This window comes from Bradyrhizobium sp. BR13661 (assembly GCF_029892425.1).
Taxonomy (GTDB): Bacteria; Pseudomonadota; Alphaproteobacteria; order Rhizobiales; family Xanthobacteraceae; genus Bradyrhizobium.
Genome location: NZ_JARXWB010000023.1, coordinates 1 through 113070, shown reverse-complemented (window position 1 = coordinate 113070; position 113070 = coordinate 1). Strand labels below are relative to the sequence as shown.

General features: G+C 64.0%; 107 protein-coding genes and 2 pseudogenes (1 of these 109 only partly in view). 60 read left to right on the top strand and 49 right to left on the bottom strand.

The features are described 5' to 3' along the window. Positions 1-319 carry the 3' portion of an NAD(P)/FAD-dependent oxidoreductase gene (locus M2427_RS30100; protein WP_280710503.1) on the top strand. It extends 908 nt beyond the left edge of the window, so 319 of the gene's 1227 nt are visible here — the last part of the coding sequence; its start codon lies beyond the left edge, outside the window; the stop codon is at positions 317-319. A 24-nt stretch (positions 320-343) separates the two neighbouring features. On the opposite strand, the gene M2427_RS30095 is transcribed toward M2427_RS30100, so the two are convergent. Further along, positions 344-1288 carry a helix-turn-helix domain-containing protein gene (locus M2427_RS30095; RefSeq protein ID WP_280710502.1) on the bottom strand — a complete coding sequence of 315 codons (945 nt, stop codon included), beginning with the start codon at positions 1286-1288 and terminating at the stop codon, positions 344-346. Positions 1289-1409: 121 nt separating this feature from the next. Between M2427_RS30095 and M2427_RS30090 the strand changes: the two genes are divergently transcribed. Further along, entirely contained in the window at positions 1410-1733 is a 324-nt protein-coding gene (locus M2427_RS30090; RefSeq protein WP_280710501.1) for a hypothetical protein, read from the top strand. Between the two features lie 435 nt (positions 1734-2168). Beyond that, on the top strand, positions 2169-2519 hold the full coding sequence (locus tag M2427_RS30085; RefSeq protein ID WP_280710500.1) for a hypothetical protein: 351 nt from the start codon (positions 2169-2171) through the stop codon (positions 2517-2519). Between the two features lie 858 nt (positions 2520-3377). Here the strand turns inward: M2427_RS30085 and M2427_RS30080 are convergent. From M2427_RS30080 to M2427_RS30045, 8 genes are all read right to left on the bottom strand, one after another. Next, entirely contained in the window at positions 3378-3578 is a 201-nt protein-coding gene (locus M2427_RS30080; protein ID WP_280710499.1) for a hypothetical protein, read from the bottom strand. A gap of 294 nt (positions 3579-3872) precedes the next feature. Next, complete coding sequence (gene flhA, locus M2427_RS30075; RefSeq protein WP_280710498.1) at positions 3873-6014, bottom strand: flagellar biosynthesis protein FlhA; 2142 nt, start codon at positions 6012-6014, stop codon at positions 3873-3875. Positions 6015-6331: 317 nt separating this feature from the next. Continuing rightward, positions 6332-6631, bottom strand: coding sequence for a copper-binding protein (locus tag M2427_RS30070; RefSeq protein ID WP_280710497.1), 300 nt, complete (start codon positions 6629-6631; stop codon positions 6332-6334). 17 nt (positions 6632-6648) lie between these two features. Continuing rightward, positions 6649-7104, bottom strand: coding sequence for a cupredoxin family protein (locus M2427_RS30065; protein WP_280710496.1), 456 nt, complete (start codon positions 7102-7104; stop codon positions 6649-6651). A 35-nt stretch (positions 7105-7139) separates the two neighbouring features. Continuing rightward, positions 7140-8477, bottom strand: coding sequence for a copper oxidase (locus M2427_RS30060; protein WP_280710495.1), 1338 nt, complete (start codon positions 8475-8477; stop codon positions 7140-7142). Between the two features lie 13 nt (positions 8478-8490). After that, positions 8491-9915: a TolC family protein gene (locus M2427_RS30055; RefSeq protein ID WP_280710494.1), complete on the bottom strand. Its 1425-nt coding sequence runs from the start codon at positions 9913-9915 to the stop codon at positions 8491-8493. A gap of 9 nt (positions 9916-9924) precedes the next feature. Further along, positions 9925-10209 carry a hypothetical protein gene (locus M2427_RS30050; protein WP_280710493.1) on the bottom strand — a complete coding sequence of 95 codons (285 nt, stop codon included), beginning with the start codon at positions 10207-10209 and terminating at the stop codon, positions 9925-9927. Between the two features lie 78 nt (positions 10210-10287). Then, entirely contained in the window at positions 10288-10728 is a 441-nt protein-coding gene (locus tag M2427_RS30045; RefSeq protein ID WP_280710492.1) for a hypothetical protein, read from the bottom strand. Positions 10729-10877: 149 nt separating this feature from the next. On the opposite strand from M2427_RS30045, the gene M2427_RS30040 reads away from it, so the two are divergent. Together M2427_RS30040 and lspA are read left to right on the top strand one after the other, a co-directional pair. After that, a complete protein-coding gene (locus M2427_RS30040) occupies positions 10878-12143 on the top strand; it encodes an MFS transporter (RefSeq protein WP_280710491.1) in 1266 nt (421 codons plus the stop codon). A 42-nt stretch (positions 12144-12185) separates the two neighbouring features. Beyond that, positions 12186-12674: a signal peptidase II gene (gene lspA, locus M2427_RS30035; protein WP_280710490.1), complete on the top strand. Its 489-nt coding sequence runs from the start codon at positions 12186-12188 to the stop codon at positions 12672-12674. On the opposite strand, the gene M2427_RS30030 is transcribed toward lspA, so the two are convergent. Together M2427_RS30030 and M2427_RS30025 are read right to left on the bottom strand one after the other, a co-directional pair. Further along, on the bottom strand, positions 12671-13078 hold the full coding sequence (locus tag M2427_RS30030) for a DUF4864 domain-containing protein (protein WP_280710489.1): 408 nt from the start codon (positions 13076-13078) through the stop codon (positions 12671-12673). The genes lspA and M2427_RS30030 overlap by 4 nt on opposite strands. Before the next feature lie 66 nt (positions 13079-13144). Beyond that, a complete protein-coding gene (locus M2427_RS30025) occupies positions 13145-13783 on the bottom strand; it encodes a TetR/AcrR family transcriptional regulator (RefSeq protein WP_280710528.1) in 639 nt (212 codons plus the stop codon). Between the two features lie 250 nt (positions 13784-14033). On the opposite strand from M2427_RS30025, the gene M2427_RS30020 reads away from it, so the two are divergent. From M2427_RS30020 to M2427_RS30010, 3 genes are read left to right on the top strand one after another with little or no spacing between them, the layout of a single operon-like run. After that, complete coding sequence (locus tag M2427_RS30020; protein ID WP_280710488.1) at positions 14034-14531, top strand: 2Fe-2S iron-sulfur cluster-binding protein; 498 nt, start codon at positions 14034-14036, stop codon at positions 14529-14531. Then, complete coding sequence (locus M2427_RS30015) at positions 14528-15583, top strand: xanthine dehydrogenase family protein subunit M (protein WP_280710487.1); 1056 nt, start codon at positions 14528-14530, stop codon at positions 15581-15583. Before M2427_RS30020 ends, M2427_RS30015 begins: the two co-directional genes overlap by 4 nt. Continuing rightward, complete coding sequence (locus M2427_RS30010; RefSeq protein ID WP_280710486.1) at positions 15576-17837, top strand: xanthine dehydrogenase family protein molybdopterin-binding subunit; 2262 nt, start codon at positions 15576-15578, stop codon at positions 17835-17837. The genes M2427_RS30015 and M2427_RS30010 overlap by 8 nt, the downstream gene beginning before the upstream one ends. Before the next feature lie 34 nt (positions 17838-17871). Here M2427_RS30010 and M2427_RS30005 read toward each other — a convergent pair whose 3' ends face one another. Beyond that, positions 17872-19404 (bottom strand): lysozyme inhibitor LprI family protein, encoded by a 1533-nt coding sequence (locus M2427_RS30005; RefSeq protein WP_280710485.1) that lies wholly within the window; start codon positions 19402-19404, stop codon positions 17872-17874. A gap of 227 nt (positions 19405-19631) precedes the next feature. Between M2427_RS30005 and ctaD the strand changes: the two genes are divergently transcribed. Next, positions 19632-21233 carry a cytochrome c oxidase subunit I gene (gene ctaD / locus M2427_RS30000; RefSeq protein WP_280710484.1) on the top strand — a complete coding sequence of 534 codons (1602 nt, stop codon included), beginning with the start codon at positions 19632-19634 and terminating at the stop codon, positions 21231-21233. A 72-nt stretch (positions 21234-21305) separates the two neighbouring features. On the opposite strand, the gene M2427_RS29995 is transcribed toward ctaD, so the two are convergent. Continuing rightward, complete coding sequence (locus M2427_RS29995) at positions 21306-21458, bottom strand: hypothetical protein (RefSeq protein ID WP_280710483.1); 153 nt, start codon at positions 21456-21458, stop codon at positions 21306-21308. A 186-nt stretch (positions 21459-21644) separates the two neighbouring features. Then, the gene (locus M2427_RS29990) at positions 21645-22193 is read right to left on the bottom strand and encodes a cupin domain-containing protein (protein ID WP_094895195.1); all 549 of its coding nucleotides are present in this window, start codon (positions 22191-22193) and stop codon (positions 21645-21647) included. Between the two features lie 148 nt (positions 22194-22341). On the opposite strand from M2427_RS29990, the gene M2427_RS29985 reads away from it, so the two are divergent. Then, positions 22342-23670 carry an aspartate aminotransferase family protein gene (locus tag M2427_RS29985; protein WP_280710482.1) on the top strand — a complete coding sequence of 443 codons (1329 nt, stop codon included), beginning with the start codon at positions 22342-22344 and terminating at the stop codon, positions 23668-23670. 70 nt (positions 23671-23740) lie between these two features. Further along, a complete protein-coding gene (locus M2427_RS29980; RefSeq protein WP_280710481.1) occupies positions 23741-25006 on the top strand; it encodes a D-amino acid dehydrogenase in 1266 nt (421 codons plus the stop codon). A 156-nt stretch (positions 25007-25162) separates the two neighbouring features. Here M2427_RS29980 and M2427_RS29975 read toward each other — a convergent pair whose 3' ends face one another. Then, positions 25163-25813: an XRE family transcriptional regulator gene (locus M2427_RS29975; protein WP_280710480.1), complete on the bottom strand. Its 651-nt coding sequence runs from the start codon at positions 25811-25813 to the stop codon at positions 25163-25165. Positions 25814-25992: 179 nt separating this feature from the next. On the opposite strand from M2427_RS29975, the gene M2427_RS29970 reads away from it, so the two are divergent. From M2427_RS29970 to M2427_RS29955, 4 genes are read left to right on the top strand one after another with little or no spacing between them, the layout of a single operon-like run. Further along, positions 25993-26751 (top strand): ABC transporter substrate-binding protein, encoded by a 759-nt coding sequence (locus tag M2427_RS29970; protein WP_280710479.1) that lies wholly within the window; start codon positions 25993-25995, stop codon positions 26749-26751. Positions 26752-26782: 31 nt separating this feature from the next. Next, complete coding sequence (locus tag M2427_RS29965) at positions 26783-27436, top strand: amino acid ABC transporter permease (RefSeq protein WP_280710478.1); 654 nt, start codon at positions 26783-26785, stop codon at positions 27434-27436. Further along, the gene (locus tag M2427_RS29960) at positions 27433-28164 is read left to right on the top strand and encodes an amino acid ABC transporter ATP-binding protein (protein WP_280710477.1); all 732 of its coding nucleotides are present in this window, start codon (positions 27433-27435) and stop codon (positions 28162-28164) included. Before M2427_RS29965 ends, M2427_RS29960 begins: the two co-directional genes overlap by 4 nt. A 10-nt stretch (positions 28165-28174) precedes the next feature. Further along, on the top strand, positions 28175-29461 hold the full coding sequence (locus tag M2427_RS29955; RefSeq protein ID WP_280710527.1) for an FAD-binding oxidoreductase: 1287 nt from the start codon (positions 28175-28177) through the stop codon (positions 29459-29461). Here the strand turns inward: M2427_RS29955 and M2427_RS29950 are convergent. Next, a complete protein-coding gene (locus M2427_RS29950; protein WP_280710476.1) occupies positions 29458-31047 on the bottom strand; it encodes a gamma-glutamyltransferase in 1590 nt (529 codons plus the stop codon). The two genes, M2427_RS29955 and M2427_RS29950, sit on opposite strands and share 4 nt — an antisense overlap. A 117-nt stretch (positions 31048-31164) precedes the next feature. On the opposite strand from M2427_RS29950, the gene M2427_RS29945 reads away from it, so the two are divergent. Then, on the top strand, positions 31165-31938 hold the full coding sequence (locus tag M2427_RS29945; protein WP_280710475.1) for an enoyl-CoA hydratase-related protein: 774 nt from the start codon (positions 31165-31167) through the stop codon (positions 31936-31938). An 84-nt stretch (positions 31939-32022) separates the two neighbouring features. On the opposite strand, the gene M2427_RS29940 is transcribed toward M2427_RS29945, so the two are convergent. Then, positions 32023-32199 (bottom strand): hypothetical protein, encoded by a 177-nt coding sequence (locus tag M2427_RS29940; RefSeq protein WP_280710474.1) that lies wholly within the window; start codon positions 32197-32199, stop codon positions 32023-32025. Positions 32200-32208: 9 nt separating this feature from the next. After that, complete coding sequence (locus M2427_RS29935) at positions 32209-32442, bottom strand: hypothetical protein (RefSeq protein ID WP_194464114.1); 234 nt, start codon at positions 32440-32442, stop codon at positions 32209-32211. A 305-nt stretch (positions 32443-32747) separates the two neighbouring features. On the opposite strand from M2427_RS29935, the gene M2427_RS29930 reads away from it, so the two are divergent. From M2427_RS29930 to M2427_RS29920, 3 genes are all read left to right on the top strand, one after another. Further along, positions 32748-34718, top strand: coding sequence for a PQQ-dependent sugar dehydrogenase (locus M2427_RS29930; protein WP_280710526.1), 1971 nt, complete (start codon positions 32748-32750; stop codon positions 34716-34718). After that, positions 34675-35616, top strand: a complete 942-nt coding sequence (locus tag M2427_RS29925; protein ID WP_280710473.1) for an SMP-30/gluconolactonase/LRE family protein — start codon at positions 34675-34677, stop codon at positions 35614-35616. Before M2427_RS29930 ends, M2427_RS29925 begins: the two co-directional genes overlap by 44 nt. Before the next feature lie 124 nt (positions 35617-35740). Continuing rightward, complete coding sequence (locus M2427_RS29920) at positions 35741-36766, top strand: histone deacetylase family protein (protein ID WP_280710472.1); 1026 nt, start codon at positions 35741-35743, stop codon at positions 36764-36766. 41 nt (positions 36767-36807) lie between these two features. Here M2427_RS29920 and M2427_RS29915 read toward each other — a convergent pair whose 3' ends face one another. The 4 genes from M2427_RS29915 to M2427_RS29900 form a co-directional block, all read right to left on the bottom strand. Beyond that, on the bottom strand, positions 36808-37788 hold the full coding sequence (locus tag M2427_RS29915; RefSeq protein ID WP_280710471.1) for an LLM class flavin-dependent oxidoreductase: 981 nt from the start codon (positions 37786-37788) through the stop codon (positions 36808-36810). Further along, a complete protein-coding gene (locus M2427_RS29910) occupies positions 37785-38516 on the bottom strand; it encodes a 4'-phosphopantetheinyl transferase superfamily protein (RefSeq protein WP_280710470.1) in 732 nt (243 codons plus the stop codon). The genes M2427_RS29915 and M2427_RS29910 overlap by 4 nt, the downstream gene beginning before the upstream one ends. 228 nt (positions 38517-38744) lie before the next feature. Next, on the bottom strand, positions 38745-38915 hold the full coding sequence (locus M2427_RS29905; protein WP_280710469.1) for a hypothetical protein: 171 nt from the start codon (positions 38913-38915) through the stop codon (positions 38745-38747). 138 nt (positions 38916-39053) lie between these two features. After that, complete coding sequence (locus M2427_RS29900) at positions 39054-45488, bottom strand: non-ribosomal peptide synthetase (RefSeq protein ID WP_280710468.1); 6435 nt, start codon at positions 45486-45488, stop codon at positions 39054-39056. Positions 45489-45623: 135 nt separating this feature from the next. Here M2427_RS29900 and M2427_RS29895 point away from each other — a divergent pair, with 135 nt between their 5' ends. From M2427_RS29895 to M2427_RS29885, 3 genes are all read left to right on the top strand, one after another. Continuing rightward, positions 45624-49088 (top strand): AAA family ATPase, encoded by a 3465-nt coding sequence (locus M2427_RS29895; protein ID WP_280710467.1) that lies wholly within the window; start codon positions 45624-45626, stop codon positions 49086-49088. Further along, positions 49085-49879 carry an rRNA adenine N-6-methyltransferase family protein gene (locus tag M2427_RS29890; protein WP_280710466.1) on the top strand — a complete coding sequence of 265 codons (795 nt, stop codon included), beginning with the start codon at positions 49085-49087 and terminating at the stop codon, positions 49877-49879. The genes M2427_RS29895 and M2427_RS29890 overlap by 4 nt, the downstream gene beginning before the upstream one ends. A 95-nt stretch (positions 49880-49974) precedes the next feature. Then, positions 49975-50925 (top strand): DUF6492 family protein, encoded by a 951-nt coding sequence (locus M2427_RS29885; RefSeq protein ID WP_280710465.1) that lies wholly within the window; start codon positions 49975-49977, stop codon positions 50923-50925. A 4-nt stretch (positions 50926-50929) separates the two neighbouring features. Here M2427_RS29885 and M2427_RS29880 read toward each other — a convergent pair whose 3' ends face one another. Together M2427_RS29880 and M2427_RS29875 are read right to left on the bottom strand one after the other, a co-directional pair. Continuing rightward, positions 50930-51997, bottom strand: a complete 1068-nt coding sequence (locus M2427_RS29880) for an endo-1,4-beta-xylanase (protein ID WP_280710464.1) — start codon at positions 51995-51997, stop codon at positions 50930-50932. Between the two features lie 100 nt (positions 51998-52097). Further along, complete coding sequence (locus M2427_RS29875) at positions 52098-53180, bottom strand: glycosyltransferase family 1 protein (protein ID WP_280710463.1); 1083 nt, start codon at positions 53178-53180, stop codon at positions 52098-52100. A 254-nt stretch (positions 53181-53434) separates the two neighbouring features. On the opposite strand from M2427_RS29875, the gene M2427_RS29870 reads away from it, so the two are divergent. Both M2427_RS29870 and M2427_RS29865 read left to right on the top strand, forming a co-directional pair. Next, positions 53435-54871 carry an oligosaccharide flippase family protein gene (locus M2427_RS29870; protein ID WP_280710462.1) on the top strand — a complete coding sequence of 479 codons (1437 nt, stop codon included), beginning with the start codon at positions 53435-53437 and terminating at the stop codon, positions 54869-54871. Positions 54872-55033: 162 nt separating this feature from the next. Continuing rightward, positions 55034-56227, top strand: a complete 1194-nt coding sequence (locus tag M2427_RS29865; protein ID WP_280710461.1) for a CoA transferase — start codon at positions 55034-55036, stop codon at positions 56225-56227. A 24-nt stretch (positions 56228-56251) separates the two neighbouring features. Here M2427_RS29865 and pstS read toward each other — a convergent pair whose 3' ends face one another. Both pstS and M2427_RS29855 read right to left on the bottom strand, forming a co-directional pair. After that, a complete protein-coding gene (gene pstS, locus M2427_RS29860) occupies positions 56252-57304 on the bottom strand; it encodes a phosphate ABC transporter substrate-binding protein PstS (protein WP_280710460.1) in 1053 nt (350 codons plus the stop codon). A 120-nt stretch (positions 57305-57424) separates the two neighbouring features. Then, positions 57425-57604, bottom strand: coding sequence for a hypothetical protein (locus M2427_RS29855; protein WP_280710459.1), 180 nt, complete (start codon positions 57602-57604; stop codon positions 57425-57427). Positions 57605-57922: 318 nt separating this feature from the next. On the opposite strand from M2427_RS29855, the gene M2427_RS29850 reads away from it, so the two are divergent. Beyond that, a complete protein-coding gene (locus M2427_RS29850; protein WP_280710458.1) occupies positions 57923-59488 on the top strand; it encodes a L,D-transpeptidase in 1566 nt (521 codons plus the stop codon). Here M2427_RS29850 and M2427_RS29845 read toward each other — a convergent pair whose 3' ends face one another. Continuing rightward, positions 59489-60301, bottom strand: a complete 813-nt coding sequence (locus M2427_RS29845) for a class I SAM-dependent methyltransferase (protein WP_280710457.1) — start codon at positions 60299-60301, stop codon at positions 59489-59491. It lies immediately after the preceding gene. 193 nt (positions 60302-60494) lie between these two features. Here M2427_RS29845 and M2427_RS29840 point away from each other — a divergent pair, with 193 nt between their 5' ends. The 5 genes from M2427_RS29840 to M2427_RS29820 all read left to right on the top strand — a co-directional run bounded on the left by M2427_RS29840 (position 60495) and on the right by M2427_RS29820 (position 65825). Next, positions 60495-60992 carry a 2Fe-2S iron-sulfur cluster-binding protein gene (locus tag M2427_RS29840; protein WP_280710456.1) on the top strand — a complete coding sequence of 166 codons (498 nt, stop codon included), beginning with the start codon at positions 60495-60497 and terminating at the stop codon, positions 60990-60992. Beyond that, complete coding sequence (locus tag M2427_RS29835; RefSeq protein ID WP_280710455.1) at positions 60989-63256, top strand: molybdopterin cofactor-binding domain-containing protein; 2268 nt, start codon at positions 60989-60991, stop codon at positions 63254-63256. Before M2427_RS29840 ends, M2427_RS29835 begins: the two co-directional genes overlap by 4 nt. 13 nt (positions 63257-63269) lie before the next feature. Beyond that, positions 63270-63842 carry a hypothetical protein gene (locus M2427_RS29830; protein WP_280710454.1) on the top strand — a complete coding sequence of 191 codons (573 nt, stop codon included), beginning with the start codon at positions 63270-63272 and terminating at the stop codon, positions 63840-63842. Positions 63843-63940: 98 nt separating this feature from the next. Next, on the top strand, positions 63941-64525 hold the full coding sequence (locus tag M2427_RS29825) for a HutD family protein (protein ID WP_280710525.1): 585 nt from the start codon (positions 63941-63943) through the stop codon (positions 64523-64525). Between the two features lie 109 nt (positions 64526-64634). Continuing rightward, the gene (locus M2427_RS29820; protein ID WP_280710453.1) at positions 64635-65825 is read left to right on the top strand and encodes an adenylate/guanylate cyclase domain-containing protein; all 1191 of its coding nucleotides are present in this window, start codon (positions 64635-64637) and stop codon (positions 65823-65825) included. A 3-nt stretch (positions 65826-65828) separates the two neighbouring features. On the opposite strand, the gene M2427_RS29815 is transcribed toward M2427_RS29820, so the two are convergent. Next, on the bottom strand, positions 65829-66803 hold the full coding sequence (locus tag M2427_RS29815; protein WP_280710452.1) for a LysR substrate-binding domain-containing protein: 975 nt from the start codon (positions 66801-66803) through the stop codon (positions 65829-65831). 164 nt (positions 66804-66967) lie between these two features. Between M2427_RS29815 and M2427_RS29810 the strand changes: the two genes are divergently transcribed. From M2427_RS29810 to M2427_RS29785, 6 genes are all read left to right on the top strand, one after another. Continuing rightward, on the top strand, positions 66968-67858 hold the full coding sequence (locus M2427_RS29810) for an amino acid ABC transporter substrate-binding protein (RefSeq protein WP_280710451.1): 891 nt from the start codon (positions 66968-66970) through the stop codon (positions 67856-67858). Positions 67859-67877: 19 nt separating this feature from the next. Continuing rightward, complete coding sequence (locus tag M2427_RS29805) at positions 67878-68594, top strand: amino acid ABC transporter permease (protein ID WP_280710450.1); 717 nt, start codon at positions 67878-67880, stop codon at positions 68592-68594. Positions 68595-68596: 2 nt separating this feature from the next. Then, the gene (locus M2427_RS29800; protein WP_280710449.1) at positions 68597-69256 is read left to right on the top strand and encodes an amino acid ABC transporter permease; all 660 of its coding nucleotides are present in this window, start codon (positions 68597-68599) and stop codon (positions 69254-69256) included. 83 nt (positions 69257-69339) lie between these two features. After that, positions 69340-69780, top strand: coding sequence for a RidA family protein (locus M2427_RS29795; protein ID WP_280710448.1), 441 nt, complete (start codon positions 69340-69342; stop codon positions 69778-69780). A 44-nt stretch (positions 69781-69824) separates the two neighbouring features. After that, complete coding sequence (locus tag M2427_RS29790; RefSeq protein ID WP_280710447.1) at positions 69825-70958, top strand: aminotransferase class V-fold PLP-dependent enzyme; 1134 nt, start codon at positions 69825-69827, stop codon at positions 70956-70958. Positions 70959-71053: 95 nt separating this feature from the next. Further along, positions 71054-71851 carry an adenylate/guanylate cyclase domain-containing protein gene (locus M2427_RS29785; RefSeq protein WP_280710446.1) on the top strand — a complete coding sequence of 266 codons (798 nt, stop codon included), beginning with the start codon at positions 71054-71056 and terminating at the stop codon, positions 71849-71851. Here the strand turns inward: M2427_RS29785 and M2427_RS29780 are convergent. Further along, complete coding sequence (locus M2427_RS29780) at positions 71831-73204, bottom strand: tetratricopeptide repeat-containing glycosyltransferase family protein (RefSeq protein WP_280710524.1); 1374 nt, start codon at positions 73202-73204, stop codon at positions 71831-71833. The two genes, M2427_RS29785 and M2427_RS29780, sit on opposite strands and share 21 nt — an antisense overlap. A 155-nt stretch (positions 73205-73359) precedes the next feature. Continuing rightward, positions 73360-73656: an antibiotic biosynthesis monooxygenase gene (locus tag M2427_RS29775; RefSeq protein ID WP_280710445.1), complete on the bottom strand. Its 297-nt coding sequence runs from the start codon at positions 73654-73656 to the stop codon at positions 73360-73362. Between the two features lie 357 nt (positions 73657-74013). On the opposite strand from M2427_RS29775, the gene M2427_RS29770 reads away from it, so the two are divergent. From M2427_RS29770 to M2427_RS29745, 6 genes are all read left to right on the top strand, one after another. Continuing rightward, positions 74014-75306 (top strand): ABC transporter substrate-binding protein, encoded by a 1293-nt coding sequence (locus M2427_RS29770; protein WP_280710444.1) that lies wholly within the window; start codon positions 74014-74016, stop codon positions 75304-75306. 47 nt (positions 75307-75353) lie between these two features. Next, a complete protein-coding gene (locus M2427_RS29765) occupies positions 75354-76256 on the top strand; it encodes a sugar ABC transporter permease (protein WP_280710523.1) in 903 nt (300 codons plus the stop codon). Between the two features lie 91 nt (positions 76257-76347). Then, the gene (locus M2427_RS29760; protein ID WP_280710522.1) at positions 76348-77121 is read left to right on the top strand and encodes a carbohydrate ABC transporter permease; all 774 of its coding nucleotides are present in this window, start codon (positions 76348-76350) and stop codon (positions 77119-77121) included. Between the two features lie 49 nt (positions 77122-77170). Next, the gene (locus M2427_RS29755; RefSeq protein ID WP_280710443.1) at positions 77171-78178 is read left to right on the top strand and encodes a Gfo/Idh/MocA family oxidoreductase; all 1008 of its coding nucleotides are present in this window, start codon (positions 77171-77173) and stop codon (positions 78176-78178) included. Between the two features lie 3 nt (positions 78179-78181). Continuing rightward, positions 78182-79273 carry a Gfo/Idh/MocA family oxidoreductase gene (locus tag M2427_RS29750; RefSeq protein WP_280710442.1) on the top strand — a complete coding sequence of 364 codons (1092 nt, stop codon included), beginning with the start codon at positions 78182-78184 and terminating at the stop codon, positions 79271-79273. 83 nt (positions 79274-79356) lie between these two features. Continuing rightward, complete coding sequence (locus M2427_RS29745) at positions 79357-79560, top strand: hypothetical protein (RefSeq protein ID WP_280710441.1); 204 nt, start codon at positions 79357-79359, stop codon at positions 79558-79560. 52 nt (positions 79561-79612) lie between these two features. Here M2427_RS29745 and M2427_RS29740 read toward each other — a convergent pair whose 3' ends face one another. Beyond that, positions 79613-81019 carry a DHA2 family efflux MFS transporter permease subunit gene (locus M2427_RS29740; protein WP_280710440.1) on the bottom strand — a complete coding sequence of 469 codons (1407 nt, stop codon included), beginning with the start codon at positions 81017-81019 and terminating at the stop codon, positions 79613-79615. 192 nt (positions 81020-81211) lie between these two features. Here M2427_RS29740 and M2427_RS29735 point away from each other — a divergent pair, with 192 nt between their 5' ends. Continuing rightward, on the top strand, positions 81212-81520 hold the full coding sequence (locus tag M2427_RS29735; RefSeq protein WP_280710521.1) for a hypothetical protein: 309 nt from the start codon (positions 81212-81214) through the stop codon (positions 81518-81520). 20 nt (positions 81521-81540) lie between these two features. Next, entirely contained in the window at positions 81541-82431 is an 891-nt protein-coding gene (locus M2427_RS29730; protein WP_280710439.1) for an RNA polymerase sigma factor, read from the top strand. On the opposite strand, the gene M2427_RS29725 is transcribed toward M2427_RS29730, so the two are convergent. The 3 genes from M2427_RS29725 to M2427_RS29715 are packed head-to-tail and all read right to left on the bottom strand — an operon-like array spanning position 82422 to position 85607. Further along, positions 82422-82733: a DUF4387 domain-containing protein gene (locus tag M2427_RS29725; protein ID WP_280710438.1), complete on the bottom strand. Its 312-nt coding sequence runs from the start codon at positions 82731-82733 to the stop codon at positions 82422-82424. The two genes, M2427_RS29730 and M2427_RS29725, sit on opposite strands and share 10 nt — an antisense overlap. After that, on the bottom strand, positions 82726-84135 hold the full coding sequence (locus tag M2427_RS29720) for an acyclic terpene utilization AtuA family protein (protein ID WP_280710437.1): 1410 nt from the start codon (positions 84133-84135) through the stop codon (positions 82726-82728). Before M2427_RS29720 ends, M2427_RS29725 begins: the two co-directional genes overlap by 8 nt. 35 nt (positions 84136-84170) lie before the next feature. Next, positions 84171-85607: an MFS transporter gene (locus M2427_RS29715; RefSeq protein ID WP_280710436.1), complete on the bottom strand. Its 1437-nt coding sequence runs from the start codon at positions 85605-85607 to the stop codon at positions 84171-84173. 178 nt (positions 85608-85785) lie between these two features. Here M2427_RS29715 and M2427_RS29710 point away from each other — a divergent pair, with 178 nt between their 5' ends. Beyond that, positions 85786-86463: a GntR family transcriptional regulator gene (locus M2427_RS29710; protein WP_280710435.1), complete on the top strand. Its 678-nt coding sequence runs from the start codon at positions 85786-85788 to the stop codon at positions 86461-86463. A 23-nt stretch (positions 86464-86486) separates the two neighbouring features. Here the strand turns inward: M2427_RS29710 and M2427_RS29705 are convergent, their stop codons facing one another. Both M2427_RS29705 and M2427_RS29700 read right to left on the bottom strand, forming a co-directional pair. Continuing rightward, positions 86487-86906: a globin family protein gene (locus tag M2427_RS29705; protein ID WP_280710434.1), complete on the bottom strand. Its 420-nt coding sequence runs from the start codon at positions 86904-86906 to the stop codon at positions 86487-86489. 124 nt (positions 86907-87030) lie between these two features. Next, on the bottom strand, positions 87031-87819 hold the full coding sequence (locus M2427_RS29700) for a hypothetical protein (RefSeq protein ID WP_280710433.1): 789 nt from the start codon (positions 87817-87819) through the stop codon (positions 87031-87033). Between the two features lie 345 nt (positions 87820-88164). Here M2427_RS29700 and M2427_RS29695 point away from each other — a divergent pair, with 345 nt between their 5' ends. From M2427_RS29695 to M2427_RS29665, 7 genes are all read left to right on the top strand, one after another. Continuing rightward, positions 88165-88911: an IclR family transcriptional regulator gene (locus M2427_RS29695; RefSeq protein WP_280710432.1), complete on the top strand. Its 747-nt coding sequence runs from the start codon at positions 88165-88167 to the stop codon at positions 88909-88911. A gap of 99 nt (positions 88912-89010) precedes the next feature. Next, complete coding sequence (locus M2427_RS29690) at positions 89011-89934, top strand: SMP-30/gluconolactonase/LRE family protein (protein WP_280710431.1); 924 nt, start codon at positions 89011-89013, stop codon at positions 89932-89934. A 208-nt stretch (positions 89935-90142) separates the two neighbouring features. Further along, on the top strand, positions 90143-91507 hold the full coding sequence (locus M2427_RS29685; protein ID WP_280710430.1) for an MFS transporter: 1365 nt from the start codon (positions 90143-90145) through the stop codon (positions 91505-91507). Between the two features lie 2 nt (positions 91508-91509). Then, positions 91510-92424 carry an NAD(P)-dependent oxidoreductase gene (locus tag M2427_RS29680; RefSeq protein ID WP_280710429.1) on the top strand — a complete coding sequence of 305 codons (915 nt, stop codon included), beginning with the start codon at positions 91510-91512 and terminating at the stop codon, positions 92422-92424. A gap of 25 nt (positions 92425-92449) precedes the next feature. Continuing rightward, on the top strand, positions 92450-93772 hold the full coding sequence (locus M2427_RS29675) for an MFS transporter (protein ID WP_280710428.1): 1323 nt from the start codon (positions 92450-92452) through the stop codon (positions 93770-93772). Then, entirely contained in the window at positions 93769-94734 is a 966-nt protein-coding gene (locus tag M2427_RS29670) for an amidohydrolase family protein (protein WP_280710427.1), read from the top strand. The genes M2427_RS29675 and M2427_RS29670 overlap by 4 nt, the downstream gene beginning before the upstream one ends. Before the next feature lie 43 nt (positions 94735-94777). After that, on the top strand, positions 94778-95455 hold the full coding sequence (locus tag M2427_RS29665; protein ID WP_280710426.1) for an RraA family protein: 678 nt from the start codon (positions 94778-94780) through the stop codon (positions 95453-95455). A 50-nt stretch (positions 95456-95505) separates the two neighbouring features. Here M2427_RS29665 and M2427_RS29660 read toward each other — a convergent pair whose 3' ends face one another. Then, the gene (locus tag M2427_RS29660; RefSeq protein WP_280710425.1) at positions 95506-96018 is read right to left on the bottom strand and encodes a hypothetical protein; all 513 of its coding nucleotides are present in this window, start codon (positions 96016-96018) and stop codon (positions 95506-95508) included. A 118-nt stretch (positions 96019-96136) separates the two neighbouring features. Here M2427_RS29660 and M2427_RS29655 point away from each other — a divergent pair, with 118 nt between their 5' ends. From M2427_RS29655 to M2427_RS29640, 4 genes are read left to right on the top strand one after another with little or no spacing between them, the layout of a single operon-like run. Further along, positions 96137-97261 (top strand): ABC transporter ATP-binding protein, encoded by a 1125-nt coding sequence (locus tag M2427_RS29655; protein WP_280710424.1) that lies wholly within the window; start codon positions 96137-96139, stop codon positions 97259-97261. Positions 97262-97294: 33 nt separating this feature from the next. Beyond that, complete coding sequence (locus M2427_RS29650; protein WP_280710423.1) at positions 97295-98425, top strand: extracellular solute-binding protein; 1131 nt, start codon at positions 97295-97297, stop codon at positions 98423-98425. A gap of 51 nt (positions 98426-98476) precedes the next feature. Next, a complete protein-coding gene (locus M2427_RS29645; RefSeq protein ID WP_280710422.1) occupies positions 98477-99313 on the top strand; it encodes an ABC transporter permease subunit in 837 nt (278 codons plus the stop codon). Further along, positions 99313-100125, top strand: coding sequence for an ABC transporter permease subunit (locus M2427_RS29640; RefSeq protein WP_280710520.1), 813 nt, complete (start codon positions 99313-99315; stop codon positions 100123-100125). Before M2427_RS29645 ends, M2427_RS29640 begins: the two co-directional genes overlap by 1 nt. A gap of 159 nt (positions 100126-100284) precedes the next feature. On the opposite strand, the gene M2427_RS29635 is transcribed toward M2427_RS29640, so the two are convergent. After that, entirely contained in the window at positions 100285-101124 is an 840-nt protein-coding gene (locus M2427_RS29635; RefSeq protein ID WP_280710421.1) for a class III extradiol dioxygenase family protein, read from the bottom strand. A 5-nt stretch (positions 101125-101129) separates the two neighbouring features. After that, positions 101130-101483 (bottom strand): protocatechuate 4,5-dioxygenase subunit alpha, encoded by a 354-nt coding sequence (locus tag M2427_RS29630; protein ID WP_280710420.1) that lies wholly within the window; start codon positions 101481-101483, stop codon positions 101130-101132. A 128-nt stretch (positions 101484-101611) separates the two neighbouring features. Between M2427_RS29630 and M2427_RS29625 the strand changes: the two genes are divergently transcribed. From M2427_RS29625 to M2427_RS29615, 3 genes are all read left to right on the top strand, one after another. Continuing rightward, a complete protein-coding gene (locus M2427_RS29625) occupies positions 101612-102568 on the top strand; it encodes a LysR family transcriptional regulator (protein ID WP_280710419.1) in 957 nt (318 codons plus the stop codon). Positions 102569-102732: 164 nt separating this feature from the next. Next, a complete protein-coding gene (locus tag M2427_RS29620; RefSeq protein WP_280710418.1) occupies positions 102733-103896 on the top strand; it encodes a cytochrome P450 in 1164 nt (387 codons plus the stop codon). Positions 103897-103907: 11 nt separating this feature from the next. Continuing rightward, positions 103908-104231, top strand: coding sequence for a 2Fe-2S iron-sulfur cluster-binding protein (locus tag M2427_RS29615; protein ID WP_280710417.1), 324 nt, complete (start codon positions 103908-103910; stop codon positions 104229-104231). 72 nt (positions 104232-104303) lie between these two features. Here M2427_RS29615 and M2427_RS29610 read toward each other — a convergent pair whose 3' ends face one another. From M2427_RS29610 to M2427_RS29585, 6 genes are read right to left on the bottom strand one after another with little or no spacing between them, the layout of a single operon-like run. Beyond that, complete coding sequence (locus tag M2427_RS29610; RefSeq protein WP_280710416.1) at positions 104304-105263, bottom strand: Gfo/Idh/MocA family oxidoreductase; 960 nt, start codon at positions 105261-105263, stop codon at positions 104304-104306. 1 nt (position 105264) lies between these two features. Then, positions 105265-106203, bottom strand: a complete 939-nt coding sequence (locus M2427_RS29605) for an amidohydrolase family protein (protein WP_280710415.1) — start codon at positions 106201-106203, stop codon at positions 105265-105267. A 51-nt stretch (positions 106204-106254) separates the two neighbouring features. Beyond that, the gene (locus tag M2427_RS29600) at positions 106255-106944 is read right to left on the bottom strand and encodes a substrate-binding domain-containing protein (protein ID WP_280710414.1); all 690 of its coding nucleotides are present in this window, start codon (positions 106942-106944) and stop codon (positions 106255-106257) included. 9 nt (positions 106945-106953) lie between these two features. Continuing rightward, on the bottom strand, positions 106954-107649 hold the full coding sequence (gene ligK / locus M2427_RS29595; protein ID WP_280710413.1) for a 4-carboxy-4-hydroxy-2-oxoadipate aldolase/oxaloacetate decarboxylase: 696 nt from the start codon (positions 107647-107649) through the stop codon (positions 106954-106956). A 2-nt stretch (positions 107650-107651) separates the two neighbouring features. Continuing rightward, on the bottom strand, positions 107652-108680 hold the full coding sequence (locus M2427_RS29590) for an amidohydrolase family protein (RefSeq protein WP_280710412.1): 1029 nt from the start codon (positions 108678-108680) through the stop codon (positions 107652-107654). A gap of 50 nt (positions 108681-108730) precedes the next feature. Then, positions 108731-109141, bottom strand: coding sequence for a TetR/AcrR family transcriptional regulator (locus tag M2427_RS29585; protein ID WP_280710411.1), 411 nt, complete (start codon positions 109139-109141; stop codon positions 108731-108733). Between the two features lie 117 nt (positions 109142-109258). Between M2427_RS29585 and M2427_RS29580 the strand changes: the two are divergent. Further along, positions 109259-109399, top strand: a pseudogene (locus M2427_RS29580) (ABC transporter permease); the annotation flags it as partial. Positions 109400-109813: 414 nt separating this feature from the next. Here M2427_RS29580 and M2427_RS29575 read toward each other — a convergent pair. The 4 genes and pseudogenes from M2427_RS29575 to M2427_RS29560 all read right to left on the bottom strand — a co-directional run bounded on the left by M2427_RS29575 (position 109814) and on the right by M2427_RS29560 (position 112578). Further along, positions 109814-110158: a hypothetical protein gene (locus tag M2427_RS29575; RefSeq protein WP_280710410.1), complete on the bottom strand. Its 345-nt coding sequence runs from the start codon at positions 110156-110158 to the stop codon at positions 109814-109816. 322 nt (positions 110159-110480) lie between these two features. Continuing rightward, complete coding sequence (locus M2427_RS29570; protein WP_280710409.1) at positions 110481-111095, bottom strand: DUF5666 domain-containing protein; 615 nt, start codon at positions 111093-111095, stop codon at positions 110481-110483. Positions 111096-111651: 556 nt separating this feature from the next. After that, a pseudogene (locus tag M2427_RS29565) lies at positions 111652-111756 on the bottom strand (site-specific integrase); the annotation flags it as partial. A gap of 27 nt (positions 111757-111783) precedes the next feature. Continuing rightward, on the bottom strand, positions 111784-112578 hold the full coding sequence (locus tag M2427_RS29560) for an SGNH/GDSL hydrolase family protein (protein WP_280710408.1): 795 nt from the start codon (positions 112576-112578) through the stop codon (positions 111784-111786). Between the last annotated feature and the right edge of the window lie 492 nt (positions 112579-113070).

Sequence of the window (113070 nt, the reverse complement as noted above, 5' to 3'; positions counted from 1 at the left end):
GATGTCCTGCCAGTTCGCCCGTCCCATGGGCCGCTTCGCCGGCCACAATGTGGTGGCCGATCTCGTCGATCAGCCGATGCTGCCGCTGCGGATCGACTGGTACGTCACCGTGCTCGATCTCGGGGATTGGGGCGCGCTCTACACCGAAGGCTGGGATCGCGAGGTGCGGACGACAGGCGAGGCCGCGAAGGCGACCAAGCAGACCATCAACCGCAAGCGCATCTATCCGCCGCCATCAGGCAGCAAGGACGACCTGTTCGCTGCCGCCGCGCCGACGGTGCAGGCGCCGCCGCCGACTTATGGGGCGCGGCGCCGTTGAGGCTCGGTGAGCTTTGCAAGCGCTTCAGGCGCTCTTACTTCGCAGAAGCGTCTCGGACGGCAGTTCTCCAAACGTGAGCTTATAGAGGTGCGATAGCTCTCCCAAGTGCGAAAAGCCGTTCGCGAAAGCGGCCGATGAAACTGACGTGGCCGGCATTCCGCGTGCGAGTTGCGCGCGCAGGGACCAAAGCCTTTTGTTTCGGAGATGCTGATGCAGGCTCGCCCCGTGAACGGCCTGGACAGCCAGTTGCAGCGTTCGAACCGACGTTCCCAGCTCCTTGGCCAAGGCCTCGCTGTAAAGAGGCATCTCCGGATGCGAATGCGCAAATTCGTCGAGCTTCGAGACCAGCTTCCGATGCCTTTCGAAAGCACGCTGGCCTGAACGTCGATCGCGCTCGATGACCAGCAGGTGATCCAGTGCATCCATCAATTCATCCCGAAGCGATTCCGCGACACATGCAAATTGCCGGTGATCCATCGAGGTGCAGGACAAGGCCAACGCGCCTCGAATGACATGTTGCACGCGCGCAAGCTGCTCGCCGCTCGCAGCCTGCAAATGTAGCCTTCCTTCCTCCTCCTCCCAGCCGCGATTCTGCATGTCGGAAGAGAACCGGATGACGGCGAACGCATTCGGAGCGGGCTCGTGAAGATCGAGCAAGATCTCGCTTCTGAGCAATCCGATTTCGGAGGAGCTCCATGTTCTCCCGTTGAACACGGCATGCGTATGGTTGCTCATTGGCACGACGACAGTGCAACCCATCGCGTTCATCATACCCGAGAGGGCGCGAGGCGATGTGTGCTCAAGCATGAGTAGCGCGCCCGGTAACGCAGTAATGGCGCGGCCGTAAAAATACGGCCCGAGCAACGCGTGGCGCTCGATATCCAAGAATCCGATCGCCCTGAATTCGTCGGGGCTTGAAACGCGTTGCAGTCTCAGATGAGCAGATTGCTTCAGCTTCGAAAATGGCACGGGTCTGCACCGGGCTGTTGAGGGGGATCAATTTTGACCGAATTCCGATAGGCACGGTCGTTGCGGGTTATATGACCATCAGCATACTAAAAGGACAATTATTAAAAAGTGGAAACTCCGCATGTCCACGCTCGTGCCCTTCAATCAACGGTCCGCACCATCAGCGGCTGTGGCAACGGAGCGCTTGCGTCGAATCTCGGCGGAGGTCGAGACCTTCGTATCCCGCATGCAGATAGAGAGCCTTACGCCAAGCGAGATGGCCAGGATTTTGCGGGTTTTCGATACCGCCAACGCCTGCATCCGGATCGTCCTGTCGGATTTCAGCCAAGAGCCGGCGGTCAATCAGCTCATCGAGCAGTCACAAGGAATCAAAGTGCTGATCGAAACCGCCCGGAAACGGATTGATGGTTTGGCTGTTGCTCCGTCCCAAGTTCGCTCGGCCTAGATTGGAGTAGCACGAACGGCTTGCGGCACAACAATACCGGTCGAGCCGGCAGAGGCCAGATGACCGCTAACCCGCCGCGCCGTTGAGTTGGGCCCTCCCATCAATCAACTCTCATGCGGACGCATGATCCGGAAAAGTGTGAAGCGGTTTTCCCTCGCGACATCAGCGGAACGCGTTTGCGCGGAGATCATGCTCAAACAAAGAGCCAAAGCGCGATGACGATTCAACCCAATCTCATCGCGCTCTAGTCTCACGGCCCTCCTTGATTTGCATCAACGCCCATTTCCGAACCGCGTGGCTGGCTTCATCCCGACATGCCGGCTTGCGCCTGAGAAAGCTGCGTCGATCTGCTCGCCTGCAATCAGATGGCAGCGGCGGCGCGTACGCCGGCATCGTCGCGAAACGGCGTTAGCCATTATTTCCAGGAGCGAGTTCATGAGCAGCAGGGGTTTGTCCCTCATTGTCGGTCTGGTCGCGCTGATGTCCGCCTCGGGTGCCTCGGCGCAGGCGATCAATCTCACCGGCGTCTATAAGTGCATTCAAATGTGCAGGGGAGATCTGCCGGCCTATGTCACCCAGAACGGGACCGAGCTGAACTTGCTGACCGAAGCGGGCGTGCCATCTCGGGCTTGGCCCGATTGGTTTTCGCCGGCCAACCGGATTTGGATTGATGCGTTCAATCTGAGCGCAGTCTACTCACCGGACGGGATGCTGATCCAGTTCGACAACGGGACGATCTGGCAACGGGATTTGCCTTCGGCTGCGCCTCTCCCCCGCCGGCGGTAAGGCATGGGACGGTAAGCTCTATCTACAATCCCTTGCGCTACCCGACGGGCAAAACACGCTAGGCGTGGGGCAATCCGCGCCGTCAAAAATATTCCGCTTTACCGAAATTCGGAAACGGCGTATGTGTTTCGGCAACCCGGCCCAAGGAAGAGGGGCGTATCGCGATCGTCACGAACGCGGGCCGGGCGGCGGTGGACGCAGGTCACATCGGCGCGATCAAGTTTTGCAGGGCGGGCAACCGTGAGCGAGATCACCGCGCAAACGACCGGTGTGATCGGCGTACGGCAAAATCGTGTGGTCCTGGCGCCCGGAGCCTGTGCGCCAAGCCTTGTGGTGATGTGCGATGTCCAACCGGACGTGCACATCAGTCATCTGCGAGACGACGGGGGCAATAGTGCATCGCTCCCCGGGGAGATCACGACATAAGCCGTCAACCCACTGCGCAGGGAAGGCCGGATGTTTCGGCTTCACCTGTATGCCGCTGTGCAGCCTCTTGTAGCGCAATCTTCGCACAGTGGACCGCGGGTGCCAGCCGGGCACCCGGTCTTCCCTGCACCCTCTTTCATTTGAGGGTGAGGCCACAGCAAAGCTCGGGCGAGATGAGCCGCGAGGATGATCAGCTATGTGTAACGTCGGAAAAGCCTCGTGCCCCGGACGCCATCAGCGCGTCCGGGACACGAGAGAGGAGAATGGCGCACCGGCATCTCAAATATGCGGCATACCCCAGATATGAGAAAGCGCCCGTGGGGGGCGGGCGCTTTCTGTAGTCGACTTGGGGTTGGGGTCGTCTACATATCCACGTGGCGACTTTGGGGGGCTGGTAAAGAGCCGCGTGAATTCCTGAAACTCAAAATCTCCTTAGCGAACGAGCGAAGCGTTCGAGCTGGTGATCACGACCGGCTTGCCGGCCTTGATGACGCGAGCAGTCTGTGTGAGGCCTTCATCCGAACTCGTCCGCGCCGTGATGCCGAAGCCCGCAAGCGCGATGCCGGCGACGAGCGCCACGGCCACCACCTTCAGGTGGGTCGAGCGATCCGCGCTGTAAATCGAGTGGTTCATGGAAGCCTCCTGCCGCCATCTACCCGAAGTAGTCGCCGGCCTGTTCAGGCGGGTTCATGCTTCCGGTGCCCAACAACCTAGTATTGGGGGGATTCGTTCCCAAGAGGCGATCACAAGAGCGTGATAGGACGTGAAAGATCGCGATCAAAAATGAGGTTTGATCGTTCGATTTGGCAATTATTTCAAGGCTGTAATGTGCCTCTGGGGCGCCATTTCAGCCTTTGGTCGGCAAGGCGTCAGGAACTCAGAAACCATTTGCCTGTGGCCGAAAAACACACGGCTTCTTAAGGCAAATCAGATGCTTCCGACCGTCTTCAGCCTCGCCCTGGGGTGGATTTCGGCCTGCGACAAAACGGTCGTCTGGGCCCGGAACCGCTCGACCAGAGAGCGGACGAAGGGACGAATTGCCGCAGAGGTGACGAGCACCGGTGCCTCGCCTTCGCGGGCGGCGCGCTCGAACGCCTCGCGCACGGCGGTCATGAATTCCGACAGCTTCGAGGGCTGCATGGCGAGGCTGCGCTCCTCGCCCTGGCCGATGATGGATTCGGCAAAGGCCTGTTCCCACCGCGCCGACAGCGCGATCAGCGGCAGGTAGCCGGCGTAGGAGGTGTTTTGCGCGCAGATCTGCCGGGCCAGGCGTGCGCGGACATGCTCGACCATGGTTGCGGGGTTGCGCGAGAAGGCGAGCGAATCGGCGATGCCCTCGAGGATGGTCGAGAGGTCGCGGATCGAGATGCGCTCGGCGAGCAGCAGCTGGAGCACGCGCTGGATGCCGGAGACAGTGACCTGTCCGGGCACGATGTCCTTGACCAGCTCGCTCTGCTCCTTCGGCAGCTCCTTGAGCAGCTTCTGCACCTCGCCATAGGAGAGCAGGTCCGACATGTTGGCCTTGAGCAGCTCGGTGAGATGGGTCGAGAGCACGGTCGCGGCGTCGACGACGGTATAGCCCTTGAGCGAGGCTTCCTCCTTGAGGCTGGCGTCGACCCAGGTCGCGGGCAGGCCGAACGTCGGCTCGGTGGTGTGGATGCCGGGAACCTGGACCTGGCTGCCGCCGGGATCCATGACCATGAACTGGTTCGGCCAGATCTTGCCGGTGCCGGCGTCGACCTCCTTGATCTTGATGATGTAGGTGTTGGCCTCGAGCTGGACGTTGTCGAGGATGCGCACCGCCGGCATGACGAAGCCCATCTCGATCGCGAGCGAGCGGCGCAGCGCCTTGATCTGCTCGGTGAGGCGGTCGGTCCCGTCGGGGCCGTTGACGAGCGGCAAGAGCGCATAGCCGAGCTCGATCTTGAGGTCGTCGATCTTCAGCGCCGCCGAGATCGGTTCCTCCGCCGCAGCCGCGCCGGGCGCACCCGGCTGGCCCGCCGCGGGGGCGGCCTTGGCGACCGCTTCGGCCTTCGCCGTCGCGCGGTTGCGATTACGCGCCGACCAGGCCAGCGCGCCGGCGCCGGCGCCGAGCGCGAGGAAGGGGATGGTCGGGATGCCCGGCAGCGCTGCCAGCACCAGCATCACCGCCGACGACATCGCCAGCGCCTGCGGATAGCCGGAGAACTGCTTCATCAGCGCCTTGTCGGCGGCGCCGGAGACGCCGGCCTTGGAGACGAGCAGGCCGGCCGCGGTCGAGACGATCAGCGCCGGCACCTGGGTGACGAGGCCGTCACCGACGGTCAGCAGCGTGTAGCTCCGCCCGGCGTCGGCAAAGGACAGGCCCTGCTGCGCGACGCCGATGATCATGCCGCCGACGACGTTGATGAAGACGATCAGGAGGCCGGCAATGGCGTCGCCGCGGACGAACTTCGAGGCACCGTCCATGGCGCCGAAGAAGCCGCTCTCGTCCTCCAGCGCCTTGCGGCGCTCCTTGGCGACCTTTTCGTCGATCAGGCCGGCGGACAGGTCGGCGTCGATCGCCATCTGCTTGCCGGGCATGGCGTCGAGGTGGAAGCGTGCGGCGACTTCGGCGATACGGCCCGAACCCTTGGTGATGACGACGAAATTGACGATGACCAGGATGGCGAAGACGATGATGCCGATGACGAAATTGCCGCCCATCACGAAGCTGCCGAAGGCTTCGATGACGTGACCGGCGGCATCCGTGCCCTCGTGCCCGTGCGACAGGATCAGGCGGGTCGAGGCCATGTTGAGCGACAGCCGCAGCATGGTCGAGATCAGCAGGATGGTCGGGAAGGCGGAGAATTCCAGCGGCGCCTGGATGAACAGCGAGGTCATCAGGATCAGGATCGACAGCGTGATCGAGATCGCCAGGAACAGGTCCAGCACGAGCGAGGGCAGCGGCAGGATCAGCACCACCAGGATGGTGAGGATGCCGAGCGCCAGCGCGATGTCGCCGCGCTTGAGGATGGTGACGATTTCGGAGAGGGACGGGAGGCCGGGCTTCGCGCTGCCTACGCCTTGTCCCGCGGTGACGTCGACCATGGTAGCTGCCTCCCCGCGCGACTGCCGTCCGCGCGCCCCAAACGTCTGCGCGGCGGCCGATGGGCCGCCGTTCCGAAAGTGAGGCACCGCACTGGCGTCCACGGGGGCTCCCGTTCTACGCGGCTGACGACACTCGACTTCACCCGGCAATTCTTGCCGGGTGTATGGTTAGCAAAGGGTTAACGGAGGGGGGGCCCGGGCGTCATTCCGGGGCGCCCGAAGGGCGAGCCCGGAATCCATCGGGCGGCACAGTCGGTGGATGAATGGATTCCGGGCTCGCGCCAAGTGGCGCCCCGGAATGACAGTCGAAGGAAAGGCTACTTCGCCTTCTGCAGCTTCGTCACCGTATACCCCGACGCGGCCTCCTCGGCCTCGAACGTCACCTTGTCGCCGACCTTGACCTGCTTGAGCATGGCGGGGTCCTTGACGCGGTAGACCATCGTCATGGGCTCATCCATGCCGAGGCTCTTGGCGGGGCCGTGCTTGAGCGTGATCTTGCCGGCGCCCTCGTCGATCTTCTTGACCTCGCCGCTGATGGAGGCAGCTTGCGCGAGCGCGCTCACGGTCAGGCCCAGCGTCAGCACGAGCGCTGCCGTGATGCGGATGATCGGCTTCATTGATGTCTCCATTGTCTTCATTTCACGGTGACGTGGCCGACCATGCCGTAATCGCGATGGTCGGGAATCAGGCAGGAAAATTCGAAGGTGCCTGATTTGGTGAACTTCCAGATGATCTCGGCCGTCTTGTCCGGCGCAAGCCGCACCCCGTTCGGATCGTCGTGCTCCATATGCGGATGCTTCTTCATCACCTCGGCATGCGCGAGATTCTCCTTGGGTGTGGCGAGCAGGAACTCGTGATCCTCCTTGCCGACATTGCGCAGCACGAAGCGGATCTGCTCGCCGCGCTTCACGTCGATCTTCGACGGCTCGTAGGACATCTCGCTCAACGAGATCTCGATGGTGCGCGCCGGCTTGTTGGGATCGCCGGGCTCGCCGGCCGAGAAGGAATGATGGTCGTGCCCCTCGTGCGCGAGGGCGGGCACGGTTGAAAGCGTGGCCAGCGCCATGATGATGCCGATTGTTCTTGTCATTGTAGTCTCCGGTCGGTGGTTGATTGAAACGCTGGTTACATCTTCATCTTCATCTTCGGCATCGGCGCTGCGGGCTGCCGTGCGGGCTCCGCCGCTGGCGAAGCGACCTCGTAGGCGACGGTGCCTTTCGGGAATTGATAGGGGCCGGGATCGCGGTAATCATCGCGCGCCAACCCATCGCGAATCTTCATCACCGTGAACATGCCGCCCATCTCGATCGGGCCGAACTGGCCGGTGCCGGTCATCATCGGCAGCGTGTTGTCGGGTGCGGGCATCTCCATGTTGCCCATCGCCATGCCGGTCGAACCCATCGCCATGCTATCGGGCGCGAGCTTGCCGACCGCCTTGGCGAGATCCTTGCGCGACACGCCGATGAGGGTGCGCACCTGGTGTCCCATTGCATTCATGGTGTGGTGTGACTTGTGGCAGTGGAACGCCCAGTCGCCGGGATTATCGGCGAGCACGTCGAACACCCTGACAGCGCCGACGGGGACGTCGGTGGTGGTTTCGGGAATCTGCGCGCTCTCCGGAATCCAGCCGCCGTCGGTGCAGGTCACCGCGAAGCTGTGGCCGTGCAGGTGGATCGGATGGTTGGTCATGCTGAGATTGCCAATGCGCACGCGCACCTTGTCGCCGAGCCGCACCGGCAGCGGATCGATCCCCGGAAACACCCGCGAATTCCAGGTCCACATATTGAAGTCGGTCATCTCGTTGACCTGCGGCAGATAGCTGCCGGGATCGACGCGATAGGTGCTCATCACGAAAACGAAGTCGCGGTCGACGGGGCGGAAGTTCAGGTCGCGCGGATGCACGACGACCATGCCCATCATGCCCATCGCCATCTGCACCATCTCGTCGGAATGCGGGTGGTACATGAAGGTCCCGCTCTTCTTCATCTCGAACTCATAGACGAAGGTCTTGCCGGGCTCGATGTGCGGCTGGGTCAACCCGCCGACGCCGTCCATGCCGCTCGGCACGATCATGCCGTGCCAGTGCACGGTGGTGTATTCGGGAAGTTTGTTGGTGACGAAGATGCGCACCTTGTCGCCCTCGACGGCCTCGATGGTCGGGCCCGGCGACTGGCCGTTATAGCCCCACAAATTGACCTTCATGCCTTCGGCGAACTCGCGCACCACGGGCTCTGCGACGAGGTGGAATTCCTTCCAGTCGCCGTTCATGCGAAACGGCAGCGACCAGCCGTTCAGCGTGACCACAGGGCGATAGTCGGGGCCGCTGATCGGATGCAGCGGCGGTTGCATCACCACCTTGTCCATGGTTGGCGCTTCCGGAATCGATGCGGCCTGGACGCGGCTGCTGATGGCCGACGCGCTGGCAAGCGCGGCGGTGCCCAGGAATCCTCGGCGGGAAAACATGCTGGCCTCCGTCTCAGTGGTCGCCATCGGCAGATGCTGCCGCAGCGATGGTGGTTGAAGTGTCGCCGCCGGAAGCCGGCGAGCCGCCGCCATTGACGGCGGTCTGCAAGTCAGCCTGCGCGAGGAAGAATCTTTGTCTGGCATCGATCGCACCGCGCAGCGAGGCCAGGCGCTGTCGCGCCTCGGTCAACAATGCAAAGATGTCGACCTGCATGCTGGAGAAGCGCAGCTGCATCTCCTCGGTGATGATTTTTCGCAAGGGCAGGATTTCGCGCTGGTAGTGGCTCGCGATATCGTAGGTCGAGCGATAGACCCGATAGGCGTCGCGCGCCTCCGAGCGAACATTCACGGCACGCTCGGTCAGGCGGTTGAAGGCGAGATTGTAGGTCTCCGCCGCCTGCCGCACGCGGACCTCGCCGCCGTCGAAGATCGGGATCTGGAACTGCACGTCGAAGCCGCGCTCGCGGAACGGTGCGCCCTCCGGATCCTGGGTGCGGCGAGAGATGCCGGCAAGATCGAGCAGCGTGACGAAGCGCGTTGCTTCAGTCAGATTTAGCGATTTCGCCAGCGCGGTCAGCTCGAGCCGCGCGATCTGCAAGTCGATGCGGTGCGCGACGGCGTCGACCTCGATCGAGGGCAGGGCCTGCGGCCGGCGTGGCAGCGGCGGCAATGCGCTAGGCAGGCGGAAATCGAAGCCGTCGTCCCACAGCCCCATCAGGCGCGCGAGTCTTTCGCGCGTGCTGGTCGCCGCCTGCCGCGCGGTCGCGAGGTCGGCGGTGGTCTCGGCGTAGAACACCTGCTCGCGGGCCTGGTCGAGCTTGTTGATCGAGCCGGTCTCGCCGAGCTTGACGGCGAGCTGGGCCGTCGATTCCGCTGTCGCCTTCGCGTCCGTCAGCAGAGCCACTAACTCGTTTCCGGCGACTGTGCGGACGTAAGCGCGCCGCACGTCGGCGGCGAGCCGCAGCATTGCCAGTGCCGCGCGCAATTGCGCCTGGCGAAAGCGATCCCGCGCGATCTCGGATCGGAACGGCAGCGTTGCGAGGGCCAAAATGTCGCCAACGACCTGGCGCTCGATCTCGCTGGCGCCATTGCCCGAGATTCGCGAGACCGAGAACACCGGATTGGGCGGCAGACTCTGCTCGACCAGATCGGTCTCAGCCAGCGCCAGCTCGTTGTAGGCGGATTGCAGCCCCTTGTTGTTGAGCAGCGCGACCTGCACGGCGGTCTCGATGGTCAGCGTGCGCGCCAGCAATTGACGAATGCGCGCGTCGACCGCGCTGGCCCCCTCGGCTGTTCGCACGAAGGCGACGTCCTTCCCGATGGTCTGGCCCGTCAGCTCGGAGACCGCTGTCATGCCGCTGTCGGGCGAGAATGCGGCGCAGCCGGAGAGGCCAAGCGCGGCGAGAACGAGCAGGCTTCGCGCCAAATAATCTGCCATGGCGCGCTCCTATTGGTCTTGCTTCGGCTGCGGCGCGACGGCGTCGTTGCGCGCGCGCCACGGCGCCGGCATTGCGGGCCGCAGGCCCGTGTAGGGCGCGACCGTCGAATGATAGCCGACGCGCGCGACCTTTGCCGCGGGGTCGGCCGGATCGGCGGTGACAACGGACGTCGTTGCCGGCACGCAGCCGGACAGCGCGAGCGCAATCAAGGCCCGCAGCGGCCAATTGAATGGAGAGTGTCCTCCACGCGCCGCAGATGCGGGGGCGCACCTCGCCCCGAGAAACGTAAGCATGAGAAATCCCTGATCTGACTGGAGACCACAGGTTCGCGCGCGCGGAATGCGCGCCCGGCCCGACGTCGACGCGTGAGATCAGATGATGGGGGGGCGGTAGAGCCGGGGTGGCGCCTCGCTGCGGAGGCTTGCCACGATCTCGGGCATGCAGGTGGAGACCGGCTGCAACGGCTTTGCAAAGCTCGGCAGATCGGCCGGCAGGGCACTGACGCACATCATCGCACAGCACGGGCCAGCCTTGCCCTTGCTGTCATGATGATGTGGGGCGGGCGCGTCCTGCGCGGACTGGTCATGCGTGTGCGCTGTCACGTGGTCGTGCAACACGTCGCCGTGGGCATGATTCTCGGCCGTCCGATGATGCGACGGCCCGAAATCGGCGAGCAGCACATCGTCGAGACATGGCGCCGGCCCGCTGCCCCAGGCGAGTGCGGCTGCCGGCGCGAGCACGCAGAACAGATAGGCCAGCGCAATGAAGCGCCCCACCCTGATCCGCATCGATCGCGTCAATCGCAACAGCATTTCGCCAACAGCTTCCTCGCGCGGCATTGTTACACACGCAGACTGCAGAGTAATGGCAAAGCGAGATTTCGCCAAGCAATTCTTACCGCAGTGCACCGCGCATGCCCAATATCGCGGCACGCTGCTTGACCGTGGGGCGATCCGCGAACATGGTCCGCGCCGTGCACGCGCCAAATCATCCAGGACAGAAACCGGCCTCATTCACCCCTGACTCGCGTCAGGCCTGGGTGCGGCTTTTGCTCGCATTGATGATGGGCTCGATCGGCGGCGTCGGCATGTGGGCGGTCGTCGTGGTGATTCCCGTCGTGCAGGCCGAATTCGTCGCGACCCGCGGTGCCGTGTCGCTGGCCTTCACGCTGATGATGTTCGGCTTCGGGCTGGGTGGCGTGATCGCCGGCAAGATCACCGACAAGTTCGGCATCGTGCGGGCCATGGCGATCAGCATCGCCTTCCTCGGCGTCGCCAATACGCTCGCCGGGCTCTCGACCCAGCTCTGGCAGTTCGTGGCGGCCTACTTCCTGATCGGGCTCGGCACGTCAGCGACCTTCGCGCCGCTGATGGCGGAGGCTTCTCACTGGTTCGAGCGCTATCGCGGCCTCGCGGTGACGATCGTCGCAAGCGGCAACTACGTTGCCGGCACGATATGGCCGCCGCTCGTCAACGCGGGCATGGAGACAATCGGTTGGCGCTACACCCATGTCGGCATCGCCCTCGCCTGCGTGGTGTTGATGTCGAGCCTGCTGCTGGTCCTGCGCGCCCAGATGGGCGACGACAAGGTCCGTAATCACGCCAATGCACCGCCGCCGCGGGTCGATCTCAAACTCTCGACCAACACGCTGACGGTGCTGCTTTCGATCGCCAGCATTTCCTGCTGCGTCGCCATGGCGATGCCGCAAGTGCATATCGTCGCCTATTGCGGCGATCTCGGCTATGGCGTGGCGCGCGGCGCCGAGATGCTGTCGCTGATGATGGCCTGTGGCATCCTCAGCCGCATCGGCTCGGGCTATCTCGCCGACAAGATCGGTGGCATCCGCACGCTGCTGCTCGGGTCGTTGGCGCAAGGCTTTGCGCTGGCGTTCTATCTGTTCTTCGACAGCCTCACGTCGCTCTATCTGATCTCCGCGATGTTCGGCTTGTTCCAGGGCGGCATCGTGCCGAGCTACGCCATCATCGTGCGGGAGGCGATGCCTGCGAGCGAAGCCGCGACCCGCGTCGGCATCGTGATCTTCGCCTCCGTGTTCGGCATGTCCTTCGGCGGCTGGGTCTCCGGCATCATCTTCGATGCCAGCGGCTCCTATGCCGCGGCGTTCGCCAACGGCGTGGCGTGGAATGCCCTCAATGTCGGCATCGTCTTGACGCTGCTGATCCGCTCGCGGATGAACGCGACCAGGGCAGGGGCCGGCTTCGCGACGTAAGGCGCAGATGGCCGTATCGACGCGAGCCGGAACATTCTGACGATGTCGCGAGCGCGTTCACTCCGCTGGATCTGGCTGATCCCAGTTGTCCTGTTGCTGGATCAGGGCACCAAGCAGCTCGCCGTCGGCTTGCTCGAGCCAGGCCGTCCGATGATCATTCTCACGTCCACGGCGTTGCCATCGATCGACCTCCTGCTGTCCTACAACAGGGGCGTCTCGTTCAGCTTCTTGCGTTTCGCGGACGATGCGCAGCGTTGGCCGCTGGTTGGGCTATCGCTTCTGGCCTGCGGAGTTTTGGGCTGGTGGCTCGCCCGCGTGCCGTCGCGGCAGCCGATCCTGGCCACCGGACTTGCCCTGATCATTGCCGGCGCGCTCGGCAATGTGCTGGACCGCGCCCGGATCGGCTCGGTGATCGACTTCGTCCACCTCTCTTACCAGGCCTGGTCGTTCGCCATCTTCAATGTCGCCGATACCGCCATCACCATCGGCGCCATCGCAATCATGGTGTCGTTGTTTCTCGATGCGGCTTAAACCGCCTGTCCCGCCTTCAGCAGCGAGCAGCCGGTGATCTTGTAGCTCCCGTCCGCCTGCTGCTCGAGCGTGTAGAGCGCTTCCCAGGCTTCGCCATTGGCATCGATGATGTGAACGCGCTGGGCAACCGAGCTGCCCTCGGTCTTGCCGTCGCCAAACTCAAAACTCTTGTGGCGATAGACCGGCGCGTAGCCATGTTGGACCATCGACATGAAGATGTCGGGCGCAGTGAAGATCTGCTTGATCGCCGGTGCGGCGTAAGAATAGGCGGCCGCGGCGTCGTCATGGACGAAGGCCTGCTCCTGGGCGCGGATCACGCTTTGTGCCGCTGAAACGTCGTCAGCATGCGCGGCGAGGGGGCTGAGGGCAATTGTGAGGGCGACGACCAGGGCTGCGATGCGCATGACGGGCTCCGCGTTGATATGCCGGCGATGCTGATCCTAGCATGACCTCTTGGAAATACGGGCGTGCTATCGCTTCCGTTTCACGGTCGCCTTCGCCGGTTTGGCGGCGAGCGCCTTGCCTTTCGCGATCGGCTGCACGCGCAGCCCATCGACGAACACGTCGAGCATCCGCAGCACCGAGGCTTGCCAGCCGGGCTGATCGTGCATGTAGCACATGCCGAAGAACGCGCGCAGCAAGTCCTCGGGACTGATGTCGGCGCGCATCGCGCCCGCTGTGATCGCGCGATCGAGCAGCGAGCCGATAGCTGTGGTCAGGCGCTCGAAGGAGAAGGCATGCAGCTCGGAGCCGCTCTGCACCGCGAGTGCCAGGGTTGCCACCATGCCCTTCTTGGTGGCAACGAATTCGACGCCTGACCGGAGCCAGCGCCGCAGCGCGTCGACCGGGTCCTTGGCATTCTTCAACTGCTCGGCGAGTTCGCTGAGCTGCTCGACTTCGCGGCGGTACACCGCCTCGAACAGATCCTCACGCGTCGGAAAATGCCGATAGAGCGTGCCGATGCCGACGCCGGCGCGCTTCGCCACGGCCTCCAGGCTCGCCTCCGGACCGCCCGCGTTGAACACGAGCTTGGCGGCCTCGAGCACGCGCTCGCGATTGCGCACGGCATCGGCGCGGGGCTTGCGGGTCTGGTCGGTGTGGTCGTCCATGCCGATAATGTAGATCACGAATTGGTTAGATTGAACCCTTGCTGAACCCTTGCAGGGCTGCATCGCGTTGTCAGCGCACGGGCTTTTGACGAATTCCAAATATTTTTCGGCAGCCCTTGTTAAACGGAGGGTGCCTCCGTATCTTCGCTGGTGTCGGCCGGATGATATCCGGGCCGGCGCGATATCGACGGCGGCCACGGCGGTGGTGCGCCGAACGATGAGCCATGTCCATATCTGATCGGAGCCTTGTATGAACCACTCCATCAGCCTCACCGTGAACGGTGCACGGCGCGACTTCGTCCTCGACGATTCCCGCGTCACGCTGCTCGATCTCCTGCGTGAGCGCCTCCATCTCACGGGAACCAAGAAGGGCTGCGACCGCGGCCAGTGCGGCGCCTGTACCATCCTCGTCGACGGCAAGCGGATCAACTCCTGTCTCGCGCTCGCCATCAGCCATGATGGCGCCGACATCCTGACCATCGAAGGCGTCGCGCGCGGCGACCAGCTCCATCCCGTCCAGGCCGCCTTCATCGCCCATGACGGATTCCAGTGCGGCTTCTGCACGCCGGGCCAGATCATGAGCGCCATCGGCATGATGCAAGAGGCTCAGGCCGGCAATGATCCCGAGCGCATCCGCGAATGCATGAGTGGCAATCTCTGCCGCTGCGGCGCTTACGCCGGCATCGTCGATGCCGTGCTCGAGGCCCAGGCCGGTGCCGACGAAACCAATCAAAGGCGCTCCGCATGAAACAATTTGAATATGTCAGGCCCGCCACGGTCGCAGAGGCCATCGCCGCCGCCGCCCAGCCGGGCGCGACTTATCTCGCCGCCGGCACCAATCTGCTGGACCTGATGAAGGGTAACGTCAGTCGTCCGGACCGGCTGGTCGACGTCACGCATCTCGATGGGCTCGATCAGATCGAGCGCCTCGCGGATGGGTCGTTGCGTATCGGCGCCCTCGTCGGCAATGCCGATCTTGCGCATGATGCTGAGTTCGCGAAGGCCTATCCAGCTGTCGCCGAAGCGCTGCTCGCCGGCGCATCCGCGCAATTGCGCAATGCCGCAACGGTCGGCGGCAATCTCCTGCAGCGGACGCGTTGCGCTTATTTCTATGACACCGCCAGCCGTTGCAACAAGCGCGAGGCGGGCTCTGGCTGCGACGCCCGCGACGGCGAGAATCGCACCCACGCCGTGCTTGGCTGGAGCGACAGTTGCATCGCTACGCACCCCTCGGACTTCTGCGTGCCGCTGGTCGCACTCGATGCCGTCGTCGAGATCGAGGGCCGAGGCGGTCGTCGCGAGATCGCGCTCGACGAACTGCATCGCCTGCCCGGCAATACGCCGGAGCGTGAATCCGTGCTTGCGCCCGGCGATCTCATCGTCGCGGTGCGCCTGCCGGCGGCGGCGCGCGGCTTTGCCGCACATGCGCGCTATCTCAAGGTCCGCGAGCGGACGTCCTATGCTTTCGCGATCGTCTCGGCCGCCGCGGCATTGCGGATCGAGAATGGCAAGATCGCGGAGGCGCGGCTTGCGCTTGGCGGCGTCGCCGCAAAGCCGTGGCGTGCCCGCGCCGCGGAAGATGTGCTCAAGGGCGTCGCGCCCACGGCAGACGCCTTCCAGGAAGCCGCCTGGCGCGCGCTGGCCGACGCAAAGCCGTCCGGTGACAATGCCTACAAGATCGAGCTGGCGCGCCGCATCGTCGTGCGCGCACTGACCCTTGCCGCTGCCGGAACGCCCGCGCGTATCCCCGCACTGCCGGCATCACCCTTTGCTTCGACGTCTGGAGCCATCCATGCCTGAGCTCAATCTCACCAGCGCCCCCGCCCACCTCCGCCACGGCTCCAGTATCGGCCAGCCGCTGACCCGCCGCGACGGCGTGCTCAAGGTCAAGGGTCAGGCGACCTATGCCGCCGACAATCATCCGCCCGGCATGTTGTTTGCGGTCATCGCAGCGTCCAGCATCGCGCATGGTCGCGTGACCTCGCTCGATGTTGCCGCCGCCAAGCGTCATCCCGGCGTCGTCGAGGTCATGACGCCCGACCACAAGCCGCAGCTCGCGATCGATCCGGAGATCAAGACCAATCCGTTCGTATTCCGGATGGAAGTGCTGCAGAGCAACGAGGTCCGCTACGCCAACCAGCCCATTGCGGTCGTGATCGCCGAGACGCTCGAGGCGGCGACGGAAGGCGCAGTGCTGCTGGCGCCGCGCTACGAGACGCTGCCCGCCCTCGTCGGCCTTGATGCCGGCAAGAGTTATGTGCCGCCCGTCGTCGGTGTCGGTAACCCAACCGAAAATCACCTTGGCGATGTCGACGCCGGCCTTGCTGCGGCCGACAAGAAGATCGACGCGATTTATGAAACGCCGGCGCAATATCACAATGCCATGGAGCCGCATGCGATCGTGGCGCACTGGGACGGTGACAGACTTCAGATCGACATGCCGACGCAGGGTCTCATGCTGTCCCTGGCGCGCGTCGCCGAGTTGTTCGGCATAGCGCATGACAAGATCCACATCCGGAGCCCCTTCCTCGGTGGCGGCTTCGGCTCGAAGGGATTGATGGCCGGCCCACCGGCTCTCGGCATCATGGCGGCAAAGCTGGTCGGCAGGCCGGTCAAGCTCGTGCTGCGTCGTGAGCAGATGTATGGCCCCGTCGGCCATCGCGCGCCGACGCGTCAGCGCCTCCGCATCGGTGCCGATGTCGAAGGGCGGCTGACCGCGCTCGATCACCACGCGCGGACCGTATCGAGCACGTTCGACGATTTCTACGAACCTGCGGCCGATGCCTCGCACACGCTTTATGCGGCGCCGGCTATCCGCACCTCGCACGATGCCGTGCGCGTCAACACCGGCACGCCGCTGTTCATGCGCGCGCCGGGTGAGGCGACGGGATCGATTGCGCTCGAGAGCGCGATCGACGAGATGGCCTGGACCTGCGGCATGGATCCGCTGGCCTTCCGCCTGAAGAACTATGCCGAGGTCGAGCCGATCACGGGAAAACCGTTCTCCTCGAAAGCGCTGCGTGCCTGTTACGATCAGGGCGCGGCGCGTTTCGGCTGGGCGAAGCGCTCGCTCCAGCCGCGACAGATGCGCGACGATGCCGGACTGCTGGTCGGCTGGGGGATGGGCACCGCGACATTCCCCGCGCTGATGTTCCAGGCACAAGCGCGTGCCGTGATCCGCCGCGACGGCTCCGGTGCCATGGAGATCGGCGCGCATGACATGGGGCAGGGCGCTTGGACCGCGCTGGCCCAGATCGCGGCGGATGAACTCGGGCTCGATATCGAACGCGTCGAGTTCAAGGCCGGTTCGTCCGACCTGCCCGATGCCGGCATCGCCGGTGGCTCGGCGCACACGGCGACCGCGGGTGCTGCGATCCACAGCGCCGGAGCGGCCGTCATCGCCAAGCTTGCCGATCTCGCGACCGGTGATGAGCGCTCGCCGCTGTTCGGCGCCGGCAATACCGGCGTGATCGCGCGCGACGGCCGCCTGATCCGACGCGACGACGAGAGCCGCGGCGAGAGCTACACCGAGATCCTAGCGCGCGCAGGCGTTGCCGAGGTTGAGGCGCGCGGCACCGGCGCACCGAACCCGGCGGCAATGGAAGAGTATGCCATGCACGCCCACGGTGCGGTGTTCGCCGAGGTGAAGGTCGATCCCGAGCTCGGTCAGATCCGCGTCACCCGCATGGTCGGCGCTTTCGCCGCGGGACGCATCGTCAACCCGCATCTGGTGAAGAGCCAGCTGTTCGGCGGCATGATCTGGGGCTTGTCTTTCGCGCTGCACGAGGAGGCGATCACCGACCGTCGCAGCGGTCGGATCATGAATGCCAATCTCGGCGAGTACCACATCCCCGTGAATGCCGACGTGCCGCCGCTCGACGTCATCACGGTCGAGGAGCACGATCCGCATGTGAATGCTCTCGGCATCAAGGGCGTCGGCGAGATCGGGATCACCGGCAGTGCCGGCGCGGTCGCTAATGCCGTCTGGCATGCGACCGGCGTGCGGGTGCGCCGCTTTCCGATCAGGATCGAGGAGCTGCTGACGCAGCGCTGACGAGGCGCGCGGCGGGGGCTCTTCCCGCCGCCACTCAGCGGATCCCGGGCAGGCGGTTGATATCGGGCGAGGGCAGCGCCGGGAACAGCCGTGCGGTCGAGGAGATGTCGAGCCTCCGCTTGCACTTGGCTTGGTCGGCACTCTCGGCGATGCCGTTGTCCGTGTAGCGCTTCTTGGCGAATTCGTCGTCGAGCCGGTTGACAATCAGCGTCGCGTGGTCGCGTTCGAGCGTATCCGGATTCTTGCCCTGCTCCTTCGAGGTGAACACTGCATTCTTGACGCTGCCGCTCATCTCATAGTCGCAGCCGGCCTTCCAGTCGCCCTGCTCCCATTTCCAGCCATTGGCTTCGAGCACCCCGTCCTTGTCGATGGTGATCTTGATAATGGCATTGTAGGCGAGCCAGGTGCCTGCAAGGCCATTGCGCCTGTCGTCAAAACCTTCGAGCAGCGCGATCCGCTCGCGTTGCAGGCCGCTGAGATGATCGCGCGCGTCGACGGTGTAATGCATTGCCGAGGTTCCCTTCTCCCAGGCGGGGTGCAGGAATTCGGGGAATTGATCGGCCTGCGAGCGCACCCAGTGGCGCTGGTCCTCCGTCAAAGCGTGTCGCGTCGCCTCGTCGAGCCGCGGCAAGAGTGCCTTCCAGGCCCGGTTCAAGCGCTGATCATTCTCGGCGAGCTCCGGATCGGCGCAGATCTCCTCGTCGGTCGCTGTCTCCGGATGCGTGCAATCGAAGGTCGGCTTGACGAATGCGGTGTCGGCCTTGTCGGTTGCGTCGGACTTGCCGCTGGCGAAATAAGTGCCCGTGATCTGCCCTAGGCTCTCGCAGTCCGAATCGTCGAAGCCGTCCCATTGCTCCTCCGTCGCAACGAGAACGAGGCGGAGCGTGTCGCCCTGGCGGCGCAGCTTGATGGAGAGCGGCTCGGTTGGCTTGTTCTGTGGTGCGCCCGCATCGGTTGATTGTGCCGGCCTGGCGCGGTCGACCGCGCCGGACAGCCAGCCGTTGCTGCCCGGCTTGACGGTTGCTCCGAGCTTGCATCGCCAGTGCTTGTCGCTGCCGTAATTGCTGCTCAACTCAGCTGTTACGCGGTAGGCGCCGTTGTCGCGCGCTGTGATGGTGACAGCGCCAAACGTGTTGGCCCATTTGCCGTTCAGGCCGGTGCGTCCGAAGCCGGCCGCAATCCCGTTCAAGATCGGGACGCGCTGCCGCAGGGTCGCAGCGAAATTCTTGCGGATTTCGGCCTCGTCCACCTCCTGCACGGTGGTGGCGGCCTCCAGGATCATCTCCTTGAACCAGGCCTCGTCGCGCTTGAACAGCGGGCGGACGTTGGCCGGGGCCTTCGTGAGCGCAGCGGAGAACGATTGGTCGATCGCGGCGACCAGTTTGTCGTAGCCGGCCTTCTTGCACGCGACCGTCTTGATCCTGCTACCGTCATTGGCCTCACCGCACAGAGCGATCTCGGTCGGCGCGCTGCTGCTGGCGCGAATGTAATCGTCCATGGCCCACGCAGATGCCGGCGCGAGCAGGGCGGCTGCGGCGAGAATTGCGAGACGAAGGCAAGCGGACATCGGGGACTCATGGCGAAGGGCGGGCCCATGCCCGCTTCGGGTAAGTCGCCTGCGGCGAGCCGCCGGTTCAGGCGGAGCCAGCCTCGCCGGGAGGGGCGCCTTAAGCACAATTCCTGCTGGAATGAATTGATCGGGGTCAAAGATTCCGCAGCGGACTGAACCGCAAGATATTTCGCTTCCGACTCGCCGCTCCCGCCGTCCTCTCAACGCCGACGAAGGCATTTGCCATGGATGCTCAAGCCATCTCCCTGCCGCACGCAGCCCATCATCCCACCGGCTGGCGCCGCTACCTCTATTCGACCAATCACAAGGACATCGGCACGATGTACCTGATCTTCGCGATCACCGCCGGCGTGGTCGGGGGAGCCTTGTCAGTCGCGATGCGACTGGAATTGCAGCAGCCGGGCATGCAGATCTTCGCCGATCCTCACGTCTTCAACGCTTTCGTTACCGCGCATGGCTTGATCATGGTGTTCTTCATGATCATGCCGGCGCTGATCGGTGGCTTCGGCAACTGGTTCGTGCCGATCATGATCGGTGCCCCCGACATGGCGTTCCCGCGCATGAACAACATCTCGTTCTGGCTGTTGCCCTCGTCGCTGACGCTCCTCGTGATTTCGCTGTTCGTGGAAGGCGAGCCGGGTTCGAACGGCGTCGGCGCCGGTTGGACAGTCTATGCGCCGCTGTCGACCTCCGGCCATCCCGGCCCGGCCATGGACTTTGCGATCCTCGCGCTGCATCTCGCCGGTGCCTCCTCGATTTTGGGCGCGATCAACTTCATCACCACGATCTTCAACATGCGCGCGCCGGGCATGACTATGCACAAGATGCCGCTGTTCGTGTGGTCGATCCTGGTCACCGCGTTTTTGTTGCTGCTGTCGCTGCCCGTGCTGGCCGGCGCCATCACCATGCTGCTGACCGACCGCAATTTCGGCACCACCTTCTTCAACCCCGAGGGCGGCGGCGACCCCGTGCTGTTCCAGCACCTGTTCTGGTTCTTCGGTCACCCCGAGGTTTACATCCTGATCCTGCCGGGCTTCGGCGCGATCAGCCAGATCGTCTCGACCTTCTCGAAGAAGCCCGTGTTCGGCTATCTCGGCATGGCCTATGCGATGGTCGCGATCGGCGGCATCGGCTTCGTGGTGTGGGCGCACCACATGTATACGGTCGGCATGTCCTCGGCGACGCAAGCCTACTTCGTCGCCGCGACGATGGTGATCGCGGTCCCGACCGGCGTGAAGGTCTTTTCCTGGATCGCCACGATGTGGGGCGGGTCGATCGAGTTCCGCACGCCGATGGTGTGGGCCGTGGGCTTCATCTTCCTGTTCACCGTCGGCGGCGTCACCGGCGTGGTGCTCGCCAATGCCGGTGTCGATCGCGTGCTGCAAGACACGTATTATGTCGTCGCGCACTTCCACTACACGATGTCGATCGGCGCGACATTTTCGATCTTTGCCGCCTGGTACTACTGGTTTCCGAAGATCACGGGTTACATGTATTCGGAAGCGCTCGGCAAGCTGCATTTCTGGCTGGCCTTCATCGGCGCCAATCTGATCTTTTTCCCGCAGCACTTCCTCGGCCTGCAAGGCATGCCGCGGCGGATCGTCGACTATCCCGACGCGTTTGCCGGCTGGAACCTGATCTCCTCGATCGGCTCTTACGTGTCGGCTGCGAGCGTGATCGTGTTCTTCGTTACCATGGCGCTGGCATTCTCGCGCAAGCAGAAGGCGAGCGACAATCCGTGGGGCGCAGGCGCGACCACGCTGGAGTGGACGCTGTCCTCCCCGCCGCCATTCCACCAGTTCGAGGTGTTGCCCAAGATCACCTGAACTCCTCAACTCAAGCGCCGCGGATCGAAACGCGGCGCCTCCTTGCAAGCAGCGCGAGGCCTGGTGGCCGGATCAGTTGATCATCCGGCGGAGCGCCTTGATCTGCTCTCTCTGCTCTTCGATGTATTTTTCGATGGCGGCGCGCAGCTCGCGTGAATGAAGCTTTCTGGTATCGCGCTGAACTTCGTCGAGCGCAGCTTCTGCATTGGCGAGGGTGGTCTTCATCGTGCGCCCTGTTACGAAGCGGCCCCGGGGTGCCTAGGAGTCCGGGGCCATAACCTCAACACCTTTGCGCGAGGCTGCTCGGCTACACCTCGTAATATAGAGCGGTCGGGTCCGCAGAAATTGAGCTGGCTCAAGCATCCGTAAGATGCCGGTGCTCCGTATGATTGCGGATGTCGCGATCGCGCGTCAGAACGTCGGCGGCGTGCAGGCCGAGATCACCTCGCACGGCTTGCCGCCGACGCAGCGGAAGCGATGCGGGCGGCGGCTCTCGAAATAATAGGCATCGCCGGGATTGAGGATGCGCCGCTCGTCCTCGACGGTGACTTCGAGCTTGCCTGAAATCACGATGCCGCCTTCCTCGCCGTCGTGAACGAGATGCACGCGTCCGGTGTCGCTGCCGGGCTCGTAGCGCTCCTTCAAAATCTGCAGGCTGCGGCCGAACAGATTGTCGCCGATCTGCCGATACGAGATCGGCTTTTTGCCGACCTCGGTCAGCTCTTCGGCGCGGTAGAAGATCTTGCGTCGGCTCTCGGGCTCAAGCGCGAAGAACTCGGCCAGCCCCATCGGGATGCCGTCGAGGATGCGCTTGAGCGCGCCGACCGACGGGTTCATCTGGTTGGATTCGATCAGCGAGATCGTCGAATTGGTGACCCCGGCGCGCTTGGCGAGCTCACGCTGCGACAGCTTCTGGCGCGCCCGGATAAATCGCAGCCGTCCACCGATGTCGACGCTCATGCCCAAATCCCTGTTGCAGGTGTTGCGGATCGCGCAAATATGGACCGGCGGACCTAATTAAATCAATGGCTTGCAGGTCACCAGAAAAGGACTTGTTGCGCTTCTCAAGCCGTGCCTCTGCTGTCCGGTCAGCAAAGGAGCGTGGCCCGTGACCCTTCATCAGATTCCGAACACTATCAAGACCGACTCGTTCTGGATGCCGTTCACGGCCAACCGTCAGTTCAAGAAGGCGCCGCGGCTGTTCTCCTCGGCCGAGGGCATGCACTACACCACCGTCGACGGCCGTAAGGTGATCGACGGCTCCGCTGGTCTCTGGTGCGTCAATGCCGGCCACGGCCGAAAGCAGATCGCCGCCGCTGTCGAGCGGCAGCTGATGACGCTGGATTTCGCGCCGACCTTCCAGATGGGCCATCCGCTGGCCTTCGACTTCGCCGAACGTCTCGCCGAGATCGCGCCGAAGGGCCTCGACCGCATTTTCTTCACCAACTCCGGCTCTGAATCGGTCGACACCGCGCTGAAGATCGCGCTCGCCTATCACCGCGCCAACGGCCAGTCGAGCCGCACCCGTCTGATCGGCCGCGAGCGCGGCTATCACGGCGTCGGCTTCGGCGGTACCTCGGTCGGCGGCATGGTCGCCAATCGTCGCGCCTTCGCGACCCTGCTGCCGGGCGTCGATCACATTCGCCACACCCATGACCTTTCCCGCAACGCCTTCGCCAAGGATCAGCCGGAGCACGGCGCCGAGCTAGCCGACGATCTCGAGCGTCTGGTGGCGCTGCATGGCGCCGAGACCATCGCCGCCGTCATCGTCGAGCCGGTGCCGGGGTCGACCGCGGTGCTGCCGCCGCCGAAGGGCTATCTGCAGCGCCTGCGCGAGATCTGCGACAAGCACGGCATCCTCCTGATCTTCGACGAAGTCATCACCGGCTTCGGTCGCCTCGGCACGCCGTTCGCTGCCAACTTCTTCGGCGTCACGCCGGACCTGATGACGACGGCCAAGGGCATCACCAACGGCACCATTCCCTGCGGCGCGGTGTTCGCGAGCCGCAAGGTGCATGACGGCATGATGGTCGGCCCCGAGAACGCGATGGAGCTGTTCCACGGCTACACCTATTCGGCGCATCCGACCGCCTGTGCTGCGGGTATCGCCACGCTCGACATCTACAAGGACGAAGGTCTGCTCACGCGCGGTGCGACCATGGCCGAATACTGGCGCGATGCGCTGCATCAGCTGAAGGGTCTGCCGAACGTCGTCGACATCCGCAATTGCGGCCTGATGGGCGCGGTTGAGCTCGCGCCGCGTGACGGAATCGTCGGCGCGCGCGGTTACGACGTCATGGTCGACTGCTTCAACACCGGCCTCTATCTGCGTATGAGCGGCGACAGCTTCGCGATGTCGCCTCCGCTCATCGTCGAGAAGAGCCACATCGACCAGATGGTCTCGATCCTCGGCGACGCCATCAAGAAGGTGGCCTGATAATTGCTCTCGCCGCTGGTGAGTTCTATCTTGCAGCGGCGAGCGTAATGCCGCGGGAGTTTGACCAAGCGTGAAAGTCTTGATCCTCGGCAGCGGTGTCATCGGTGTCACCTCTGCCTACTACCTCGCACGTGCCGGCCATGAGGTGACGGTCGTCGACCGTCAGCCCGAACCGGCGCTGGAGACCTCGTTTGCGAACGCTGGCGAAGTCTCGCCCGGCTATTCCTCGCCATGGGCTGGTCCAGGCGTGCCGGTGAAGGCGGTCAAATGGCTTCTGATGAAGCACGGCCCGCTGGTGATCCGGCCGAAGCTAGATCCTGTCATGTGGGTCTGGCTGCTCAAGATGCTGCGCAACTGCACCAGCGCGCGCTACGCGGTCAACAAGAGCCGGATGATCCCGATCGCGGAATACAGCCGCGATTGCCTGCGCGATCTGCGCCGCGACGTCGGCATTCAATATGACGAGCGCTCGCAGGGCACGCTGCAGCTGTTTCGTTACCAGGCGCAGCTCGACGGTACCGGCGAAGACGTCGCCGTGCTCAAGCAGTACGGCGTGCCCTACGAGACGCTGAGCCGGGAGGGCTGCATCGCGGTCGAGCCGGCGCTATCAGCCGTGAAGGAAAAATTCGTCGGTGGCCTTCGCCTGCCACAGGACGAGACCGGCGACTGCCACATGTTCACGCAGGCGCTGGCCAAGCATGCCCAGGCGCTCGGCGTGCGCTTCCTGTTCAACACCGGCATCGACCGTATCGTCACCGATGGCGGACGCGTCAGCGGCGTTGCGACCAGTGTCGGCATGCTGCAAGCCGATAGCTACGTGCTCGCGCTCGGCAGCTATTCGTCGCGAATGGCCGCGCCGCTCGGCATCTCGCTGCCGGTCTATCCGGTGAAGGGCTATTCGATCACGGTGCCGATCATGGATGCCTCCGGCGCGCCGGAATCGACGGTGATGGACGAGAGCTACAAGGTCGCGATCACGCGCCTCGGCGATCGCATCCGTGTTGGCGGCACCGCCGAGATCTCGGGCTTCTCGACCAAGCTCTATGATGCACGCCGCGCCACGCTGGACCACTCCCTGACCGATCTGTTCCCGCGCGGTGGCGATCTCGCCAAGGCGACGTTCTGGAGCGGCCTGCGCCCGATGACGCCGGATGGCCCGCCCGTGATCGGCCCGACGCAATACGCCAACCTCCACCTCAACACCGGCCACGGCACGCTCGGCTGGACCATGTCCTGCGGTTCAGGGCGCGTGCTTGCGGATATGCTTTCAGGCAAGAAGCCGGAGGTCGATGTGAGCGCGCTGACGGTGGATCGGTATCAGCACCGGTTTGGGTGACTTCTTCGCCTCTCCCCACGTGCGGGGAGAGGCCGGAATTTGAGAGAGCAAATTCCGGGTGAGGGGGAGTCTCCGCGAGTCCGTCTGTCACCGTCTGTGCGGAGAGAGCCCCTCACCCCAACCCTCTCCCCGTAAGAACGGGGAGAGGGAGAGCAGTCAGCCCGCCCCCGTCACGCAATTCACCCACAGCACCACCGCCTTCGCATCCTGTGCCGGGTTGGAAAACCGGTGTGGCCTTCGGCTGGCAAACCGAAAACTGTCGCCCGTTTTCAGCGACCAGGTCTCGCTGTCCACCGTGAGCATCATCTCGCCTTCCAGCACGAGGCCGGCTTCCTCGCCGTCATGGGTGTAGAGTTCGTCGCCCGTGGAGCCGCCGGGCTCCAGATGCACCAGGAACAGGTTGAGCTTGTTGTCAGCGTTGGCCGGGCTGAGCAATTGCTTGGACACACCGGTGCGCCAGAGTTTCAGCTCGGGCCGATGAAGCCCACGCGTCACCACCTGGTCGGACGCACTGTCAGCGCTCGGGCTCGCGCCGAACAGTGCGGCGATACCGACGCCGAGCACGTCGGAGAGCATCGCCAGCACGCGCAGTGATGGCGACGACAGGCCGCGCTCGATCTGGCTGAGGAAGCCGATCGACAGCTCCGTGCGCGCGGCGACCGTTTCAAGCGAGAATTGCCTGACGCGCCTGAGATCGCGGATACGGCGGCCAACCGCGACGTCCATTGCGGGCTCCGCCGGCTTCGCGGTTGCCTTCTTGCCGTTGCGGGCCTTTTTGGCCGGCTTTGCGGCGGCCGGTTTGCGCATTCTTTTGCCACCGCTCACGTCAAACCGCTTCCTTCATGTGCATGAAAACCGCTTGCGTCATCCGCGAAAGTGTGACCAAATTTTCATATTGGTGAAAATAGGCCGAAACGGCTCGGCCCGCAACGTCTGATCACGACACGCGCGAGAGCCGCCACCGGCCGGACCCAAAGGGGGATGCGATGAAGCGTTTTGGTCTGGCCGCGATCGCGGCGCTCGCAATTGCAGCGGTGACGCCGGCCTCCGCGCAGCAGGTGTTGAAGGTCGGCTCGACGCCAACGGGTATCCCCTTCACCTTCCTCGACACCAAGACCAATTCCATTCAGGGCATCATGGTCGATCTCATCACCGAGATCGGCAAGGACGCCGGCCTCAACGTGCAGATCGAGCCGATGCAATTCTCGGCGCTGATCCCCTCACTGACCTCGAGCAAGATCGATATCATCGCGGCCGCGATGTTCATCACGGCGCCCCGCAAGGAAGTCGTCGACTTCTCCGATCCGATCTACACCTATGGCGAAGGCCTGGTCGTGCCGAAGAGCGACACCAAGGCCTATGCCACGCAAGATGATTTGAAGGGCGAGACTGTGGGCGCGCAAGTAGGCACCGCCTTCGTCGATGCACTGAAGAAGACCGGCCTATTCGCCGACGTGAAGGCCTACGACACCATTCCCGATATCCTGCGCGACGTGAACACCGGCCGCCTCAAGGCCGGCTACGCCGACTATCCGATCCTTGCCTACAATTTGAAGCAGGGCGGGTTCCCCGACGTGCGTCTCGTCGACGGCTACAAGCCCGTCACGGTCGGCTCGGTCGGCATCGGTGTGCGCAAGGGCGACACCGAGTTGCTTGGCAAGATCAACGCGTCGCTGGCGAAGCTCAAGGCCAATGGCACCATCGGCAAGATCCTCGAAAAATGGGGCCAGAAGGCTGAGGGCTGATCGATAGAGGGCGATCGATGAAGGTTGGCCGATGAAAGGCTTCTGGCACGACGCTGTCGAGTTCTTTCCGATCCTGATGAACGGCGTCGCGCTGACAATCATCGTCACGATCGGCTCGCTGCTGCTCTCGACGGCGCTCGGCCTCGTCTGGGCGATGATGCGGGTCTCGGGCATCAAGGTGCTGTCGATGCTCAGCGCCAGCCTGATCAACGTCATCCGCGGCATCCCGATCATCGTGCTGTTGTTCTATCTCTATTTCGTGATGCCCGACCTCGGCGTCACGCTGTCCGCGTTGCAGGCTGCCATCCTTGGGCTCGGTATCGCCTATTCGGCCTACCAGGCGGAAAACTTCCGCGCCGGCATCGAAGCGATCGACAAGGGGCAGATCGAGGCGGCGCAGTCGATCGGCATGGGCTGGTGGCTCACCATGCGCCGCGTGATCTTGCCGCAGGCTGTGCGCATCGTGCTGCCGCCCTACGGCAACGTCATGATCATGATGCTGAAGGATTCCTCGCAGGCCTCGACCATCACCGTCGCCGAGCTCGCCCTTCAGGGCAAGCTGATCGCGTCCTCGACCTTCAAGAACACCAACGTGTTCACGATGGTCGCGCTGATGTATCTCACCATGAGCATCCCGCTGATCCTCCTGGTCCGCCACTTCGAGAAGCGAGCTGGCAAGAAATGATCGAGCTCAACGACGTCCACAAGAGCTTTGGCCAGAACGAAGTCCTCAAGGGGATCTCGGCGTCCGTGCAGAAGGGCGAGGTGGTCTGCATCGTCGGTCCCTCGGGTTCGGGCAAGTCGACCATCCTGCGCTGTATCAACGGGCTCGAAAGCTATGATCGCGGCGAGATCAGTGTCGAAGGCCTGAGGGTTGACCGCGATGCGCCGTCGATCGTGAACATCCGCACCCAGGTCTCGATGGTGTTCCAGCGCTTCAACCTGTTCCCGCACAGGACGGTGCTGGAAAACGTGGTCGAAGGGCCGCTGTTCGTGAAGAAGGAGCCGCGTGCGCAAGTGATCGAACGCGGCCGTGCGCTGCTCGCGCAGGTTGGGCTCGCCGAAAAGGCCGATGCACATCCGCCGCAACTCTCGGGTGGTCAGCAACAGCGCGTCGCGATCGCACGCGCGCTCGCGATGCAGCCCAAGGCGATCCTGTTTGACGAGCCGACCTCTGCGCTCGATCCGGAACTCGTCGGCGACGTCCTTGGCGTGATGCGCAAGCTCGCCGACGACGGCATGACCATGGTCGTCGTCACCCACGAAATGGGCTTTGCCCGCGACGTCGCCGACCGCGTGCTGTTCATTGATGGTGGCGTCATCGTCGAGCAGGGGCCAGCGAAACAGCTGCTCAACCAACCCCAGCATCCGCGGACGCAGGACTTTCTGCGCCGCGTGCTGCATCCGCTCTGACCGGACTTTTATAATGACGCGCCAGCCTCTGCCGCCCTCGCTCTATGCCGACACGGCCGTCGCGCCGGTGGCAACGCCGCCGCTCGATACGGACAAGAGCGTTTCCGTCGCGATCGTCGGGGGCGGCTACACGGGTCTGTCCGCCGCGCTGCATCTGGCGGAGCAGGGCGTCGAGGCGCTGGTGCTGGAGGCACATGAGCCGGGCTGGGGTGCATCCGGCAACAATGGCGGCCACACCAATCCCGGCCTGAAGCACGATCCCGATCAGATCGAGGCCGATTTCGGCGCCGAGCTCGGCCGGCGCATGATCGAGTTCTCCTACGGCACGCCGAATTTCACGCATAATCTGATCCGCCGCTACCAGATCCCGTGCGAGGCGCGGCAGAACGGCACGCTGCGCGCGGCCTATAACGAGGCCAGCGCTGCTGCGATCGAGAAGACAGCGCAGCAATGTATCCGCCGCGGCATGCCGGTGTCGTATCTGAACCGCGAGCAGTTGCGCGAAATGACGGGCACGGATCGCTATATCGGCGCCATGCTTGATGCACGCGGCGGCGATCTGCATCCCCTCAGCTATGTCCGCGGCCTCGCGCGTGCGGCGATCTCCGCCGGCGCGAAGGTGCATGGCGAGACGCCGGCGCTGTCACTCCGCCGTGAGGGCGCGCGCTGGCGCATCGAAACGCCGCGCGCGGTCGTTCATGCCGACAAGGTCCTGCTCGCGACTAATGGTTTTACCGACGATCTCTGGCCGGCGCTCCGCCGCACCATTGTGCCGGTGTTTTCCTCGATCGCGGCCACGGCTCCCCTCTCCGAGGAGATCGCTCGCTCGATCATGCCGACGCGTCCGGTCCTTTATGAGAGCGGCCACATCACGGTCTACTATCGCATCGACCAGCACAACCGCCTGCTGATGGGCGGGCGCGGCCCGATGCGCTGGATCAAATCACCTGACGATGTCGCCTATCTCATGCGCTACGCCGAGCGGCTGTGGCCGCAGCTCAAGGGCGTCGCCTGGACCCACGGCTGGAACAGCAGGCTCGCCATCACCGGGGATCATTACCCGCATGTGCATGAGCCGGCGGAAAGCATCCTGATCTCGCTCGGCTGCAACGGTCGCGGCGTCGCGCTCTCGACCGCCATGGGCGCGCAGCTCGCGCGCCGGCTGATCGGCGGCGCCAAGGCCGAGATCGACATGCCCATCACCGGTATCAAGCCGATCCCGATGCATGCGTTCTGGCCGGTCGGCGTCACCACGGCCGTGATCGCGGGGCGCGTGCGCGACCGGTTCGGGATCTAGCTCTCCGCCACCGCGTCGGCCCAGGGCTGAAAGATCTCGACCGCACCGCTGTTGGTATCGCCGGCGCGCATCACCACACTCGGGCAGGCGAATTTCATCGGCAGGGTCTGCAGCGGCGCTTCCTTGTAGATGAAGCGCGCGGCAAGCGCCTTGCGTGTATCCGCTGGCAGCCTGGTGTCGCCGAGCACGATCGCGCCTTCGCTGCAATCGATGCGAGGCTGGTGGATGGCATCATCGAGGTCCATGTCGAAATCCATCGCAAAGGACACGAGCTGCAGGACCGAGGGCAGGATGCGGCGACCGCCGGAGGCGCCGACCGCGAGGCGCTTGCCGTCCCTGGTCTCGGCGATCACAGGCGTGTAGTTGGTGAGGCAGCGCTTACCGGGGGCGAGCGAATTGGTGGTGCCGGGCATCGGATCGAACCACATGATGCCGTTGTTCATGGGGATGCCGGTGTGCGGCGTCACATATTTCGAGCCAAAGGACGAGAGCAGCGTCTGTGTCACCGCGGCGATGTTGCCGTCCCGGTCGACGACCGAGAAATGCGTGGTGCAGGCCGGCGCCAGATATTCCGCACCGAGCGAGCGCTTGCCGTCGGCATCGCCCATGTCCTTGAGGCGCTCGCGATAGGCCTCTTGCAGGGCAACGGCATATTCTGCATAGGCGGCCGCGTCCGGCGCGCCTGCCGGCTTCAGATTTTGCTGCAACAGGCGCAGCGCATGCGCCATGGTCGGCCCGGCGGTGAGCTCTGGCGTCGCCAGCACCTTGCCGCCGCGATAGGGGATCGCCAGCGGCTCGCGCAGATGGCTGCGGAACGCGGCGAGATCCTCGACCGACAACGAGCCGCAGTCGGCCTTGATGTCGGACGCGATGCTCTTGGCGAGATCGCCCTGATAGAAGTCGCGCGGTCCGGCCTCGGCGAGGTGCGATAGCGTCGCTTTCAAATTGTCCTGCGGCAGCCGGATTTCGGCTTCGATGCTCCAGGGCGGATTCGGGGGCAGGCCATCTTTCAAGAACATGGCCGCGCTTGCGGGATAGCGCCGCAGATCGGTGGCCGCGCCTGCGATCGTCAGCTCAGTCCACCAGTCAACCAGCAGGCCTTCGCCGGCGAGCCCGACTGCCGGCGCGACCAGGTCTTTCCAGCTCATCCTGGCGTGTCGACGGTGCGCCTCCTCCATACCGGCAACGACACCTGGCACCGCGATCGCGCCGGGGCCGTGAATGTTGCGGTCGTCCTTGACCCGCGGCCACGGAAACAGGTCGGTCGCGACGCGGTCTCCAACGATGGGGTAATCGGCCGCGCGGATGCTCAGCGGCGCGCACATGCCGTAGTCGATCACCTCGTAGCGATTTTCCCTGGCGCGGTAGAGCACCATGGCGCCGCCGCCGCCGATACCGCTGTTCCAGGGCTCAAGAACGTTCAGCGCAAACGTGGTCGCGACGATCGCGTCGACGCAGTCGCCGCCCGCCGCCAGCACCTGCGCTCCCACCTCGGCCGCCCGCCGCGATTGCGAAGCGACAATGCCGCCTTTCGAGGTGACGGCGGGTTTGCGGACGATTTGGTTGAGGCTGAACTGGTGGGGCATGATGCGTCTTGAACTCTGTCTTGGCTTCGTTGCGCTGACGTCGAAGCTCCGCAATTGGCTGAGCTCGGGAAGAATGGCACATTGCCGCCAACGAGAACAACCAAAGGGAGGCGCGACATGGCAGGTGTGAAACAGGCGCGGGATGGCACCGTGGGGATTTTGACGCTCGACGAGCCGGCAAGCCTAAACGCGATGACGCCGGATCTGCTCGGCGCGCTCGCGGCTGCGGTCGCCGAAATGACCGGGGACGAGGAGGTCCGTGCCCTCATCCTCACTGGCGCAGGCCGCGGATTTTGCTCAGGACAGAATTTGAAGGCATCTGCAGCGCTGGGCGAGGACATCGCGGCCGGCGTGATGCGGTTCTACTGGCCGGCCTTTAGGGCGTTGCGCGAATGCCGCGTGCCTGTCGTCGTTGCTGTCAACGGCGTGGCGGCCGGCGGCGGCTTCAGCCTCGCGATGGCGGGCGACATCATTGTTGCGGCGCGATCGGCCAGTTTTATTCAAGTCTTCAGCCGCATTGCGCTGGTGCCCGATCTCGGCTCGACCTGGTTGCTGCCGCGGCTGATCGGCCGGCAACGCGCGCTCGAGCTGATGCTGCTGAACGAGCCGCTGACGGCCGAGCGCGCCCAGGAGATTGGCCTGGTGCGGCAGGTCGTCGACGATGCGAAGCTGATGGAGGAGGCGTTGACGCTGGCGCGTCGCTTGGCGGAGGGGCCGACGCGCGCCCTGGTCGCGACACGCGCTCTCGTTGAGGAGAGCGAGCACGCGAGCTATGAGGCGCAGTTCCGCCGCGAGATCGAGCTTCAGGCCACCATCCGCAAGAGCGCCGACGCGGTCGAAGGCCGCCAAGCCTTTGTCGAGAAGCGCAAGGCGAAGTTCACCGGGCGGTGAAGTAGGCGCGCCGTCATGCTCGGGACAAGCCCGGGCATGACGAGTGGAGAGACCGATTTTTAGATAGCGGTGAACCCGCAGAACTCACAGCCCGCGGTTCAGCCGGCTGGCCTGATATTTGGCGTGCCATTTCGGGCCAGGGCCGCGCATGTAGTGTAGCTCGGGGCGATAGGGGGTGCCGGCGATCCGCACCAGCTTCTGCCATTTTCTGGCGACGAAAGTGAGGGGCTGGCGGAGCAGGGTCAGGGACGCGAACAGCATGGCATCACCTCAATGCGGCTTGCCGAGCATGGCGGTGAACGGGAGGTCGAAAATCTCCTCGCCGTCGTCGTCGGCGACATGGATCACCCAGTCGCGCCAGTCCTCACTGCCGGGCGTCTGGATCATCGAATTCATGATCTGGGCAGCACGATCGCGCGCCTCGGTCAGATTGGCGACGGCAGCGCCATAGCGGTCGATCAGCGTGCCCTCGGTGTTGGAGCAGTGAAAGTAGACCTGGACCATAAGCGCCTCCTGTAGAAAGCGATTGGGACGGCAAAGCGATACCACCCCAAGCATTCCCAAAACATTCGGGTCGAGCCCGGTAAGGGAATTTACGGAGGTTGGTCGCCACGAAGATCGTTACAGGTTTAATCACAGGCGGGTGAGGCTGGACGGCCCCTGCACGACATGAAACAACCTCGACCAAAAGTGGAGAGGCCACTGTGAATCATCTCACATTGCAGAATGGACGCCGGAGCTTGCGCGTAGGTGTCGCCATCATCGCCGCGGTCCTGCCCGGCTTCGTCTCGCTGGCCGCATCCGAACCGATGAAGAAAAGCGGGTATGCAGTGGGGACGGAGACCTGCGGCAGCGGCAATCTCGCCTTTCCCAGGGTCCAGATCGACATGAAGGCCGGCTTCTGTGCCGGCCTTGTTGCCAGTGAGGAAGATCACCTGAAATTCCCGCGGTCGATCATCCAGATTCCGGGCCGCGACCTGTTCGTGGTGGCCGACATGGGCGGCTGGGGTCACACCGATGGCCGGCTGCTGCTGCTCGATCCGCACGCGGCCAGCGGCCAGCGTTTCAAGGAGCTCCTGACTGGTATCGAATATCCATTCGGCCTCGTGATCGGGCCGGACAAGAAGCTCTATGCCTCGACGTCCGAGAGCATCTTCAGGTTCGATCCGCTCGCGGACCATCCGCGCAGCACGGTCGAGACCATCATCCGTCATATGCCGGGCCGCCGCCTCACGCTGCCTGACGGGACCAAGCTGGATGAGGCTGCGCATCCGCTCAAGCAGTTCGTGTTCGACAAGAACGGACGGCTGTTCGTCAATGTCGGTGCCCACAGCGACGATTGCATCACGCCGGCGCCGATCACAAAACCCTGCGCGCCGGCGGAAGGCCCCTCGGCCATGGCCGCGATCTGGCTGTTTACGCCGCCCTCAGGCGGTGTCTTTCCGGCGCTGAAGCCTGGCGATCCCGATCCCGCTCACACGATCTACGCGCGGGGCCTGCGCAACTCGATGGCGCTGGCACTGCACCCGAATTTTCCCGACGCCGGCTACGCCTTCCTGCAGGGCGAGAACGGCCGCGATCTGCCCGATATCTTCAAACCGAACGAGGAGATCAACGCGATCGAGCAGGGCAAGCATTATGGCTGGCCCTACTGCTATGACCTGTCGACGCCGAGCCCCGAGTTCAAGCTCGTGATGCAATCCGGAATCTACAAGACGCTCTGCACGAACAACCCGCTCTACAAGCCGCCGTTCTCGCTGCTGCCGCCGCACGGCGCACCGCTAGCGATGCTGTATTATCACGGCGCCAAATTCCCGGAGCTGGAAGGCAAGCTTCTGGTCGGCCTGCACGGCTATCGCCCGACCGGCAGCCGCGTGCTGATCTACGACGTCGACGACCACGGCTTCCCGAAACCAGCTCCGGCGCCGGTGCGCTATCACGTCAGCTGTGCGGCCGATCCAACCCACAATTTTCAGACCGACGCTGGCGATGTCGCCGCCGCGCCGTTCGAGGAGCTGATCGCCGGCTGGCACCGCGTCAATGGCGCTCGGCCGCAAGGCGCCCCCGTCGGCATGACGGTCGCGGAAGACGGCGCGATCTGGCTGGTCGAAGACAAGAACCAGACCATCATCCGCATCGATCGCGCCACCGGCGATCCATCGCCGGCGCTGCCTTGCGACACCCGCAGCCAGGCGCTGATCGACCAGCTTGCTGCCTTCGTCGCCAAGGACGCGCCAAACAAGATCCGGCTTACCGCGCTGCGCAAGAATCTCGTCGAGAAGCACTGCGTCGGCTGCCATTCCGATTTCGGCCTGAAGGCGGGACAATCGGACGCAGACAAGGATGCGACCGTGCTGAGGTTCATGCTGTCGCAGGACGGCTGGATCTATCCGGGCGATCCCGCCTCCGGCAGATTGCGCACGCGGCTGCGCGGCCTTGGCGCGGAAAAGCTGATGCCGCCGGGCGGCGAGAGCCTGCCCAAAACCGAGCCCGGTTACGCAGGCCTGCTCAACACGGTTGACCTGTTCGTGTCCAGGATGGTTCCGGGAACTCCGATGCGTATCAAGCTCGGCCTGCCGCAGCGCAAGTTCGTCAGCAAGGCGAACAAGGAATGCGGCGAAATACCGGCTGCCAAGGTCGTTGTCGTGACACAAAGGAACGCTGTAGACAAACCCGGCTTCAGCCGATTCTTCCGGCCGGCCGATCCCTATTTGAATGGCGAGTGCAGCGACGACGATGGCTATTACATCCGGCAGGACTCTCTGGTGCCTGTGCCATAGTATTCTGCTCGTCGTCGCGACTCCGCTCTTCGCTGCCGAAACGAAGCTGTTCGAAAGTGCGCAGGTGACGCCTGCCGACGAATACACGCGCGGCATCGAAGGGCCGGCTGCCGATCTCGATGGCAATCTCTATGTGGTGAATTTCGGTAAGCCGGGTACGATCGGCCGGTTGCCTGCGGGCGGTGTGGCCTCGGAGGCCTTCACGATGTTGCCCGACGGAAGCGTCGGCAATGCTATCCGCTTCGATCGCAACGGAACAATGTTCGTCGCCGACTACAAGAAGCACAATATCTTTGCGATCCCCAAGGGAAGCATCGAGCCGATCGTCTGGTTTCATTCCGACGAGATGAACCAGCCCAACGACATCACCATCGCCCGCGACGGCACGATCTATGCGAGCGATCCGAACTGGAAGGGCCGGGAAGGCCACATCTGGCGCATTGCGAAGTCCGCGGATGGATCGGTGCAGGGACAGATCATGCCAGCGCCGCGCGCGATGGGGACCACCAACGGCATCGATCTTAGCCCCGACGGCAAGACGCTCTATGTCGGCGAATCCAGCAACGGCCAGGTCTGGTCCTACACGATCCGGGGCAACGAGCTCACCGACGCGAAGCTCGTCAAGACGTTTCAGCCCGACACGATCGACGGCCTGCGCACCGATATTGCCGGCCGCCTTTATGTCGCGCGCATTCTCAAGGGCACGATTGCGCTGATGAAACCCAATGGTGCGGTCGAGCGCGAGATCGCGCTAAAGGGGAAAGAGCCGACCAACCTCGCCTTCGGCGGCAGCGACGGCAAGACTGTCTTCGTCACGCAGCGCCAGGGCGGCTTCATTGAGTCCTTCCGCACGGACCAGCAGGGCCGCGAGCACTGTCTTCAGCGCGGGCGCTGCTGAAAGTCACGGACGATCTGCTTCAGGCGCAGAGCAGCGCAACAGGGACGGCATTCTTCTTGCTTGCATCTAGCCGCTGCAGCGATCAGAAACTCTGTGGCATCGTAAGAGAGCACGGAGTTTTTGAGTGAAAGCCGTCCATACTGAACTGCACCGCAGCCACGATCCGCAATTCTTCCTGGTTCGCGGTGTCGTCAAGCGTACCACCGAACAGCCCGAGCGTGCCGATCGTCTGCTCAAAGGCTTGAAGGACGGCAAGCACCAGCTGGTCGAGCCGACGACATTCGGCCAGGGGCCGCGCGCGCGCATTCACAGCCCGGAATATCTGTCGTTCCTCAGCGAAGCCTGGGACGCCTGGACCGCGCTCGGCGATTCCGGCCCGGAGATGATCGGCAACATTCATCCCGTGCGCCATGCCGCGACCTATCCGACGCATATCGTCGGCAAGCTCGGCTGGCACACCGCCGATACCGCAGCGCCAATCGGTCCGGGGACCTGGGCTGCGGCGTGCGCGGCGACCGACGTTGCGGTCACCGCGGCGCAGATGGTGATGGACGGCGAGGATGCGACCTACGCGCTCTGCCGTCCGCCCGGCCATCATGCCTATCGCGATATGGCCGGTGGCTTCTGCTTCCTCAACAACAGCGCGATCGCAGCCGCGCATCTGCGGCTGAAGCACGAGCGCGTCGTGATCCTCGACGTCGATGTCCATCACGGCAACGGCACGCAAGGGATATTCTACGCGCGGCCGGACGTTTACACGATCTCGATCCACGCCGATCCGACCGCCTATTACCCCTATGTGTGGGGCTACGCTCATGAGCGCGGCGAGGGGCCCGGTCTCGGCACCAATCTCAACATTCCGCTCGCGATCGGCACCGGCGATGACGGCTACATCCAGGCGATGGACGTCGCACGCAAGGCGATCGAATCCTTTGCGCCAGGCGCGCTCGTGATCGCGCTCGGCCTCGATGCCTCCGAGCACGATCCGCTGAAGGGCCTCGCCGTCACCACGCCTGGCTTCCGCCGCATCGGCCAGGCCATCGCCAGGATGGGCCTGCCGACCGTGTTCGTGCAGGAGGGCGGCTATCTCTCGGATATTCTGGGTGCGAACCTGACCTCGGTGTTGGCGGGGTTTGAAGAGGCAAGGTGAGTTTTTCGCCTCTCCCCGCAAGCGGGGCGAGGGAGAGGAACCTAAAACATCCCGCTCGCCTTCAGCGCCCTGCCGGCGTGCTGCATCTCGGCCTCATCAGCGACCATGTCGAGCATGACAGTGGTCAGGCCCTTCGCCGCAAACTCCTTCAGCTTCGCGCCGATCTCGGCGTAGCTGCCGACGAGGTAAGGGCAGTCGGCCTGGAAGGTGAGATACGGCAGTAGCCAATAGCCGTTATCCTGGAACTCGCCGCTCTGGCCCTCGTACAATCGCCGCTTCCAGACGGAATCTGAATTTTCCACCGTGAGCGCGAGCAATTCGCGGTCGTCAGGGTTGTCGCGGAAGCGCGCCTTTGCCGCCTGCCGTGCATCGTCGCCGCGCTCACGCGCGAAGATGCCGAAATTCATTCCGGGAGCGTTGAGACCGCGTTCGAGATCAGGCGGCAGCATCTGCATCTTGATGCAGCCGGTTTCCTCCGCAACGCGCTGCGCTGCCTCCGATTGCCCCGCGATCAGGAATTCCGGCATCAGCTCGGCCGGTAGCCGCGGCCGGAGCTGCAGATTGCTGGCGCGATAGAACCGGCCGTCGGCATTCACCGGCCGCGGGCTCGACAGCAATTGGCGCACGATCGCGACGAACTCGCCGAGGCGGACATAGCGGTCGGCATGGGACAGCTCGTCGCCGAGCCCGTGCAAATCGCTGATCGCGGTCCCCGTGATCATGTTGAGATAGACCTTGCGGCCGTAGAGCTGCGCGAAGGACGACACGAACTTGGCCGCCGTGAACGGATGCATGTAGACGGGATTAACGGCGATCAGCGGCGAAGATCGCGTCGTCGCGGCGATGATATGCTGGGCCATCGCCCAAGGCTCGACGAAGACGTCGTTGCCCTCGAACAGCAAAATGCCTTCGAAGCCGTTGCGGTCGGCGAACTCCGCCACACGCATCAGTTCGCCGACATATGTTTTGGGATCGCGGTTGCGCGAGATCGCGGGAAAGACGCGCAGCCGCGCCGGCATCACTCCGCCGCTTCCTGCAGCGGCCAGGCGTTGCGGGTGATGGGCAGGCCACCGGCCGCGCGCGAGCCGTCAGCGATGGCGAGGCGATGCGAAGGCGAGGGGGAGCATAGTGAGAAGCGCCAGCCGGCGGGATCGTCGGCGATATCGGGCTTGAAGCTGATCGCGATCGCTTCGCGCGACACCTGCATCGCGAACGCATCGAGCGGCAGATTAAGGCCAAAGCCCCTGGCCTTCAGATAGGCTTCCTTCAGTGTCCAATAGTCGAAGAAGCGCTCGATCGCGGCGGGTTCCGGCAGGCCTCGCAGCGTCTCGACCTCTTCCGGGGCAAAGAAGCGGAGTGCGGTCGACAGCGGCGCCACGCGCCGCGACACGGCCTCGACGTCGACGCCGACGGTCTCGTGCCGTGACACGACGCAGGCGACGCAGCCATCGGCATGGGACAGGCTGAAATGCAGCGCTGTCGAGGTCGCGGGCGCCGCAACGAAGGGACGCCCGTAGCGCCCGGTCGAGAACGACCAGTGGGCGGGCGCGACATCGGGTGCCGCATGCGAGAGCGCCATGCGCAACATCGCATGCGCGAAGATATATTGCCGCTGATGCCGCTCGAACACGAAGCGGCCGGCGCGGGTCCGTTCGTCGACCGAGAGCAACTGCCGGCATGCATCGACCGCACCTGGCGTGTCGATGCTCTCGATCAATCCGATAAACAGTTCAATTCCGTCGTCTGCCATCGAAGAGGCCCATACTGTCAGGCGGAGGCCAAATCCGGCTCTGACTGAAGAATCAAGCGATCAGGAGCGACCGGGCGGACTGCTTGTAGCGGTCCACCCGGGCAAATTCTTGTCGATTGCTGGCCGGTTTACAGGCGCAAGCTTATGCGAGACCCCAACTCGACAAGCGAGCGGCCCAAATCAAAAAATGAAGTCCGAAGATTCGTACGGTGTCCCGACCGACGAGTCTTACGTTTTCTTCTTGGCCTTCTTCTTCGAGCCGCCCACAACCTTAAGGGCGGCGTCGATCTCTTTCACAGCGGCCTGAAGCGTCTTCCTCTCGTCGGTGAGCAGCTTTTGCAGGGCCTTACGGTCCTTGTCGCTCAGCGAGGTGCCCTTGGCAAATTTGATGAAACCCATAACACTCCCCCGGTTGAAAATATCAGTCCAAATCAAAACGCGAGAATAATGTTGCTCGCTCGCGTCAAATAATCAAGATGCAACTTGATCATTCACAGCTTTGGCGCGTGAACTCTTTCGTTCGTCCCGTACAGCCGGTCATGCCGCCCTGCGGGCTAGCAGCCGGTCGAGCCGCGTGTTGGGCTGGGTGATCGCGGCCCCCAGCAGCGCGACGAGATCTTCCATCCAGACGCCGACCGTGTCGCCGTCGAGCAGTTCACCCTTATAGTTGCACGAACCGGTGATTCCGGTCGGGCGCTCCTTGAGCATCAGCGACAGCCAGGTCTGGTCGACCGGCAGCACCGGCTGACCCTCGCGCGCGACATTTCCGATCGATCGCACCGTGACATCAGGCAGGTCGAGCGGCTGACGCAGCGGATTTTGCAGCGTGAAATAGACCTGGAGCAGCGACGCCGGGTCGATTCCTTCCTGCTCCAGATGATCCGCCAGGATGTTGAAGGGCAGTTCCTGCCGCGCATGCGCGTCGAGCACGCCTTGACGTACCCGCGCCAGTCCTTGCGCAAACGTCAGATCCGGCGTGATTCGACTGCGGACGATCACGGTATTCTCGAACGGGCCGATGATTCGCTCGGTGTCAGGCTGGGCGCGGTTGGCCATGGCGGTGGCAACCGAGATGTCCGTGCGTCCGGTCTGTGCCAGCAGCAGGACCTTCAGGCCGGTGAGCAGGCACATGAACAGAGTGGCGTTGTGCTGGCGCGCATAGGCCGACAGCCGGGTCACCAGGTCGCGTTCCAGGCTGAGCGGATGATGGCCGGTCGCTGCGCCCGGGCTCGCTTGGCCATCAAACAGGGGCGCTGCGCCGCGCAAATTCTCGGCCCAGTCCGCGGCCTGCCGGTGGGCCGCATCGGTGCCAGACCACCAGCGCTGCCAACGAGCGACGTCGGAGAATGCGAGCGGCAGCTTCGGCAAAGGTGCCGACGGATGACCCGCCAGCGCGGCATAGCGGTTGGACAATTCCTCGAACAGCACGCCGATCGACCAGCCGTCGGCGATGGCATGATGCAGCGTTAGCAGCAGGACGTGATCCTCGGCGTGCAGCCGCAGCAGCCGCGCCCGCAGCAGCGGCGCGCTGGCAGTGTCGATCGGGGCATAGGCCTCCTGCGCGATCAGGAGATCAATCTTCTTCAGTTCGAGCGCCTTGCGCCGTTTGTTGTTGTGGGGCCGCCCGTCGCTGATAGTCTCGACGGTCAGGACCGGACCGAGCGTGGCTGGCGCGATGATGCGGTTGACCGGCTCGTCGCCAGTCCAGCCGAGTGCTGCCCGCAGCGAGTCGTGGCGGCGCACGATGTCGTCGATGGCCTGCGCAAGCCTGCGCGGATCGATCGGGCCTTCCAGTTGGAAGGCAAAGGGCAGGTTGAACAGCGGCAGATCAGGCAGATTCTGCTCGATTCGCATCATCTGTTCCTGCGCGATCGACAGCGTGGGCGGACCGCTTTGGACCAGGCGAGCGACACTGGCCGCCGGCTTCTGAGGGGGCGTTGCCACGGCCTCGTCGACCCGCCGGGCGAGTTCTTCGATCGTCGGCGCCTCGAAGATGGTCTTGATCGGCAGCGAGACCCCGAGCACACGTGCCACGCGCGCCATCGTCTGGCCCGCCAGCAGCGAATGGCCGCCGAGGTCGAAGAAATTGTCGGTGACGCCGAGGCTTTCGACCTTCAGCAGGTCGCGCCAGATGTCGGACAGCACCTTTTCGGTGAAGCGTCGGGCCGGCACAGCGGCCTCCGTCCCGGCGGTCTCCGGTTGCGGGGACGCCAGCAGGGCGGAGCGATCGAGCTTGCCATGGGCGTTGAGCGGGACCTGATCCAGGAACAGGAACGCCGACGGGATCGCGTGAACAGGCAGCCGGCTTTTGAGGAAGTCTCGCAATTCGCTGGCGCTGATCTGGCTGCCCGATTTGGCAACGACATGGGCGATCAGCCTGGCATCGCCATTGGTATCGCGCCGCGGCTCGACGATACCGGCGCGCACGCCGGCGTGGTCGGCGAGTGCAGTCTCGATCTCCTTGAGCTCGATGCGATAGCCACGGACCTTGACCTGAAGGTCGGCGCGGCCGAGGCATTCGATCGTCCCGTCAGCGCGGCGGCGGGCAAGGTCGCCGGTGCGGTACAACCGTCTGCCGTCCGCGCGCGCGAACGGATCGGGGATGAAGCGCTGCCGGCTCTGGGCGGGATCGTTGACATAGCCGCGACCGACGCCGGCACCGCCGATGCAGAGCTCGCCGACCACGCCGACCGGCTGCGGCTCGAGGTTCGGATCGAGCACGTAAAGCTGGGTGTTGGGCAGCGGTGCGCCAACCGGGACGTTGGTCGTCGTCGTGTCCGGCGCCCGGGTCAGCCGGTGCAGGGAGACGTCGTCGGAGCATTCCGAGGCGCCATAGGCGTTGATCAGCGGTACCTTCGGGCAGCGGGCAAACCAGGCACGGCAGAGGTCGACCGGCAGCGGCTCGCCGGTCGAGATCAGGAACCGCAATTTGGCGAAGGCGCGCAACATCGTGGCCTCGTCCATCCGCTCAAGGATGACGCGAAGCAGCGAGGGCACGATCTCGAGCACGGTAATGCCTTCGCGCTCGATCTCCCGTGCAAGCAGCATCGGGTCCTGAACGACGGCATTGCCGCAGACATGGACGCGCGCGCCGACCATCGGACCGGCGAGGAACTGCCAGACCGAGATGACGAAGCTCTGCGGCGCGGTCTGCGCGATCACGTCCTTGTGCGTCAGGCCAAGCTCGGCGATGAGCGAGGCCAGGTGGTTCGACAGCCCACGCTGCTCGATCATCACGCCCTTCGGCGCGCCTGAGGAGCCGGACGTGTAGATGAGATAGGCAAGGCTCGCGCCTGCGCGGCGCGCAGGGCGGGCTGGTCCGGTCGCTTCGAGCGCGGTGGCATCCTCGATCTCGGCCACAAGGATGCGCGCGACCAACGGCTCGAGCAGCGCCTCGACCATGGCCGGCTGCGCGCGATCCGTCAGCAGCACGGTCGCGCAGCTGGATCCGAGGATGGTCGCGAGCCTCGTCGTAGGCTGCTCGGGGTCGAGGTTCAGGAAGGCGGCGCCGGCGCGCTGCACGCCGATCATCGCCGCGAGCAGCTCGGGCCCGCGATCCGCAAGCAGCGCGACCACGCTCTCCGCTCCGACGCCCTCGCGGGCGAGCCATCGCGCGATCGCCCGGCTGCGGCGCGCCAGCTCGCGATAGCTCAGGGATAGATGCCCATCGGAGATCGCGATCGCATTCGGCGTCTTCTTCGCTTGCCGCTCGAAGCGTTCGCAGAAATTGCCGCGCGCGGTGAAATTGGTCGGCTTGCCCTTTACCGGCAGCCGCAGCCTTTCCGCTTCCGTCAGAAGCGGCAGCCGCGAGATACGCTGTTCGGGATTGGCAATGGCCGCTTTGAGCAGGGTCTTGAACTGGTCTGCCATGCCCTTGATCGTCGCCGTGTCGAACAGATCGGTGGCGTATTCGAAGAAACCGGTGAAGCGGCCCTCGGCCTCGACCAGCTCGAGCGTGATGTCGAAGCGCGCGACTTTGGGATCGACCTCGAGCCGGCGCGTCGACAGGCCGGCGAAGTGCGCGGCCTCGATCGAGGCGTTCTGGAGAATGAACATGATCCGAAACAGCGGATTGCCGTCGCTCCGCCGCGCGATCTGCAGCGCGCGCAGGACTTCCTCAATCGGGAGGTCCTGGTTGCGATAGGCATCGAGCGTGACCTGGCGCACCCGCCGCAGCATCTCGCCGAAGGTCGGGTCGCCGCCGAAATCGTTGCGCAGGATCAGCGTGTTCGCAAACAGCCCGATCAACCGCTCGCTTTCGATCTGGTTGCGATTCGCAATCAGCGAGCCGGTCGCCACGTCCTCGTGCCCCGTATGTCGGAACAGCAGGCATTGGAAGACGGCAAGCAGCGCCATGAAGGGCGTAACGCCCTGATCCTGGCTCAGCGCGCGAATGTCGGCCGAGAGGGTCTTGGAGAACTCGAAATAATGACGGGCGCCGTGACCGCTCCAGACTTCAGGCCTCGGCCGGTCGGTCCGCAGCGGCAGCGTCGTGACACCGTCGAGCTGCGCTCGCCAGTAATCGAGCTGCTCTTTCGCTGCTGGTGTCTGCGCCCAGCTCTGTTGCCAGCGTGCAAAGTCGCGATACTGGAAGCTGGGCGCGGGCAGCGCCGTCGCATCCCCTCTTCGCGCAGCGGAATATCCGGCGGCAAGCGCCTCCCAGAAAAGCCGCTGCGACCAGCCGTCGGTGACGAGGTGGTGGACGTTGACGATCAGGGCATGGCTGGATTTGTCGAACGAAAGCAGCGTGACCTTCAGTGGTGGCTCGCGGGCAAGATCGAACGGATATTGTGCGAGCTTGAGCGCCTCGCGCCTGACGATGGCAGTCTGCTTGTCCGCGGGGCAGGGCTTGAGCTTGATCCGCTCGAGCGGCGGCGCCTGAAGCACCCGCTGCATCGGCTCGCCTTGGCTTTCGATGAAGACCGAGCGCAGCGCCTCATGGTGCGCGCAGATCGCAGCACAGCTCGCCTGAAGCGCGGAGAGGCTGACCTCGCCTCTGAGCAGGGCGACCTCGACGACATTGTAATTGTACTGTGTCGGATCGAGCCGCGAGAGCACATACATCCGTTGCTGCTGGAACGACAGCGGTGCGTCTTCCTCCGCCGTGACCTGACGCCATGCCGGCAGCGTGGGATCGCGATGGGCCGTGGTTTCGAGCCGCGCGGCAAGAGCGCCGACAGTGGCACAATCGAAAATGTCCTCGAAGGAGAAGCTGGCGTTGAAGCGTTCGCGCAGGCGCGAGCGCATTTGCGTGACTGCGAGCGAATCAGCCCCCAGGGCAAAGACATCCTGGTCGATGCCAACCTGCGGAAGCTCGAGCAGACTGGCCCAGATCTGTGCGAGCTGGGTCTCCAGTTCGCTGCGGGGCAGTTGCGTTTCGTCGTCGTCATGGGGCGCTGAAATCAGTTCGGCCAGCGCGTTGCGCTTGACCTTGCCGCTGGCGCCCTTCGGCAGCGCCGCGACGCTGCGGATCAGGCTCGGCACCTTGTAGGCGGCGAGACGCTTGCGCGCGAACTGGCGCAACTGGTCTGAGGTCGCCGAGGTATTTTCCCGCAGCACCACGACGGCGGCGACGTTCTCGCCGAGCTTGGCGTGGGGAACGGCGAACACGCCGGCTTCCAGGACCGCGGGGTGAGCCAGCAGCACCTCTTCCACCTCCAACGGCGAGACCTTCTGGCCGCCGCGGTTGATGACGTCTTTGATACGGCCGACGATGAAGAGATAGCCATCGGCATCGAGATAGCCGAGATCCCCGGTCCTGAACCAGCCGTTGCGGAAAGCGGCCCGCGTTGCCGCCTCGTCATTATAATAGCCGCGGCTCATGTTCGGCCCGCGCAGCATGATCTCGCCACGCTCGCCACTGGCAAGCGCGCGGCCCGTCTCGTCCATGATCGCGATCTCGGGGCCCGCGGCGCGGCCGACCGAGCCGATCTTGCGCAGCTCGAATGGATTGGCCGCGATCTGCGAAGCCGCCTCCGTCATGCCGTAGGTTTCCAGCACGGGGACGCCGAACATTGCCTCCAGCCCATGCAGAATCGCCGGCGCCAGCGAGGACGAAGCCGAGCGGATCACGCGCAGCGATGACCCGCGGGCACGGTCAGGATTGGCCTCTGCGGCCGTCAGCAGCGCGCGATGAATGGTCGGCACTGCCGTGTACCAGGTCGGTTGCAGGTCGCGCATCCAGCCGAAGAAGGACGGTGCGTCGAAACCATTGGTGCAGATCACGCTGGAGCCCGCGGCCAGTGCCGTCAGCAGGCCGGAGATCAGGCCATGGGCGTGAAACAGCGGCAGGGCATTGAGCAGGCGATCCTGCGGAGCGAGCGACAGCACCCGTCCGGCATTTTGCGCGGAGAGACACACGTTGCGGTGCGTCAGCGGTACCATTTTGGGCCGCGCCGCCGTACCTGATGTCAGCAGGATGAAGGCGTCATCCTCGGCGCTCGCGGCGCCTTTCGCACAGGCCGGGGCAACCGTCGGGCCGATGAATGCACAACCGTCGAGCTCCGTCTCCGGTCCCGGCACGAAGTCGATCACCGCGATGTCGAGCGCCCTGGCGACGTCGCGACTGGCCGAGTTCATGTCGGCCCGGGTGACCAGCGCCGCCAGCTTCATCTCGCTGAAATAGCGTTGCAGCTCGTCTGCCGTCAGATCAGGGTTGACGGGGACGCAGGCGCAACTTGAAGCGACTGCGATCAGAGCGAGCGCGCTGTCGGCGCCGCGCGGCAGTGCAACCGCGATTCGGTCGCCAGGCGCGATGCCTAGGGCACGCAGCGTCTCGACGAGATGCGCGATCCTTGCGCCGAGCGCACCATAGTTGAGGGGGGGCCGGCCGGGAGCGAGCAGGGCGGGCGCCGCCGGCATCGTTCGCGCGTAGAAGGCGAGAAGGCCGGCAATGTCGGCAAAGCTCGCGGCTTCGGCGCCGGTGCCGGCCGATCCTTCTCTCGCCCCGGATGCAATCTCCGACAATGCCATTCCCTTTTGATCCGATTGAGCTATTCTTCCCAAGAGTTAGGGAACGCGTCCAGTCTGAGGTGAAGTTTGGGCCCCAAAATCTGTGGTTGAGGGACCTTAAGCCCTTTGGCGGTGGGAGTGTGGGGCAGAATCACCATGCTGGAGAAAGAGCCGGAGACGGAAGTCGGGTTGAAGCGCTGGCTCGAAGGCATCGGTCTAGGCCACTATACCGATCTGTTCGCGCAGCATCGCCTCGATCTCGACGTCATGGGCGATCTGACCGAGGCTGATCTCGCCGAGCTCGGATTGCCGCTGGGCGATCGCAAGCGGCTGCAGCGGGCGATGGCCGCGCTGTTCCAGGCCGAGGTGGCGGAAGTGCCAGCCGCGCCGGCGCGCCCGCCGGTTCGCACGGAGGTCGGCGCAGAGCGGCGTCAGCTCACCACCATGTTCTGTGACATGGTGGATTCCACCGCGCTGTCGGCCCAGTTCGATCCGGAAGACGTCCGCGACATGATCGCGAGCTTTCGCGAAACCTGCGTGCGCGTGGTCAAGCATTACGAAGGCTTTGCCGCCCGCTTCGTCGGCGACGGCATTCTGGTCTATTTCGGTTACCCGACCGCGCATGAGGACGATGCCGAGCGCTCGGTGCGTGCTGGCCTCGAGATCGTGCGGGTTCTGTCGACCGCGCGCGCGATCGAACCGCGCGGCGCGCTCAGCCACGCGCCTGCCGTCCGCATCGGGATTGCGACCGGGCTCGTCGTGGTCGGCGACCTCGTCGGCCAGGGCACCGAAGAGCGCGACTCCGCGGTCGGCGAGACCGTCAATCTTGCCGCACGCCTGCAGGCTTTGGCGCCGCCCAACGGCGTGGTGATCTCCGCCTCGACGCAATCGCTGCTGAAGGGCAAGTTCGACTATCGCAATCTGGGCACCCACGCGCTGAAGGGCATCGCGGACAAGACCCAGGCCTGGCACGTCGTGCGCGCCACGCGCGTGGAAACCCGCTTCGCGGCCGCCATGGGCACGCGGCTGACCCCGCTCGTCAATCGCGAGGAGGAAATCGCGCTGCTCATGGCGCGCTGGCAGCAGGTCAAGGAAGGCGACGGCCAGGTCGTCGTGAAGTTCGGCGAGCCCGGGATCGGCAAGTCGCGCATCATTCAGGAAATATTCGAGCGGATCTCAGGCGACCGGCACGGGCAGGTCTCGTTCCAGTGCTCGCCCTATTACACCTCGACCGCTTTCTATCCCTTCGTCGAGCAGCTCAAATTCTCACTTGGGCTCGATCGCGAGGATGTCTCGGCGCTGTCGCTGGCGAGCCTGGAGACGGCGATTGCCGCTGCGCATGGCGATATCGCGCAGGTCACGCCGCTGTTTGCCGCGCTGCTGGCGATCCCGACCGGAGAGCGCTATCCGCCGCTCGACCTGTCGCCGCAGCAGCAGAAGGACGCGACCGTCGCGGCGCTGGTCAATCATTTCCTCGGCCTTGCGCGCGAGATGCCCCTGGTGATGGCCTTCGAGGATCTGCACTGGATCGATCCGACCTCGCGCGAGGTCGTCGACTTGCTGGTCGACCGGGTCCAGAACCGGCCGATCCTGGCCATCATCACCGCGCGCTCGGAATTCCAGCCGAGCTGGAACGCGCATTCGCACATCACCACGCTGGTGCTGAACCGGCTGAGCCGGCCGTTGCGCATGGCCTTGGTCGAACGTGTCGCGGGTAGAGAGCTTCCCAAGGAGGTCGTCGAGGAGATCATCGTCAAGACCGACGGTGTGCCGCTGTTCCTTGAAGAGCTGACCAAGACCGTTCTCGAATCCAACCTCCTGACCGAGCGGCACGGGCGTTACGTGCTGTCGGGTCCGTGGCGGCAACTCGCGATTCCGGCAACCCTGACGGATTCGCTGATGGCGCGTCTTGACCGGATGGGGCCGTTCAAGCGGATCGCGCAGATCGGCGCCACGATCGGCCGCGAGTTCTCCTACGAGACCTTGCAGGCGGTCGCCAACACGCCGGCGGAGCAGATCGAGGCGGCGCTGACTCATCTGGAGGAAGCAGGCCTGATCATGCGCCGCGGTCATCCGCCCGATGCGCTCTACTCGTTCAAGCATGTGATGATCCAGAACGCGGCGCATGCGAGCCTCCTGCACAGCGAGCGGCGCAAGCTGCACGCCAGCATCGCCCACGTGCTCGCGGACATGTATCCGGAGAAGACCGAGCGCGAGCCGGAGCTGCTCGCCCATCATCTGACCGAGTCCGGCCAGAGCGAGGGCGCGGCGAGCTTCTGGCTCAAGGCCGGCAAGCAGGCGGCCAAGAGCGGCGCCAATCTCGAGGCGATCGGCCATCTGCGCCGCGGCTTGAGCGTCGTGCAGGCCAATGCCCGCATGCAGGGCGCCGACGAGATGGAGCTCGAGCTGCGGATCGCGCTCGGCAACGCGCTGATCGCGGCCAAGGGTTATGCCGTGCAGGAGGTCGAGGAGAACTACATCCGCGCTCTCGAGCTCGGCCAGCAGCTCGATGACGACGAAAAGGCCTTTGCCGCCACGCGCGGGCTCTGGGTCTGCCATTTCATCCGCGCCGATCTCACCCGTGCGCATGATCTCAGCGTCGAGCTGCTGAAATTCGCCAAGCGCGAGCGACTGAACGAGCGCGCGGAGCCGGCGCAGCAGACCGGCTATCTGATCGAGGCGCACCGCTCGATCGCAATGACCATGCTCTATCGCGGGCGCTTTGCCGCCGCGCAGCATCATCTGCATCGCTGCGTCAGTCTCTACAGTCCCGACCTGCACTCCGACCTGATGGAGCGTCATGGCACCGATCCCGGCGTCGTCTCGCTGTCCTATCTCGGCTATCTGCTGTGGTTCCTCGGCCAGCCCGACGCGGCGCGCCAGCACAGCGAGCAGGCGATTCTGCACGCCGAGAAGATTCGCCATCCCTTCTCGCTCGCCTTCGCTTTGGTGTTCGGCGCCTATCTCTGCCAGCATCTGCGCGACATCGAGGGGACGCGCGATCACGCCAACCGTGCGATGATCATCGCCACCGAGCACAATTTCCTGCACTGGAAGCAGCAGGCGGCGATCCTGCGCGGCTGGGCATTGGCCCAGCTCGGCGAAGCCGACGAGGGCATCAGCCAGATGCGCTTCGGCCTCGACGAATACGAGGCAATGGATTCCTGGCTTGCCGGCTGCTGGTTCCGCTGCCTGCTCGCGGAGGCCTATGCGAAGGTCGGCATGCGCGATGCCGCCTTGCGCGCGCTGGACGGTGCGCTCGCGACCGCACGACGGACGGGCGATCACTCCTACCTCGCCGAAGTCTATCGTCTGCAAGGCGAGATCACCCTGTCCGACGGCCATCCCGCCTCGGTGCAGGAGGCCGAAGACCTGTTCGGCCTGTCGCTGGAGACGGCGCGCAAGCAGGGCGCATTGTCGTGGGAGCTCAGGACTGCGGTCAGCCTTGCGCGGCTGTCGCACGAGTCCGGCAAGCGCGAGCATGCAAGCCTGCTGCTGCTACCGATCGTCGGCAGGTTCAATGAGGGCTTCCTGACGCCGGATCTGAAGCAGGCCATGCAGCTCGTGCACGAGCTCGGAGGCGACGCGCCGCCGCGCCAGCAGGCTGATCCCGTGAAATGAGTGATCTGTCCGCGGCGCGTTCACGCTACGTCGCGTTGATCGCGAAGCGGGAGCGGATTTCCTCGCCCCGCCTGCTCGCGGCGCTCGCAACGGTGCCGCGTGAAAATTTTCTGGCAAAAGGCCCTTGGCGCATCAAGGGCGAGGCCGCACGCAGCTACCGCCTGACGCCCGACGCCGACCCCGTCCATCTCTACGACAATGTGCTGGTCGCCATCGATGCGCGCCGCAAGCTGGACACGGGCTTGCCGAGCCTGTGGGCCCATTTCATCGACGTGCTCGGCATCAGTGAGAAGGACCGGGTGGTCCAGATCGGTTGCGGGCTCGGCTATTTCTCTGCAATCCTGTCCGAAATCGTCGGCCCGAAGGGGCGGGTGCGGGCAATCGAATGCGACGCGCGGCTTGCTGCGCGCGCTGCGGCTTGCCTGCGCGCCTATCAGAATGTCGAGGTCATCAACGGCGACGGCTGCCGCGACATTGGCGAGCCGGCCGACGTCATCATCGTGCATGCCGGCTTCTCGCATCCACATCCGCTCTGGCTCGCCTCGCTTAATCCGCGCGGCCGGCTGCTGGTGCCGCTGACACAGCGCGACCGCGAAGGTGCCGCTCTCAAGATCACGCGCAAGGGCAAGGGGTTCGAGGCCGAAGCGGTGCAGCAGATCCGGATCTTCCCTGGCCGGGGCCGCGGAGCAACCGTGCTCGACGATCGCGTCGCCGACTGGTGGCAGCGCGCCTCGGCCCTGGCGCCGCTGCGCTTTCGCGGCATCGCGCAGGGGCTGCCGTCGGATGGCTAACGATTCGTTTCATTTTACCTTGATTGCGAATCGAAGTTTCCAACATCTCCCGTCGCTTGTATGAGTGCGGTTCGATGGCCATTTGAGCACGCATCATGCATTCCGTCGCCCTGCTGACCGCCAGCTACGCCAAGGATATCGAGCGCTTCTCGCTGCTCAGCGAGAGCATCGACACCTGGCTGACGGGTTACACGCGGCATTATGTTCTTGTTAACGATGAGGACGTGCCGCTGTTCGCGCGGTTCGCGTCCGACAAGCGCGTCATCGTGCCGGCCTCGCGCTACTTGCCGAAATGGCTCTGGGCGCTGCCGCCGGCGCTGCAGTTTTTGAGCAAGCGTCGCGTCTGGCTGTCGCTGCTGTCCTCGCCCGTCCATGGCTGGCACATCCAGCAGATCCTCAAGATCGCCGGCGTGCTCAATGCGCCCGAGCAACGCGTCTGCATCCTCGACTCGGACAATCTGTTCTTCCGCGAATTCGACGTCGGCCAATATGCCGGCGCCGAAAAGACCCCGTTGTTCGTCACGCGCAACGGGATCGACGCCGACCATCCCCTGCACATGCTGTGGCTCAATACGGTCGATCAGCTTCTCGGTATCAAGGACCGCTCGTTCCCGGCCGACGATTATGTCGGCAACGCGCTGGTCTGGGACAAGGATGCCGCACGTGCGATGACCGATGCGATCAAGTCGGAGACGGGGCTGAGCTGGGCCCTGGCGCTGTGCCGGAAGAAGAAATTCTCCGAGTATCTGCTGTACGGAAACTTCGTCGCGAGCTCGCCGGAATTTCTGGTGCGGCACCGCGTGACCGAAGACAGCATCGCGGTCTCGCACTGGGATGACACCCGCCTTGATCGCGCGGCCATCGAAGCCATGATGGGCGCCGCATCGCCCGAGCAGGTCGCGCTCTGCATCCAGTCCTATTCGTCGACCTCGATCGACGATATCAGAGACGTCTTTCGCCTGAGCTCGCGCGACCGGCGCGGTCCGAGCCTGTCTCCCGATCATCTGGGCGACACGACAGAATTCGAGACGCCAAAAACGCGCTAGGCCCTTAGGCGTCCTTCGTGAACTTGCTGATCACATCCATGAACGGCTTCGGCTTGAACTCGCCGTCGAGCGGCAATGGCCGGTTCGGCTGCTTGTCCGGGCGTTTGAAGGTGCCGTTGATCCAGCTGTAGCGATCCGAAATGCCCCAGGTCAGGATCGAGCGCACCGGTCCGCTGGCCGAGATCGCGGTCAGGAGATCGTCGACGCGCTTGGCAACGATCGCATCGCGCTCCGAAGCACTGCCCATCAGCTTCTGATCGTCGACGTCGAGCTCGGTGACGAACACCTCGAGGCCCCACGAGCGGACCTCTGTGACGAACTCGGCGAGCCCATGGGTGTCGATCTCGAGCTCGGCATGCAGATGCGATTGCAGCCCGACCGCGTGCAGCGGCACGCCCTGGTCGAGCAGGTCCATGATGAGGTTGCGATAGGCTGCCCGCTTGGCGATGAACGAGTCCTTCGCCGACTCGATGTCGTACTCGTTGATCGCGAGCTTGACGTAGGGATCGGCTGCGGCCGCGGTGCGGAAGGCCAGCGGAATCCAGCGGTCGCCGAGATGCTGCGTCCAGAACGTGTCGCGCCGGTCCTTGACGCTCTTAGGATTGTCGGGAATGGGTTCGTTGACGACATCCCACGACGTCAGCTTGTCCTTGTAGTAGGACACGACCGTGTTGATGTGATCGACGAAGGCGCGCTCGACGCCCTTCGAATCCTTGATCTGCTTGGTCCAATCGGGAATGTCATGATACCAGGCGAGCGCGTGGCCGCGCATGGTCATGTCGTTCTTCTGCGCGAAATCATAGATGGCGTCGGCACGCTCGAAGGCGAAGGTGTGGGCGTCCGGCCGCAGCATCGGCCATTTCAGCTCGAGCACCGGCACCATTTGGGCGCAATAGGTGGCGATGGCTTCGCCAAGCCGCGGATCGGCCTGCAGATCCCAGAGCGTAGCGGCGGCGCCGAAGCCTGGACGGCGCTGCGCAAGCTTCGACACCGGCAGTGCGGATGCGGCCGCGCCCGCCGCGAGTGTTGCAGCGCTGCCGAGGAGAAAGTGGCGTCTGTCGAGCTTCGTCACGTGGCGGAAGTCCTTCCGGAACCAACGCGCCATCGTACCAAGCGGCGCCTTGCGACGCCGAGGTTTCCTGTTGTTGGGTTAACTTTCGCGAACGGTGTTCTCAGCGCGCCTGGCGCTGCATCACCGCTTCAGCGATCCCGTAATAGTGAAGCGCGCCCTTTTCGAGCGTGAGATTGTCCATCACGAAATCGCGAGGCGCGAAGGTACCCGCGCTGACCTGCGACCAGAAGTCGCCCCAGCCGGCGACGAAGCCGGCCGCGTCGATGAATTTGCGGCCGCAACGTGCATCGAAATAGGGTACCGAGGACACGCCGCCTTCGTATGTGACCTTGTCCGGAAAATAGTCCGGGTCCTGCCACGGGCCGCCGCGATCCCAGGCGAACACGGGCACGCCGCTCGACAGCGCCTGCTGGCAGGCAATGCCCTGGCTCTCATGCTCGCAGAGGAAGACCATGCTGCGGCAGCGCGCCAGCGCCGCCTTGTAGTCGTCTTCCTTGTAATGGCCGTAGCGGATCACCTCGACCGAGCGGCCGCCGGCCTCGAGATGCCGGCGGATCGGGTCGATCAGTTCGCTCTCATAGCGGTCGTGCTCCCAGCGCACCTTGTCGTAGAGCAGCACGTCGATGTTCTTCTTCTCGACAGGCATAGGCGTCCACAAATCGGTCTCGATGCCAACAGGCCAGACCTCGACACCAGGCCAATAGGGCCGGCACATGTCGGCGTACCAGGTGCAGGGCACCAGGATGGTCTTGGTGTTGAGATCTTGACGATGCTCCGGCACTTCGACCGGATGGTTGTACATGGCAACCCCCAGCAACAGCGGGTTCTTCCATGCGAACCAGTCGAGCACGAAGGGACGCCCGATGATGCAGGCCAGTTCCTCCGGGTGCTTGCGGATGTAGCCGTAATCGTTGATGCGATAGCGAATCCCGATCCGATCGAGCCCGGCGCAGAGATTGAGGAACACGCGCTTCTGGCCGCTGATCCAGGATTTGCCGAGCAGCATCCGCCGCAGCAACGGCCGGATGCGGCGATCGCCGGGAAACCAGCGGTCGTCGCGCTCCTCAAAGAATAGGTTGAGCGTCATCCGCTCGTCGCCGGGGCCCGCGGGGACCAGAGACGCGTCCGTCCCGCCATGGGGCAGGGAGGCCGGGTTTGCCCGTGTCCGCTCAACAACGTCCATTTTAGTCATGTCCACGCATTAACCAAAGGCCGGGCGACGTCCTGAAATCATGGTTTCTTTTCGGTGATCGCGGCGGCCCGTTCAAGGACAGGGCATATTTAACGCTAACGCGCGAAAGCGGCGGGAGCGCCATATTCGGCGGCCGATCTGCAGACTTAAATGACTATCTTGGGAGATGCTGCGGCGCAGTCCGATCGCCAAAGGTCCAACTGATTAACGGCCGCTCGTTTTTGGGCCGCCAGTCCCGTGCACGCATGTTGAATCGCCATTTCTCCATCTATCTCGTCGCCTACATCCTGCCCGCGGCGGTGGGCTTCTTTGCCGTCACGGCCTACACGCGGCTGCTGACGCCGGCGGAATATGGCGTCTATGTCGTCGGCATCAGCATCGCGGGCATTCTGGGCGCGATCTTTTTCGCCTGGATCAAGCTGTCGGTGTCGCGCTACCAGGCGATGTCGGCTGAAGTGGATTTTCGTGGCACGGCAATGGTCGCCTTCGTGCTGACCGTCCTTGCGATGTGCGCCGCGACCCCGCTGGTGTTCCTGTTCCGCAGCGATGTCAGTGTCGAGCTGGTGCTTGCCAGCATGTTCGTGGCGATCATGTCGAATGCGGTCGATGTCGGCCAGGAGTTCGAGCGCGCCAAGCTGCGTCCCTATCGTTTTGCGATGATTTCGATCGTGCGCAGCGTATCGAGCGTGGGCTTCGGTCTGCTTGGGATCTGGCTCGGCTGGGGCGGCATGGGCTTGCTCGCTGCGTTCGGTCTCGGCTCGCTCTCGGGGATTATCCTCAATCTCGTCGGCGACCGTACAAAGATCGCGCGCTTCCAGCGCGGCCAGTTCATCCAGCTCGCGCGCTACGGCCTGCCGCTGACGCTCGCCGGTCTTTCGGTCGCGCTCTACTCGACCAGCGACCGGCTCATCGTTGCCTGGCTGCTCGGCAAGGATGCCGCCGGCATCTTCGGCGTTGCCGCCGATCTGCCGCGCCAATTCATGGTCATGATCGCCTCCAGCGTCGCCGCGGCGACGGTGCCGCTGGTGTTCCGCTCGCTGTCCGAGAAGAACAACGAGACGACGCGGGAGCGGCTGACCGAGAGCCTGGAGTTGTTGCTTGTCGTCGTCGCGCCCGTCGCGGTCTGGCTGGCGCTCGCGGCCGATCAGGTCGCCGGAACGCTCGTCGGTGTCGATTTCCGCGCCGGCGTCTCGGCGCTGTTGCCGACGCTGGTGCTCGCCCGCTTCTTCGGCATCGCCAATCAATTCTATGTCCAGATCAGCTTCCAGCTTGCCGAGCGGCCGTTCATGCTGGCCGCGCAGTCGTTCCTCACGCTCATCGTGAGCGTGGCGCTGATGGTGGCGCTGGTCTCGGGCTACGGCATTTACGGCGCTGCGCTGGCAACGCTCGCCACCGAGGCGATCGGCTTCGTCGTTGCCGTCGTGCTGATGCGCCGCGCCCACTCTGTGCCGTTCGACTTCAACCGCCTTGCCGGCGTTGTGGCTTCAGCCGCGGTGATGGCGGCTGCGATCCTTCTCGCGCGGTCGCAGGTCAGTGGCACCGGCATCGTGGCGCTGATCGTCGTGAGCGTTGCGGGCGGCCTCGCCTACGTCGTCGCCGCGTGGCTTCTCAATGTCGCGAACGTGCGCACCTTGTCGCTGCGCTTCCTGCGGACGTTCAATCGCAAGGCGCTGGGCGTCTAAGTCGCCGATCAAGCGTATTACGGAACGGCTGCGGCTTACGCATACGCATCTGAATTCTGCGCTACATCTCACACCTGATAATCCATGTATCGTCTCCCTCGCCGACATCGTCAGCGATGCGGCCGATGATAACCAAGAACAGAAGTGGAGGACGTTGACGGCATGACGACACCGACCGGCCCTCTCAGCGGTATCCGCGTCCTCGATCTGACGAGTGTGCTGTTCGGTCCGTACGCCGCGCAAATGCTCGGCGATTGGGGCGCGGATGTCATCAAGATCGAGCCGCCCGCAGGCGACACCTGGCGCTACACCGGCCTGTTCCGGAACCGCGGCATGAGCGGTCAGTTCATGGCAGTCAACCGCAACAAGCGCAGCCTCGCGCTCGACCTGAAACATCCCGATGGCAAGGCAGCGCTGGCGAAGTTGATTCCGACCGTCGACGCACTCGTCACCAATGTGCGCCCCGCCGCGATGGCGCGGCTAGGCTTCGGCTACGCCGACTGCGCAAAGCTCAATCCGCGTCTGATCTATGCGGCCGCCACCGGCTTTGGCCAGGACGGGCCCTGGGCTGCGCGCCCCGCCTTCGACGAGATCATCCAGGCAGCCTCAGGCCTCGCATCCTCGATCGGATCGGACGAGAAGCCGGAATTCGTCCCGAGCCTGATCGGCGACAAGATCTGCGCGATGGCGATGGTCGGCGCGGTGTCCGCCGCGCTGTTCCGCCGCGAGCGCACCGGGCAGGGCCAGATGGTCGAGGTGCCGATGCTGGAGACGATCGCGGGCTTCAACAGCATCGAGATGCTGGGCGGACACGCCTTCGATCCGCCGATCGGGCCGACCGGCTACAAGCGCATGAAGAACCGGCGGCCGGTGAAGACCAAAGATGGCTGGCTGACGATGCTGCCCTATTCCGGGGACAATTGGTGCGCCTTCTTCGAAGCCGTCGGCCGCCCCGAGCTGATCGACGAGCTCGGTGTGCGTGATCCCGTGCTGCGCTCCCAGAACATCGACAAGGTCTACGACCGCATGAGCGAGATCGGGCCGACCCGCACAACGGCGGAGTGGGAGGAGCTGTTGCTGCGGCTCGACGTGCCGCACACCGCCTTCGCCAGGCTGACCGAGATCGGCGAGCAGCCGCATCTTGAGGCGGTCGGCTTGTTTGCCGATATCGATCACCCCTCGGAAGGGCGAATTCGCCAGGCGCGGCCGGCGACGAAATTCTCCGAGAGCCCGGCCAGCATTCACCGCATGGCACCGCGTCTCGGCCAGCATTCGCGCGAAGTGTTGCGTGAGGCCGGTCTGAGCGAGGCCGAGATCGAGACCCTCGTCGCCAACAAGGCCGTTGGCGCGCCGTAAGTCCGGCGCGTCATGAGTTGAGCCTTATCGCTTGACGCTGGCGGATGCCGTCACGGTTGCCGGTCCAAGGCTCTGCTGCCAGTACATCTCGACCTGTTCGACCAGGGTCGGCGGTAGCGGAACGTAGTTGAGCGTTTCGGCCTGAATCTTCCCGCTCTCCAACGACCAGCGCATGAAGTCGATGGCAGCAGTCGATCGCTCCGGAGATTTCGGCTGCTTGGGCATCACCACGAACGTCGTGGCCGTGATCGGATAGGCATCCTCGCCCGGTGCGTCGGTGAGGACGAGATGGAAATCCTTGTCCGCCGTCCAGTCCGCGCTCGATGCGGCCGCCTGGAACGACGCGGCATCGGGCACCACGAAATGGCCGGCGCTGTTCTGCACCACGCCGAACGAGATCTTGTCGAGCCGCTGCAGCGCATAGGCATATTCGAGGTAGCCGATCGCGCCGGGCACGAGGCTGACCAGCGACGCGACGCCGTCATTGCCTCGCCCGCCGAGGCCGACCGGCCATTCGACCGCCGTGCCTTCGCCGACGCTGGTCTTCCATTGCGGGCTGACCTTGGAAAGATAATTCGACCAGTTGAAGGTCGTTCCGGAGCCGTCGATGCGATGCACGACGGTGATCGGCGCGTTCGGCAGCTTCAAGTCAGGATTAATGGCGCGGATAGCCGGATCGTTCCAGGTCTTGACCTTACCGAGATAGATGCCCGCGAGCACCTCTCCGGTGAAGTGCATCTGGCCTGGCTTGACGCCGTCGATGTTGACGACCGGAACGACGCCGCCGATCACGATCGGAAACTGGATCATGCCGAGCTTGTCCAGCTCTTTGGGATCAAGCGGCATGTCGGTGGCGCCGAAATCGACGGTGGCCTTCTTGATCAAGCCGATGCCGATGCTCGATCCCACCGCCTGATAGCTGACGGTGTTGCCGGTCTTCGCCTTGTAGGCGTCGATCCATTTCGCCATCACGGGCGAAACGAAGGTTGAGCCAGCGCCCGTGGTCTCGGCAGCGAAGCTTTGCGCGGCGACGAGAAGGGCGGTGAGGACGATCGGGAGCCTGAGATGTTTCTTCATGCGTGCGAAGCTATCAGCAGGCCCGGCAAGTCACTGTGGTCCATGTCACAGAACTGTAATGGAAATGAAAACCGCTGGGTTCGGCCGCAATGTGACGTCGGCTGCAAATAGCCGCCCGACTCAAGAACCAAAGTTGCGGGCGACCCCGATCAGGACGGCCGCGAGGACGGCCAACGACACCGAGATGGTCAGGCTCTTCGCCAGGCTCATGGTATGGCCGACGGGAAAGACGATGAAGCCCGTGGTGAAGAGCGCCAGTCCAGCCACGAATGCGGCAATTTGCGAGAGAGCTGAGGACACCTGTTCATCCTCTGATACGCTGCCGCGCAGGGTACGGCCAGGACGGCCGCGGCTTAAGGCAATTTTCTGTGATTTCAGTCACATCGCGTCCCCTCCGATAGCCGACATTCTGCCGCGTCGCGCGATCGTCAGCTCCGGCCCAGCCTTGGCCGCGGACCACCCTTCCGCCCGCGCGGACCCTCGTATATGAGAGTTTCGTCGCCGGAACGGACCTGATTTCGCCGGAAAAGGAACAGAAGGTGGCTGCGATTTCTTAATCCAAAGATCGCAATCTGACGGATCAGCGATACAAGTGCGGACAGGCAACCGGGGAATGGCATGAAAGACCTGATGGCGGCGGCGCAATCCAATCGAGTGATGCGGCGTTGGGGGGCTCCCGGAATTGTGATGTTCGCGTTAGCAATCGCGCTGGCCGCCCCGAGCGAAACCCTTGCCGCCAAGCAGCCGCGCCAGACCGCCGAGGCGGTCGCGCAGCGCGAGGCCGGCGAGCCGATCATGGCGATCGTGTCGATCAAGAGCCAGCAGGTCACGTTCTACGATTCCGAGGGCTGGATCCTGCGCGCGCCGGTCTCGACCGGCACGACCGGACGCGAGACGCCGGCCGGCGTCTTCGCCGTCGTCGAAAAGGACAAGGACCACCACTCCTCGATGTATGACGATGCCTGGATGCCGAACATGCAGCGCATCACTTGGAACGGCATCGCGCTGCATGGCGGACCGTTGCCTGGCTACGCCGCCTCGCACGGCTGCGTCCGCATGCCCTTCGGTTTCGCCGAGAGCCTGTTCGACAAGACCAACATCGGCATGCGGGTGATCATCTCGCCGAACGACGCCGCGCCAGTTGATTTCTCGCATCCCTCGCTGTTCGTGCCGAGCAAGGACGCCATTGCGGCGGCTCCCGGCCGTGTCGGCAAGCTCGCCGCCGAGGCGGACGAGGCCACCAGGGTCGCCGACGAGACCAAGAAGGCTGCGGCGGCGGCGGCAAAGGAGGCGCAGTCGCTGCCGACGACGCTGCGCAAGCTGGAGCAGCAGAAGGCGCGCGCCGATGCCGAGAACGCCTATGCCGACAAGCTGGTTGCCAATGCCAAGAACGACCAGGCCAAGGCAAAGGCCGATGAGCTGAAGCAGAAGGCCGCGACAAAGGCCGCGGATGCGGCAAGCCAGCTCGACACCGCCAAGGCCGCCGCGCAGCCCAAGCGCGACGCCGTCGCCGCCACCAAGGACGCTGCCAAGGCCGCAGCGACCAAGAAGGCAGATGCGGTGAAAGCTGCGACTGACGCCAAACTCGCGCTCGAGCCGGTCTCGGTCTACATCAGCCGCTCGACGCAGAAGCTCTACGTCCGCCGCAACACCCACAAGCCGGCGCCGGATGGCGGCGGCGAGGTGTTCGACACCAGCATCGAGGTTCCCGTCACGATCCGCAATCCCGAGCAGCCGCTCGGCACGCACATCTTCACGGCGATGGCCAAGAACGACACCGGCCTGCGCTGGAGCGTGGTCAGTATCGACGAAGGCGACAGCGCCAAGAACGCGCTCGATCGCATCACCATCCCGCAGGAGGTGTGGGATCGCATTGGGCCGACCGCAGTGCCGCGTTCCTCGATCATCATCTCGGACGAGCCTCTGAGCGCCGAGACCAACTACCGCACCGAGTTCGTTGCGGTTTTGAATAACCATCCGCAAGGCGGCTTCATCACCCGCAAGCCGACTGCGCCGCCGGTGGAAATGGCCAGCGACGACGGCTGGGGCGGCGGCTTCGGCGGCAATGGCTTCTTCTTCTTCGGGCAGCGCGACCCCAATCCACAGCCCGTCAATCCGCGCCGCCGCGCCGGCCAGTACCAGTACTATCAACCGGCGCAGCCGATGCAGCGGAGCTTCTGGTAATCACGGCCGGGCTGTGATCACCAGGGCCTGAATCTTTGCCTCGACAGCTCCTGTGCCGTGGCGTTTGCGGATCGCCCCGGCAACCGCGTCGGTCGCGGCCTGGAGCTTGCTCGCATCCCTGGCTTCGATCTCGCCGCGCAGCGGCGTCCCCTGGCAATAAGCGATCGCCACGTCGTCCGCGGAGGGCGCGCGGCTCGTCGCCGTCAGCGTCTCGATCGATATCTCCCTGAAGCCCGCGCGCTCGAGATCGGCCTTGATGACCGCCTTGTCGTGATAGCCGTGCGGGGTGCGCGCCATGAACAGCGGCGGATTGTCGGGAAACACCTCGCCGAGCGCGGCGGTCGCCTCATCGGCGAACACATTGTCCGCGATGCGGTCCCACACGTTGAACAAATAGGTGCCACCAGGCTTCAGCACCCGCTTCGTCTCGGCGTAGCCCTTGCTGCGATCCGGGAAGAACATGGCGCCGAACTGGCAGCAGACGACGTCGAACGCGGCATCCTCGAACGGCAGTGCCAGCGCATCGGCCTGACGCCAGCTCATGCGGGGATCGTCACCCTGGCGCTGCTTTGCGATTGCCAGCATGGGCTCGTTGAGGTCGGTCGCGACATAGCGGACGCCCGAAGGCAGCAGCGCCGCCACCGCGCGCGTCACCGCGCCGGTGCCAGCGGCAATCTCGAGCAGGTCCGAAGGCGATAGCGCCGCGATGCGCCTGGCAAGATCGTCGGCATAGACGGAGAAGATCAGAGGGACCAAATATTCGTCGTAGAGCTTTGGAACCGAGCCGGCGAAAACCTTGTCAGTTGCAGACATGCTGGCCTCGCGGAAGGTTGGACGATCGCGAGGGCAGGGTAGCACAAATCGTTCGGAGGACAGAAAGGCGACATCGCCTTGCCACAGCGGCATTCCTGCGCGATAATGAGAGGCATATTAAAGCTTTAAGTTGAGACTGGGCCGATCGCCCGGCAATTGATTTCGTCAGACCATCTGTTTTTCCGGAGCGGTCATGCGCACGATCTTGGTCGATGGAATGTCGTGCAAGGTGGATGTCGAAGACGACATGCCGCTGTTGTGGGTGCTGCGCGACGAGCTGGGAGCGACCGGTCCGAAATATGGCTGCGGGATCGCGGTGTGCGGCGCCTGCACGGTGTATGTCGACGACCGGCCGATGCGGTCGTGCTCGCTCAGGATTGGCGACGTCAGGGACGAGGCCAAAGTGACCACGATCGTGGGGCTGGGGACGCCGCAGGCGTTGCATGCGGTGCAGTCGGCCTGGATCGAGCATCAGGTGGCGCAATGCGGCTATTGCCAGTCCGGGCAGATCATGGCCGCTGCTGCCATGCTGAAGGACAAGGTCGAAGGCAAGCCGCCTCTCTCCGATGGCGACCTCGACGAACAGATCAATCACGTGATGTCGGCCAATCTCTGCCGCTGCGGCACGTACACGCGTATTCGCGCGGCCATCAGGAGCGCAGCCCGAAAACTGCAAGGACAAAAGCTGTGAGCCGCCATGGGACGATGTCGCGGCGCGCCGCGCTGGTCGGAGCAGCTGCGGTGGCGGGTGGCCTGGTCTTCGGCTTCTATGCCACCGAGCCGTTCCGCGTGAACCGGCGGCTCAGCAACGGCCTCAAACCGGGCGCACGCATGCTGACGCCCTATGTGCGGATCGACCAAGGCGGTGTCACGATCATCACGCCGCGCGCCGATCTCGGCCAGGGGGCCTATTCGGTGCAAGCGGCGCTTGTCGCCGAAGAGCTCGACATCGCCTGGAACGATATCAAATACGATCCGGGAGCGCCGAGCGCGGTCTACGCCAACACCACGGTGGTCAGGGAAGGCGTGCCGCTCTCGGTGATCGGCCATTTCGAGACGATTGCGGAAGCCGCCGGCTATGGCGCTGCCAAGCTTCTCGGCCTTCAATTGACGGGTGGCTCCTCGACCGTGGCTGATGGCTATCGCAAGCTGTCCATCGCCGGCGCGACCGCGCGCGAGGTGCTGCTGCGTGCCGCCGAGAAACAGACGGGCATTGCCAGGGACAAGCTCACGACGCGCGATGGTGCGGTGATCCTGCCGGGCGGGCAAGCACTCAGCTACGCCTCGCTCGCCGAGACGGCGGCGACCATCGAGGTGCCGTCCGGCATCAAGCCGAAGGACCCGAAGGACTGGCGCTATCTCGGCAAGCCGATGCAGCGCATCGACATGGTCGCCAAGTGCACGGGCACGGCGACCTTCGGCATCGATATCAGGCTGCCCGGCATGGTCTACGCCACGGTCTGCGCCAATCCGCACCTCGGCGGGACCATGCTGAGCTGCGACGATTCCGCCGCGGAAAAGGCGAAGGGCGTGCTCAAGATCGTGCCGGTCAAGGGCGGGGTCGGCGTCATCGCCGACAACACCTGGCGCGCGTTCAAGGCGGCCAGGCTGCTCAAGTTCAGATGGGACAAGGCGCCTTATCCGGAGAACAGCGCGGCGATGTTCAAGGAGGTGAGGGATTCCTTCATCCCGGCGCGCCGCCTGAGCATTGGCAGGGATGATGGCGATGTCGATGCCGCGATCAAGCCGGAGAGTAAAATCGAGGCCGAGTACAGCGTACCCTATCTCGCGCACGCCCCGCTCGAGCCGATGAATGCCGTCGTCCAGTTCAAGGACGGCCAGCTCGACATCTGCACGGGGACGCAGATTCCGGCCTTCCTGGTGAGGACGGCGCGGGAGATGACAGGGCTGTCGGAAGGCGACATCCACGTTCACGCGCAGCTCTGCGGCGGCAGCTTCGGCCGACGCCTGGAGGACGACTACGTGCGCCAGGCCATCGAGCTGGCGATGGCGTATCGGGGCAGCCCCATCAAGATGACATGGACGCGCGAGGAGGACATGACGCACGATTTCCCGCGTCCGCTTGCCGTCGCCAAGATGCGTGGGGCAGTGAAGGACGGCCATGTCGACGCCTATGATCTCCAGATTGCCGCTCCATCCGTGAATGCGTCGCAACTCAGCCGGCTGAACCTGCCTTTCCTGGGCCCCGATGCGGCGATCCTGGCCGGCGCGTGGGACCAGCCTTTCGCTATTCCGAACTATCGCGTGAGAGGCTATCGCGTGCCCGAGCTGGTGCCTGTCAGCTCCTGGCGCTCGGTCGGCGCGTCCGGCAACGCGTTCATGCACGAGTGTTTCCTCGATGAATTGATCCACGCCGCGGGCGCGGACCCGCTGGAGGAGCGGCTGCTGTTGAGCAAATCCGGGGATAATCCCCTCTATGCGACGTCGCATGAAGTGCTCGAGGCCGTCGGCGAGATGTCGAACTGGCGCAGCCCTCCCGGCCCCAACCGCGCGCGCGGCCTCGCCTTCACGCTGTCCTTCGGCGTGCCCGTCGCCGAGGTGGTGGAGGTCGAGAAAGTCGGTGATGCGATCGCGATCCGGCGTGTCTTCGTCGCAGCCGAGGTCGGCCGGGTGCTCGACCCGGACAATCTGAGGAATCAGGTCGAGGGCGCCGCGATCTGGGCGCTGGGGCACGCGATGAATGCCGAGCTGACTTTCGAGGATGGGCGGGCGGTTCAGACCAACTACCATCGATACGAAGGGATGCGGCTTTATCAGGCGCCGCAGATCGAGGTCAGGGCCCTGGAGACGTCAGGGGTGGAGCACATCCGGGGCATCGGGGAGCCGGCCGTTCCGCCGGCTGCGCCCGCGCTTGCCAATGCCATCTTCGCCGCAACCGGAATACGCGCCCGCAGTCTGCCGTTGAACAAGACCGAAGGCATCAACTTCGTCTGAGAGGAGGGAGCCGATGATCCGCTACGTGCTCGCTGTCCTTCTGGCGGCAAGTCCCATTGCGGCCCACGGCCAGGACCGGGCGCGCGGGCTCGAGCTGTGGAGCAAGATCCATCAGGTCTTTTCGCATCCGCGCTGCGCCAACTGCCATGTCGGACCCGATCGGGTGCCGATGTGGTCCGGGCCCGAATATGAGCACTCGCCGCGGCCGCATGGCATGAACATCAGCGCCAAGGGCGGCGATGATGGCGCTCATTATCTCGCCTGCACGACGTGCCACATGAAACAGAATTCCGACACACCGCATGGTCCGCCGGGAGCAACGAGTCCTGAGGGAGCCGCGGAGTGGCGTCTCGCACCACTCGAAATGCAGTGGTTCGGCAAGACGAGTGCCGAGATATGCGAACAAGTCAGGAAACCGGAGAGCAATGGCGGCAAGACGATCGCCGACCTTGTTGATCACGTCACGAAGGAGCCGCTTGTGCGTTGGGCTTGGACCGTGGAGCCGGAGCGAAGGCCGCCCTTGTCGTCGGATGAACTCGGCAAGCTCGTCGAAGAATGGGGCGCGGCAGGCGCGCCTTGTCCGTAGAAGTAGAGACCGGCCCTTCCAAAAGCTTCGCACCATCGACGCGACGGCGTGAGGCGGCTAATGATGCGCGGATGATCCTCGACGGGACGTCCGTAGACATGAAAACCACGTTGCTGAAATCCGAAGACTACACCCGCGCGCCCTGGAAGAACGGCGGCGGGGTTTTTACCGATATCGCGGACGCCCACCGTCCCGGCGCGATCACGAAGGATTGGGACAGCCTGCTGTGGCGCTTCGCTTCGACGCCGATCGTGGCGCCCGGGCCGTTCTCATACATGCCCGGTATCGACCGCTTGCAGATGGTGGTCGGCGGGCGCGGGCTGGTGCTGAAAACCGAGGGACGGGAGTTCGATGAGCGCGAGCCGTTCACGACCGTGCGCTTCGCCGGCGAGATGGAGATCGTGACCGAGCTCGAAGCCGGCCCGGTCGAGGTCGTCAATCTGATGGCCCGGCGCGGCGCGGCGGAGATCGAGATGTCGGCGCTGAGCGAGCCCTGTGAGCGGCAATTGCCCGCCGGGACGCATTTGCTCTATGCGGCGATCGGCGATTGCGGCATTCGTCTCGACGGCGAAGATTTTTCGATTTCGCACGAAAACACCTTGCGAGTCGAACTGGCCCGGCCGTCCACGCTGGCGCTCGTCTCGGGGCTCGCGGTGCTGGCGTCGATCCGTCTCGTCGGCTAGACCCGGCCGAGCCTGCCGATGCGCACAATCCGTGCAACTGGCTAGGTTGACGCGGCCGCGTCGCAACACGATATCTCCCCCGATGCAGACCGCCGCCGAAGGCCAGGATATGAACGTGCCAGCTAAGAATGCCCCCACACTGTCCGACGGCGTCGTCGACTGGCTGACCAACGCCACGCATAACGAGCGATTCATCGACAACATCTTTGCTGAGATGTGCATCCGCATCCAGCAAGCCGGCATTCCGCTGAAGCGGTCGACGCTTCACGTGCTGATCCAGCACCCGCAATGGCTGGGAGCCCGCTTCATGTGGGCCGACGGCATGCGCGAGGCGGAAATCGCGCGGGTCGACTTCGACGTCAGGGAGCGCTCCGAATTCATCGGCAGTCCCGCCAACGAAATGCAGAACGGCGTAACTGAAGTGCGCGAGAATCTCGAACGAGATCCCGCGCTCGGCCGCAAGCACGCGCTCTATGAAGAGATGCGCGCGAAGGGCCTGACCGACTATGTCGCCTGGCCGCTCTACCACACCCTCGGCAAGCGCCATCTCGTCACCTTTGCCACCGACCGCCCCGGCGGCTTCGAGGACTCGCATATCGCGGCGCTGAAGAAATTGCTGCCGGTTCTGGCGCTGGTCAGCGAGATCCGTATCAAGAACCGCCTCGCGCGCACGCTGCTGGAGACTTATGTCGGCTCCCACGCCAGCGAGCTGATCCTCGCCGGTGCCACACGTCGCGGCACCGGCACGACGGTGCGCGCCGCGATCATGATCTGCGACTTGCGCGATTTCACGAAGATTTCCGACAACTGGCCACGCGACGATGTCATTGATCTCCTCAACGATTATTTCGACGCGATGTCCGACCCGATCGCGCGCCACGGCGGCGAGATCCTGAAATTCATCGGCGACGGCCTGCTTGCGATCTTCCCGCTGAGCCAGCCCAACGCCTGCGCCAATCTCTTGCGCGCGGTCACCGAGGCCCGTCAGGCCATGGCTGCGCTGAACCAGCGCAACAACGGCACGGGCCGCGCGCCGCTGAATTACGGCATCGGCGTCCATGTCGGCGACGTCATGTACGGCAATATCGGATCATCAAGCCGGCTCGACTTCACCGTGATCGGCCCTGCCGTCAACATGGCCTCGCGCATGGAGGCGCTCACCAAGCAGATCGGCAAGCCGGTGCTGCTGTCGCGCGACTTTGCCGAGCTGGTCGACAAGGAGTTCGAGCTCGAGCGGGTCGGCAAGCATGCCGTGCGCGGCTTCAGCGAGCCGATCGAGCTGTTCGCGTTTGGCGGATGACGGTCAAGCCCGTTCCTTCCGCACGCCAGGCACAAGCTCCGGGAGCTCGACGACCGGGCGGGTCGCGACCAGATGTGACCAGAGTTCTTCTGCGCGCCGGCTGAGGCGCCGCTGCGGCCGATGGATCCGGATGTCGAGATCGACGTCGAGGTCCGGCGAGCCGGTGCGGACGAGACGGCCGCGGAGAATGTCCTGATGGGTCGTGGTCAGCGGCAGCCAGGCAACGCCGAGGCCGGACAAGGCCATCGATCGCAATCCGTCGGCCAGCGAGTTTTCATAGATGCGATTGAGCTGGGGCATGTCTGTCGCACCGGCCAGTTTCCGCTCGACGGCCCAGCCGAGTGAGCATTCATTGCTGTAGCCGAGATAGGAAATCGACCGACGCGGCTCCGGCGCCAGATCATGCAGAGGCCGCTTCTCGTCGTCGACGGCGGACAGCGGCACAAGCTTCTCCTGGCCAATGATCAGCGACTGGCAGGTCGAGATCGACAGCGTCTTTCCGCCGGGCGAATTCAGCCGGCCGGCCTGATCCAGGTAGCAGACGACGAAATCGACCGCGCCGTCGTCGAAGGCGTCACAGCAGCCCGGAAGGTTGTCGGACAGGATCGTCAGCCGCGTCGATCCGATCGTGGCCTGGATTTGCGGCAGCCACTTTGGGAAGAACGTCACGGACAGCAGGTGAGGGGCAGCGAAGCGCACGCTTCGCGTCGCCTGATCCCGGTCTTCCCTGAGGGCGCGCCTGGTGGCATTGAGCCGTCCAATGACATCGTTGGCGGTGGCCAGCAACTGTGTCCCGGCATCGGTCAGTTCGATCGGCGATTTTCGGCGGTCGAGCAAGGCCGCGCCGGCCCAGTTTTCGAGCGATTGCAACCGTCGGCTCAGCCCGGATTGACTGACATTCCGCAATTCGGCGGCACGCGTCAGGTTCCTGGTCTCCGCGACAGCGGCCAGATCCTCGAGCCAGCGGATATCGAGCATGGATGGTGCCTTCCTGCGATCTCTCGTGGCGAGTACGATAGCCTGATTTCTCCGATCAGCCGATGCCAATTCCGCATCAACTCCGCGCGCATTCGCATTGGAAATGTGCGGTATCGCCGCAGTAGCGTTGTCCTGCCGGACCGAAGGGCTGGAAGGGACATCCGATGAAACTGCGCAGATTGGGCATTGTGGCAATGGCATCCCTCGCGATCGGGGCAGGCCTGATCGCGGCGGCTTCGGCAGAACAGGGGCCCGGCAATAGCGCCATTCTCAAGCGCATCCTGGAGCGTGGCGCCATCGACATCGGCCATCGCGAGGCCTCGGCGCCATTCTCCTTCATCAACGATGATCAGAAGGTGGAAGGCTATTCCGTCGACCTCTGCATGAAGGTGGTCGATGCCGTGAGGCTGCGGCTGAACAAGCCGGATCTCAAGGTGACGTTCACGCCGATCAACGTCACCAACCGGATCCCGCTGGTCGCCAACGGAACGATCGACCTCGAATGCGGCACCACCTCGAATTTCCTGACACGTCAAGAACAGGTCGAGTTCTCGCCGATCGTCTACGTCACCGGCACGCAGCTGCTGGTGAAAGCGGCATCGGCGGTCAAGGAAATCGAGGACCTGAAGGGCCGGCGCGTTGCTGCGCTTCAGGGGTCGTCGAATGAAGCTGCAGTACGAAAACTCAACGACGAGAAGGCGCTCGGCGTCCAGCTCGTCTATGTGAAAGACCTCCCCGAGGGGGCGCTCCTGGTCGAGAACGACCGTGTGGACGCGTTCGTTGCGGACGGCGTGCAGATCAAGGTCTACGCGGCCACCAAAGCGAGACCGGCAGGCTCGCTTGCGGTTGTCGGCCGCCTGCTCACCTACGATCCCTACAGCGCGATGATGCAACGTGGCGACCAGGATTTCGCGTTGCTGGTGCGCTCGGCCTTTGCCGACGCATTTCGCTCGGGAGAGGCGGAGAAGATCTACGCCAAATGGTTCGACCCGCTCGGCCTGAAGATCGACGGTGAGTTGCTGGCCGCCTTCCGGGTTCAGGCGTTGCCGCGCTGAACATTTCGGGCACCATGCGATGCAATACCGCTGGAACTGGAGCATCCTGTTCGTCGAGCCGTATTTCGGTTGGCTCCTCACCGGCCTGACATGGACGCTGCTCGTTGCGGGCGCGGCATGGATCGTCGCACTCGTCATCGGCGGGACTATCGGCGTATTGAGCACGCTGCCGGGTCGAAGTGGCCGCATCATCGCGACGGCCTATGTGGATTTGTTCCGCAACGTCCCGCTGCTGCTCCAGCTGTTTCTCTGGTACTTCGTACTGCCTGAGCTGTTGCCGGCATGGTTCGGGCTTTGGATCAAACGCGACATGCCAATGCCCGAATACTGGTTCTCCGTGGCCGGTCTGGGATGCTTCACAGCGGCGCGCATCGCCGAGCAGGTCCGTGCCGGCATTGAGTCGATCGGCGCCGGGCAGCGGATGGCGGCTGCGGCGATGGGCTTCACTGTCGCGCAGGCCTATCGCTACATCCTTTTGCCCCTTGCCGCGCGCAACGTGCTGCCGCCTTTGACCTCGGAAGCCCTCAACATCATCAAGAATTCGTCGCTCGCCCTGACCATCGGTGTACTGGAGCTGACGGGCCAGAGCCGCCAGATCGAAGCCAGTACCTTCCAGGGGATCGAGTCGCTGACCGCCGCGACCGTTGTCTATGTCATGCTGACGCTCTGCGTGATCATCACAATGCGCGTCGTCGAAAGGCGGGTCGCACTTCCCGGGACACTGGGGCGAGGCTGACGATGTGGAACCTGGATTGGAGCGCCGTGGCTCACGCCTTGCCATTCCTGTGGCAAGGATTGCAGACCAGTTTCGTTCTCGTGGCGCTCGCGATGGCCGGCGGCATCCTGCTCGGGACGATGATCGCGGTTCTGCGACTGTCGGCGTCGCGGCCCGTCGCTGCGATGGCGGCCGGCTATGTCAATGGGCTGCGCTCTATTCCGCTGATCATGGTGATCTTCTGGTTCTACCTGCTGGTGCCGCTGTTCATCGGGCGGCCGGTTGGCGCGTTCGCGTCAGCGCTCATCGCGTTCACGCTGTTCGAAGCCGCTTACTATTCCGAGATCATGCGCGCCGGCATCAACGGCATCTCGCATGGGCAGATGGCGGCGGCGCTGGCGATCGGCATGACCCGGCCGCAGGCCTACCGCTACGTGGTCCTGCCGCAAGCCCTGCGTCGCATGATGCCGATCCTGCTCACGCAGAGCATCGCCCTGTTCCAGGATAGCTCGCTGGTCTACGTCATCGGGCTTCACGACTTCATGACGTCGATCGGCATCGTCGCCAATCGCGAGGCGCGTCTGGTCGAATTCTATCTGTTTGCGACCGTCGTCTATTTCGCGATCTGCTTCTCGGCGTCCCGCGTGGTGAAGCGGCTTCAGCGCCGGATCGCGGCCGTATGAATTGTGCCGAGGCCATCGGGGTTGTGACGCTCGCGCGGGCGAAGTAATCCTGCCTGGGTTCCACATCAATGAAGGAAGCAGTCATGAACGCAAATCTGCCGAAGACGAATGCCCCCGGTGGCGACTACGTATCGGTCATCGTCCATGGCGGCGTCGCCTATGTCAGCGGACAGTTGCCGCGCCGTGGCGATGAGCTTGTGTTCAAGGGCAAGGTTGGGAGCGAGGTCGATCTGGCATCGGCGCAGCGCGCAGCCGCGGTCTGCGCCGAGCTGTGCCTGGCCGCACTCGCCGAAGCCGTCGGCGGACTGGACAGGGTCGAGCAGATCTTGCGGATCACCGGCTATGTCGCCTCAGCGCCCGGGTTCGTACAACAGTCGCAGGTCATGAACGGCGCCTCGGAGGTCCTCGTCGCACATCTCGGCAGCAGAGGCCGGCATGCGCGGACCTCTGTCGGCGTCGCCGAGCTTCCGCGTGGCGCTCCTGTCGAGATCGACCTGATCGCGGCAGTCCGGGCCGGGGTATGATCTCGCGGGAGTCGTTGCGACAACCATCTGGGGCGGCGAGCTTCATGCATCTGAATGCCGCAGGCGCCGGTCTGATGCCTGCGTGCGTCGTCACGGCGATCAAGTCCCACCTCGATCTCGAGGCGCGGCGTGGCGCGCATTGGGCTGCGGCCGACGCAAGAGATGCCATCGAAGACACGCGTCGTCTGGCAGCCCGCCTGATGGGTGTCGCCGCGTCTCATCTTGCTTTCGGTGAGCAGGCGAGCCGGCTCTGGGCGCTTGCCTTTGCATCGATGCCGCTCAAGCGCGGCGATCGCATCCTGATCGCACGCAACGATTGGGGCGGCAACATTCTCAATGCCGTGCGACGCGCGACGGACGCCGGAGCGGAGCTGATCAGGCTGCCTACCACCGAAGCAGGGCTGACCGACATCGCGCAAGCCGCCGCTCTGGTCGACGAGCGGACGGTCGCGATCTGTGCATCGGCCGTCGCCAGCAGTTATGGACTGCGCCAGCCGGTCGAAGCGCTGGGTTCCATTCCGCGACCCGAGACCTGCCTTTATTTCGTCGACGGTGCGCAAGCCATTGGACAGTTCGAACTGACCCTGCCGGGCGCCTCTGCCGACATCATGATCGCGCCAGGCCGGAAGTGGCTCAGGGGCGGGCGTGGGCAGGCCATGATGGCACTGTCGGATCTGGCGTTGCGCCGCCTGGTCCAGCCGATCCTCATCGACCAGAGCGCCGGCACCTGGCGCCCGGATGACAGCTTTCTGCCGGGGGAGGATGCGCGACGTTTCGAGGCCTGGGAGTTTTCCGCATCCGGCCGTCTCGGCTTGCGGGCGGCATTTCAGGAGCTCGATCGTATCGGCCTTGCGAATGTCCGCGCCCACAATGCCGAAATGCTGCGCCGTCTGGGCGCGAATTTGTGCGGCGTTCCCGATCTCACCGTGTTCGAGGACGAGGAGGCCGCTGTGGCATTCCTGACCTTCCAACATGCCCATGTCAGCGCGGATGCCATTGTCGGAGAGATGGCAGCAAATGGCATCGCGATCGCCTCGGTGGGGCTCGACTATGCCCGATGGGAGCTCGAAGCGCGGGGTCTGACCAAGATCGTGCGCGTGGCGCCTCACATCTACACGACGGACCACGATATCGGGCGGTTCACTGAAGAGCTGATGCGCCTTGCGAAACGGGCCTGAGGTCCGGCTCGACAATCTTCGCGTGCTGTTGCCAAGGCGTGAACGTCCAACTACGCTCCGCGTCAGCTCCGCCTGTCCAATTCTGCCGCGTTGTCATGCCAAAATTCCTTCGCATCGGCCTGCACCAGTCGAACGTATCCGGATACACGTCGAAGGCGTGGTGCGTGCGGCGGGTCGGCTCGGCGGTTTTCCTGAAATGGGGCGCTGTGGAAGTGCAGGGCGCGGGCAAGGGCCGCAAGGTCTATTGGTCGCGTCTGCCGCAGGAAAAGACAATTCGTTGCCGCACGGCGGAACGCGCCCAGGACTATACGAAATCCGCGATCGCGAAGCGGCGCAGTCATGACTATGAACCGCTGCAAGGTGCGATCGCGACCCGGCGCAAGCCCGCGGGCCGAGGCGCTGACCTCAAGCAGGCGATCGCCACGATCCTGATCGTCGACATCGTCGGCTCCACGGCAAAAGCCGCCAGGCTCGGTGACGCACGCTGGTCCAAGGTCGTCAGCCTCTATTACGCCGCGGTCCGCAAGGAGTTGAAGGCCTCGCGCGGCAAGGAAGTCGTGACGACAGGCGATGGCGTGCTGGCGACTTTCAAGGCGCCTGCCGCCGGCATCAATTGCGCGACCGCGATCCGGAAGGCCGTGCGCACGCTCGGCCTCGACATCAGGGTCGGCCTGCACGCCGGTGAATACACGATGAGCGGCGGCGAGATGGTTGGTCTTGCCTTCCATATCGGCACGCGCGTTGCAGCCAAAGCGCGCGCGGGCGAAGTGCTGGTATCGAGCGCGGTGAAGGACCTGCTCGCGGTGCAGTCCCAGATCCGCCTCAGGGATCACGGCAGCCATCAGCTCAAGGGCGTGCCTGCGAGGTGGCGGTTATACCGGGTGGAAACCTAGCAGGGCGCTGCGAACCTGGTCCACGACGCTGGTCCAGTCGCCTCGCGCGGGTTGTCTGAACAAGCGCATCGACCGATACCACGGACTGTCGTCGCGATGGAGCAGCCAGCGCCAATCCGGGTTGAAGGGCAGCATCGTCCAGACGGGAGCGCCAAGCGCACCGGCGAGGTGAACGACGCTGGTGTCGACCGAGATCACCAGGTCGAGGCAGGACACCAGTGCAGCCGTGTCGCTGAAATCGGTGAGCTGTTCAGTGAGGTCGATGATGTCGGTGCGCTCGACGAGAAAGGCACGGTCTTCGTCGCGAATGCCTTTTTGCAATGAGACGAACTGGACCTCGCAATCCAGAAGCGGCGCCAGCGTGCGCAGTGCGATCGACCGGTTGTGATCGTTCTTGTGACCAGGATCTCCCGACCAGACGAGACCGACGCGGAGGCGCGTGCGGGGGTCAAGTCGGTCATCAAGCCGCTGCTCCCATGCTTTCACCTGCACTGCCGCCGGCGCGGGAAGGTACGATTGCGCGAGCGGAATCGTATCGAGCCGCGTGCCGAATGCCAGCGGCAGGCTGCCAAGCGGACAATGCAGGTCGAACGCCAGCGACGGCGTCGACGACCGGTCGACGCAATGCGCAACGCCGCTCACGCCGGCCAGCAACTGCCGGACCGCCGGCCTGATCTCCAGGATGACCCGGGCGCCGAGCGCGGCCACCATGGGGGCATAGCGCGCAAACTGGATTGAATCGCCCAATGCCTCGTCGGCATGGAGCAGGATGGTCTTGCCATCGATCGGCTGGTCACCAAGCCAGAGCGGTTGCGAGAAGCCACGCTGCGCGAGGCCGAGAGACGGCGCCCGCCAGCGGGCCTCGCGCCCCAGCCAGCCTCGCTCGAAATCCCCGGTCAGCATCTGCAGCAGCGCGAGATTCCAGATCGTGTCGGCATTGCCGGGGTCAACCGCCAGCGATCGGTGAAAGGTCGCGAACGCTTCATCCAGCAATTGCAGGCTCCACAGCGCCCGCGCCTTTTCGTTGAGCGCAGCGGAAAAATTCGGACGAAGCGCGAACGCGCGATCGAAGCTCGCAAAGGCCTGTTCCAAGCGGCCCAGTCGCGCGTGCAGTGTACCGAGATTTTTGTGCGTCTCGGCTTCGCCGGGGTTCAGCGCGATCGACCTCTCGAAGTCGGCCTGCGCGTCCGCGAACCGGCCAAGCCGCTGCAGGCAGAGGCCGCGCGTTTGATACAGCGGCGCGACATTGGGGTTGAGCCTCTCGAATGCGTCGAAGCAGTCAAGGGCTTCTGCATAGCGGCCGAGGCCGAACAACGCCTGGCCCTGTTTGGCAGCCTCCAGGCTTTGCTGCATGGCGGCCAAATTCTGCGGCGCGACCTCGCCGGCTTGCCTGGCCGCGGCCCGGCGCTGTTGGCGGTTCATGAGCTGACCAGAAATGGAGACGACGGCAATGTCTGGTGCGAAGCTGGTGTGAAGCTGGCGCTATTTCCGAGGGGCATCGACGCAAGCTATTTCAAGGACAGGACGACCGGACCCGCCACCGGATCGGTAACGCCAAGACCGTTGCCCAGATCTTCGAGCGTTTCACGAAATGAATTCAGGGTGGAAATCATGTCCGGCCGCGCTTTGACGCAGGCGTCGATGTCACGCCATTCGGCGATGATGCAATAGGCATGATCGCCGGTCTTGATGATGTTGGCATGCACCAGACCCGGCCAGGTTGTTCCAATATTCTTGTGGGCATCCAGAAAGTCCTGATCGCGCCCGGGCTTCACGCGAAAGCGCACGGTATTGAAAGCGGTCACGCTCGTCTCCCATGGTTCTGTATGATTTTTTGAATAAGAATTGCGCCGAGGCGGTCGTGCCCCTGAAGGCGCACGCATTTCACGGCTCATTTGCGGGATCGCAATCCGATCCCTGCCGGAGCCTAGCACGGCGGTTCCGCGCCGAACATGGGCCGCTGAGCCTGGATCTCGCCGGGCGGATATTTGTGTCTGCCTGAAGGCGCCGGGCTCGCGTTTGACAAAGCCGACATAGCCGCTACCTTCGCCTCGCTTGCAAAAAGAAGCACGTTGCTCAACTCGTGCAATGGCAGGCGGTTAACTTGTGTCATCGGCCGGTCACTCGCGCCCTGATCGACACGAGGTCAGGGAGGGAAAGTCATGAGCGGCTTTGCGCTGTCGCGTCGTTCAGTGATCGGAGCCGCTATCGGCGGTGCAACGTTGGTGAGCCTCGGCGCCTTGCCTGCTGCGGCGCGGGATGTGCGGCTGCGCATGTTCTGGTGGGGTGCCAAGGAACGGGCGGAGCGCACCGACAAGGTCAATCAGCTCTACCAAAGTAGCCATCCTGACATGACCATCGCCGGCGAGTCGCTGGGCTGGACCGACTATTGGGCGCGGCTTGCGACGCAAACCGCCGGTCGCAACGCAGCCGACGTGCTGCAGATGGACTACCGCTATATCTTCGAATACGCCCGCCGCGGTGCCTTGCTGCCGCTCGACACCTACGTGCCGAAAGCCCTTAACCTCTCGGATTTCAGTCCGGCCGCGGTCGACAGCGGCAAGGTCGACGGCAAGATCTACGGCGTCAGCCTCGGCCTCAATTCGACGGCGATGGTCTATGACAAGGGGCTGATCCAGAGTCTCGGCCTGAAAGAGCCGGTCTGGAACATGACCTGGAGCGACATCGGCGACCTCGCCGCCGAGGTCACCAAGGCCGCCAAGCGCGACGGCTTCACCGGCATGGAGGACGGCGGCGGCAACGAGCCGCTGCTCGAGGTCTGGCTCGCCCAGCGCGGCAAGTCGCTGTACACGGGCGAGGGCAAGGTCGGCTACGACGACAAGGACATGACCGAGTGGCTCGCCTTCTGGAGCGACATGCGCAAGCGCGGCGCCAGCGCCGCACCTGACGTCCAGGCGCTCGACCGCGGCGAGATCGACTCGAACCTGTTGTCGCTCGGCAAGGTCGCGATGACCTTCGCCCACTCCAACCAGCTGGTCGGCTTCCAGGCCATCAACAAGAGCAAGCTCGGCCTCTCCACGTTCCCGGATGGCGGCCAAGGCGCCAAACCCGGCCAGTATCTGAAGCCGGCGATGATGTGGAGCGTCTCGGCGCAGTCGAAACAGGCCGAGGCGGCGGTTCAGCTGGTCAGTTACTTCGTCGCCGACGTCGAAGCCGGCAAGCTGCTCGGTGTCGAGCGCGGCGTGCCGGCCTCGTCAGCGATACGCAGCGTCGTGACGCCGACGCTCGACGACCTCGGCCGCGCTATGGTCGACTACATCAGCCTGATCAGCGACAAGGTCGGGCCGCTGCCGCCTCCGCCACCGCGCGGCGCCGGCGAGATCCAGAGCGTGCTGCGGCGCGTCAACGAGCAGGTCGGTTTCGGCCGTCTCACCCCCGCAGACGGCGCCAAGCAGTTTGTTGCCGAAGCGTCCGCCGTACTGGCGCGCGGTTAGACGCGGTGGCGGATACGCTGATCGACGCTGCGACCACGAGGCAGGCCTTGCCAGCCGCGCCGGTGGCTGAATCGTCCTGGCGCGAGAGCGCGACGGGTTATCTGTTTCTTGCGCCCTGGCTGATCGGCTTTTTCGGGCTCACGCTGGGGCCCGCGCTGATCTCGTTGTATCTGTCGTTCACGGATTACGACCTGCTCAGCAATCCGCGCTGGGTCGGCGCCGCCAACTATGTCCGCATCGCAACCAGCGATCCCAAGTTCAGCGCGGCGATGCACGTCACCTTTCTCTATGTGGCGCTATCGGTGCCGCTCAAGCTCGCCTTCGCGCTGCTGGTCGCCATGATGCTGAACCGGGGCCTGCGCGGTCTGCCGCTGTACCGGGCGATCTTCTATCTGCCGTCGCTGATCGGCGCCAGCGTTGCTGTCGCCGTGCTGTGGCGCCAGTTGTTTGCCAGCGACGGCCTGCTCAACCAGGCCCTGAAGATTTTCGGCATCCATGGACCGAGCTGGATCTCCAATCCCGACACCGCGATCTACACGCTGGTGGCGCTGAGCGTGTGGCAATTCGGCTCGCCGATGATCATCTTTCTCGCCGGCCTCCGCCAGATCTCGAAGGACGTCTATGAGGCCGCGGAGATCGACGGCGCCAGCCGCAACCAGCAGTTCTGGCGGATCACGCTGCCGCTGCTGACGCCGGTGCTGTTCTTCAACGTCGTGGTGCAGACCATCGACGCCTTCAAGGCGTTTACGCCGGCCTTCATCATCAGCGGCGGCACCGGCGGGCCGATCGACGCAACCCTGTTCTACACGCTCTATCTCTACCAGGAGGCCTTTGCCTATTTCCGCATGGGCTATGCCTCCGCGCTGGCCTGGGTGCTGGTGGTGATCATCGCGGCCTTCACCGCGTTGTCCTTCCTGTCATCGCGCTACTGGGTGCATTACGATGGCTGATCTCGCGACACCGGATGACGTTTCGCCCCCGCGCAATCCACGCCGACGCGCGCTCATCTATCACGTCGTGCTGTGCCTCGCCTCGATCGCCATGCTGTATCCGCTGCTGTGGATGCTGGCGAGCTCGTTCAAGCCGGACAGCGACATCTTCGGCACCACCTCGCTATGGCCGCGCAATTTCAGCCTCGCCGCCTATTGGCGCGGCTGGTCAGGCTTGCAGGTCACCTTCGGCAAATTCTTCCTGAACTCGCTCGTGGTGTCGCTGTGCAGCGTGGTCGGCAACGTGATGTCGTGCTCGCTAGCGGCCTATGCGTTCGCCCGGCTCAAGTTCCGCGGCCAGAAATTCTGGTTCGCGCTGATGCTCGGCACCTTGATGCTGCCGTATCACGTCACGCTGATCCCGCAATACATCCTGTTCCTCAATCTCGACTGGGTCGACACCTTCCTGCCGTTGATCGTGCCGAAATTCCTCGCGGTGGACGCTTTCTTCATTTTCCTGCTGGTGCAGTTCTTCCGCGCGATCCCGCGCGAGCTCGACGAGGCCGCGATGATCGACGGCTGCGGACCCTGGCGCATCTACTGGATCGTGATCCTGCCGCTGTCGGTACCGGCGCTGGCCACGGCCGCCGTGTTCACCTTCATCTGGACCTGGGACGACTTCTTCGGGCCGCTGATCTATCTCAATGACATGAACTCCTACACGGTGCAGCTCGGCTTGCGCAGCTTCGTCGATTCCACCGGCAAGTCCGACTGGGGCGCGCTGTTCGCGATGTCGACGCTGACGCTGCTGCCGCTGTTCGCCCTCTTCCTGTTCTTCCAGCGCCTGTTGATCGACGGCATCGCGACCACCGGGTTGAAGGGTTGACGTTACAGGACGCATCCCTGCATGAACCACCAATGAGAGAAGAAAAATCATGAGCAAATTGCGTTTCGCCGCGATTGGCATCAATCACGCTCACATCTATGGTCAGGTCCAGTGCCTGCTGAACGCCGGCGCGGAGCTGGTCGGCTTTCACGCCCCCGAGGATGATCTCGCCAACGCGTTCGCGGCTAAATATCCGCAGGCGCCGCGCGTGGCCGAGCGCGCGAGACTGCTCGAGGACAAGAGCATCGCGCTGATCCTCTCGTCCGGCATCCCCGCCGACCGCGCGCCGCTCGGCATCGAGGTGATGCGCCACGGCAAGGACTATATGAGCGACAAGCCGGGCATGACCTCGCTGGAGCAACTGGCCGAGGTGCGCCGGGTCCAGGCCGAGACCAGGCGGATCTATTCGATCTGCTATTCCGAGCATTTCGAGACCCGCTGCACCGTGAAGGCCGGCGAGCTGATCGCATCAGGCGCCATCGGCAAGGTCATCAACACCGTCGGGCTCGGCCCGCACAAGCTGAAGAATCTGCCGCGGCCCGACTGGTTCTATTCGCGCGAGCGCACCGGCGGCGTCCTCACCGACATCGCCTCGCATCAATGCGAGCAGTTCCTGTTCTTCGCCGACGCGCTCGATGCCAAAGTCGTGAGCGCCACGGTCGCCAACCGCGCCAATCCTGACAAACCGGAATTCCAGGATTTCGGCGAGATGATGCTGCAGACCGGTGACGTCACCGGCTACATCCGCGTCGACTGGTTCACTCCCGACGGCCTGCCCAATTGGGGCGACGGCCGCATCACCATCTTGGGCACCGAGGGCTACATGGAGCTGCGCAAATATATCGATGTCGCAGGGCAAGAGGGCATAGACCATCTCATCATGGTCGATCGCAAGGGTGTCCACCGGATCGACTGTTCCAATATCGAATTGCCCTATGGCCGTCAGCTCATTTTCGACGTGCTCAACCGCACCGAGACCGCGATCCCGCAGGCGCGCTGCTTCAAGGCCATGGAGCTGGCGCTCACCGCGCAGGCGATGGCGGAAGGAAGAGCGTAACAGATGTCGAAGCGTAGGACAGTTGCCGTTATCGGCCTTGGCATCGGCCGCAGCCACATCGCCGAGGGTTATGCCCGCTTGCGCGATCAGTTCGATCTGCAGGTGCTCTGCGACCTGAGCCACGAGCGCCTCGCCACCGTCGGCGATGAGTTCGAGGTCGCCCGCCGGACCACCTCGTTCGACGAGGTGCTGGCGATGGACGATATCGACATCGTCGATATCTGCACGCCGCCGACGCTGCACTTTCCGCAAATCATGGCGGCGCTTGCGGCGGGCAAGCACGTCGTCTGCGAAAAGCCGCTGGTCGGCTCGCTGCACGAGATCGACCAGATCACCGCCACTGAGGCGGGAGCGCGCGGGCGCATCATGCCGGTGTTCCAGTATCGCTTCGGCAACGGCCTGCAGAAGGCGCGGCGCATCATCGAGCTCGGTCTCGCCGGCAAGCCTTATCTTGCGACCATCGAGACCGCCTGGCTGCGCGGCGCCGCCTACTATTCGGTGCCGTGGCGCGGCCGCTTCGAGACCGAGCTGGGCGGGGCGCTGCTCACCCACGCCATCCATTCCCACGACATCCTGACCTGGCTGATGGGCGACATTGCCGAGGTGTATGCGCGTACCGCAACGCGCGTGAACGCGATCGAGGTTGAGGACTGCGCAGTGGCGAGCCTTGTGATGGAAAGCGGCGCGCTGGCTTCGCTGGCCGCGACGCTGGGATCGGCGAAGGAGATCAGCCGTCTCAGGTTCTGCTTCGAGCACGTCACCTTCGAGAGCTCGCTTTCGCCTTATGCACCGGGCGACGATCCCTGGCAGATCATCGCGACCTCGCCGGAGTCCGAGGCGCGTATCGCCAAGGCGCTGGATGGCTTTGCGTTCGTGCCATCGCGGTTCGAGGGCTTGATGGCGGCCTATCATCAGGCGCTGGAATCAGGCGGCCCGTTGCCGGTGACGCTTCCGGACGCGCGGCGTTCGCTGGAGCTGATCACCGCGCTCTATCATGCTGCGGAGTCAGGCGCGCCGGTGGCGCTGCCGATCGGCAAGGACCATCCGAAATATCGCGGCTGGCGGCCGGGAGGGGCAAGCGCAACGAGGCGATGACGCGCGGACGAGCTGCTTTTTGCCTTACCTTCGCCACGCTTGAGCGCTGCCATGCGGGCTGCCTGCCTGCGGAGGGGTCTGCGATGGGTAAGACAATTGCGATCGGCTTTCTTGCTGCAACACTTTACGCCGCTCCGCTGCGAGCCGAGCCGGCCGATCCGGCGTCGCCTGCGATCACCAAGCCCAACAACGACGCGACCTTGCGTCCGCCGCACGCACGACCACAGGCGCCGCGCCGCATCGCTCCGGCATCCGAGTCCGCTCCAACGGAGCAGCCGAGCCGGTGAGGTGATCGGGTGAGGCGCCCTTGCCGGGTCCGCTGGTTTCGGTTCATGAGCGTCAAGCATCCTGTGGCGCAGCCGCGACGGCGGTCCGTTGCCGCGTTGGCAGGAACAACCCGGCAATCGCGCCGGCCAGCGACAGCATTGCGGCGAGGCCCATGGCTGCCGCAAATCCGCTCTCGAAATGCGCGGCCGAATCGACGCCGCCATGGGCCGCGAAGTTCGCCACCATCGCAGCGATGCCGAACATGCCGCCGAGGAAGCGGCCCATGTTGAAGATGCCGGACGCCTTGCCCATTTCGGCGACCGCAACCGAGCTGAGAATGGCGTTCTGCGCGGCCGGCATCGCCATCGAGACGCCGACACCCGCCAGCACCAGCGGCGTGACGAGGGCGGAGTAGGGAACCGTAGGGCTCACGATCCCCGCGATCCAGCCAAGGCCGATCGCCTGCATCAGCAATCCCGTCACCACCAGCGGACGCTCGCCAAGTCTGTTGACGACCGCGCCGGCGATCGGGGCGGTGACGAACAGCGTTGCCGTCCAGGGCAGCACGCGCACACCGGCGCCGAAGGCATCGAAGCCCAGCGTGGCCTGCAGAAACTGCGGCAGCAGGAACAGGACGCCATACATCGCAGCATAGAACAGGACGCTTGCGGACATGCCGGAGGCGAGCGCGCGCGATGCAAACAGCCGCATCGGCACCATCGGCGAGGCTGTACGCAATTCCCAAAGCACGAACCCTGCCGCCAAGACCAGGCCCGACAGCAGCGTACCCATCACCTCGGCGCTCGCCCATCCCACGGCATTGCCGCGCAACAGGCTCCAGACCAGCGCCAGCGCGGCGAGGGCGACCAGCAATAGTCCGGGAATGTCCAGGGCGGCGGCGGGTCCGAAGCTCTCGCGCAAGCGCGCCAGGATCAGGGCGATCACGACCAGGCCGATCGGCAGGTTGATCCAGAACACCCATCGCCAGCCAAAATGCTCGGTGATGAAGCCACCGATGGCGGGGCCGATGATCAGCGCGCAGCCGGTGATGCTGCTGAAGATGCCGAGGGCACGGGCGCGCTCCTCGCGGCCGAACGTGCCGCTCAGGATCGCCATCGCCAGCGGCATCACCAGCGCGGCGCCGGCGCCCTGCAGCGCGCGGGCGGCGATCAGTGCGGTGGCATTGCTTGCGAGCGCACAGGCGGCCGATGCCACGACGAACAGGCCGATCCCGGCCGCGAACATGCGGCGGCGGCCGAAGCGGTCGCCGAGCGCGGCGCCGGTCAGCAGCAGCACGGCAAAGGTCAGGTTGAAGGCGTTGACGGTCCATTGCAGCGTCTCGACCGGGCTGCCGAACTCGGTGCGGATGGACGCGAATGCCGTCGTGATGATCATGGCGTCCAGCGCCATCATGAAGGATGCCAGCGCGGTGACGCCAAGCACCCAGTTCTTCTCGGCGCGATTGGTCGGGGTCTGCATTGCCCTCTCTCCGTATGTCGCGCCGCCCGGTCGCGGCGCGTTCTGCGGCTGAGACGAGGCCGGCGGGGCAAAGGATGCGTCCGGGAATATTCTTTTCGGGACCGAATCCTTTGCCGTCCCGGAATCGTCTTGGGGGTGACGCGGCCAATGGGACGCGATGGACGAGCCGGAAACATGAGCGAGGAGCTGATGATGCGAAGGACGTTGATCAGGTACAAGGCCAAGCCGGAGCTGGCCGACAAGAACGCCGAGCTGGTTTCGGCCGTGTTTGCCGAGTTGAAGGCGGCGAGCCCCGCGGGCGTGCGCTATCTGACGCTGCGGCTGGAGGACGACACCTTCATCCACCTCGTCGAGGCCGCGGCCGAGGACGGCGCGAGCCCGATCCCGAAACTGAAGGCATTTCAGGTGTTCCAGGACGGCATTCGCGATCGCTGCATCGAGCCGCCGCTGGTTCGCAGCGTGAGAATCGTCGGCAACTACCATATGCTGGACGAGTCCTGACCCGACGAAACGGAGACGCAATGGCGCCAGACCCGCCGGCCACCGTCGATATCGAGGCCCTGCTGGCGGCGATGCGGCCGAAGCTGCATCGCTATTGCGCGCGCATGGTCGGTTCGGTCATCGACGGTGAGGATGTGTTGCAGGATGCGCTGATCAAGGCGATGGAAGCGCAGCGATCGGCCGCGCCCATCGTCAATCCGCAAGGCTGGCTGTTCCGCATCGCGCACAACACCGCGCTGGATTTCCTGCGTCGTCGCACCCGGCAGGAAGCGCTGCATTCAGCTGAGGAGGTGGACATGCTCGCCGACCGGCTCGATGAGGTCGAAAGCCGTCAGATCGCAGCGACCAGCCTGCGCACCTTCATGCGGCTGCCGACGGCGCAGAGATCCAGCGTGATCCTGATGGACGTGCTCGGTTGCTCGCTGGCCGAGGTCTGCGACATCATGGATTTCAGCCTGCCGGCGGTGAAGGCCGCGCTGCATCGTGGACGCGCGCAGCTGCGTGAGCTTGCCGAGGAGCCCGACGACGGGCCGCAGCCCGGCCTGTCGGACGCCGATCGCACGCGGCTCAACGCCTATGTCAGCCATTTCAACGCCCGCGACTTCGACGCGATCCGCGCCATGATCGCCGATGACGTCAGGCTCGAACTCGTCAACCGCACCAGGCTGAACGGCAAGGCCGAGGTGTCGAACTATTTCGGCAATTACTCGAAGATCAGCGACTGGCATCTGGTGGCGGGGCAGGTCGATGGCCGTCCCGCGATCCTGGTGCTCGATCCGAACCAGCCGAACGGGCCGCCGAAATATTTCGTGCTGCTGAACTGGTCCGCCGACAAGGTCGCCACCATCAGGGATTTTCGGCACGCCGCTTATGTCATCGATGGTGCGGAGTGCGTGGTGGATCAAGGCTGAATCTCGAGATCCAGCAATCGCGCGAATTGCTGCCCGGCATGCATGTCGCGTTCCTGCATCCAGCCTTGCGGGTGCGGGCGCGGATAGGAAATCTTGACCACGTGCAGATTGTCGACCGGGATACGTCTGACCAGGTCGGGATTGGTGCCGAACAGGCGCGCAAAGACCTGCGGTGAAAGCGCCGGCGTATCGTGATAGCGCCTGAAATTCTCCTCGCCGTCGAAGAAGAGATCGACCGTCACCCAGAACGGCCCGGCATTCTTGGAGCGGACGTGACGGCAGACGTCGCTGAGCTTAGGCATGGAGAGCCCCCTTGTTGGCATGGGCCGGCTCGATGCTCACGCTGCGCACGAGCTCGAAGGCGTCGCGTGTCTGCACGACGTGGTTGAGCACGAATTCGTAGACCTGTCCGCGCGGAATTTCGGCCGGCGTGAACGGGAATGCATAGCTCGGCATCTCGATGCCCGGGCGCAGCGGTGTGTGGAAGAAATAGGGGTTGCACGCCTTCGCCATCCGGTTCGCAAGGTCCTGCGTCGGCGCGGTGACCACGAACATCACGCCGACATCGCGCGGCGGCACCGTGCCTGATGGCACCTTCCGGCCGGACGTGCCGTTCCACCCATAGATGCGCAGCGACACATCGAATCGCGCGGCTTCCTCGCCGAACGTTTTCCTGATCCGTTCCGTCAGCGTTTTCAACATGAGGTCATGGAATTCGTCGAGGTTGGCAAGCACCTGCGGGTCCTCGATGCCGATGAGCATGATGGTCTGAAAATCACCGCCGCGGGCCCCTTCGAGCTTCATGGTGTAGGGCTTCGGCGTCCAGCGCGAGCCGGTGACGCGGGTGATGCGGTTGTCGACCCAGCGATAGTCCGCGTCCCTGGCATCGAGCACGCCGCCGGGCTCTGTCAGCGTGAACGGGTCGCTGTTCTCGTACAACAGGTGCGCGGAGACGGTTTCCGGCGAACACTGGTTGTCGCTATCGAGCGGCTCGATCTCGAACGCGTCGCGGCCGACATGCATCAGCACGCCGCCGAGCCTGGGATTGACCGTGCATTGACCGCCGCATTCGGCGATCTTGGCGGCGTGCCAGGCTTGCGCGACGCCGGCGCCGCGCATCAGGGGAACCGCCGCGAGCACGGCCGTATCGGTCGTGCGTCCGCCGAGCACGATGTCCGCGCCGGCTTGCAGCGCCGCGATGTAGGGCTCAGGTCCCATCAAGGCGACGATATGCTCGCAGGATTTCAGATCGGCGTCGCTGACAGGACCGAGCGGCGGCAACGGCGTGATCTGTCCTTTGCCGTTCCTCCGGATCAGATCGTCGGCCTTTTGCTCGCTGTAGAGGCAAGCGATCTTCGGGGTTATGCCGATCTCGGCGGCCACTTCGAGCGCGATGTCGCGGGTCCAGTCGACTCCGGAATCGGTGCCGCTTGTGCCGCAGCTCCCCACCAGCAACGGAATTTTCGCCGCATGCGCTTCCGCCATCAGGATCTGCAGGTCACGCCTGATCGATTCGCGGTTCATCTTCGACACGCCGCGCGCCAGATAAGACGGCCCGCTATCGGTCGATCCGGAATCCACCGCGATAGCGCTGGCGCCGCGGCGGAGGCCATACTGGATCTGCGCGCGGCTGACGCCTCCGCCCAGCATGCCCGTCGGGACGATGATGCTAACCGTGTCGGAGATCTCTGCACTCTCGGTCATGAACCTTGTCCCCTCTTGCAACCAACGATGGCGCGCTAGCGCGCGATGTCTTCAAGCGAACGTCCGCGTGTGAGCGGACCGTAGAAGCCGATCGAGGCCATCACCACGAACATGCTGAACGAGATGAACACGAACACCCCGGAGGCGCCGAACTCCTTCAGCAGGAACGCGATGATGAAGCTCGTGAACACCGTCGACAGGCGGCCGAACGAGTAGACGAAGCCGACCGCGCGGGCGCGCACCTCGGTTGGATAGAGCTCGGCCTGGTAGGGATGGTAGGCATACGACATCAGCGTGTTGGCGCCGACGATCAGCGCGCCGCACACCATCAGCAGCGAGGGAACCGTCAGCATGGCGAAGATCAGGCCGAGCACGGCGGTGGCGCCCGAGGCGACGACGATCTGCCACTTGCGTTCGTAGCGTTCGGCGACGGTGAAGCCCCACAGCAATGGCCAGAGCGGATAGGCCACCGCAATCACGGCCGAGTAGAGCAGGCTCTTGGTGATGGAGTGCCCTTGCGCCGCGAGCAGGGTCGGAAGCCAGTTGGTGAAGCCGAAGAAGCCGATGGTCTGGAAGAAATTGAACGCCATCAGCATGATTGTGCGTCGCCGATAGGGCGGCTGCCAGATGTCCGCAAAACTTGCGCGACGGGAGACCTCGACGATCTCGGGCGCAGGCGCCGGCACGGGCGCCGGCAGCTTGTGGCCCAGATCCTGCTCGAGGCGCTGCTCCATCTCGCGGATGATCTGCTCGGCGGCATCGATGTTGCCATGCTGCGCAAGCCACCGCGGCGACTCTGGCAGGCTGACGCGGAGCCACCACACCACGAGCGCTCCGCCTGCGCCGATCAGCACGACCCAGCGCCAGCCCGCAACGCCAAGGGGATCGATCGGGATCAGCAGATACGACACGAACGCCACCAGCGGAATCGCGAGATAGGCGATCGCGTGCATGATCGCCGCCGCCTTGCCGCGCATGTGTTTCGGCACGATCTCGACGAGGTAGGCGTCGATGGTGACCAACTCCACGCCCAGCCCGATTCCGGCGAGCAGTCGGCAGGCGAGGATGCCGTTCACGGTCGATTGCAGCGCCATCGCGAGCGTTGCGAGGCTGTAGCCGACCAGCGCCCACAGGAAGATTGTCTTGCGGCCGAAGCGATCGGCGACCGAGGCAAAGGCGATCGCGCCGATGAACAGTCCAAGGAAGGTGGCGGACGCAAACGCCGCCTGGTCCGGCAGGCCGAACAGTCCGTTCGCCCCTTGCGCGAAGATGCCGGATCGCACGAGGCCGGTAGGGACATAGGCGGTCTGATAGAGGTCGTACACTTCGAACATCCCCGCCAGCGAGATCAGGGCCGCCAGCCGCCATGTGTGCCTGTTCTCGGGCAGCCGATCGATGCGCGCGGTGATCGCAGCGGCCTGCGCCTGCGGCAACGGATCGACTGGCCGAGCGGCGAGAGCCGTGATGCTCACCTTGGACCTCCCCTGGAGAACGACTTTTGTGGTCGAGAAATTGACTACAATTCCAAAAATTGTCAACAATAACTGAAATTGACAACAATTTCTTGCCCGGGAACGCCATTCTGCTAGTCTTCGCGGAAGACAATTCCGGATCAGAATCATGACGTTACCGGCAGCCAGCGGCCCCCTCGTGGACCAGATCGTCACGCAGCTTGAACAGGCGATCCTGACCGGCGAGCTGGCGCAGGGGCAGAAGCTTTCGGAGCAGGCGCTGTCCGACCGGTTCGGCGTCAGCCGGGGTCCGCTCAGAGAGGCGATCCGCACGCTCGAGGGGCGCCATCTGGTCGAGCGCACGCCGTTCTCCGGCGTTCGCGTCGTGCAGCTGTCGCTCGACGACATGGAGCAATTGTTAACGACGCGCGAAGCGCTCGAGGGCATGGCGAGCCGGCAGTCCGCCGAGAACATGACGCTGCATGAGACGCGGCAGCTTCGCGCCGGTCTCGTCGCGTTCGAGGACAGCTTTCGCCGGGAAGGCATAGACGGCGTGCTCCGGGCCCGCAGCGCCGACAACGATTTGCACATGCTGATCGTGCGCGGCAGTCGCAACCGCTGGCTCACCGACATCATCTGCAACGAGCTCTATCCGTTGCTGCAGATCTGCAGGTTTCAGAGCACGGTGGCGGCCGTGCGAACCCGGCAGCGGATCGAGGCCGTGCATCGCGAACACGAAGCGATCATCGTCGCGATCGAACGCCGCGATGCCGACGCCGCGGAAGCTGCAATGCGGGCGCACCTCTTGGCGTCACGGAACAACCTGATGGCGCAGTTGCGGGGGGAGGCAGGCGCGAGCGGTGTGGCGGGAGGTTGACGTGGCCGGCTCTAACCATTGAGCTACGGCGACGGGCTCGCGCCAATCGCGATCATGCGTTGCGCAATGACGCCGTAGACCTTGCGCCAGGCGTGCTCCACCTCATCGGTCCAATGCGGCCCAAGACCACGCGCAAGACTCCAGAGCAGGGCCTCGCCGACCACCGGATAGTGCTCCGGCTTCACGCCATAGCGCTGGTGATTGCGGCCAAGGATCTCGGCGCCCGACAACAATCCGGTCGTCTGATCGAGGCTGCCAACCAGCACCGCCAGCTTCGAAATGAACTCATGCTTTTGAACGCTCATGTCGGTTGGAAACATGGGCCGGAATTCGGGCGCAAGCTCAAACATGCGATCGTAGAACGCAGTCGTCATGTCGGTGGCGTTCGCGAATACCATGTCGAACGAGGACCTGACGCGGACGATCTCTTCTGCGGTCAACATTCTCGATTCCGACTTTGCAAGATCCAATCGACGGGTAACGCATATGGTAGCTCGTCAATGGAAGGCAGCAAGCCTTAACAAGGCGAGCTTAGCGCTGTTCGGGCGACAACTCCACGGTCGGGGATCACTGCCCCGTCAATTCATACTTGACCTCGCGGCGAAAGCGCTCGAGCGAGCCGTCCGTCTTCATCTGCTTTAGAACGGCGGCCAGGCGGGCCACCAGCTCCGCATGTTTCTTGTGCAGATACGGGTGAAGCGCGATCGTATCACCGTACATCAGCAGCGGACGAACCGAGGTGACGTTCTTGAACTCAGGCAAATACAGCGCGTTCAGGATGGCGCCGTCCAGCTCGCAATAGAAGTCGACCCGACCGGCCAACAGCATTTGCAGCCCGAGCTCCGTCGTCGCCACGCTGGACAGCCGGTCGCTCGGCAACACCTCGGACAAGTCGTTCTGGCATTGCTCGACGCCACGCCGGTAGATCCCGGTCCAGTCTGTCGCGGCCAGATCTCCCAGGCGCGCCAGCTTGAGCGCCGGATTGCTCACCCATAGCCCGAACGCCACCTGATAGAGCGGCTCCTCCACCCGCACCTGCTCGGGGTGCGCCTCTGCGTAGGCAAAAACGCGCACGAACTGGCCATCGATGGCACCGGAATCCGCCATCGCTGTCATGCGCGGCGTCGGCAGCAGCGTCACCTCGAAGGGAACGCCGAGGCGCCTGAACGCCTCCTCATAGACCCGCCGCTGCCATTTGCCTTCGTAAGTGGTGTCCGGCTGGTTCGTGGCCATGACCAGGGGCTTTAGCGGCTCCGACTGCAGGCGACCCGGCACCATGGCAAAGCATGCGAGCAGAGCCGCGATCAGGAGGTGCTGCAAATATTTGCGCGGACCGCTGCCGGAAGCCTGGGACATCTGGAATGACCGAAGTGCCTGTTGGTGGGCAGGGCTCAATGCGCGCTGCTCGAGGCGGCATCGCGACGCCACTCCAGCGATCCGATCAGGCTGTTCAGCAATTCGTCGCTCATGGCTACCCCACGTTGCAAGTGTCTCTGCCGCACTGACTGTACCAAATGAGAGCGAGCATGTCGCTTTCTGGCTCATTTCGGAGCCGTGGAAGTCGTCAGCCGGTTTTTCGAACTCCCTGATTCAGTGCAATCCAGCGCTGTCGCCGTAACTCTGAACGCAGCGGTTACGATCTCGTAGCCCCTTCTCCTCGCCGGCAGAATGCCTTAGGACGTGACGAAGACGAGGGGTGATATGGCAAAGCAGACCGTGAAGAAGCCGCCCGCGCTCAAGGGCGTATCGGCAGCCGAACGGGCACTCGCGGTCCTGACCGCGTTCCGCCGCGGAGATGGCGCCTTGAGCCTGGCTGAGCTCGCGGAGCGGACCGGCCTCGTCAAGAGCACGATCCTGCGGCTTGCCTTGTCGCTGCAGCAATACCGGTTGCTCGCGCGCCTGCCGGATGGATCCTACCGGCTCGATGCGGAGACATTGCGCCTCGGCACCGCCTATCAGCAGGCGTTTCGTCTGGCCGATCATGTCATGCCCGTGCTCGAGCAACTCGCGGCAAAAACCGGCGAGACAACGTCCTTCTATGTGCGCAATGGCGAGGAGCGACTCTGTCTTTTCCGGGTGGAGAGCAGCAATCGCATCCGGATGACCGTGCAGCCGGGCGATACCCGTCCCATGGACAAGTCCGCCATCGCGCAAACGTTGCGGCGGTTTGAGTCCGGGCCGTCCGGGCCTGACGACGAGCTGCCGCTGTTCACCTCCGGCGTGACGGATCCCCATGCGGCCGCGCTCGCCATGCCCGTGTTCGGTATCGGCGATTCCCTGGTCGGGGCGCTGGCGGTCTCGGGACCGGTCAGCCGGCTCACGACCGCACGGGCGGAGCAGATCAAGGCGCCATTGGTCGAGGCTGCGAGCAAGCTGACCCTGGCATGCGGAGGAACTCCGACCTCGGGCACGGTGAAAAGCGGCCGCCGGCGCGCCGGTTTGGCCTAAACGAAACGTCGTTTCGTTTTACCTTGCGACCTCGGCCTCGGCGGGCGACAATCCTGTCAAACTCTACGGTTCTACCAGGCTCGTCCCAAAGGTCGCCCCATGACGTTCTTCAGCCCGCCGCACCGGATCGAGACCAGCATCTTCACGCAGCTGCCGGATCAGTTCCGCAAACCGCGCCGCACCGCCTGGGCGGATGCCAACCAGGGCGGACGCGAAATCGACTCCTTCCTCGAAGGGCCGTCCTTCGATCGGCAGGGGCGGTTGTACGTCACCGACATTCCCTACGGACGCATCTTCCGCGTCGGCGCTGACGGTGCGTGGGAGCTCGTGTCCGAATATGATGGCTGGCCGAACGGTTTGAAGATCCACCGCGACGGCCGCGTGTTCATCACCGACTACAAGCGCGGGATCATGCTGCTCGATGTAGCCAGCGGCAACGTGACGCCGTTCCTGGAGACGGCGGCGAGCGAGAGCTTCAAGGGCGTGAACGACCTCGTCTTCGCGCCATCGGGCAATCTCTATTTCACTGACCAGGGCCAGACCGGTATGCACGATCCCACGGGCCGGGTCTGGAAGCTGACGCCCGACGGCCGGCTCACCTGCCTCGTCAACACGATCCCGAGCCCGAACGGCATCGTCGTCGATCCCGAGGAGAGCTTTCTGCTCGTCGCAGTGACGCGGGCCAACCAGATCTGGCGCGTGCCGCTACCGGCGAGCGGCCTGACCACGAAGGTCGGCATCTTCTCGCATCTGCATGGCGGCCCCGGCGGTCCCGACGGGTTGGCGCTGGACGATGGCGGCAACCTCCTGGTCTGCCATACCGGCTTCGGTTCGGTTTGGCGGTTGTCGCCGCTCGCCGAACCGCTCGACCGCGTCGTCTCCTGTGCGGGCGTCGGGACGACCAATCTCGCTTTTGGCGGACCGCAGCGGAAGAGCCTCTTCATCACCGAGAGTCGCACCGGAACATTGCTGCGTGCGGAACTCGAAACGTCGGGCCTGGCGATGTTCTCGCACGCCGATTAGTCGCTGCACCCTCGGTGTCATCGCGCCGGCTGCGCCGTAACCGATGGTCGGCGCTGCACTTTTCCCTGCGAGTTCCTTCATTCCGCCGACGCGGCAGCTTCGGTCTCCTCAGAAAAATGAAACGCCGTTTCAAAATTAATTGAAACGGCGTTCTGTTTTTGCTAAGGCGCGTCATGGCCGGGAGAACACCGGCGCCCGGAGGGAACCAATGGCAAGCGTCACAGCCGCCTCAGCCCGACAAGGCTTCACACCCGAGGAGGAGAAGATCCTCTCGAAGGTGCTGTGGCGGATCGTGCCCTTTCTGCTGCTCTGCTACATCATCGCCTATCTCGACCGGGTCAACGTCGGCATCGCCAGCCTGACCATGAATGGCGACCTCGGCATCTCCCCATCCGCATTCGGCTGGAGCGCCGGGCTGTTCTTCTTCGGCTATTTCCTGGCGGAGGTGCCGAGCAACCTCGCCTTGCAGGCCATCGGCGCCCGCAAATGGATCGCCCGCATCCTGATCACCTGGGGCCTGATCGCGGCGGCAACGGCATTCGTGGTCGGTCCTGCAAGCTTCGGCGTCATGCGCTTCCTGCTTGGACTTGGCGAAGCCGGCTTCACGCCCGGCGTGTTCCTCTATTTCACCTACTGGTTTCCGGCGCGAATCCGCGGCACGGCGACCGCGGCTTTTCTGCTCGGCATCCCGATTGCGAACATCATCGGCGCGCCGATCTCGAGCTCTCTGCTCACGCTTGACGGCCTGGGCGGCCTGCATGGCTGGCAGTGGCTGTTGATCCTTGAAGGCCTGCCGGCGACACTTCTGGGCGTTGTTTGCTTCTTCACGCTCACGGACAAGCCAGAGCAGGCCAAGTGGTTGAGCCCTGACGAGCGGCGTTGGCTCGCCGAGGTGCTGGCGGCAGAGCGCGAGGCCATTGCCACAAAACATCCCTCCCGTCTCAGGGACGCCTTTATCAACTGGCGCGTCCTCGTCTGCGCCGCCGTCAATTTCTGCGCCATCATCGGCTCGGTCGGCCTCGGGCTGTGGATGCCGCAGATCATCAAGGGCTTCGGCTTTGGCGTCGTGACCGTCGGCTTCATCGCCGCCATTCCCTACATCTGCGGCGCCATCACGATGATGCTGTGGGCGCGACTATCGGACAAGGGCGGCGAGCGCAGCTGGTTCGTGGCGTCGGGTCTGCTCGTCGGCGCGGCCTCGCTGCTCGTCTGCGGCTACGCGACATCGTCCGCGCTGATCTCGATCGTCGCGCTCTGCGGCGCCGTGATCGGCATCATGTGCTACCAGTCGACTTTCTGGCCGATCCCGTCGAGCTTCCTCACCGGCAGCGCCGCCGCCGGCGGCCTCGCGATCATCGTCTCGATCGGCAATCTCGGTGGCTTCGTCGGTCCCTATCTCATCGGTGTGATCAAGCAGTCGACCGACAGCTTCTCATGGGCCCTGATCTCGGTGGCTGCATTTCTTGCCCTGGCTGCCGTCCTGATCCGCCTGCTTGGCGCCAGTCTGCAGCGACAGGCCGGAACGGCTGACGGCCGCGCGGGCCCGATCGCCCCCCTCTCGAAAGGAATTTGAAAATGAGCGAACGAAAGCAGTTTCGTCTCGGTCTGGTCGGTTATGGCGAGATCGGCAGCACGCTGGGCAAAGGACTGCGCGAAGCCGGCCTGCAGCAGATATTCTGCTACGACAAATATGCTTTCGACGGTCCGTATGCCGATTTGATCCAGAGCCGCGCCAAGGCCGCAGGCGTGATCTTGGTCAAGTCCAATCAGGAGCTCGCCGATGCAGCGGAGCTGATCTTCAGCGTCACGCCGGGCTCCAGGTCGCTTGAAAGCGCAGCCGCGTTCGCGCCTGTGCTCGATGGCCGCCACACCTTCCTCGACTTCGCCTCCGCCACGCCGAAGGTGAAATACGGCGTCGCCGAGCGGCTCGCCGGCACTGGCGCCACGCTCGGCGACGGCTCCATCATGGGCACGCCGAAGCACGGCTATGCGATGCACATGATGTCGAGCGGTCCCGCGGGCCAGCGCGTGGTCGACCTGCTTGTGCCCTGGGGCATGAGCATCGAATTCGCCGGCGAAAAGCTCGGCACGGCCTCGGGCATCAAGATCCTCCGCTCTGTCCTGATCAAGGGCATCGAGGCGCTGATCGACGAGACGCTGCTGGCCGCCCGATCGTATGGTCTCGATGAGACGGTACTGGCCTCGGCGTCGAAGACGCTGACGCGTCCATTCATGGACACGGTCGAGAGCCTGACGCCGTCAGGCGTGATCCATGCCAAGCGACGCACCGAAGAGGTCGAGATGGCGGCCGAGGCGGTCGAGGATGCCGGCATCGAGCCGCTGATGGCGCGCGCCACGGCAGCGCGGCTGCGCTGGAAGGACAGCCTGGGCCTGAAGGAGCATTTCAAGGGCGTCGTTCCCGAGAATTACAGGATCGCCATCGATGCGATCGCGACCAGGATGCAGGCCGGCGTGAAAGCAGCCGAATAAAACCAACAACAAAAGGGAGAGAAACGTGACGGCTGCTCGAACGGACATCGACCCGATAGAGAAGGTGACAATGCGCAGGGTGATCCTGCGCCTCGTGCCGTTCCTGATGGTCTGCTATTTCTTCGCGCTGCTCGATCGCGTCAATGTCGGCTTCGCGGCGTTGCAGATGAACAAGGATCTCGGGCTCACGCCGGCAATGTTTGGCTTTGGCGCCAGCCTGTTCTTCGTGTCCTATTTCCTGGTGGAAGTGCCGAGTAACCTGGCGCTGCAGAAATTCGGCGCGCGGCGCTGGATCGCCCGGATCATGATCACCTGGGGATTGGTGACGGCTTGCATGGCGCTGGTCGTGGGGCCGTATTCGCTATACGCGATGCGCTTCATCCTCGGCGCGGCGGAGGCCGGTTTCTTTCCGGGGGCGATCCTCTATCTGACCTATTGGCTGCCGTCCGAGTATCGAGCGCGCATCCTGGCGACCTTCACGGTCTCGATCCCGCTTGCGACCTTCTTGGGGTCACCGCTTTCGGTCGGCTTGCTCGAGCTTGACGGCGCGCTGGGCCTGCGCGGCTGGCAGTGGCTCTTCATCCTGGAGGGGTTGCCGACCGTTCTGCTCGGGCTTGCCTGCCTGTTCATTCTGACCGACAGGCCCGAAGCGGCGTCGTGGCTGACGAATGAGCAGCGGGATTGGCTGAAGGCACGCATGGCGGCGGATGCAGCCGCGCGCAAACCGGTCGGTCATCTCTCGCTCTGGCAGCTTGCCACCAACAAATATTTCCTCGTCATGGCCCTGGTTTGCTCCGGTGCCTCGGCCACCGGTAGCGTGCTGTCGGTCTGGCAACCGCAATTGCTGAAATCGTTCGGCCTCTCCAATCTGCAAACCGGCTTCGTCAATGCGATTCCTTGCGGCGTTGCCACCGTGCTCATGGTGCTGTGGGGCCGCCATTCGGACAAATCCGGTGAGCGCCGCTGGCACACGGCCATTCCGCTGCTGTTCGCCGCCGGCGGCTTCACGGCATTGAGCCTGACGGGAACGGCAGTCGCGCCGACCATCGTCATGGTGACGTTCTGCCTGGTGGGCGCCTATGCCTTCAAGGGGCCGTTCTGGGCGCTGTCGGCGAGCTGGCTCTCGACCAGCACGCTCGCGGCCGGCCTCGCCGGGATCAACGCGATCTCCAATCTGATCGGCGGCGGCCTGATGGTGAACGTGGTGGGGCTCGTCAAGGAATCGACAGGCAGCTTCGTGCTCGGGATGCTGCCGCTGGCGCTGCTGTGCGCCGTCGCCGCGACCTTGGTCCTCGCGCTTGGCCGCAACGTCGCGCGCGCAGCCGACATGGTGGCGGCGAAGTCATGAGTGAGCGCAGCAAGACGTCACAGCACGCCATCAACAGGCGCGGCGTTCTCGCAGGGATGTTGGTCGCGAGCACGAGCGCCTGGGCTGGCGGGGTCGAGCAGACGGTGCCCAACAGCACCGGGTCGGCGCCGCCGCGCTTGAACGCGCCTGCGGACGCGTGCGATTGCCATCACCATATCTACGACGGGCGGTTTCCCGTTTCGCCACATTGGCACCAGGGCTTTCCACCAGGCGCGACCGTCGCTGATTATCGACATCTCCAGCGCCGGCTCGGCACCACCAGGAGTGTGGTGGTGCAACCCTCGACATACGGGGTCGACAACCGGTGTCTTGCCGACGCGCTGGGCCAGCTAGGTTCCTCGTCACGCGGCGTTGCCGTCGTCGACACCGACGTCGAGGAAGCAGAGCTGCGCGCGCTGGCTGATGCCGGCGTCTGCGCCATCCGCGTCAATTTCGTGTCTCCGCAGACCTGGGGGACGACAACGCCGGAGATGCTTGCCGCACTCGCCAGGCGCGTCAGCCCGCTCGGCTGGCACGTGCAGATCCTGATGACGGGCGATCAGATCGTGGCTCATGAGAAGGTCATCCGATCGCTGCCCACCAGGATGGTCATCGACCATCTCGGGCGTATTCCCCAGCCTGATGGCCTCAAGCATCCCGCGTTTGCCGCCGTGCGCCGCATACTCGATGAAGGCCGGGCCTGGGTGAAGGTCACCGAGCCCTATGAGGACAGCAAGCTCGGTCCGCCCTATGTCGACTCCAGCGAAGTTGCGCGCGCCTATGTGCAGGCCACGCCGGAGCGCATCTTGTGGGGCACGGACTGGCCGCATCCGACCCAGCGCGGCACCAAGCCGGACGATGCCTTGTTGCTCGATCTTCTCGCAGACTGGGCGCCGGACGAAAAAACGCGCCGGCGCATCCTGGTCGATAATCCCGCCGAACTGTTCGGCTTCGCGCACTGAGAATGCAACAGCTTCATCATCAAGCATCGAGAGAGACCGACGCATGTCCGTAGGATTTCGAATTCTGAACCGGCAAAGAAAAGTCGCGACCGAAATCGTCGAGCGCTTTGCCCGCTTGCCGGTCGCAAATGTCAGCGACAGCATGTCCCGGCTGACGGCGGCCGGAGCGCGGCTTCGGCCGATGCATCAGGCCGGAGGGATGTCCGGCGTGGCGCTCACCGTCAAGACACGGCCGGGCGACAACCTGATGATCCACAAGGCGATGGCGATGGCCGAGCCAGGCGACGTCATCGTGGTCGATGCCGGCGGCGATCTCACCAACGCGCTGATCGGCGAGATGATGCTGACACGAATGATCAAGGGCGGACTTGCAGGCATCGCCATCGATGGCGCGGTTCGGGACGCCGGCTTCATCCGTGGCCAGAATTTTCCCGTTTTCGCGGCAGGTGTCACCCATCGCGGACCGTACAAGAACGGCCCTGGCGAGATTAATGTTCCGATCGCAATTGATGGCATGGTGATCCAGCCGGGCGATCTCATCATCGGTGACGATGACGGACTGCTCTGCGTGCCGTTTGACGATGTGGATGAGGTGCTGAAGGCAGCCAACTCGAAATATCAGGCCGAGCAGAAGCAGATCGAGAACATCAAGGCCGGAACGCACGATTCGACCTGGGTGGACAAGACCCTGCGCGAGTTGAATTGCGGAGGTCTCGACTAACGTCGGGATGAGTGCACCCTAATCCGATCGGCCTCTCCTCAGGTCTTGCCTCAGCGCCCGAGCGGCACCGACGTCTGGATCGTCCAATCGGCGATGGGAATGTCCTGTCCTGAACGGACGATGCAAATTCTGTCGAAGGTAATGGTGCGGCCCGCGAGACGCTGCACGAATTCGACTGATACCGGCGCCTTCACCATCTCCGGCAGGTTGCCATAGAGCAGCGAGACATGCGGCATGAAGCGTTCAGTCTCCTGCGCATCGAGGCGTTGCTTCAGCCCCAAGAGCTGCGCCGAAACGGCGAAGCGCAGGTAGAACGCCCGGAAGAACGCCTGCGTCGTCTCGATCCCAGCGATCGGTTCGGCGAAGGGCTGCGACGCAGCGGCTGCTGCCCGAGCGTCGTCGTGGAGATGCTCGAACGTTGCATTCGTGTCGCCGCGCAGCGTCAGATGCGGCGTAAAATTCGGCGTGCCGAAGCGCGTCGCAAGCTCGCCGATGAGCGAAGCGACGAACGCTTCGTCTTCGGGGCACGGCATGAGCCAGAGCGATCGGATTTCGACGGTCATCGAAAGTCATAAATCTGTTGCACGAGCGCGCTAGGGGTCGCTATGTTTATTCCACGCTGATCGCAGAATGGAAGAACAATTCCATCTGAGTAAATAGGACGGCGTGGAGGAGCGGAACGTGCGGGCGAGCTCGCAAGCTATGTCGGGTGTCGGCGCAGCAATCGAGGTGCGCGGCCTGCACGTGGCCTATGGCGGCACGAAGGTGCTTCACGGCGTCGATATTGATTTCGCGCCGGGGTCTTTCACGGCGTTGCTCGGCTCCTCCGGCTGCGGCAAGACCACGCTTCTGCGCTCGCTCTCTGGCTTTGTGCCGGTCGTATCAGGCTCGATCGCTGTTGGTGGCAAAGACGTCGCGGGTCTGCCGCCCGAGAAGCGCGGCATGGCGATGGTGTTCCAGTCCTATGCGCTCTGGCCGCATATGACGGTGCTCCAGAATATAGGCTACGGCCTGAAGCTGCGCGGGGCGTCCAAGCGCGACATCGCCGCCAAGGTGTCCTCGCTGCTGGCGATGCTGGGGCTCGCCGGCTACGAAGATCGCAAGGTCACGGCCATGTCGGGCGGGCAGCGGCAACGTGTGGCGCTGGGACGCGCGCTTGCGGTCGACCCCGGCATCCTGCTGCTGGACGAGCCTCTCTCCAACCTCGACGCCAAGATCCGCATGACGATGCGTCACGAGATCCGCGCCATCCAGCAGCGGCTCGGCGTCACCACGATCCATGTCACGCATGACCGCGAGGAGGCGATGACGATGGCCGACAGGCTGGTCATCATGAATGCTGGCCGCATCGCGCAGATCGGGACGCCGGAGGAGATCTATGACCGGCCGAACAGCGCCTTCGTCGCCAATTTCATGGGCGCCGAGAACGTACTGCCCCTTCATGTCGTCACCGGCGAAGGCCCTACCACGATCACGGCTGGCGAGGCGCGCTGCGTGCTCCCCAGTGAACTCGACCTTGCTCTGCCAGCGGGCGAAGCACTTGCCTATTTCCGCGACGACGTCGCTACCCTGGATGCGCCCGATGCCGCACCGGGCGAGGATCTGGTTGTGCCGGGCCGCATTGCGGCGCGCAGCTATCCGGGTGGGCTCTACCGCTACAGGATCGAGGCCGCCGGCCGTCAGCTGACCGTGGATCACGCCGTCAGGCATGAACCCGGCGCGGCCGTCGGCCTGCGTATCCCGCTTTCACGCCTTCACATCTTCCCGGCTGCACAGGCCTCCATGCAGGCCTCCATTCTTGCCTGACCCCTTCCAACGATCCGACACGGAGCCAGACTCATGCGCCTTCTCACGATCGCCACCTCGCTCGCCGCGCTGATCGCGGCTTCGCCGCTCGCAGCGCAAACGCTCAACGTCGCCTCCGCGGGTGATCAGAATATGGTCGACTACGTCAAGGACTACCTTGCCCCGATGTTCGAGAAGGCTCATCCGGGCGTCAAGATCGTCGCGGTCGGCACCGGGCCGGGCGATGCCGGCTCGCAGAAGATTTACGAGAAGCTCAACGCCCAGAAAGGCGCGACCGCAACCGATTTCGATGTGGTGGTGATCCACCAGAAGGCCGCCGGCCAGATGGTCAAGGAAGGCCTGCTCGACAAATATTCGGCCAATGTCGATACCGCCACGCTCGCCACGGGCGACGCGTCCAGGAACGCGCTCGGCACCGACGTGAGCGGCTACGTCATCCCGATGTTCCAGTCGCAGACCGCGCTCGCGTACAATGCCGACATGGTCAAGACGCCCCCGGCGACCTTTGCCGAGCTCGCCGATTGGGCCAAAAAGAATCCGAAGCAGTTCGGCTATAACGGCATCAAAGGTGGCATGTCGGGAGTGGCCTTCGTCGCCGGCTGGATCTACGCCTTCGGCGGCGATGCCGACAGACTGATGAAAGGCCCCTACGACGCCGCCACCAAGGCCAATTGGGACAAGGCCTTTGCGGATCTCAAGGCCTTCAACGCCAACGCGACCATCACCCCCGGCAATGCCGGCACGCTCGACATGCTGAACCGCGGCGAGATTGCGATCGGCCCGGTCTGGGTCGACATGTTCTACTCGTGGCAGGCCGACGGCAAGCTGCCGCCGAACATGAAGCTGAAACTCATCTCGCCCGGCATGCCCGGTCAGCCGATGTATTATTCCATCCCTGAGAAATCGGCACAGAAGAAGCTGGCCGAGGCTTTCATAGCGCTTGCAACTTCGCCGCAAGTCCAGGCCGACGGCATCGTCAGGAAGTTCAACTGGTATCCAGGCATCGACGCCAAGAACCTTGAAGGCAAGCTCGACAAGGCCGCTTGGGACAAGCTCTTCAGCGACGTGACGCCGGCCGAGCTCGCCAGTAACGGCAAGCCCTTTCCCATAGCGCCCTACTTTAACGACATCCTCGAGGGCTACGAGAAGAAGGTCGCGAACTGAGGTTCGTTGCGGGAGGCCGTTTTCTCCTCTGCGCCGCTGTCAGCAGGTTCGATGTCCATCTCCCAACGCCAGCTCGCTCTGCTGCTCATCGCGCCTGGCCTCGCGCTGGTGGCGGCGCTGTTTCTCTATCCGCTGAGCTTCTCGCTGATTTCGGCCTTCACGGGGCCGAAAGGAGGATTCTCGCTGGATGCCTTTCGAAAGGCCTGGGAGCTCTATTCCGGCGACGTCCTCTTTACCGTCGTGATCGTGCTCGCCTCCTGCTCGTTCACGGGGCTCGCCGCCATCATCATCGCTGGTACGCTGACGCTCGGCGAGAACCGCTTCATTGTTGGCACGCTGAAAGCGCTCTATCGCTGGCCGCTCTTCATCCCGTTCATCGTGGCGGCACAGTGCATGCGCACCTTCCTCGCCAAGAACGGGCTGATGAACAATTCCTTCGTAGCCATGGGGCTGATGGAGCCGCTCCAGGCGGTAAGCTTCCTCGACTGGCGCGGCATCATCGCCACCTTCGTCTGGAAGCAGACGCCCTTCGTTGCCCTGCTGCTCGCGGGTGCGCTCGCCGCGATCGACCGCGCGACGCTTGAAGCGGGCCGCAATCTTGGTGCCTCTCGCTTGCGCGTGCTGGTCGAGCTCGCGTTGCCTCAGGTGATGCCGCAGCTCCTCGTGGCGCTGGTCCTGTCGTTCGTGACGATGCTCTCGGTGCTGTCGGTACCGATGATGGTGGCGGGATCGCAGCCCACCCTGCTGACCGTCGACATGGCCTTCCGCATCAACGCCTATGGCGATTACGCCACGGCGAATGCGCTCGGCGTCATCACCTATCTGCTCTCGGCCGGCGCTGCGATCATCTATCTGAAGCGCGGCATGGCGAAGGAGGGCGCGTCATGATGCGTCTGGCATCTTCGCTGCGCACGGCATTGGCCGCGTTCCTGCTCGCGGCCTTTGCCTTCGTGCTGATCGGCCCACTCGCCAACCTCGCGCTCTGGTCCGTGGCCGAGCGCTGGTACACGCCCTATAAACTGCCGGTGACCTACGGCACGCGCTATTGGGAGCAGGTATTCCGTCCGACGGGCGACGCCATGGCTTCGCTCGGCACGTCGGTCTGGATCGCGGTGCTGACGGTCGTCGTTGCGCTCGCGCTCTCGATCCCGGCCGGCTACGCGCTGGCGCGGCTGAAGCTGCCGGCGCGCGCCTTGTTCATGGTCGTGTTCCTGCTGCCGCAGGCCTTTCCGTCGGTCGCGATCTACATCAACGTCGCCCGCGTCTTCTACCAACTCGGCATCAACGGCACGGTCTTCGCCGTGGTGCTCGTCCATGCCGCGCACGGGCTGGTCTATTCGGTCTGGATCGCGGCTGCCGCCTTCGGCGCAGTCGACAAGGATCTGGAGCTTGCAGCGCGCAACATCGGCGCCTCGCCGCTCAAGACGTTTGTCTCGGTGACGCTGCCGCTGGCCGCACCCGGCATCGTCGCCAGCGGCATCTTTGTCTTCCTGGAATCGCTCGACGAGTTCACTGGCACCTTCTTCGTCGGCGTGCCGCAGGTCAGGACCCTGCCGCTGCTGCTCTACAATGCGGCGATGGGCGGTAACTATCAGATCGCCTCGATCACGGCGCTGATCCTGCTCGTGCCCTCGGTGCTGTTCATGCTCTTTATCGAGCGCTTCTTGCGCGCCGACGTGCTGGCCAAGGTCGGCGCCTAAGCAATTCTTCCAGGGCACTCTCGGCTCGGCTCTCTCGACCGACATGCGAGCCGACAGAAATTCCAGTACCCCGGATGAAACGCAAGCGTAATCAGGCATCCTATCGTGTGCGCGTGTGTCTCGGATTGCGCTCCGCTTCACACGCGCTACGAAGCCACGTCAGGCTGCAGGCTCCAGCACCATCATTCCGGTCGCCGTGTTCGAGATCGGAATGTGATAGTTGGAATGCTGCTTCTTGACCTTCTCCGGCAGTGTGCCGCGCGCGACCATCCAGTTCAGCAATTCGACTCCTTGGGTGCCGGAGAGCTCGACCAGCTCGACGGTCGAATATTTCGTGGCCCAGGCGGGGTCGTTGACCATGCTGTCCATGAACTTCAGGTCGAACTCCTTGTTGATGAAGCCCGCGCGCTCGCCATCGAGTTGATGGGAGAGACCGCCGGTGCCCATCACCACGACCCGCTCGTCCTTGGGCCATGATGCAATCGCGCGTGCGAGCGCGTTGCCGAGCTTGTAGCAGCGGGCCGCAGAGGGCAGGGGCGCCTGCACCGTGTTCACCACCACCGGAACGGTACGGACCGGCCAGTTCTGGTCGGGCCAGCACAGCGCCATCGGCAGTGTGAAGGCGTGGTCGACGACCATCTCCTGGCAGGACACGACGTCGAACTCGTCTTCGACGAGCTTCTCGATGATGTGCCATGACAGCTCGGGATCGCCGCGGAACGGTTTTACGGTCGGAATGCCCCAGCCCTCGTCGGCGTTGCGATATTCGCTCGCGGCCCCGATCGCGAAGGTCGGCATCTTGTCGAGGAAGAAGTTCAGGCCGTGATCATTATAGACCATCACGACGACGTCTGGCTTCACCTTGGCGAGCCAGTCGCGCGCCGGCGGAAAGCCGTCGAAGAAGGGTTTCCAATAGGGATCCTGCTGCAGGCCCTTGGCGATCGCGCCGCCGATGGCAGGCACGTGTGAGGTCGTGATCGCACCAACAATCCTTGCCATGATGATTACCTCGCTGCCGCCAGAAGTTTCGCCTTGAACTCGTCCTTGGTCATGCCGGTCTGCTGCGCGCCGATGTCCTGCATGTCGAGACCGAAGATGCCGGCGAATTTGGCGAGGTAGTAGGCATTGCCGCCGGCCTCGATCAGCTGCAGCACGTTGCGATTGCGGATCGCCTCGCGCTGCTGGGCGTTGAGGCCGTATTTGGCGCAATAGGCGTCCTCGTTCCCGACGAAGGCAGCCCGGTTGGCGGCATCGTTGAACGAGTAGCACATCTTGTTCAGCGCATAGCCCTTGCGGGCCTGCTCGCCGTCGAAAATCGTGGTGCCCGGCACGGGCTGCCGCGGCTTGGCGTTGGGCATGACGTTTCTCCCTGGGTCTTGTTTCCGGGCCCGGCGCGATTTGCTTCAGATCAAACCGCGCAGCAGCCGTCCCGGGCAGTATTCAACGATTGCCAGGGAAGATAAACGCCGGGACTCTGATAGCTCTCATGAGCCAATTCGATCATTTGGATCTGGATGGCCACCTGCTTCGGCTGCTGCTGGCGGTAGTCGAGGAGGGCTCGGTGACGCAGGCAGCGCAGCGGCTCGGCGTGACCCAGTCGGCGGTCAGCCATCTCCTCGACAAGCTGCGCGCCATCGTCGGCGATCCCTTGTTCGTGAAGTCGGGGCGGGGGATCGTGCCGACGGCACGCGCGCAGGCGCTTGCGATCGATGCGCGCCGGCTGCTGGACGAGTTGCGCAGCTTCTCCAGTGCCGCCGAATTCGATCCGGCGAAGCTGTCCGCGCTGGTGACGATCGCCGCCAATGACTTGCAGCGCGACCTCTTGTTGCCGTCCTTCCTGCGCTATGTCCGCGGCCAGGCGCCGGGCTTTGCCCTGCGCGTGATCCAGTCCGGCGCGCCGACGGCCGAGCTATTGCGCGACGAGCAGTGCCAGCTCGTCATTACGCCGCGGCCGCCCGAGGCCTCGGATGTCCTGCAGAAGCGGCTCTACGAGGACAATTACCGCGTGTTCTACGACGCGAGTCAGCGCAAGGCGCCGGTGACGCTCGAGGACTACCTTGCGGCAGACCACGTCACCGTATTGCATGAGCCGCGGCGGCCGCTCGACATCGACGAGGTGCTCGCCGAACGCGGGGTGCACCGCCGCTTCGTGGCGGAGGTCCCCGGCTTTGCCGGGATCGGACCGTTCCTGCGCGGCAGCACGCTGATTGCGACACTGCCGAGCCTGCTGCGTGCCCATATGCTGCGCGACTTCGCCGTGGCGCCGGTGCCGGTGGCATGCCCGCCGATGCCGATGTTCATGGCCTGGCACATCCGGCACCAGACCGATCCGATGCATCGCTGGCTGCGCCAGCAGCTCGAAATCGTGGTCGCGCCGTCGCTGGCGGCGGCTGCGGAGCACATGCCCAACGCGCCGCCCGTGCGGAGGGCAGCCCGCCCCTGATCGTTCCGCAATGGAATACCGCCCAGCGCCTGCGACGTCGTGGCGACCGGGCGGCCATGTTTGAAAAGTCCAAGTCTCTGCGAGGTTCATCTCTCACGGCGCACACGCCCGCGGCGCTAAGCATAGGCAAGAGCAAGCAACACAGATATCAACGAGGAGACCCCATGTTCGCCTTCGATCCCTATTCGCCCGTGGTCGATGCCGACCCGTTCCCGTTCTACAAGACGCTGCGCGACGAGCATCCCTGCTTCTGGAGCCCGCAGGCGGGCATGTGGGTCCTGTCGCGCTATTCCGACATCGTTTCCGCCGGTCAGAACTGGCAGGTCTTCTCCTCCGCCAAGGGTAATCTGATGACCGAATTGCCCAACCGCGCGGGCGCCACGCTCGGCACCACCGATCCGCCGCGCCACGACCGGCTGCGCGGCCTGATCCAGTACGCCTTCATGAAGCGCAATCTCGAGGCGCTGGCCGATCCGATCCGCGACATCGCCCGGACCACCGCGCAAGCCTTGCGCGGCAAGGAGCGCTTCGACTTCATCGAGGATTTTTCGTCCAAGTTCACGGTGCGCGTGCTGTTTGCCGCGCTGGGGCTGCCGCTCGGCGACGAACAGACCGTCCGCGACAAGGCCGTGCTGATGGTGCAGAGCGATCCGCACACCCGCGCCAAGGGGCCCGAGCATATCGCGGCCTACAACTGGATGCAGGACTACGCGTCCAAGGTGATTGCGGAACGCAGGGCCAATCCGCAGAACGACCTGATCTCGCATTTCAGCATGGCCGAGATCGACGGCGACAGGCTCGACGAGCGCGAGGTGCTGCTCACCACCACGACGCTGATCATGGCCGGAATTGAATCGCTCGGCGGCTTCATGAGCATGTTCGCCTTCAACCTCGCGGACTACAAGGAGGCGCGGCAGGCGGTGGTCGACAATCCCGAGCTGTTGCCCGACGCGATCGAGGAATCGCTTCGCTTCAACACCTCGGCCCAGCGCTTCCGGCGCTGCCTGCAGAAGGACCTCACGCTGCATGGCCAGACCATGCGGGAGGGCGATTTCGTCTGCCTCGCCTATGGCTCGGGCAATCGCGACGAGCGGCAATATCCCGATCCGGATGTCTACGACATCACCCGCAAGCCGCGCGGCCATTTGGGCTTTGGCGGCGGCGTGCATGCCTGTCTCGGCACCGCGATCGCCCGTCTCGGCGTGAAGATCGCCTTCGACGAATTCCACAAGGTCGTGCCGAATTACCGCCGCACCCAGGAGCAACTGGCCTGGATGCCGTCATCGACGTTCCGCAGCCCGATGCTGCTCGAGCTGGCCGTGCACTGAGGGAGAGGGCGATGGTTAGCATCATCTATGTCGAGCCCTCGGGCAAACGCCACGCCGTGAATGTCGAGGAGGGCTGGAGCCTGATGCAGGGCGCGACCGCCAATGGCGTCGACGGCATCGTCGGCGAATGCGGCGGCTCCTGCGCCTGCGGCACCTGCCACTGCTACGTCGAGGAGAGCCGGTTCACCGAGCTGCCGGCGCCGAGCGCCGCCGAGGTGGACATGCTCGATACGGTCGCCGCCGAGCTGAAGCCGAACAGCCGGCTGGCCTGTCAGATCCAGGCGACGGCTGGGCTGGAAGGGCTGGTGGTCACGCTGCCGGCGACGCAGGGGTGACATGAACTGACTTCGTCATTCCGGGCCTGCGCCTTGCGGCGCATCCCGGAATGACAGGAGAGAGCGGGCTACTTAACCCGCCGCGAGCTGCCGGTCGAGGTCGTGCAGCACCTGGTAGCAGGGCAGCACCTGGGCGACGCTGGCATTGGGCTCGCGGCCCTCGCGGATCGCGGCGAAGAACTCGCGGTCCTGCAGCTCGATGCCGTTCATGGAGACGTCGACCTTGGAGACGTCGATCTTCTCCTCCTTGCCGTTCACCAGATCGTCGTAGCGGGCGATATAGGTGCCGGTGTCGCCGATGTAGCGAAAGAAGGTGCCGAGCGGCCCGTCATTGTTGAAGGACAGGCTGAGCGTGCAGATGGCGCCATTGGCGGCCTTGAGCTGGATCGACATGTCCATGGCGATGCCCAGCGCCGGATGGATCGGTCCTTGCACCGCGTTGGCCTTCACGATCGGCGAGCGCGCCTGATAGGCGAACAAATCGACCGTATGGGCGGCGTGATGCCAGAGCAGATGGTCGGTCCAGCTCCGCGGCTGGCCCAGCGCGTTCATGTTGGTGCGGCGGAAGAAGTAGGTCTGCACGTCCATCTGTTGGATGTGGAATTCGCCGGCCTTGATCTTCTTGTGCACGAATTGATGGCTCGGGTTGAAGCGGCGGGTGTGGCCGCACATGGCGGTCAATCCGGTCTTCTTCTGCAGATCCACCACGGCCTGCGCGTCGGCCAGCGAGTCCGCGAGCGGAATCTCGACCTGCACATGCTTGCCGGCCTTCATGCAGTCGATCGCCTGGGCGGCATGCATCTGGGTCGGCGTGCACAGGATCACGGCGTCGACCTCCGGCAGCTTGAGGCTGTCGGTAAGCTCGGTCGAGACGTGCTTGATGCCGTATTTGTCGGCGACCTCCTTGGTCTGATCGAGCCTGCGCCCGACCAGCGACACCACCTCGACGCCGTCGATGTTCTTGATGCCGTCGAGGTGCTTGATGCCGAACGCGCCGGCACCGGCCAGCGCCACCTTGATCGTTTTGGCCATGTCAGTTGTTCTCCTCTTCCGGCCAGTACAGCCGCATCGGGTTGTCGACCAGCAGCTTGCGCTGCAGCTCAGGCGTGACCGCAATGTGCGGAATGAAATCGACCAGCAGGCCGTCGTCGGGCATGTGCCCCTTCAGGTTGGGATGCGGCCAGTCGGTGCCCCAGAGCACGCGGTCCGGGAAGGTCTCGACGACGCGGCGGGCGAAAGGGATCACATCCTTGTAGGCGTTCTGCTCGCCGTTCAGCGCCGGCGGCCCGGCAACCGACAGACGCTCCGGACAGCTCACCTTGGACCAGACGTTGTCGTGCTCGCGCATGAATTTCAGGAACAGCGAGAATTCCGGACCGTCGATCGGCTTGCCGACGTCGGGCCGGCCCATGTGATCGACCACGACCGTGGTCGGCAGGCCCGTGAAGAAATCCCAGAGCTCGGGCAGGTCCACGGCCTCGAAATAGATCACGACGTGCCAGCCGAGCTCGCCGATGCGCGTGGCGATCTCGTTCAGCTCGTCCTTCGGGGTGAAATCGACCAGGCGCTTGACGAAGTTGAAGCGCACACCGCGCACCCCGGCGTCGTGCATGGCCTGCAGCTCGGCATCACTGACGCTGCGCTTGACGGTCGCAACGCCGCGCGCCTTGCCGCCGGAGTGCTTGAGCGCGTCGATCATCGCGCGGTTGTCAGCGCCGTGGCAGGTCGCCTGCACGACGACGTTGCGGGAGAAGCCGAGATGATCGCGCAGCGCATGAAGCTGCTGGCGCGAGGCGTCGCACGGCGTGTATTTCCGCTCCGGCGCATACGGATATTCGGCGCCGGGGCCGAACACGTGGCAATGCGCATCGACGGCACCTGGCGGCACCTTGAAGCGGGGCTTTGACGGGCCATCATACCAGTCGAGCCAACCCGGGGTCTTCTCGAACGGCCCGGTCACAGGTTTGGACATGAACGCTTCCTCCTGGTGTTCGTCAGTGGCGCGGCCGACCCGTGGTTCTGGTCAGGCCGGCTCCATGCCCTGGCGTCGTATGGGAGCTTCCGCTTCTGCCGACGTCAGGAAATTGATCAATGCGCGTGCTCCGGCCTCGTTGGTTGCGTACGCGCAGACGCCGCACGTAAACAACGTCACCGATTGCACTTCGGGGGGCAGGGGACCCGCGATCTCGATGCCGGGCACGTCCAGGAACTCACTCAGCTGCTGAAAGCCGAGCTCAGCCTCGCCGCGCGCCACCAGCGTACCGACGGCAATGCCCGGTGACGCTTTTACAAGTCGCTCCGCGACGGTCTGCTCGATACCCCATGTCTTGAGGAGGTTGAGAACGTGGGTACCGCTCGGGCCGGTCGAGTAGCCGATCGACTTCGCGGCGAGCACGGCTGCTTTCAGGGCTGCCTCGCTGGCGAGGTCGGGGCGCCTGGCCCCGGCGCGGATTGCCACCGCCATCGCCGATCTGGCGAAGCCCGTGCGGCTGCTGGCCTTGAGAAAGCCGTCGGCCTCGAGCTGCTTCAGCGCGTCGTCGGCGAGCACGACCACATCGAAGGCCTCGCCGGCGCGCACGCGCTTGGCCGCATCGACGCCGCCGACGGACTCGATCGCAACCGCCTGTCCCGTTTTCGCCCGGTATGCGCCGGAAAGCTCCGTCAGGATCTGACGGGTCGCCATCGACGAGATGCCAGTGACCTGTGCCGCCATGTTCGTTGCTCAGTCGATGTATTTCAGCCCGGCCTTCGCCAGGGGCTCGCGCATCTTGTACATGTCGAGCCCGAGCACGCCGCTGGCGAGCTTCTCGCGCTTCTCGGCCTCGTTGTTCTCGCGCGCTTGCGCGGCATCCGCCGCCTGTTGCGCGATGCGAGCGGGGACCACGACGATGCCGTCCATGTCGGCGACAATCACGTCGCCGGGATTGACGGGCGTGCCGGCGCAAACGATGGGAATGTTGACGGAGCCGAGCGTCGCCTTGACGGTGCCGCGCGCGCTGATGGCGCGCGAGAACACCGGAAATTTCATCTCGGTGAGGTCCATGACGTCGCGCACGCCGCCGTCGATGACCAGGCCCTTGGCGCCGCGGGCGCGAAACGAGGTGGCGAGCAGGTCGCCGAAGAAGCCGTCGGTGTTCTCGACCGTGCAGGCCGCAACCACGACGTCTCCGGGCTGGATCTGCTCGGCCGCGACATGCATCATCCAGTTGTCGCCTGGCTGTAGCAGCACGGTGACGGCAGTGCCGCACATCTGCGCGCCCGGATAGATGGGACGCATATAATGCTGCATCAAGCCGACGCGGCCCATCGCCTCGTGGATGGTCGCAACTCCGAAGCGCGACAGCTTTTCGACCGCGGCCTTGTCGGCCCGGACGATGTTGCGGCGGACGATGCCGAGATCGTTCATCGCAGCGCTCATGATCAGTTTCCTTTTGCCTTCAGCGCGATATCGAGGCGCGGAAACACGCGACGCGCATTGCCTTCGTAGATCTTGTAGCGATCCTCGGCCGTCAGCGTCTTGGCCGCCTCGATGTAGCGCTTGGTATCGTCGTAGTGAAATCCGGTCTCCGGATCGATGCCGCGCACCGCGCCGATCATTTCACTCGCAAACAGCACGTTTTCGACCGGGATCACCTTGGTGAGGAGGTCGATGCCGGGCTGGTGATAGACGCAGGTGTCGAAGAAGATGTTGTTGAGGAGATGATCCTTCAAAAGCGGCTTCTTCATCTCCTGCGCGAGCCCGCGGAAGCGACCCCAATGATAGGGCACCGCGCCGCCGCCATGCGGGATCAGGAAGCGAAGCGTCGGAAAATCCTTGAACAGGTCCGAGGTCAGGCACTGCATGAAGGCCGTCGTGTCGGCGTTGAGATAGTGCGCGCCCGTGGTGTGGAAGCAGGCGTTGCAGCTGGTCGAGACGTGGATCATCGCGGGGATGTCGAGCTCGACCATCTTCTCGTAGATCGGATACCAGTGCCGGTCGGACAAGGGCGGCGACGTCCAGTGGCCGCCGGACGGATCGGGATTGAGGTTGATGCCGACGAAGCCGTAGTCCTTGACGCACTTCTCGAGCTCGGGAATGCAGGTCCTGGGATCGACGCCCGGCGACTGCGGCAGCATCGCCGCGCCGATGAAACTGTCAGGGAACAGCTTCGAGACGCGGAAGCACAATTCGTTGCAGATCGCAGCCCAGGTCGAGGACACCTCGAAGTCGCCGATGTGGTGGGCCATGAAGCTCGCGCGGGGCGAGAAGATGGTGAGGTCGCTGCCGCGCTCCTGCATCTGCCGGAGCTGGTTGTTGGCGATGGACTCGCGCAGCTCGTCATCGCTGATCCTGAGCTCGCTGGGCTTGGGCTTGGCGGAAGCGTCCTTGATGCCGGCGATCTGCCGGTTGCGCCAGTCCTCGAGGGCCTTAGGGGCCGTGGTGTAATGGCCGTGCACGTCGATGATCACTTGAGCTCTCCTCCCATTGTTCTTCGTCGGGCTTCGCGCGCTGCACGCATCTAGCGCGGCAGGGGCCCGGCGCTTGCCGATATCTTGCTTGGTGGCCGCGCCGCCGTGGGACGATCAAGCGTGGGCGCCTGGAGCGAGGCCACGGTTGCCTGCACGAGTTGCTCGATCGCCTCGGCCGGATCCGCGCCGTTGGTTTCGCCGCGCGACAGGCGCGAGACGCGCTCGGGCGTCACCAGCGTGCTCGGCGCGCAATGGCGCCGGTAGATTTCGAGGAGGAGGCCGTCCCTGGTGGTGAAATGACAGGTCACGCTGCCCGGATTGGCGCCCGCGGCATGCGCCACGTCGCGCACCCATACGGCGTTGAAGCCGTCGACGGAAAACAGCTCTTCGGCCGCGGCGAGAATGGCCTCGCGCATGTTCGGCTTGCGCGCCGTTTCCTTGCTGGCGGGTCCGCGGATCATGATTTGTACTATTGTACAAATGAGTAGGACAAGTCAACAAGAACGCTGCCAGCGGCCACCCATTGAGGACGTCGGCCCTTTCACGCCGTGATGCAGGCGCGCAGTTGAAACTGTGAGCTGCACTATAATGCGGCGATGGGCGGCAACGATCAGATCGGCTCGATCACGGCGCTGATCCTCCTCGTGCCCTCGGTGCTGTTCATGCTCTCTGTTGAACGCTTCTTGCGCGCCGACGTGCTGGCCAAGGTCGGCGCCTGAAGCATGATCCGGACCCGAAGGGCCGCGTGAGCGAAGTGCGCAGCGGCGCGCCACCGGCACGACATCGGCCGGAACATCTTCTTCAAGCTAGGGTTCAACGGCGGGGGCGTGAATGTCGTCCCGCTGAGCTTCTGTTGCCGCTGCGCGAGCAGTCAAAGCCCCCGGCTGCGACGTCAGGTCAGTCTTCGCACGGGCGGCCCTTCTGGACATGTGATCATAGAGATCCTTCCAGCCCTGCGCGCGGTCGCGCTCGGCCTTCCTGGCGCGCTCCTCGCGACGATAGCCGCGAATCCGCTCCTTCCGCTGCTCATTCAGCCTGCAGAGGAATCGGATAAGCACTCCGCCTGGCGTCATCATGTCCAGCGCTCATCAAATTGTTAAGACGCTTCATCACGTCGTATGATCTTACGACATTTAGTGCGGCTGTGGTTGCGCATGGTCCACAGGTCCTTTCGCCGAGGCGTTGCGTGCGCCGGTATTATCTGCCGCTCTGTCAGTGGCCCGCTGTGCGCGGCCCACGATCTTCAACTTGGATACGATGTCGGCGTTGTCCTCGCGGATGACCGTGGCGAAAGTATCCTCGATCGCATCAAGCTTGGCGCGCGAGTAATGACCGCTGTTGGGATCGAGATCAAAGTCGACTTCGACGACCAGCGTCTTCTTGCGGTGATGTCCCGCAATCTCCAGCTCGAAATAGGTTTGCGCGACACCATCAATCCGTTCGACGAGTTCTCGGACCATCGCTTTGGTTTGACTCATGGAGCTCTCCCGGGGTTTCAAAAAAACGTTCCGAAATTAAACCCGCGAAAGCCGCCCCCGGTTCCATCAAGCGCGAGGCCATTGAAACGCCGAACTGTGAATCGGCGCCGAACTAAGCCGCTTGAACTAACGGTAGCAATTCCTTGTAGCAAATATCGGATTCTGCATCGGGTGGGGTCCCAATCGGCGCCGATCGTAACCCCACCCCGATTGGCCTTTCTAGATTGGCTTCAGAGCATCATTGCCGATACTTACAGCTGCTTGATCCCGCGCCGATTCACAGTCAGCGTGTCGCCTTCGCGCTTCTTCGCGCCTCCGCAACTCACATCGGAGGAGCTACTCCGTTCGTGCCGGCGACCACATTTGCCGCGGATAAAGTGCCGTCGTCTGCCTTTTGCGACGGAACGAAGACCGTCATGCCAGGCTTGAGATCGCTTTGCGCGGCGGGCCCAAACGTGACGATCACGGTGCCTTCTGCGACGGAGATCGTCTTTTCCTTGCCGTGAAAATTTACGGTGATGTTACGTCCATCGACGTCCTTGACCGCGTTCGAGACCGTGGCGTTGGTCATCGTGCTGTTTGGCTTCAGGTCCCACGGATAGCTTCCTTCGCCGGTTCCTTTCATGGCCGCCGGGAAGATCAAGACTTCGACGGCTCCGTCGCCGCCTCTGGATTTGGGAAGCGAGGCAATGCCGACGAAGTCGCCAGGCTTGATGTCGTCGATCGAGGCTTTGACGACGCCGATCACTTTCCAGTTGTCGTTTAGCTTGATAGCGGTCGAGTTTCCCTCGCGGGTTTTCACAGTTAATTCGGACCCGTCAATGCTCTCGACTGTCCCACGCACGCGCACTGTGTCCGCCGCTTCCGCCGCTTGAATCGTAACCCCGCACAGCACAGCAATGATCAAAGTGGCGGCTGCTGCAGAAAACGCTCTCATATTCGATCCTTCCAGGTGACCTGACATTTTGGCTTATCGCCTAGGGAGGTACGATTTGACGTGGCTATTCATTACCGTGATCTGCATCACGTCACGGTGATGATGCTCGCTGGGACCGGCTTTTTCAGATGGGCATCCGCAAAGAAGCTCTCTATCGCAAATGGCGGAAATCGAGCCCGAAGCGGAGACACTTCCGACCAAGACTGGTCGCTAGAATCGTTACAAGCGGCAAGCTAGGCCATCCCAAAGCTCGGGATCGCCATTGTGCAAGCTGCATGCCGCCGACGCGCGGAGCGAGCAGGACAACGCTAGGGTCGAAAGCGATATGACCGAGATGGGGTGCCCGTACATGGCGTTGAGTTCGTCCGCATTGATCGGGTCATCAATGGCATGCGCTGCAGCGTTAGGCGATTGATGACTACGCCGAGGAGACAAGCGCGATGACATTGTCGCCGCAATCATGGGAAGTGCGACCAGTATTACCGTGACAGTGCACTGAACTTTCCCCACATTGCGCAAAGCGAACAAAGTAAATTAAGTGCACTGTCACCGTAACTATGATTTCGGCGATCGATCGAATCGGGAGTCCGGCGACATAGAACTTTGTGGCCACGGTCCCGCGCAGGTCGTGGAAGTGGAGGTCCGCGTCCTTCATCTTCGCCGCGATCCGGGTGCCCATGGCGGCCGGTCAAAACGTGGCGTTAACAAATGCGGCGATCATCTCGCCCCGCCGGATGGCGCCGGCCTCGGTCGGGTGCGTTCCGTCATGGGTGAACGTGCGAAAATTCCGAATATTTGTGCTCATCTTGCTCCATAGATCGAGACAGGGCACGCGGTTAACCGCAGCGGCATCCAAAAGCGCGGCGACATATTCGCGGAGGAAAATCCCGGCCTTATTCGGGTGCAAATCGGCGTCCAAATCCTCGTAGTTCCGTTCCCAGGCCGGCGCGATCAGGAAAATCCGTAACTCAGGAAAGGCGCTGGAGAGTTTTTGCAGGGAATATGTGAGCGCTCCCTTGAACGTCGTTTTTTGCTGGTCGCAAGCGCCGATCGGCCCGCAGAGGGTGAAATCGTTCGGCCCATATTCAAGGCCCAGGTGCGTCACATTGCTGAAATCGACCGCCTTGGCTCGGGCGATGGCCCGCATATTCGGTTCAAACGAAGTATTTTCCTGAACCTGTTTCGACCAATCACCGGAAACAATGGCGTCGACCAGGGAGCAAAGCGAATTAGACGGATTGCAGCCCTCATAAATGCCGGCACAAGCGCCGTGCAGTCCCAGATTGACCGGGATCAGGTTGAGGCGCGAACCAACGACAATCGGCGTTTTGCTGCCAATCTCGGTAATGCTCGTGCCCATCTGAACATAAATCCCCCTCGGGGGAATTTTCGCCGGCCGCGTCAGCCAATAAGTGCCGGCCGACGAAGCTGCGGCCGTTAACCCCACCAGCCCAAAATTTTGTAGGAAGCCCCGCCGATCCATAGAGAGCGTTCCTATCACCGCAACTTAGCCGAGAGCAATGGGGTACATGACATAGTCGTTTCCCTCACTGCGGCGGCCCTGCGAAAGCGGGACCGTTCGCTTCTTATCACCCATGGCGCACAGCAGCAAAGAACCCTTAGAGTTTTACAGCGATCCCGCAAGCCATTGAGGATGCTAGCGGCATGTTTCGCCTGTTTTACAAGCACGTGTATGATTTATATCGGCAACATCCAGCCTTCCAAGCTGAATACGAGGATTCGTCTTCGCCACGAAGGCCAGATATCACATTCGTAGCCGTGGATCGGCGCTGTGGTCGTGCAAAAATGCGGGAGATTACGGTGACAGTGCACTTAACTTTCTCCACATCGCGTAAAGCGAACAAAGTAAATTAAGTGCACTGGACTGCACCCCTGAAGTGAGACACGATAATTACAGTGACAGGCATTTCGAGGATGACCTGTGGCAGGACGAGGAAAGAAGCGTCAATTTCCG

Bases quoted from the DNA above. Each gene is read 5' to 3' on its own strand.
- M2427_RS30090 (WP_280710501.1), top strand. From the start codon at position 1,410: ATGTCCACGCTCGTGCCCTTCAATCAACGGTCCGCACCATCAGCGGCT.
- M2427_RS30085 (WP_280710500.1), top strand. From the start codon at position 2,169: ATGAGCAGCAGGGGTTTGTCCCTCATTGTCGGTCTGGTCGCGCTGATG.
- M2427_RS30080 (WP_280710499.1), bottom strand. From the start codon at position 3,578: ATGAACCACTCGATTTACAGCGCGGATCGCTCGACCCACCTGAAGGTG.
- flhA (WP_280710498.1), bottom strand. From the start codon at position 6,014: ATGGTCGACGTCACCGCGGGACAAGGCGTAGGCAGCGCGAAGCCCGGC.
- M2427_RS30070 (WP_280710497.1), bottom strand. From the start codon at position 6,631: ATGAAGCCGATCATCCGCATCACGGCAGCGCTCGTGCTGACGCTGGGC.
- M2427_RS30065 (WP_280710496.1), bottom strand. From the start codon at position 7,104: ATGACAAGAACAATCGGCATCATCATGGCGCTGGCCACGCTTTCAACC.
- M2427_RS30060 (WP_280710495.1), bottom strand. From the start codon at position 8,477: ATGTTTTCCCGCCGAGGATTCCTGGGCACCGCCGCGCTTGCCAGCGCG.
- M2427_RS30055 (WP_280710494.1), bottom strand. From the start codon at position 9,915: ATGGCAGATTATTTGGCGCGAAGCCTGCTCGTTCTCGCCGCGCTTGGC.
- M2427_RS30050 (WP_280710493.1), bottom strand. From the start codon at position 10,209: ATGCTTACGTTTCTCGGGGCGAGGTGCGCCCCCGCATCTGCGGCGCGT.
- M2427_RS30045 (WP_280710492.1), bottom strand. From the start codon at position 10,728: ATGCTGTTGCGATTGACGCGATCGATGCGGATCAGGGTGGGGCGCTTC.
- M2427_RS30040 (WP_280710491.1), top strand. From the start codon at position 10,878: ATGGTCCGCGCCGTGCACGCGCCAAATCATCCAGGACAGAAACCGGCC.
- lspA (WP_280710490.1), top strand. From the start codon at position 12,186: ATGTCGCGAGCGCGTTCACTCCGCTGGATCTGGCTGATCCCAGTTGTC.
- M2427_RS30030 (WP_280710489.1), bottom strand. From the start codon at position 13,078: ATGCGCATCGCAGCCCTGGTCGTCGCCCTCACAATTGCCCTCAGCCCC.
- M2427_RS30025 (WP_280710528.1), bottom strand. From the start codon at position 13,783: ATGGACGACCACACCGACCAGACCCGCAAGCCCCGCGCCGATGCCGTG.
- M2427_RS30020 (WP_280710488.1), top strand. From the start codon at position 14,034: ATGAACCACTCCATCAGCCTCACCGTGAACGGTGCACGGCGCGACTTC.
- M2427_RS30015 (WP_280710487.1), top strand. From the start codon at position 14,528: ATGAAACAATTTGAATATGTCAGGCCCGCCACGGTCGCAGAGGCCATC.
- M2427_RS30010 (WP_280710486.1), top strand. From the start codon at position 15,576: ATGCCTGAGCTCAATCTCACCAGCGCCCCCGCCCACCTCCGCCACGGC.
- M2427_RS30005 (WP_280710485.1), bottom strand. From the start codon at position 19,404: ATGTCCGCTTGCCTTCGTCTCGCAATTCTCGCCGCAGCCGCCCTGCTC.
- ctaD (WP_280710484.1), top strand. From the start codon at position 19,632: ATGGATGCTCAAGCCATCTCCCTGCCGCACGCAGCCCATCATCCCACC.
- M2427_RS29995 (WP_280710483.1), bottom strand. From the start codon at position 21,458: ATGAAGACCACCCTCGCCAATGCAGAAGCTGCGCTCGACGAAGTTCAG.
- M2427_RS29990 (WP_094895195.1), bottom strand. From the start codon at position 22,193: ATGAGCGTCGACATCGGTGGACGGCTGCGATTTATCCGGGCGCGCCAG.
- M2427_RS29975 (WP_280710480.1), bottom strand. From the start codon at position 25,813: ATGCGCAAACCGGCCGCCGCAAAGCCGGCCAAAAAGGCCCGCAACGGC.
- M2427_RS29970 (WP_280710479.1), top strand. From the start codon at position 25,993: ATGAAGCGTTTTGGTCTGGCCGCGATCGCGGCGCTCGCAATTGCAGCG.
- M2427_RS29965 (WP_280710478.1), top strand. From the start codon at position 26,783: ATGAAAGGCTTCTGGCACGACGCTGTCGAGTTCTTTCCGATCCTGATG.
- M2427_RS29960 (WP_280710477.1), top strand. From the start codon at position 27,433: ATGATCGAGCTCAACGACGTCCACAAGAGCTTTGGCCAGAACGAAGTC.
- M2427_RS29950 (WP_280710476.1), bottom strand. From the start codon at position 31,047: ATGCCCCACCAGTTCAGCCTCAACCAAATCGTCCGCAAACCCGCCGTC.
- M2427_RS29945 (WP_280710475.1), top strand. From the start codon at position 31,165: ATGGCAGGTGTGAAACAGGCGCGGGATGGCACCGTGGGGATTTTGACG.
- M2427_RS29940 (WP_280710474.1), bottom strand. From the start codon at position 32,199: ATGCTGTTCGCGTCCCTGACCCTGCTCCGCCAGCCCCTCACTTTCGTC.
- M2427_RS29935 (WP_194464114.1), bottom strand. From the start codon at position 32,442: ATGGTCCAGGTCTACTTTCACTGCTCCAACACCGAGGGCACGCTGATC.
- M2427_RS29930 (WP_280710526.1), top strand. From the start codon at position 32,748: ATGAAGAAAAGCGGGTATGCAGTGGGGACGGAGACCTGCGGCAGCGGC.
- M2427_RS29925 (WP_280710473.1), top strand. From the start codon at position 34,675: ATGGCTATTACATCCGGCAGGACTCTCTGGTGCCTGTGCCATAGTATT.
- M2427_RS29910 (WP_280710470.1), bottom strand. From the start codon at position 38,516: ATGGCAGACGACGGAATTGAACTGTTTATCGGATTGATCGAGAGCATC.
- M2427_RS29905 (WP_280710469.1), bottom strand. From the start codon at position 38,915: ATGGGTTTCATCAAATTTGCCAAGGGCACCTCGCTGAGCGACAAGGAC.
- M2427_RS29900 (WP_280710468.1), bottom strand. From the start codon at position 45,488: ATGGCATTGTCGGAGATTGCATCCGGGGCGAGAGAAGGATCGGCCGGC.
- M2427_RS29895 (WP_280710467.1), top strand. From the start codon at position 45,624: ATGCTGGAGAAAGAGCCGGAGACGGAAGTCGGGTTGAAGCGCTGGCTC.
- M2427_RS29890 (WP_280710466.1), top strand. From the start codon at position 49,085: ATGAGTGATCTGTCCGCGGCGCGTTCACGCTACGTCGCGTTGATCGCG.
- M2427_RS29885 (WP_280710465.1), top strand. From the start codon at position 49,975: ATGCATTCCGTCGCCCTGCTGACCGCCAGCTACGCCAAGGATATCGAG.
- M2427_RS29875 (WP_280710463.1), bottom strand. From the start codon at position 53,180: ATGGACGTTGTTGAGCGGACACGGGCAAACCCGGCCTCCCTGCCCCAT.
- M2427_RS29870 (WP_280710462.1), top strand. From the start codon at position 53,435: ATGTTGAATCGCCATTTCTCCATCTATCTCGTCGCCTACATCCTGCCC.
- M2427_RS29865 (WP_280710461.1), top strand. From the start codon at position 55,034: ATGACGACACCGACCGGCCCTCTCAGCGGTATCCGCGTCCTCGATCTG.
- pstS (WP_280710460.1), bottom strand. From the start codon at position 57,304: ATGAAGAAACATCTCAGGCTCCCGATCGTCCTCACCGCCCTTCTCGTC.
- M2427_RS29850 (WP_280710458.1), top strand. From the start codon at position 57,923: ATGAAAGACCTGATGGCGGCGGCGCAATCCAATCGAGTGATGCGGCGT.
- M2427_RS29845 (WP_280710457.1), bottom strand. From the start codon at position 60,301: ATGTCTGCAACTGACAAGGTTTTCGCCGGCTCGGTTCCAAAGCTCTAC.
- M2427_RS29840 (WP_280710456.1), top strand. From the start codon at position 60,495: ATGCGCACGATCTTGGTCGATGGAATGTCGTGCAAGGTGGATGTCGAA.
- M2427_RS29830 (WP_280710454.1), top strand. From the start codon at position 63,270: ATGATCCGCTACGTGCTCGCTGTCCTTCTGGCGGCAAGTCCCATTGCG.
- M2427_RS29825 (WP_280710525.1), top strand. From the start codon at position 63,941: ATGAAAACCACGTTGCTGAAATCCGAAGACTACACCCGCGCGCCCTGG.
- M2427_RS29820 (WP_280710453.1), top strand. From the start codon at position 64,635: ATGAACGTGCCAGCTAAGAATGCCCCCACACTGTCCGACGGCGTCGTC.
- M2427_RS29815 (WP_280710452.1), bottom strand. From the start codon at position 66,803: ATGCTCGATATCCGCTGGCTCGAGGATCTGGCCGCTGTCGCGGAGACC.
- M2427_RS29810 (WP_280710451.1), top strand. From the start codon at position 66,968: ATGAAACTGCGCAGATTGGGCATTGTGGCAATGGCATCCCTCGCGATC.
- M2427_RS29805 (WP_280710450.1), top strand. From the start codon at position 67,878: ATGCAATACCGCTGGAACTGGAGCATCCTGTTCGTCGAGCCGTATTTC.
- M2427_RS29800 (WP_280710449.1), top strand. From the start codon at position 68,597: ATGTGGAACCTGGATTGGAGCGCCGTGGCTCACGCCTTGCCATTCCTG.
- M2427_RS29795 (WP_280710448.1), top strand. From the start codon at position 69,340: ATGAACGCAAATCTGCCGAAGACGAATGCCCCCGGTGGCGACTACGTA.
- M2427_RS29790 (WP_280710447.1), top strand. From the start codon at position 69,825: ATGCATCTGAATGCCGCAGGCGCCGGTCTGATGCCTGCGTGCGTCGTC.
- M2427_RS29785 (WP_280710446.1), top strand. From the start codon at position 71,054: ATGCCAAAATTCCTTCGCATCGGCCTGCACCAGTCGAACGTATCCGGA.
- M2427_RS29780 (WP_280710524.1), bottom strand. From the start codon at position 73,204: ATGCAGCAAAGCCTGGAGGCTGCCAAACAGGGCCAGGCGTTGTTCGGC.
- M2427_RS29770 (WP_280710444.1), top strand. From the start codon at position 74,014: ATGAGCGGCTTTGCGCTGTCGCGTCGTTCAGTGATCGGAGCCGCTATC.
- M2427_RS29760 (WP_280710522.1), top strand. From the start codon at position 76,348: ATGCTGTATCCGCTGCTGTGGATGCTGGCGAGCTCGTTCAAGCCGGAC.
- M2427_RS29755 (WP_280710443.1), top strand. From the start codon at position 77,171: ATGAGCAAATTGCGTTTCGCCGCGATTGGCATCAATCACGCTCACATC.
- M2427_RS29750 (WP_280710442.1), top strand. From the start codon at position 78,182: ATGTCGAAGCGTAGGACAGTTGCCGTTATCGGCCTTGGCATCGGCCGC.
- M2427_RS29745 (WP_280710441.1), top strand. From the start codon at position 79,357: ATGGGTAAGACAATTGCGATCGGCTTTCTTGCTGCAACACTTTACGCC.
- M2427_RS29740 (WP_280710440.1), bottom strand. From the start codon at position 81,019: ATGCAGACCCCGACCAATCGCGCCGAGAAGAACTGGGTGCTTGGCGTC.
- M2427_RS29735 (WP_280710521.1), top strand. From the start codon at position 81,212: ATGCGAAGGACGTTGATCAGGTACAAGGCCAAGCCGGAGCTGGCCGAC.
- M2427_RS29730 (WP_280710439.1), top strand. From the start codon at position 81,541: ATGGCGCCAGACCCGCCGGCCACCGTCGATATCGAGGCCCTGCTGGCG.
- M2427_RS29725 (WP_280710438.1), bottom strand. From the start codon at position 82,733: ATGCCTAAGCTCAGCGACGTCTGCCGTCACGTCCGCTCCAAGAATGCC.
- M2427_RS29720 (WP_280710437.1), bottom strand. From the start codon at position 84,135: ATGACCGAGAGTGCAGAGATCTCCGACACGGTTAGCATCATCGTCCCG.
- M2427_RS29705 (WP_280710434.1), bottom strand. From the start codon at position 86,906: ATGTTGACCGCAGAAGAGATCGTCCGCGTCAGGTCCTCGTTCGACATG.
- M2427_RS29700 (WP_280710433.1), bottom strand. From the start codon at position 87,819: ATGTCCCAGGCTTCCGGCAGCGGTCCGCGCAAATATTTGCAGCACCTC.
- M2427_RS29695 (WP_280710432.1), top strand. From the start codon at position 88,165: ATGGCAAAGCAGACCGTGAAGAAGCCGCCCGCGCTCAAGGGCGTATCG.
- M2427_RS29690 (WP_280710431.1), top strand. From the start codon at position 89,011: ATGACGTTCTTCAGCCCGCCGCACCGGATCGAGACCAGCATCTTCACG.
- M2427_RS29685 (WP_280710430.1), top strand. From the start codon at position 90,143: ATGGCAAGCGTCACAGCCGCCTCAGCCCGACAAGGCTTCACACCCGAG.
- M2427_RS29680 (WP_280710429.1), top strand. From the start codon at position 91,510: ATGAGCGAACGAAAGCAGTTTCGTCTCGGTCTGGTCGGTTATGGCGAG.
- M2427_RS29670 (WP_280710427.1), top strand. From the start codon at position 93,769: ATGAGTGAGCGCAGCAAGACGTCACAGCACGCCATCAACAGGCGCGGC.
- M2427_RS29665 (WP_280710426.1), top strand. From the start codon at position 94,778: ATGTCCGTAGGATTTCGAATTCTGAACCGGCAAAGAAAAGTCGCGACC.
- M2427_RS29660 (WP_280710425.1), bottom strand. From the start codon at position 96,018: ATGACCGTCGAAATCCGATCGCTCTGGCTCATGCCGTGCCCCGAAGAC.
- M2427_RS29650 (WP_280710423.1), top strand. From the start codon at position 97,295: ATGCGCCTTCTCACGATCGCCACCTCGCTCGCCGCGCTGATCGCGGCT.
- M2427_RS29645 (WP_280710422.1), top strand. From the start codon at position 98,477: ATGTCCATCTCCCAACGCCAGCTCGCTCTGCTGCTCATCGCGCCTGGC.
- M2427_RS29640 (WP_280710520.1), top strand. From the start codon at position 99,313: ATGCGTCTGGCATCTTCGCTGCGCACGGCATTGGCCGCGTTCCTGCTC.
- M2427_RS29635 (WP_280710421.1), bottom strand. From the start codon at position 101,124: ATGGCAAGGATTGTTGGTGCGATCACGACCTCACACGTGCCTGCCATC.
- M2427_RS29630 (WP_280710420.1), bottom strand. From the start codon at position 101,483: ATGCCCAACGCCAAGCCGCGGCAGCCCGTGCCGGGCACCACGATTTTC.
- M2427_RS29625 (WP_280710419.1), top strand. From the start codon at position 101,612: ATGAGCCAATTCGATCATTTGGATCTGGATGGCCACCTGCTTCGGCTG.
- M2427_RS29620 (WP_280710418.1), top strand. From the start codon at position 102,733: ATGTTCGCCTTCGATCCCTATTCGCCCGTGGTCGATGCCGACCCGTTC.
- M2427_RS29615 (WP_280710417.1), top strand. From the start codon at position 103,908: ATGGTTAGCATCATCTATGTCGAGCCCTCGGGCAAACGCCACGCCGTG.
- M2427_RS29610 (WP_280710416.1), bottom strand. From the start codon at position 105,263: ATGGCCAAAACGATCAAGGTGGCGCTGGCCGGTGCCGGCGCGTTCGGC.
- M2427_RS29605 (WP_280710415.1), bottom strand. From the start codon at position 106,203: ATGTCCAAACCTGTGACCGGGCCGTTCGAGAAGACCCCGGGTTGGCTC.
- M2427_RS29600 (WP_280710414.1), bottom strand. From the start codon at position 106,944: ATGGCGGCACAGGTCACTGGCATCTCGTCGATGGCGACCCGTCAGATC.
- ligK (WP_280710413.1), bottom strand. From the start codon at position 107,649: ATGAGCGCTGCGATGAACGATCTCGGCATCGTCCGCCGCAACATCGTC.
- M2427_RS29585 (WP_280710411.1), bottom strand. From the start codon at position 109,141: ATGATCCGCGGACCCGCCAGCAAGGAAACGGCGCGCAAGCCGAACATG.
- M2427_RS29575 (WP_280710410.1), bottom strand. From the start codon at position 110,158: ATGAGTCAAACCAAAGCGATGGTCCGAGAACTCGTCGAACGGATTGAT.
- M2427_RS29570 (WP_280710409.1), bottom strand. From the start codon at position 111,095: ATGAGAGCGTTTTCTGCAGCAGCCGCCACTTTGATCATTGCTGTGCTG.
- M2427_RS29560 (WP_280710408.1), bottom strand. From the start codon at position 112,578: ATGGATCGGCGGGGCTTCCTACAAAATTTTGGGCTGGTGGGGTTAACG.